This window comes from Paenibacillus sp. 7523-1 (assembly GCF_002276415.1).
In the GTDB taxonomy this organism is placed as follows: domain Bacteria; phylum Bacillota; class Bacilli; order Paenibacillales; family Paenibacillaceae; genus Paenibacillus; species Paenibacillus illinoisensis_A.
Window position 1 is genome coordinate 288,358 of sequence record NZ_NPBR01000004.1, and the last position, 83,154, is coordinate 371,511.

At 42.4% G+C, this 83,154-nt stretch carries 78 protein-coding genes and 2 pseudogenes; 58 read left to right on the top strand and 22 right to left on the bottom strand.

Going from position 1 to position 83,154, the window contains the following annotated elements; genetic code table 11:
• Positions 1-233: 233 nt before the first annotated feature.
• Both CHH60_RS03180 and CHH60_RS03190 read right to left on the bottom strand, forming a co-directional pair.
• On the bottom strand, positions 234-848 hold the full coding sequence (locus CHH60_RS03180) for an SDR family NAD(P)-dependent oxidoreductase (RefSeq protein WP_255247802.1): 615 nt from the start codon (positions 846-848) through the stop codon (positions 234-236).
• Between the two features lie 446 nt (positions 849-1,294).
• The gene (locus tag CHH60_RS03190; RefSeq protein WP_095357869.1) at positions 1,295-2,683 is read right to left on the bottom strand and encodes an MFS transporter; all 1,389 of its coding nucleotides are present in this window, start codon (positions 2,681-2,683) and stop codon (positions 1,295-1,297) included.
• A gap of 115 nt (positions 2,684-2,798) precedes the next feature.
• Here CHH60_RS03190 and CHH60_RS03195 point away from each other — a divergent pair, with 115 nt between their 5' ends.
• Complete coding sequence (locus CHH60_RS03195; protein ID WP_095357870.1) at positions 2,799-3,686, top strand: LysR family transcriptional regulator; 888 nt, start codon at positions 2,799-2,801, stop codon at positions 3,684-3,686.
• A gap of 363 nt (positions 3,687-4,049) precedes the next feature.
• On the opposite strand, the gene CHH60_RS03200 is transcribed toward CHH60_RS03195, so the two are convergent.
• Both CHH60_RS03200 and CHH60_RS03205 read right to left on the bottom strand, forming a co-directional pair.
• Positions 4,050-5,375, bottom strand: a complete 1,326-nt coding sequence (locus CHH60_RS03200) for a sensor histidine kinase (RefSeq protein ID WP_095357871.1) — start codon at positions 5,373-5,375, stop codon at positions 4,050-4,052.
• Positions 5,353-6,066: a response regulator transcription factor gene (locus CHH60_RS03205; RefSeq protein WP_095357872.1), complete on the bottom strand. Its 714-nt coding sequence runs from the start codon at positions 6,064-6,066 to the stop codon at positions 5,353-5,355. The genes CHH60_RS03200 and CHH60_RS03205 overlap by 23 nt, the downstream gene beginning before the upstream one ends.
• A 193-nt stretch (positions 6,067-6,259) precedes the next feature.
• Between CHH60_RS03205 and CHH60_RS03210 the strand changes: the two genes are divergently transcribed.
• From CHH60_RS03210 to CHH60_RS03225, 4 genes are all read left to right on the top strand, one after another.
• Complete coding sequence (locus CHH60_RS03210) at positions 6,260-7,279, top strand: DJ-1/PfpI family protein (RefSeq protein WP_095357873.1); 1,020 nt, start codon at positions 6,260-6,262, stop codon at positions 7,277-7,279.
• Positions 7,280-7,329: 50 nt separating this feature from the next.
• Complete coding sequence (locus tag CHH60_RS03215) at positions 7,330-7,989, top strand: DUF2306 domain-containing protein (RefSeq protein WP_095357874.1); 660 nt, start codon at positions 7,330-7,332, stop codon at positions 7,987-7,989.
• A 159-nt stretch (positions 7,990-8,148) separates the two neighbouring features.
• Entirely contained in the window at positions 8,149-8,451 is a 303-nt protein-coding gene (locus CHH60_RS03220) for an ArsR/SmtB family transcription factor (protein WP_095357945.1), read from the top strand.
• Positions 8,452-8,594: 143 nt separating this feature from the next.
• On the top strand, positions 8,595-9,773 hold the full coding sequence (locus CHH60_RS03225) for an MFS transporter (protein WP_095357875.1): 1,179 nt from the start codon (positions 8,595-8,597) through the stop codon (positions 9,771-9,773).
• A 630-nt stretch (positions 9,774-10,403) separates the two neighbouring features.
• On the opposite strand, the gene CHH60_RS03235 is transcribed toward CHH60_RS03225, so the two are convergent.
• Complete coding sequence (locus tag CHH60_RS03235) at positions 10,404-11,576, bottom strand: serine hydrolase domain-containing protein (protein WP_095357876.1); 1,173 nt, start codon at positions 11,574-11,576, stop codon at positions 10,404-10,406.
• A gap of 171 nt (positions 11,577-11,747) precedes the next feature.
• Between CHH60_RS03235 and CHH60_RS03240 the strand changes: the two genes are divergently transcribed.
• The gene (locus CHH60_RS03240) at positions 11,748-12,191 is read left to right on the top strand and encodes an Lrp/AsnC family transcriptional regulator (RefSeq protein WP_095357877.1); all 444 of its coding nucleotides are present in this window, start codon (positions 11,748-11,750) and stop codon (positions 12,189-12,191) included.
• 82 nt (positions 12,192-12,273) lie between these two features.
• Here CHH60_RS03240 and CHH60_RS03245 read toward each other — a convergent pair whose 3' ends face one another.
• From CHH60_RS03245 to CHH60_RS03255, 3 genes are all read right to left on the bottom strand, one after another.
• On the bottom strand, positions 12,274-13,473 hold the full coding sequence (locus CHH60_RS03245) for an MFS transporter (protein ID WP_441339377.1): 1,200 nt from the start codon (positions 13,471-13,473) through the stop codon (positions 12,274-12,276).
• A gap of 186 nt (positions 13,474-13,659) precedes the next feature.
• Positions 13,660-15,279 (bottom strand): response regulator, encoded by a 1,620-nt coding sequence (locus CHH60_RS03250; protein ID WP_095357878.1) that lies wholly within the window; start codon positions 15,277-15,279, stop codon positions 13,660-13,662.
• Positions 15,260-16,960, bottom strand: a complete 1,701-nt coding sequence (locus tag CHH60_RS03255) for a sensor histidine kinase (protein ID WP_341175233.1) — start codon at positions 16,958-16,960, stop codon at positions 15,260-15,262. Before CHH60_RS03255 ends, CHH60_RS03250 begins: the two co-directional genes overlap by 20 nt.
• A gap of 418 nt (positions 16,961-17,378) precedes the next feature.
• Between CHH60_RS03255 and CHH60_RS03260 the strand changes: the two genes are divergently transcribed.
• The 12 genes from CHH60_RS03260 (at position 17,379) to CHH60_RS03315 (ending at position 34,539) form a co-directional block, all read left to right on the top strand.
• A complete protein-coding gene (locus CHH60_RS03260; protein WP_095357948.1) occupies positions 17,379-18,269 on the top strand; it encodes an ABC transporter permease in 891 nt (296 codons plus the stop codon).
• 76 nt (positions 18,270-18,345) lie between these two features.
• Positions 18,346-19,206: a carbohydrate ABC transporter permease gene (locus CHH60_RS03265; RefSeq protein WP_255247813.1), complete on the top strand. Its 861-nt coding sequence runs from the start codon at positions 18,346-18,348 to the stop codon at positions 19,204-19,206.
• A gap of 38 nt (positions 19,207-19,244) precedes the next feature.
• On the top strand, positions 19,245-20,858 hold the full coding sequence (locus CHH60_RS03270; protein ID WP_095357879.1) for an extracellular solute-binding protein: 1,614 nt from the start codon (positions 19,245-19,247) through the stop codon (positions 20,856-20,858).
• 289 nt (positions 20,859-21,147) lie between these two features.
• Positions 21,148-24,519, top strand: a complete 3,372-nt coding sequence (locus tag CHH60_RS03275; protein WP_095357880.1) for a discoidin domain-containing protein — start codon at positions 21,148-21,150, stop codon at positions 24,517-24,519.
• 157 nt (positions 24,520-24,676) lie between these two features.
• The gene (locus CHH60_RS03280) at positions 24,677-25,024 is read left to right on the top strand and encodes a winged helix-turn-helix transcriptional regulator (RefSeq protein ID WP_095357881.1); all 348 of its coding nucleotides are present in this window, start codon (positions 24,677-24,679) and stop codon (positions 25,022-25,024) included.
• Positions 25,025-25,252: 228 nt separating this feature from the next.
• Positions 25,253-25,645: an SDR family NAD(P)-dependent oxidoreductase gene (locus CHH60_RS03285; RefSeq protein WP_255247803.1), complete on the top strand. Its 393-nt coding sequence runs from the start codon at positions 25,253-25,255 to the stop codon at positions 25,643-25,645.
• A gap of 151 nt (positions 25,646-25,796) precedes the next feature.
• Positions 25,797-27,443 carry an extracellular solute-binding protein gene (locus CHH60_RS03290; protein ID WP_095357882.1) on the top strand — a complete coding sequence of 549 codons (1,647 nt, stop codon included), beginning with the start codon at positions 25,797-25,799 and terminating at the stop codon, positions 27,441-27,443.
• A gap of 64 nt (positions 27,444-27,507) precedes the next feature.
• Positions 27,508-29,346: a sensor histidine kinase gene (locus tag CHH60_RS03295; protein WP_095357883.1), complete on the top strand. Its 1,839-nt coding sequence runs from the start codon at positions 27,508-27,510 to the stop codon at positions 29,344-29,346.
• A gap of 3 nt (positions 29,347-29,349) precedes the next feature.
• Positions 29,350-30,891 (top strand): response regulator, encoded by a 1,542-nt coding sequence (locus CHH60_RS03300; RefSeq protein WP_095357884.1) that lies wholly within the window; start codon positions 29,350-29,352, stop codon positions 30,889-30,891.
• Between the two features lie 152 nt (positions 30,892-31,043).
• Positions 31,044-33,092: a glycoside hydrolase family 16 protein gene (locus CHH60_RS03305; protein ID WP_255247804.1), complete on the top strand. Its 2,049-nt coding sequence runs from the start codon at positions 31,044-31,046 to the stop codon at positions 33,090-33,092.
• Between the two features lie 200 nt (positions 33,093-33,292).
• Positions 33,293-33,736, top strand: a complete 444-nt coding sequence (locus CHH60_RS03310) for an ASCH domain-containing protein (protein WP_095357885.1) — start codon at positions 33,293-33,295, stop codon at positions 33,734-33,736.
• A 317-nt stretch (positions 33,737-34,053) separates the two neighbouring features.
• Complete coding sequence (locus CHH60_RS03315) at positions 34,054-34,539, top strand: hypothetical protein (protein WP_095357886.1); 486 nt, start codon at positions 34,054-34,056, stop codon at positions 34,537-34,539.
• A gap of 47 nt (positions 34,540-34,586) precedes the next feature.
• Here CHH60_RS03315 and CHH60_RS03320 read toward each other — a convergent pair whose 3' ends face one another.
• On the bottom strand, positions 34,587-35,285 hold the full coding sequence (locus CHH60_RS03320) for a DUF4386 domain-containing protein (protein WP_095357887.1): 699 nt from the start codon (positions 35,283-35,285) through the stop codon (positions 34,587-34,589).
• Positions 35,286-35,364: 79 nt separating this feature from the next.
• On the opposite strand from CHH60_RS03320, the gene CHH60_RS03325 reads away from it, so the two are divergent.
• Positions 35,365-36,234 (top strand): helix-turn-helix transcriptional regulator, encoded by an 870-nt coding sequence (locus CHH60_RS03325; protein WP_095357888.1) that lies wholly within the window; start codon positions 35,365-35,367, stop codon positions 36,232-36,234.
• Between the two features lie 416 nt (positions 36,235-36,650).
• Positions 36,651-37,289 (top strand): annotated as a pseudogene (locus CHH60_RS03330) (TauD/TfdA dioxygenase family protein); the annotation flags it as partial.
• 187 nt (positions 37,290-37,476) lie between these two features.
• Here CHH60_RS03330 and CHH60_RS03335 read toward each other — a convergent pair.
• Positions 37,477-38,049 (bottom strand): TetR/AcrR family transcriptional regulator, encoded by a 573-nt coding sequence (locus CHH60_RS03335; protein WP_255247805.1) that lies wholly within the window; start codon positions 38,047-38,049, stop codon positions 37,477-37,479.
• A gap of 179 nt (positions 38,050-38,228) precedes the next feature.
• Here CHH60_RS03335 and CHH60_RS03340 point away from each other — a divergent pair, with 179 nt between their 5' ends.
• Complete coding sequence (locus tag CHH60_RS03340; RefSeq protein ID WP_095357889.1) at positions 38,229-39,251, top strand: aldo/keto reductase; 1,023 nt, start codon at positions 38,229-38,231, stop codon at positions 39,249-39,251.
• Positions 39,252-39,645: 394 nt separating this feature from the next.
• Here CHH60_RS03340 and CHH60_RS03345 read toward each other — a convergent pair whose 3' ends face one another.
• Entirely contained in the window at positions 39,646-40,563 is a 918-nt protein-coding gene (locus tag CHH60_RS03345; RefSeq protein ID WP_095357890.1) for an MmyB family transcriptional regulator, read from the bottom strand.
• A gap of 114 nt (positions 40,564-40,677) precedes the next feature.
• On the opposite strand from CHH60_RS03345, the gene CHH60_RS03350 reads away from it, so the two are divergent.
• Positions 40,678-41,607 carry a zinc-binding dehydrogenase gene (locus tag CHH60_RS03350; protein ID WP_095357891.1) on the top strand — a complete coding sequence of 310 codons (930 nt, stop codon included), beginning with the start codon at positions 40,678-40,680 and terminating at the stop codon, positions 41,605-41,607.
• 783 nt (positions 41,608-42,390) lie between these two features.
• On the opposite strand, the gene CHH60_RS03355 is transcribed toward CHH60_RS03350, so the two are convergent.
• Positions 42,391-43,455, bottom strand: coding sequence for a GntR family transcriptional regulator (locus CHH60_RS03355; RefSeq protein WP_095357892.1), 1,065 nt, complete (start codon positions 43,453-43,455; stop codon positions 42,391-42,393).
• Between the two features lie 263 nt (positions 43,456-43,718).
• On the opposite strand from CHH60_RS03355, the gene CHH60_RS03360 reads away from it, so the two are divergent.
• The 4 genes from CHH60_RS03360 to CHH60_RS03375 all read left to right on the top strand — a co-directional run bounded on the left by CHH60_RS03360 (position 43,719) and on the right by CHH60_RS03375 (position 47,899).
• Positions 43,719-45,056 carry an ABC transporter substrate-binding protein gene (locus CHH60_RS03360; protein WP_095357893.1) on the top strand — a complete coding sequence of 446 codons (1,338 nt, stop codon included), beginning with the start codon at positions 43,719-43,721 and terminating at the stop codon, positions 45,054-45,056.
• 84 nt (positions 45,057-45,140) lie between these two features.
• Entirely contained in the window at positions 45,141-46,037 is an 897-nt protein-coding gene (locus CHH60_RS03365; RefSeq protein WP_095357894.1) for a carbohydrate ABC transporter permease, read from the top strand.
• A gap of 31 nt (positions 46,038-46,068) precedes the next feature.
• Positions 46,069-46,887 carry a carbohydrate ABC transporter permease gene (locus CHH60_RS03370; RefSeq protein WP_375335080.1) on the top strand — a complete coding sequence of 273 codons (819 nt, stop codon included), beginning with the start codon at positions 46,069-46,071 and terminating at the stop codon, positions 46,885-46,887.
• 28 nt (positions 46,888-46,915) lie between these two features.
• Entirely contained in the window at positions 46,916-47,899 is a 984-nt protein-coding gene (locus CHH60_RS03375; protein WP_095357896.1) for a glycoside hydrolase family 43 protein, read from the top strand.
• A 243-nt stretch (positions 47,900-48,142) separates the two neighbouring features.
• On the opposite strand, the gene CHH60_RS03380 is transcribed toward CHH60_RS03375, so the two are convergent.
• The 5 genes from CHH60_RS03380 to CHH60_RS03400 all read right to left on the bottom strand — a co-directional run bounded on the left by CHH60_RS03380 (position 48,143) and on the right by CHH60_RS03400 (position 52,469).
• Positions 48,143-48,613, bottom strand: a complete 471-nt coding sequence (locus CHH60_RS03380; RefSeq protein WP_095357897.1) for a DinB family protein — start codon at positions 48,611-48,613, stop codon at positions 48,143-48,145.
• A gap of 101 nt (positions 48,614-48,714) precedes the next feature.
• Positions 48,715-49,296: a TetR/AcrR family transcriptional regulator gene (locus CHH60_RS03385; RefSeq protein WP_095357898.1), complete on the bottom strand. Its 582-nt coding sequence runs from the start codon at positions 49,294-49,296 to the stop codon at positions 48,715-48,717.
• Complete coding sequence (locus CHH60_RS03390; RefSeq protein WP_095357899.1) at positions 49,293-49,754, bottom strand: nuclear transport factor 2 family protein; 462 nt, start codon at positions 49,752-49,754, stop codon at positions 49,293-49,295. The genes CHH60_RS03385 and CHH60_RS03390 overlap by 4 nt, the downstream gene beginning before the upstream one ends.
• A 508-nt stretch (positions 49,755-50,262) precedes the next feature.
• A complete protein-coding gene (locus tag CHH60_RS03395) occupies positions 50,263-51,642 on the bottom strand; it encodes a sugar phosphate nucleotidyltransferase (protein WP_095357900.1) in 1,380 nt (459 codons plus the stop codon).
• A gap of 11 nt (positions 51,643-51,653) precedes the next feature.
• Positions 51,654-52,469, bottom strand: a complete 816-nt coding sequence (locus CHH60_RS03400) for a DUF6492 family protein (protein WP_095357901.1) — start codon at positions 52,467-52,469, stop codon at positions 51,654-51,656.
• A gap of 197 nt (positions 52,470-52,666) precedes the next feature.
• Here CHH60_RS03400 and CHH60_RS03405 point away from each other — a divergent pair, with 197 nt between their 5' ends.
• On the top strand, positions 52,667-53,428 hold the full coding sequence (locus CHH60_RS03405) for a YheC/YheD family protein (protein WP_095357902.1): 762 nt from the start codon (positions 52,667-52,669) through the stop codon (positions 53,426-53,428).
• A gap of 286 nt (positions 53,429-53,714) precedes the next feature.
• Here the strand turns inward: CHH60_RS03405 and CHH60_RS03410 are convergent, their stop codons facing one another.
• Positions 53,715-54,209 (bottom strand): arsinothricin resistance N-acetyltransferase ArsN1 family A, encoded by a 495-nt coding sequence (locus tag CHH60_RS03410; RefSeq protein WP_095357951.1) that lies wholly within the window; start codon positions 54,207-54,209, stop codon positions 53,715-53,717.
• 165 nt (positions 54,210-54,374) lie between these two features.
• Here CHH60_RS03410 and CHH60_RS03415 point away from each other — a divergent pair, with 165 nt between their 5' ends.
• From CHH60_RS03415 to CHH60_RS03440, 7 genes and pseudogenes are all read left to right on the top strand, one after another.
• A complete protein-coding gene (locus tag CHH60_RS03415) occupies positions 54,375-54,791 on the top strand; it encodes a MarR family winged helix-turn-helix transcriptional regulator (RefSeq protein ID WP_095357952.1) in 417 nt (138 codons plus the stop codon).
• A gap of 61 nt (positions 54,792-54,852) precedes the next feature.
• Positions 54,853-56,268 carry an NAD(P)-binding domain-containing protein gene (locus CHH60_RS03420; RefSeq protein WP_095357903.1) on the top strand — a complete coding sequence of 472 codons (1,416 nt, stop codon included), beginning with the start codon at positions 54,853-54,855 and terminating at the stop codon, positions 56,266-56,268.
• Positions 56,269-56,417: 149 nt separating this feature from the next.
• Positions 56,418-56,747, top strand: coding sequence for an ArsR/SmtB family transcription factor (locus CHH60_RS03425; RefSeq protein ID WP_095357904.1), 330 nt, complete (start codon positions 56,418-56,420; stop codon positions 56,745-56,747).
• Positions 56,744-58,180 (top strand): arsenic transporter, encoded by a 1,437-nt coding sequence (locus tag CHH60_RS03430; protein WP_095357905.1) that lies wholly within the window; start codon positions 56,744-56,746, stop codon positions 58,178-58,180. Before CHH60_RS03425 ends, CHH60_RS03430 begins: the two co-directional genes overlap by 4 nt.
• Positions 58,181-58,182: 2 nt before the next feature.
• Entirely contained in the window at positions 58,183-58,608 is a 426-nt protein-coding gene (gene arsC, locus CHH60_RS03435) for an arsenate reductase (thioredoxin) (RefSeq protein WP_176475961.1), read from the top strand.
• Between the two features lie 38 nt (positions 58,609-58,646).
• Positions 58,647-58,820 (top strand): annotated as a pseudogene (locus CHH60_RS29535) (protein-tyrosine phosphatase family protein); the annotation flags it as partial.
• Positions 58,821-59,332: 512 nt separating this feature from the next.
• Entirely contained in the window at positions 59,333-60,499 is a 1,167-nt protein-coding gene (locus CHH60_RS03440) for a cation:proton antiporter (RefSeq protein WP_095357907.1), read from the top strand.
• 680 nt (positions 60,500-61,179) lie between these two features.
• Here CHH60_RS03440 and CHH60_RS03450 read toward each other — a convergent pair.
• Positions 61,180-62,067 carry an NmrA family NAD(P)-binding protein gene (locus CHH60_RS03450; RefSeq protein WP_095357909.1) on the bottom strand — a complete coding sequence of 296 codons (888 nt, stop codon included), beginning with the start codon at positions 62,065-62,067 and terminating at the stop codon, positions 61,180-61,182.
• Positions 62,068-62,296: 229 nt separating this feature from the next.
• On the opposite strand from CHH60_RS03450, the gene CHH60_RS03455 reads away from it, so the two are divergent.
• The 4 genes from CHH60_RS03455 (at position 62,297) to CHH60_RS03470 (ending at position 66,582) form a co-directional block, all read left to right on the top strand.
• The gene (locus CHH60_RS03455; RefSeq protein WP_095357910.1) at positions 62,297-62,938 is read left to right on the top strand and encodes a TetR/AcrR family transcriptional regulator; all 642 of its coding nucleotides are present in this window, start codon (positions 62,297-62,299) and stop codon (positions 62,936-62,938) included.
• A gap of 799 nt (positions 62,939-63,737) precedes the next feature.
• Positions 63,738-64,928 carry a glycine C-acetyltransferase gene (locus tag CHH60_RS03460; protein ID WP_095357911.1) on the top strand — a complete coding sequence of 397 codons (1,191 nt, stop codon included), beginning with the start codon at positions 63,738-63,740 and terminating at the stop codon, positions 64,926-64,928.
• A gap of 48 nt (positions 64,929-64,976) precedes the next feature.
• On the top strand, positions 64,977-65,936 hold the full coding sequence (locus CHH60_RS03465) for an L-threonine 3-dehydrogenase (protein WP_095357912.1): 960 nt from the start codon (positions 64,977-64,979) through the stop codon (positions 65,934-65,936).
• Between the two features lie 439 nt (positions 65,937-66,375).
• Positions 66,376-66,582, top strand: a complete 207-nt coding sequence (locus CHH60_RS03470; RefSeq protein ID WP_095357913.1) for a DUF5316 family protein — start codon at positions 66,376-66,378, stop codon at positions 66,580-66,582.
• A 160-nt stretch (positions 66,583-66,742) separates the two neighbouring features.
• On the opposite strand, the gene CHH60_RS03475 is transcribed toward CHH60_RS03470, so the two are convergent.
• Positions 66,743-67,336, bottom strand: coding sequence for a TetR/AcrR family transcriptional regulator (locus CHH60_RS03475; RefSeq protein WP_095357914.1), 594 nt, complete (start codon positions 67,334-67,336; stop codon positions 66,743-66,745).
• A 198-nt stretch (positions 67,337-67,534) separates the two neighbouring features.
• On the opposite strand from CHH60_RS03475, the gene CHH60_RS03480 reads away from it, so the two are divergent.
• The 14 genes from CHH60_RS03480 (at position 67,535) to CHH60_RS03530 (ending at position 77,302) form a co-directional block, all read left to right on the top strand.
• On the top strand, positions 67,535-68,194 hold the full coding sequence (locus CHH60_RS03480; protein ID WP_095357915.1) for an SDR family NAD(P)-dependent oxidoreductase: 660 nt from the start codon (positions 67,535-67,537) through the stop codon (positions 68,192-68,194).
• A gap of 39 nt (positions 68,195-68,233) precedes the next feature.
• A complete protein-coding gene (locus tag CHH60_RS03485) occupies positions 68,234-68,878 on the top strand; it encodes an NAD(P)-dependent oxidoreductase (RefSeq protein WP_095357916.1) in 645 nt (214 codons plus the stop codon).
• A gap of 74 nt (positions 68,879-68,952) precedes the next feature.
• Positions 68,953-69,585 (top strand): DsbA family oxidoreductase, encoded by a 633-nt coding sequence (locus CHH60_RS03490; protein ID WP_095357917.1) that lies wholly within the window; start codon positions 68,953-68,955, stop codon positions 69,583-69,585.
• 403 nt (positions 69,586-69,988) lie between these two features.
• Positions 69,989-70,510 carry a hypothetical protein gene (locus CHH60_RS03495; protein ID WP_141236931.1) on the top strand — a complete coding sequence of 174 codons (522 nt, stop codon included), beginning with the start codon at positions 69,989-69,991 and terminating at the stop codon, positions 70,508-70,510.
• A 591-nt stretch (positions 70,511-71,101) separates the two neighbouring features.
• Positions 71,102-71,587 (top strand): RNA polymerase sigma factor, encoded by a 486-nt coding sequence (locus CHH60_RS03500; protein WP_095357919.1) that lies wholly within the window; start codon positions 71,102-71,104, stop codon positions 71,585-71,587.
• Positions 71,584-72,270, top strand: a complete 687-nt coding sequence (locus CHH60_RS03505) for a zf-HC2 domain-containing protein (protein WP_095357920.1) — start codon at positions 71,584-71,586, stop codon at positions 72,268-72,270. The genes CHH60_RS03500 and CHH60_RS03505 overlap by 4 nt, the downstream gene beginning before the upstream one ends.
• 295 nt (positions 72,271-72,565) lie before the next feature.
• Positions 72,566-72,718, top strand: a complete 153-nt coding sequence (locus CHH60_RS30505) for a hypothetical protein (protein ID WP_341175204.1) — start codon at positions 72,566-72,568, stop codon at positions 72,716-72,718.
• Positions 72,719-72,773: 55 nt separating this feature from the next.
• The gene (locus tag CHH60_RS30510) at positions 72,774-72,920 is read left to right on the top strand and encodes a VOC family protein (protein ID WP_341176641.1); all 147 of its coding nucleotides are present in this window, start codon (positions 72,774-72,776) and stop codon (positions 72,918-72,920) included.
• Positions 72,921-72,949: 29 nt separating this feature from the next.
• The gene (locus tag CHH60_RS03515) at positions 72,950-73,483 is read left to right on the top strand and encodes a DinB family protein (RefSeq protein WP_095357921.1); all 534 of its coding nucleotides are present in this window, start codon (positions 72,950-72,952) and stop codon (positions 73,481-73,483) included.
• A gap of 750 nt (positions 73,484-74,233) precedes the next feature.
• Entirely contained in the window at positions 74,234-75,067 is an 834-nt protein-coding gene (locus tag CHH60_RS03520) for an amidohydrolase family protein (RefSeq protein ID WP_095357922.1), read from the top strand.
• 23 nt (positions 75,068-75,090) lie between these two features.
• Positions 75,091-75,333: a hypothetical protein gene (locus CHH60_RS29680; RefSeq protein WP_176475962.1), complete on the top strand. Its 243-nt coding sequence runs from the start codon at positions 75,091-75,093 to the stop codon at positions 75,331-75,333.
• 486 nt (positions 75,334-75,819) lie between these two features.
• On the top strand, positions 75,820-76,497 hold the full coding sequence (locus CHH60_RS03525; protein WP_255247806.1) for a hypothetical protein: 678 nt from the start codon (positions 75,820-75,822) through the stop codon (positions 76,495-76,497).
• 100 nt (positions 76,498-76,597) lie between these two features.
• The gene (locus tag CHH60_RS29685) at positions 76,598-76,738 is read left to right on the top strand and encodes a hypothetical protein (protein ID WP_176475941.1); all 141 of its coding nucleotides are present in this window, start codon (positions 76,598-76,600) and stop codon (positions 76,736-76,738) included.
• Positions 76,739-77,080: 342 nt separating this feature from the next.
• Positions 77,081-77,302, top strand: a complete 222-nt coding sequence (locus CHH60_RS03530; protein WP_176475963.1) for a hypothetical protein — start codon at positions 77,081-77,083, stop codon at positions 77,300-77,302.
• 213 nt (positions 77,303-77,515) lie between these two features.
• Here the strand turns inward: CHH60_RS03530 and CHH60_RS03535 are convergent, their stop codons facing one another.
• Positions 77,516-77,899 (bottom strand): RidA family protein, encoded by a 384-nt coding sequence (locus CHH60_RS03535; RefSeq protein WP_095357923.1) that lies wholly within the window; start codon positions 77,897-77,899, stop codon positions 77,516-77,518.
• A 414-nt stretch (positions 77,900-78,313) separates the two neighbouring features.
• Between CHH60_RS03535 and CHH60_RS03540 the strand changes: the two genes are divergently transcribed.
• From CHH60_RS03540 to CHH60_RS03555, 6 genes are all read left to right on the top strand, one after another.
• Complete coding sequence (locus CHH60_RS03540) at positions 78,314-78,841, top strand: AAA family ATPase (protein WP_255247814.1); 528 nt, start codon at positions 78,314-78,316, stop codon at positions 78,839-78,841.
• Positions 78,842-79,992: 1,151 nt separating this feature from the next.
• A complete protein-coding gene (locus CHH60_RS29540; protein WP_176475964.1) occupies positions 79,993-80,160 on the top strand; it encodes a hypothetical protein in 168 nt (55 codons plus the stop codon).
• A gap of 202 nt (positions 80,161-80,362) precedes the next feature.
• Positions 80,363-80,854 (top strand): MarR family winged helix-turn-helix transcriptional regulator, encoded by a 492-nt coding sequence (locus CHH60_RS03545; protein WP_095357925.1) that lies wholly within the window; start codon positions 80,363-80,365, stop codon positions 80,852-80,854.
• A 97-nt stretch (positions 80,855-80,951) separates the two neighbouring features.
• Positions 80,952-81,167, top strand: coding sequence for a KR domain-containing protein (locus tag CHH60_RS30180; protein ID WP_255247807.1), 216 nt, complete (start codon positions 80,952-80,954; stop codon positions 81,165-81,167).
• Positions 81,121-81,807 (top strand): NAD(P)H-binding protein, encoded by a 687-nt coding sequence (locus CHH60_RS03550; protein ID WP_255247815.1) that lies wholly within the window; start codon positions 81,121-81,123, stop codon positions 81,805-81,807. Before CHH60_RS30180 ends, CHH60_RS03550 begins: the two co-directional genes overlap by 47 nt.
• Before the next feature lie 139 nt (positions 81,808-81,946).
• Positions 81,947-82,318, top strand: a complete 372-nt coding sequence (locus CHH60_RS03555; RefSeq protein WP_369680173.1) for a galactokinase family protein — start codon at positions 81,947-81,949, stop codon at positions 82,316-82,318.
• A gap of 359 nt (positions 82,319-82,677) precedes the next feature.
• On the opposite strand, the gene CHH60_RS03560 is transcribed toward CHH60_RS03555, so the two are convergent.
• Entirely contained in the window at positions 82,678-83,028 is a 351-nt protein-coding gene (locus CHH60_RS03560; RefSeq protein WP_095357926.1) for a cupredoxin domain-containing protein, read from the bottom strand.
• Positions 83,029-83,154 lie beyond the last annotated feature (126 nt).

An 83,154-nucleotide genomic window follows, 5' to 3' on the forward strand; every position in this document is an offset into this window, starting at 1 on the left:
ATACATTTGTTAAAACCGATATTTAGTCCTATAGAACTAGAAATTAGAGTGGTCACAAGAGGGAAACGCGATTCAAGAACAGTTCAGACTAAAAGTTCTATAGGCTTCTACAAAGTATATTAGAGAGGGTTTTTCCTATGGGTGAATCAAATAAGCGTATTGGTAAAGTAGATAGTTCACAATTAAAAAGGCTTAAGAGTTTTTTGCAAATCAAACACTTATTTGAAGCTGTCTCAGATGCTATTGAGGAAGCAATTATTATACACACGGATACCGTTGTATTTAATAGGAGTATCTCTTAATTCTTTAGCAAAGAAAACAGTTAAAGCATTTACAGCCGTTTTGGAACTATTGTAGGCGAGCGAATTCACATTATAAAATTCCGACGTTGGGTCTGAATTCAAAGTTAAGGAACCTAATGCGCTGGAAAGATTTACAATTCTTCCGGCAGAAGATTTTTGGAGCAATGGAAGTATTGCTTTAGTGACAGAAAATACGCCAAAAACGTTTGTCTCATAAGTATTCTTGAGAACGGACAGTCCCAGTTCACTTGGAGACGCGTTACCTTCAAAAAACACGCCCGCATTATTAATCAAGATATCAAGGTATCCATATTCTTGTTCAATCCATTCTACTGCGGAGAGAACGGAGCTGGGTTTTGTGACATCAAGAACCACCGTTTTAGCTTTAATGTTCTCTGTTTCCAATAACGTTACGGCCTCATGTCCTTTTCCTTCGCTTCTTGCTCCTATTAATATCTCATACCCCATGATTCCCAATTGTCTTGCCGTCTCAAAACCAATACCTTTGTTGCCACCTGTGATTAATACGATCTTGGATTTATTCATAAAATTGCCTCCTTAATCTATTTTCTAAAACCTGTACCTACGAAAATGTATTTCTTTCTTATTTGGTCACTGCTACTTAGATTCTCTCATTGTAATCGAGACATATCTCCTTTCATTTCAGATATAGTTAATATAGTGGAAATAATTGATACTTGTAAGTACGCACATTTTTGTAACTTGATGAATGGAGTGGCAATATGGGATACGGATTAAAAGAATATGGCGATTGCAGTGAAGAGGTTATAAGGGCCTGCCCTGTTGAAATGGCTTTACATATGATTGGAGGAAAGTACGGCAATTACTTTGTAAAATGTGATTCCTAACTAACGAAGCCTCCTTAAACTAATGGGAAGCGTTAGCTCAACAAGAAATTACGGCAGCCGATTTTCACAATCAGCTGCCGCTTTCTGTTGAGTAACAAAGGATAATTTACATCTGTCAGATAACTAGGACTCATGCAACTGCCCTGTCTCCTTGTGCCGCCAATTCATGAATACCAATGACAATGCAATTAACGTGAGGATCATTCCAAGTATTCGAAATCCTTCGAAGCTGAAGTTATCTCCCATTACAATGCTAATCAGCAAAGAAGAGAGAATGGTTCCTAGGTATCTTGAAGTATTGAATATTCCAGATGCTACACCAATAATTTCTTTTGGTGAACTTCTGAATAAGGCTGCTTGCATAGCGACACTGTTCAACCCGTTGCTAATACCGAATGCAGCTAAAGCCAGACACACGCTGATAACCGGTGAAGTCTGATCCAGTGTTACGAACCACACGGACCCCAATGTCATCAGCATTCCAGATATAAGCAATGCTGGCCCGGGTCCTGATTTATCGATCCAGCTTCCTGCTATTGGAGAAGCAATGAGTGAGCACAAGCCTAAGCTTAGCATGAGCATCCCTGTATGAAACTCGCTGACATGACGTACGATTTGCAAGTAGGAGGGAAGCCCAAAAAAGAGAGAGTAAAAAAGCAGGTTAACGATCATGAATTCGACGTTGATCCAAGTCATTGCAGGATATTTAGCGAATGTGCGTAAAGGTATAAAGGGTGCCTTTGCTTTTAACTCATGACGCACGAAAGCTCCCAGTCCAACGAAGCCAATCAGTCCAACAATAACGTTATTAAATGAAATTTGACCAGATGATTTTGCGGACAATAATCCAACGAGCAGAGCAACCAGACCCACAGTGAATAGCAGAACTCCAGATGCATCAATTAATTCAAACCATTTGCGAAAGGACATGTTACGAGCAACGGATGTCGTAGACGGACCATCTTTAGGAATATGCTTCCAAGCTAATAAAAAGCTTGTTACCACGAAAGGAATATTAACCAAAAAGATAGCAGGCCAGCCCCACCAGTGAATGATGACCCCGCCAATAAAGGGGCCAATCGCTGCCGCTCCGGATAGGAATATGGACAACATTGACAGTGCAGTTGCTTGTTTCTCCGTAATATGAATTCGCACAATGGCCATTCCAACCGCAACCATCATGCTTGTTCCGACGGATTGCACAATGCGGAACACGATGAGCCATCCAAAGTTTGGGGATAGTGGAGCTAATAATGATGCAACGAAGGATACAACAAGTCCGCTAAGAAATATCCTCCTCCTACCGAATAAATCGCTGGCTTTTCCCATGATCGGTTGAGAGATAGCACTCGCAATGTAGAACGAAAAAATAATCCAGGATACCACTGTAAAGTCGAGATGGAATACATTTTGCAGCCTTGGAATAGCAACTGAAATCATTGATGAATTCAAAGGGTTCAATAGAATCCCTAGTCCAACGGAAATCATCAACCACCTACTGCGAATACTCATTTCAATCCCCCACTCTGTATATTAATGTCATCATCGTACTTGAAATCATTTATTTATTCCAATGCATTTTATGTTATGATTTCATTGATTCAAGGGAATGAGTGGAGGGTGAAAAATGGAACTTCTACAACTGAAATATTTTCTCGAGGTAGCTCGTTTGGAACATATGACCGAAGCAGCACGAAGTCTGCATGTCACTCAATCATCACTAAGCAAAACGATTGGGCGCTTGGAAGAGGATTTGGGAGTCCCCTTATTCGATCGAGTAGGGAGGAAACTGCGATTGAATGAGTTTGGAAGCAGATTCTATCGCCGTGCAGAAAGGGCGTTGTTTGAATTAGAACAGGGGAAGCAGGAGATTAGCGATTTATCCAGCGCAGAACATGGCACACTCGAATTGGCGGTGACCACCGCAAGTACATTGCCTCAGATCCTTCGAGAGTTTCGGAACAAGCGACCTGATATCCAATTTCATGTGCAAATGCTCACCACGCAGGAAATGGTTACGCTTCTTCATAGAGGAGAGGTTGATTTTTGCTTGTCCTCACCTCCTATACGAGGGGAAGACATTGAATGTCAAATCATGTTCATCGACCCGATCCTTGTAGCTGTTCCCAAAGGGCATCGGCTTGCTGACCGAAACAGCATATCTTTGACTGAGCTAAGGGATGAATCTTTTGTTGGGGTGAAAAGAGGCTACGGTACTCGCGATCTGGTGGATTCTATATGCAAATCGGCTGGATTTACACCTACATATGTGTACGAAGGTGATGAACCTGCAAGGCTAAGTTCTCTAGTGGAAGCGGGGATAGGTATAGCCTTTATACCAAGTACGGCAAGGTATTCTGGGGAACATATCAAATATCTCAAAGTAGAGAATCATGAGTTGGTACGGGAGATTGCTTTGTTATGGCACAGGAGTAGGTACATATCGCAGGCTGCTCACGAATTCCGTGAGGTAGTTGTGGAATACTTCGGGACGATATCCAAACAGACCCTTTAATTATCCGACAACTAATACCTTCTCTAATCCGTTTAATCCGCTAAGGAGAAAAGAAAAATGTTGAGGGACAAGAACATGGTCCCATTGAAGTCGCTATTTTAGCGGCTTTTTTATTTTTCGGTACAAGTTCTTGTCCCGAGCCAAGGATGAAGATAGCAAAACTATATTGCATCGAATAATAACAGACTTAGATTATTGATCTTTGGACAAGATACTCAGTTTCGCTAATTGGAGAGAGTGTGTCATTCAACTAACGAAGAAACGATAGCTTAATAAAACTAAGAAAGCAGCTGATCTATATGATCGGCTGCTTTATTACTAATAGACTGGTCTCTATCAATCAATTGTCAGCCTCTTACATTATTATTTCACGGATGGAAGCCATCCCGACAAGAGCGCTCCGCCGCGGGTATCGTTGTCGGCCATAAGTTCGCCTCCATGTCGCCGAATGATGCGTTCGGATATAGCCATGCCCAGACCACTGCCTCCAGTAGTACGGTTACGGGACATCTCGCCTCGAAATAAAGGTTCAAATACCCGCTTCACTTCATTCTCTGCAAATCCTGAACCCGTATCTCGGATTGTAAACCTGACTTGGTCGGTAATGCTGTTACACTCTATTATAATTTTTCCGAAATCAGGCGTGTATCGGACTGCATTATCCAACAAATTGCAGATCGCGCGTTCTAGCAGATGAGCGTCGCCGCGAACAATGCATGCACCTGTTAAATGCAAATTTATTGAGATATTCTTTTGCTGAGCCGAGGGCGTCACACTTTCTACCGATTGCTGCAGAACAGTGTGCAGGTTTACGACTTCTTCGTTAAGCATAAATTCGCTATAATCCATTTTGGAAATCGTAAATAGATCCTCGACCAAACGGTGCAGTTGTAATGCTTTTTCTTTGCATACGGCGACGTATTTCGCTGTTTTTTCTTGTGATTGGGCTATCCCCAGCTCAAGTCCTTCGAGGTATCCACGCAGTGCAAAGAGCGGGGTTCTAAGATCGTGTGCCACAGCGGCGATGACGAAACGCCGTTCTTCTTCGAGGCTCGTTTGTTTCAAGTGAGACGCTTGCAATCCTTGCACCATCTCGTCGAAAGCATCCCGGACATCGGCAATCTCCTTGATGCGTGAAGAAGGAATAGGCACATTCCAATCCCCAGAAGCAAGCAATCGCACAGTTGTACTAAGCCTCTCAAGCGGTTTGATCAAAAAATGCCGCATCGCCATGCTGATGACAAACAAGCCAAGCAAAAATCCGATAAAGATGGAGAACACTTGGAGCTGGTTTGTTTTAGGAATGTAAAGTTCGATTTTCCCTTTTATTTGACCATCTGCGAGCAATGTATATCGTTCAACAGATGAATATCTATTGTTATGGTCCGCATTAGTACGATAAATCTCCTGTCCGGCAGCGGAGAACAGGGAAACATTCATGTTTGTATCATCCAACAGGCCTTTCAACTGCACCTGCCATTCGGGTACACTCCAGCGGTTCATATTCGCTTCGATCTGCCCAATGATCTCATTCTGTTGCATTTGTTGTTCTTCATTCAGCAGTGGAGCTGCGGAAAATCGTAAGGTTCCGGTTTCGATATAATGAGTGGTCAAAAAGAGGAGCCAAGGTAACAGCAGGATGAACAGCAGAAAAAGCAGCATGAGTTTACGAATCCGTAACGTTCTCACGTGAACCTCCTTCGTAGCGATACCCCACGCCCCAAACGTTCACCAGATATTGCGGATTAGCCGGATCGATTTCGATCTTCTCACGCAGGCGGCTTACATGCACACGAACCGTATGTCTATCGCCAATGCCAGCCCAATACTTGTCCAGCAATTGATCATACGTAAATACTTGTTTGGGGTGCTGGGTAAACAGCAGCAACAATTCATATTCCTTGGGGGTAAACATGACTTTGTTGCCTTCTACAAATACTTCTCTTGATACGAGGTTTAATTGCAGATGACCGTTTTCCAGCAAAGATTCTACCGTGGTCTGAGCTGGGGAAGAGGTACGTCTTAATACGGCCTTGACTCTAGCGACAATTTCGCCAGGCGAAGCCGTTTTCACAATGTAGTCATCTCCACCCAGCGAAAGCCCTCTAATTTTATCCACGTCATCACTTTTGGCGCTTAAGAACAAAATCGGCACAGGACTTACTTTGCGAATCTGGCGGCACAAATCGAAGCCGTTCTGTCCAGGCATCATGATGTCCAGAACAATACATTGAATGGCACAATGCTGGAGGGTATCCCAGGCCTCAGTAGCGTTGCAAGCCGTGATGACGCGGAATTGTTCGTGTTCCAAAAAGTCTTTTAATAATTCGACAATGCTAATGTCGTCGTCAACAATAAGCACAGTAATTGAATCGTTCATACGTATCCCACCTTCAAAACCTAGTGTAACATGGTCGTATTGAAAACCAATGAATGTTTATAATTTTGTGATATTTTGTTGATGGTTTTGTGGCGAGTGTGCGCCTTCTTTCGAGAGGTTTTGTTGGTATCCTTTTAAAAGGAACAGGGAGAATCCCCTGCATCAAGATCGAAATCATAGGGAGGACATATTTATGCTGAATGTTCAAATTGTGTTGTTTGATGGTTTTGATCTATTGGATGCAATTGCGCCTTATGAAGTATTTATTGCGGCATCGATGTATGCCGAAGAAGCCCTGAGGGTAGAATTAGTCACCGCGGAAGGGCCACGGCACGTCACAAGTGGCATTCAAGGGCTGGAGATCGAGGCAACAGGGAAACTGGATCCTGAATGTGGGGGCATGATCCTTGTGCCAGGCTCATCCGGTAAAGTCTTTGGAGAGGAGGCTAATTCAATTCCAATTATTCTAAACCGTGCTGCTGGTACAGAAATTTCTGTACAAATTAGACAAGCATTGGAGCGAGAAGACGTCCTAATTGCTACGGTGTGTGGCGGTTCGCTTCTGCTTGCCATGGCTGGTTTGCTTGAAGGCAGGCATGCAGTTACGCATCATATGGGCATGGGAGTTTTGGGCGCTACTGGAGCATTTCCTATTCAGGCACGCATTGTAGATGACGGTAATTTGGTGAGTGCAGGTGGTGTGACTTCTGGACTTGATGTTGCGTTATACTTAGTGGAACGTACACTAGGCCCTCGCATTGCACATGCTGTGGAACAGCTATTTGAATTTGAGCGGCGGGGAACGGTATGGAAAGCAGAAGGGGTGGTGCGGGCGGATGACATGGACGCGACAGGAAAAGAAAAGGGAATAAAATTCGCGCCGGTTGCCATAGATGAGGTGCATGCCTCTGAGCCTCTTTACGAAGGGAAATGGGAAGTCATCATCTCAACACCAATTGGAAAACTTGAAACTAGGTTAGTGATTCATACAGATAACGGCAGCATTCGGGGCACAGCTACGCAAGATGGTGAGACTGTGGAACTCATTCATCCCCGGGTTCAGGGTGATAAACTAGTGTGGGATCTTCGGGTGAGCAAACCGATGAAGTTACAGCTCCATTTTGAGGTAATCGTACAAGGGGATGTGATGACTGGAACTGCCAAGGCTGGCTTCTTGCCAGCATCGAAACTGACTGGGCATCGCTTAGATTGATTGAGCTTCAATGTAACGACAGATGAAATTAGAAATGGAAAGGTTCATTTATGAAAAAAACAAACATGGCCTACCGCGTTTTGGTCGGGGTCAGCATCATTTTCATTCTGTATTCGCTAGTTAGGCACTACGTATTCGATCCGGAAGCAACCGCATTTCTCAGTCACAAGACCGGGCTGAAGCGTGAATTGAATCTTCCGGTATGGCTGAAAATCATGTACATTCATGTTGCATTTGCATGTTTAGCAATGGCAGCAGGATTAGTCAATTTTTCACGCTTCATGCTGGAGAAACACCGGAAGATTCATCGGATCAACGGGTATGTCTATGTCGTTTCTGTGATGATGGTTGTGCTGACATCCGGGTACATGGCTCCTTATTCCACAGGCGGCAAAATCAACAGCATCGCATTTAACATAATCAACATCATTTGGCCGGTCATGACAGTTATGGCGATTGTGCATATTAAAAAGAAACGAATCGTAAAACACCGGAATTACATGATCCGAAGTTATGCTTTCTGTTTTACGAATATGTTGATTCATCTAATCACGTTTACGTTCAATGAAGGCTTCGGCTTGGACTATGCGAGTAGTTATACATTTGGTTTGTATAGCAGCCTCGTTCTGTTATTGATCTTGCCGGACATGATTATCCGGTATCTGAATAAGACTGAAAAAAACAAAACTATCGGAACCTTTTTTTCGTAGGTTCCGATAGTTTTTGTTGAACTGTAGCAACGTCTAAAAAAATCTGGATTTTAGCTCAAAAGACTTTATACCGCAGTTATTTTATTGGTACTTTCCATGGTTTATATGTTTTAAGAAAATTAAATTGACATATCGCAAATGATCGATATAATAAATGTTATGAATCCAATTGAAGTATTTAAAGCTATTTCGAATGAATCCAGGTTACAGATCTTACAGTGGCTCAAAGAACCATACGTGCATTTCAAACCCCATGAAGGAGTGGATATGAAGGAAGTAGGGGTTTGTGTAAGTCAAATAACCGACAAGCTTAACATGACACAGTCAACGGCTTCTCAATATCTTACGATATTACAGCGGGCAGGGTTGATTACAACAAAACGGATAGGCAAATTTACGTATTATCAGAGAGACGAGGAAGCCATAAAACAGTTGGCTCGTTATATGATGAATGATATGTAAGTCATTACTGAGTTCTTACCAAGAATTCAGTTTTTTCTTCGCCAATCATTTCGACAATTCGTTATATGTTTATTTGTAATTATACATATCCACATTTATCTATATGTCATTTTTTATACTTTATTAAAGGAGTTGTATTATATATGTCATCGAGTTTGAAAGTCTATATTTTAGCTATCGTTAGTTTTTTGGTTGGGACTTCTGAGTATATTTTATCTGGCATTTTAGATAAGGTAGCTGGGTCTTTTGATGTCTCACTGGCTGCAGCTGGTCAGTTAATCACCATTTTTTCTCTGGTCTATGCTATATTCACTCCAATTCTAATGGCAGTAACCGCGAGTATGGACAGACGAAAATTAATCACTATTGGCCTAGGAATATTTGTGATTTCTAATATCCTCGCATTTACCCTACCAGGATATGGACTGTTTGTAGTTGCTCGTATCATTATGGCGATTGGTGCAGGAGTTGTTGTGGTCACTGCTTTAAATATTGCAGCTAAAATAGCACCTGCAGGTAAACAAGCAAGTGCTATAGCCACAGTGGTTATGGGTTTCACGGCATCATTAATCGTTGGTGTACCTCTTGGACGAATCACAGCCGACACTCTTGGTTGGAAATCCGTGTTTGGGGGGATTGCACTTTTGGGGATCCTTGCAATGATCATTCTCTCTTTCGCCATTCCGCGTATTAAGGGGGACGCGCCCATTCCGCTAAGACAGCAGCTAAGTTTATTGAAAAAGCCTAAAGTTGCATTGGGATTATCGATTACCTTCTTTTGGCTTGGAGGTTACTCCATCGCTTATACGTATCTCTCTCCCTATTTGCTTGAAGTATCGGGACTAGGTGATAAATATCTCAGCGGCGCATTGCTTATATTTGGTATAGCCAGCATGATTGGCTCCAAAATCGGCGGCTTCAGTACGGACCGCTGGGGCGTTCATCGAACATTATCTGGTGGATTGGCACTCCACATTGTCATGCTGATCCTGTTGTCCGTTGTGACCCATACATTACTTGGTGTAATGATCGTACTTTTGTTGTGGTCCTTCTCAGCATGGTCATCCGGTCCAACGCAGCAATATCATTTAACGACAATCGAACCTGAAGCATCAGGAGTTATGCTTGGTCTTAATCAGTCCATGATGCAGCTTGCTATGGCAGCAGGTGCTGGAGTGGGAGGGATAGCTATTGAAACGATCTCTCTCACGTCGATTACATGGATTGGTGCTGTAGGGATTGCGATTGCAATATTTGCATTGGTCATCCTAAATAAAATGAATACCGTTACAAAAGTTAATTCCAGCATCAACTATAAGTGAATTACTAGGAGCGCTCTCCTGGAGAGTGCTCTGTTTGCTTTTACCCTATTACATTAATGAGCGACTTTTATTTTATAATAGAAGTGTTTATTTTGTTTTAGACTAAAATAAATAAGGTGCAAGAAGAGAGTAGATTATAGCAAGGTTTCAAACGAAATGATGAGTGGATTGATATTGCTAACGCCATTGATTCAGGATGCGCTATTATACATAGAGAAGGGGTGTCTCCTGTGAAAGTGCTATACTTTATTGGATTACCTTGGCAAACTTCACGAGGTTCTGCATTATTAGGTTGGGTTAGATACGATGCTCAAAAAATAGTTAATTATATTATTCAAAGTGAGCAATCACTTTAAACTACATGGAGCCTATTAATTACAAAAGCTGCAGGAGATCCTAGGATCCACTGCAGCTTTCTTAAGTAGAGGATTTTGCACCACATCGAACAAGGCAGATGCCTCATGCGAAGAAAAACATGTCCATGTACGTGACGTTTTCCTACGATTCACTGGAAGAATCGCTGCAATATAAAAACAGCCGCAGTCTTGAACTGGAGAAATAAAGTCTTAGATTGCGGCTGTTTTAATGTATTCATTCTCCGTTTAGTTAACTACGGATTGTATTACTTTCTTACTCTTTACATCCTTCTCGAATACCTTTGTAGACAGATTCGCACAGCTCCGTTGTAAACCTGCCTGACATTCCTTCAAGCGCCGTATTGGTGAACGCTACAACACTAAGCTCTTCACTCGGATCAACAAACCAGGAGTGACCATAGGTACCGCCCATCCGCCACGTACCTGGCGATTCAGGTGTATTTGCTTCTGCTGAGTCTTTTAGCAGCGTGAAACCAAGTCCAAAACCTCTCCCCGGCCAATAGGGCATCACAAGGTCACCAATTTGATTGGTTGTCATTTCCGTGACAAGAGGCCTCGGCAGAATCGGATGCCCTCCCTGTCGCAAAGCTTCCAGCAGTTTAAGAAAGTCTCCTGCGCTGCCAATCATGCCGGCTCCTCCAGAAGGGTAAGCAGTCTTATCAGTAAACCTATTGGGTGAAAGGATGAACCCTGCCGTCCCCTCGACGAAAGGAACGGTATCAAAATCATGCAAGCGACGGGGCTCTCCAGTGCTGTCTGCATATGCCGCAGTCAATCTGTCCGTGTCCACGGCCTTGAAATCTGTATCCATCATGGAAAGCGGATGAGTTACAAGCAGCCGTACAGCTTCACTTAACGGCATTCCAGTAACCTTTTCGATGACCGCTCCGAGCACATCTGTTGCTATGGAATACCTCCACATTTTCCCCGGCTCATATAGAAGTGGGACAGAAGCAAGTCTTTGCAGATTCTCTTCTAGTGTAATGCCCGCAAGATCCATGCCGTCCGATATCCCGGCAAGCTCATAAGTTCCCTTTTTTTCCTGGAAGAAACGGTAAGTTAAGCCTGCGGTATGTGTCATCAGATGGTGTACGGTCATGGGAGCATACTGTCCGTTTGGCAGTTTTGGACGAAAGGTGGGCAACCATTTTTCCACCAGATCGTTCAAGTGCAATCTCCCTTGCGAAATTAATACTAAGGCTGCCGTTGACACGATCGGCTTAGTTACCGAAGCATATCTAAACAAAGCATTTTCCTGCATCGGCCGTTTCTGCTCGCGATCGGCCCAACCAGCAGGCCTGCTGTAAATGAGATTTCCGCCTAATGCAATTTGAACGACGGTACCCACGATCCTTTTTTCCTCCAGTGTGCGTTCAATTACATCGTTGACGCTTTTATGCACCAATTCCAAATCTATATTTCTCATGTTTCTCATCCTTTCCTGATGTAATTCACTTGATTATTTATAGCAAGTGTGTTTATTATATAAATAATTTCTGTTACCTTACATATAGCAAACAAGTTAGTCTAAGAACTTTACGATAATTCTAAAGGTATTTAAATGAAATAACTTTTAAAATAAAGGGAGGCAATTTTCTTGGACGAAATCGATAAAAACATCCTGCTCCATCTACAGAACCAGGCGAGATTATCAATGACAGATTTAGGAAAGTTGGTAGGGCTGTCTCAGCCAGCCGTAACTGAACGTGTAAAACGCATGGAAGAAAAGGGTACTATCGAGGAATACCGAACCGTCATTTCTTCGCAAAAATTGGGTAAGCAATGCACAGCCTATATGCTTGTTCGGACTCGGAATTGCTATCCTTTTCTTGATTTTTGTCGTTCTTCACCGGAGGTCACGGAATGTTACCGGATAAGTGGAGAGCATAATTATTTATTGAAGATCCTCACGGAAACCACTCAGGAGCTGGAGGAATTTGAAAATCGGTGCGATCAATACGGAACCTATACGACTCTGATCGCGATGTCTTCACCGATCGCTTATAAAAATCTGATTGGAGAAACGAATTTGCTTGTATAAGATGTATTTCTATAAACTCCAAAAATGAATCCGCTCTACAGCGGATTCATTTTTTTTATCTTATACATGCTTATGGATTTTTTTAGGAAGGAAAACCATGCTTTTTAGCTAGCCAAGCTACAAGCAAAGAGGGTAGTAAGAGGATAACTAATGATCCCGGAAGGAATCCAGCTCCAAACAGCTCGAGGAGAAATCCGCCGATAATGCCCCCTCCGCCGATTGCGATATTCCATGCGGTCACCAGCATAGATTGGGCTATATCTGCGCTTCTTCCCCCAGCTTGTGCGATTGCCGTTTGCAGTAAAGTAGCTGCCCCGCCAAACGTGAGCCCCCACACCGAAACACCAAGAATGATGATTGCAGGTTGATTCATTCCGATTCCCAAGCTTACAGAAGCCAAAGCAAATCCTGTGATGCTGATTAAAACCAGTATTCTTAGAAAACGGTCAATCAACATGCCTATCACCCAAATGCCAACAACCGAGGTGATTCCGAAAATAAGAAGAACCAAATCCACACGCTGAGCAAACGCAGTTTCCGCAAGATAGGGTGCAATATAAGTGTACAAAATATTATGGGTTAATACCCACGCCAACACGACAAACAGAATCGGCCGTACACCGGGAATCAGGAAAACCTTGAGCGAAGGGAGTTGGTCCCCCGCAGGTTCACCTGCATAATCCGGTACCTTCCAGAGCACCCACCCTATAAGGACTACAGCTAGTAAAGATACTGCTCCGAAAATGAAACGCCACCCTGTATAAGCACCGAAAAACGTGCCAACCGGAACCCCCAACGCGAGTGCCAACGGGGTGCCAATCATGGCTACGGCCATCGCTCTACCTTTCAGCGAATCAGGCACCATACGACGTGCATAACCGGCCGTCATCCCCCACAGAACACCTGCCGAGACACCTGCGAAGAAACGCACGACAAGCGTCAGCACATAATTGGAAGATAATGCGGTGATCGTGTTAAATACAAGAAAGCCGATAATGCACAGCAGAAGAAGCGGCCGACGTCTCCAGCCGCGGGTGGCAGTTGTCAAAGGTATGGCGGCTAGAAGAGATCCAACCGCATAGAGAGTAATCAATTGTCCAGCGAGTGCTTCTGTGACTCCAAGATCCTGTGCAATTTGCGGAAGTAATCCAGCAGGCAGGCTTTCTGTAAGAATGCAGATAAATCCTGCCATAGCCAGGGCCAGCAGCCCGACCCAGGGAAAACGTTTGGAAGACGACATGCTAGCATCGTTTTTTCTTATAAGAGCAGTGTTTGAGTTCAAGAAAAAATCTCCTTTGTTTGTGTTTTGCCGATTAAAAATCTTTGGCTTTCGTATAAGCATATAGAAATAAAACATTTCTCTACATGGATGATTAAAGGAGGATTAAGCGAGATAAAAGGAAAATCCTTTTATTTTTATTGAAAATCCTTGATTGTCAAGGTGAAAGACGGCATCGTCAGATGCCGCCTACTGATAAGTCGTAATCGATGAGCTCGTTTCTCTATACTTTTTACGATATTCATTGGGGCTGTATCCTGTATCCTGTTTGAACAGTTTGGTAAAGTGTGAGTAGTTGGTATACCCCACATGTCCGGCAATGGAATGAATCGATTGTGTGGTGGTCTCCAATAGATGCCTGGCAGCTACAAGACGGATGTGAATAACATAATTGCCGAGGGACATGCCCATCTCTTTCTTGAACAGTCTTGCGAGATAATCAGGGTTCATATAGACCCTGTCTCCAAGGCTATTTCTTGTCAGATCTTCTCCATAGTGGGTGCGTATATAATGGGAGATCTCGTGTACAACCGACGTCGGCTGCTCGGAAACATTCAAATATTCCGCAGCCGTATTGACCAGATAGGCAATGTATGATTGCATATCTTCAATCGAATGCAGAGACTGCATGAACAATTGATCATTCGTACTGCCCATGTACAGCTTGTGGACTTCAATTCCCTTACTTTTCAATTGGGCATAAACAAGCTGCACCAGATCAAGTCGAAGCAGACTGAGAACAGCGGTACCTACGTTGCCTTCATGGACAAGTTGATGCATATAACGACCGGTTTCATCCAGAAAGGATTGGAAACGATTCTCATTCAGCAATTGCTCCAGCAATCCCAGATCAGGCGGGATATAATCTAATTCGGGCTTTTTATAGTTCTCCAGCAAGTAGGTTTGGTTGCGGTGTTTGATTCGCTCTTCATTCATCAACAATAGCTCATTCACCGTATGACGGATTTGCCCGAGCGGCAGGGAGAAGCCGATCGTACAGCAGGCATCCGATTTCAGGTAGTTGTTTACCTCCGGAATGAAGGCGCTGCACATCAATTCGATAAGTTGTACATCCGGTAACCTGTTCCATTTTATAATAACCATCCAGTTATGATCCTTGATCTCGGATATCGCTTCAATAGAGAACAAACGGTTTTGAAACCGTTCAACCATCACGTTCAAACAAGCGTAATCAAACAGGTTTTTGTCGGTTTTGCCCAGCGTACCATCATACGGAAACAGATTAACCAGCATAGGAAGAAATAAATCCGTTGCCTCATAAGGCAGATGCTGCTCAGTCAAAAATGCAGAAACATCAGCGGAGTTGGACAGATAGACTTTACTGGAGATGAGCCTGCGCCAGCTGTCCTCAATAAGCTTGCTTCTATTTTTCTGCCAAAGTTCACCTTCATAAATAGCCTTCTGAATAAACTGCTGATCCTGGGCTTTGGCAACTGCCTTCTGAATAATCAGAGTCAACTTGTCGAATTCGATGGGCTTTAGAAAATAATCAAAGCTTTGCAATTCGATGGCTTTTTGCGCATAGTTGAAGTCGGCATAATTGGTAAGAAAGATCGTTTGTATGTTATACGATTCATCACGGACCCAGGCGAGCAGCTCGAGTCCGCTTCCCTGAGGCATCTCAATATCACAAACAAGAATCTGAACCGGATGATTTTGCAGTACCTCTTTGGCTTGCGCAATATTGTAGGCAGTGAAGATCGTATTAATTCCCAGGGCTCCCCAGTCAATTTTATTCTCCAATGCCATGACAACAAAGTAATCATCATCAACCAGCAATACATTCATGATTTATCACCTCTCCAGTACGCTCTGAATTCAATACCATTTTAGGCAAGGAAAGCGTGATTCGAGCGCCAATTGTGTCGTTTGCAAACGTAATTGCAGCTTCATGCCCGTATAACAGCTCCAAACGTTGAATGGTATTCATAATGCCAATCCGGTTGCCTCCTGTTTGTTCCAGTGCTTCTCCACGGATGAGAGCTTCAAGAATTTCTGTCTTGAATCCAGGTCCCGTATCAGAGATATGGATCAGCACTCGATCACCATTTTCCTGTTGTTCTACATTTACGGATAACGTAATACATAATTCCCGTTCCCGTGAGACTCCGTATTTGACAGCATTTTCGATGAAGGTTTGTATAACCAGTGGTGGAACAGCGATACCTGTGATCGTTTCGCACGTTGCAATACGATAGGAGAACGCATCCCGGTAACGTGATTTCTGGATGTCCAGATACGTTCTCACATGTTCAATTTCGTTCTCCAGCAGAACGAAATTATCTCCGCTTTGAAAGATATAACGGAAATACCGGGACGTGGCGAGTGCCATACTTTCAATCTCCTCAAACATTTGCATCTGTGCCATACTGTACATGCTTGTCAGACAATTAAGGAAAAAGTGAGGTTTGATCTGTAACTTCATATAATCCAAACGTATTTTCTGTTTCTCCAATTCCTGCTCATAGCGATCAATCTTGAAACGCTTAATCTGGCCGACCAGTTCCTTGAATTGTGCATTAACCTGTTCCAGTTCCATAATCCGGCTGCTCTTATGATCTGTCGCCTCATCCCCCTCGTTTATTCGAGCAAGATTTTTGGAAAAACGCTGAATGGGTACAAGGAGATTCTTTCTGAAAAACATAAGGATTGCGCTTAATGAGGAGGTTACAATCAAAAAAAGCAGCATGATGAGCAGCTGAGCCACCATGATTTTCTCAAATGCACCGAATTTGATAACCATGCGTGCACTAAAATCCGCGTTGGAAAAGTCGCTGCTGACAACGCTATTTGACTGGAGCACATCCATGAACGAAGGCTTCGCTTCAACGCTGTTTTCTCCTCTGGCAGGTCCGGAAAGCTGCATGCCATTCACATCCACGAGAGAGGCGTATCCGCTCGCACCCAGATTCATTTGCTGTAACGGAGCGATGAGATCATCTGCGGAGATCAACGCAATAAGATACCTATTGTAGTACGGCACAATATTGATCAGATATGAAGTGCCATTCACGTGAATAGGTGTCCAATGGGAATAGAACTTCTCATATACAGCTTTATCACGAGTAAGAGTAATGATCTGTCTTTTCACTTCAGAATAATCCGAATAAGAGATGCTTATTGGCGCACAGTTGAGGAAGTATTCACTGTTTTCCAAATAATAAAAGAAATTGTACGACTGGCCATAGTTTCGTTGTAATTCGGCAAAAAGCTTATGTAATTTCTCGTTGGACTTCAGAAAAGGAATGCTATTCACACCATACGTATTCATCGTTTCTAGATTTTCGTCATTGGCAAGAGTCCATCCCATGAAATGATTAATGTAGGCAAAATCATGATTAATGCGATTAATGTACAGATCCGTGGTGTCCTGCAAGTATTGGGCGGACTGCTGCCTGACCAAGGAGATGGAAGCGACACTGATGATCAGATCCAGAACAAACACGACAAATGAAATGACGAACATCATGCGAATATAATGCCGAATCGGATAGGGTTTAATGGCGCCCAGGTTTGCCAGAACAATACACCCTTTCTTGAATGCTTCATAATGTAAACGCTTTAATATCTCAGAAATAGTATAAAACCTTTGCTTGAAAAAAACATAAAGATTTGCTTCTTTCGAGTTCAAAAGTCCGGAATACACACATGAAGGTCTGGATTGCAATATGTTTTCTTACGCAAGATTGAGGTTACTCGCTGGCAACCCCAGAAAGGAACATCAGAAGTCCGAATACCGTACGAAGGGGTCCGATAAAGAGAGTGGGAAGCCGTTTATACTGAGGTTATTCCTGAGATGAAAGATTCAAACGGGAAAAAAACATCAGTATATTGGAAGGAGGGAAGAAAGAACTGTGCGGACTTACCCACTATTCTTTGGAAAGACAATGGAAAGAATCAGGCGCAATTGGGGGCTTTACGTTTTACTTTTACCGGCTGTCGTGTTAACACTACTTTTTGCTTATAAGCCAATGTACGGCGTTATTATCGCATTCAAGGATTATAGTCCGGCCTCAGGAATCGGGGGCAGTCCATGGGCGGGATTCAAGTATTTTGAGAAGTTTTTTCATTCCTATCAATTTACGAATACGATACGTAACACACTTATAATCAGCCTGTACAGTTTGGCTACATTTCCTCTACCGATTATGCTTGCATTAATGGTGAACCAGATGAGAGCAGGGAGATTCAAGCGATTTTTCCAGACCGTCTCCTATATGCCCCACTTTATTTCAACGGTAGTCATGGTCGGATTAATGCTAATTCTGTTCTCGCCTAGCACTGGACTGGTTGGCAATATGTATCAGCTGTTTGGAGCACAGGCGCCGGACTTGATGGGCTCATCGGCTCTGTTCAGCAGTGTCTATGTATGGTCTGATGTGTGGCAGCACGTCGGTTGGGACAGCATCATCTATATTGCCGCGTTGTCTGCCGTAGATCCAAGCCTCTATGAAGCGGCAACGGTCGATGGGGCAAGCAGGTGGCACAAGATTCGTTATATTGATATTCCGATGCTTCTGCCGACGGCGATCACGCTGCTCATACTAAGGATGGGCGGACTGCTGGGTGTTGGATTTGAGAAGGTCTATCTTATGCAGAACGACTTGAACATCCTTTCCAGTGAGATTCTGTCTACGTATGTATACAAAATCGGTTTGCTGAGCAGTCAATACAGCTTCTCCTCGGCAATTAACCTGTTTAATACGGTGATTAATTTCATTTTGCTGATTCTGGTGAATCAGTTGTCCAAGAAATACAGTGAGAACAGTCTATGGTGAAGGGGAGAAAAACCAAATGAGCGTTATGGAGACGGCAGCAACCACCAGAACTCCCCGAGTGAAGCGACGATCACGCATGACGGTGGCTGGAGCTATAATGTACGCTTTTGCTATTCTATTTCTGATTGCAATCATGTACCCAATCTATTTTATAGTCATTGCCTCCTTCAGTGATCCCTCTTCTGTGGCTAACGGACAGGTATGGGTCTTTCCCAAAGGCTTTACTCTTGAGGGGTACCAGGAACTGCTGAGGCACGAAAATATATGGATCGGATATCGTAATACCATTCTATACACGGTGGTAGGAACGCTTATCGGACTTGTTGTTAATATTTCGGCGGCTTATGCCTTATCAAGAAAAGATCTGGTTGGACGAAAATTTTTCTCTCTGTTTTTTATTTTTACGATGTTTTTTAGTGGCGGTTTAATTCCAACCTTCCTAACCATTCGCGATTTTCACCTTTACAATACGTTTCTCGTCATGGTACTTCCGTTTTCTGTTGTGGTGTTCGATATGATCGTCGCCCGGACATTCTTTCAGACCAGCATTCCTGGGGATCTATGGGAGGCAGCCCAGATCGATGGCTGTGGTAATCTGCGGTATTTTGTGCTGGTTGTACTGCCGTTGTCCAAAGCAATCATCGCAGTTTTGGGGCTGTGGATTGCCGTAGGGTATTGGAATTCATATTTTAATGCCCTCATCTATCTGAAAGATCCTAACCTGTATCCGCTTCAATTGATTCTGCGTAACATTCTCATTACGAATCAGATGCAGTCGGGCATGGGAACCGGGGAGGCAGCACAAGTCGCCTTGCGTCTTGCAAATCTAATGAGGTATTCCGTGATTATTATCGCCACGATTCCGATCATGTGTGTCTATCCGTTCATCCAAAAGTATTTCAATCAGGGGGTGATGATCGGCGCAGTGAAGGAATAAGGCAGATGTCATTCATTACGAATCAAGGAGGGTCCCACATGGGGAAGAAGATAAGTAAGAAGTTTTTCACCAAAATAAATAGTTTGCTGCTTGTTACAGTGATGCTGGTAAGCGTTGTTGGATGCAGCAGTGGTAATAGCAGCGAGGTTGCAGAGACTCCAATATCAAGCGATTTTAATAAAGAAGGACTGCCGATTGTCAATAATCCGGTAACACTCAAAGTACTAACGGTGCGCTGGGGGAACATGGGTGACACCTTCACCCAGAACCAATGGCTTAAGGATTTGGAGAAGGAGACCAACGTGAAAATTGAGTGGCAGGTCATGTCCTCTAATGACTGGGGTGAGCAGAAATCGATTATGCTTGCGAGTGGTACGCTTCCGGATATTATTCTGGGGGATCAGGTGTTCAGCGATTCGGACATTGTCAATAACCTGAGCTATTTCCGTCCGCTGGATGAATACATCGATTCGTATATGCCTAACTTGAAGGCGGCGATGGAAGAGACGCCAGACATGAAGAAAATAAGCACATTTCCTGACGGCAAAATTTACTCTATGCCTACCCGATTACCTTCCCGTCCGAAGAGCAGGAATCAACCTGTAATCAACAAGGCATGGCTCGATAAACTAGGGTTGAAGGCACCTACAACCACAGAAGAACTGTATCAGGTATTGAAAGCGTTTAAGGAGAAAGATCCAAACGGAAACGGGAAACCGGATGAAATTCCATACACGGAAACGGGTCTGAATATGGACTTTCTGAATCCGTTCGGGATCACGGATATTAATGCGAGCAGCATGATCATTCAGGATGGCAAACCAGTCTATTTTCCGACAACGGACGCTTATAAAGAAGCTCTTATTTACACACACCAATTGTATTCAGAAGGTTTGATCGATCAGGAATTGTTCACCCAAGACAACACCATGACCTCAGCCAAATGGCAAAATGCAGACATTCCCATTGTCGGCTTCAGTAACCAATGGACCCCTGATGCGGTGTTTGGCAAGTGGAGCGACCAGTATGAAGCGATTGCGCCTATTGCCGGACCTGATGGCAAACGTTATCAGCCAGGTGACCCTGGCGGCATGAATCTGGCACGTAATGAATTGCTCATTACAAGTTCTTGTGCGGTTCCGGAAGTAGCAGCACGCTGGGCCGATCAATTCTATACGAATGAAGCTAGCATTCAGAATTTCTGGGGTGCGATCGGAACTGTTATTGAGAAAAATGATGATGGCACCTACACACTTATGGATCCTCCTGCAGGCACAAGCGCCGATGCCTGGTACTGGGATCAATCGCTGCGCGATTTTGGGCCTAAATATGTAAGCCCTCCCTTTGAAAAAAACATCAAGCTCAATCCAGAGGCGGGAGACGGACTCAAACTGCAAATCGATCAGTTGGGCAGCGCAGATGTGACAACGCCTTATCCTAAGGTCATGTACAATGCAGAAGAGTTTCAGGAGCTGCCAACGCTGACAACGGATATTGATGGTTATGTGGCAACGATGCGTGCCCAATGGGTAACGAAAGGTGGCATTGAAGAGGGGTGGGATGCTTATGTCAAAAAGCTGAATGACATGGGTCTTGAACGGTTGGTGACCATCCGTAATGATGCTTACGAGCGTTATATGAACGTTAAATAAGCTGAAATTTAGTTTCACCTTTTTTTGAAAAAAATTATGCTATATAACCCGCAGGAACTTCCATGCGTTAAAGGTGAGGCAGAGCCGACTGATCTTATGAAACGGAGTGCTCGCTTAAAAGCTTTCTGAAAGAATGTTGCATCGGAAGCATAAGCTTCACCGGATATTCCCTTTGAGAAGGGGATTCAAAAAATCCGGGGATATCAGCGATCGAAGATGGTACTGCGCTCGTAATGACCCAGAGAATGTTTTAAGTAGCGGTTTATATAGCATCCTGAGGAGGAATTAAATGCGCAGCAAATACATTGTATGGTCACTCGTATTAACGATGCTGGTCTCCAACGTATTCCTGAATGTAGGATTTCCTGCCAAAGTTTCGGCTGCTGGTGGGGAGAATTTTGCACTGGGTAAACAGGTTACCGCAAGCAGCTATAACCAAACGTACAGCCCGGCCCATGTGATTGATAATAATCAGACGACGTATTGGGAGAGTGCAAACAACGCCTTTCCGCAATGGATTCAAGTGGATCTTGGAGCAAATACGACTATTGAACAAATCAACTTGAAGCTGCCTTCAGCTTGGGAAACCCGCTCACAGACGATCACCATCCAAGGAAGCAGTAACGGTTCAACGTTCACAGATATCGTTGCTTCCAAGGACTATATATTTGATCCATCCCTGGCAGAGAATACGACTACGATTAATTTTGAAGCAAAAGAAACACGATATGTTCGTCTCATGGTGACCGGAAATACTGAATGGCCCGCTGCTCAATTGTCTGAATTTGAAATTTACGGTCCACCTTCGCAGGTACCCAATCCTGAACCGACTGAACCCGGAGCGCCTGTGGAAGGAACGAATATTGCAATCGGTAAAGTAATCACGGCATCTTCCAGCAGTCAGTCTTATGTCGCTGCGAATGCAAACGATAATAATATCTATACGTACTGGGAGGGAGGCAGCAATCCGAGCACGCTGACGCTGGACCTTGGTTCCAATCATCAGATTACAGCCATTGTACTGAGACTAAACCCGGATCCGATTTGGAGTACACGAACGCAGACGATTCAAGTACTTGGACATAACCAGGACACAACCACTTTCAGCAATTTGGTGTCTGCCCAATCGTACACGTTTAATCCAGCTTCAGGTAACAACGTGAAGATTCCCGTTCCAGCAACGGTGAAACGTCTGCAATTAAACATTACAGCGAACTCGGGCGCACCAGCTGGTCAAATTGCTGAATTTCAGGTATTTGGCACCGCTGCACCGAATCCCGACTTGACGATTACAGGCATGTCCTGGACGCCTTCTTCACCTGTGGAGAACAGTCCAATCACGCTGAATGCCATAGTTAAAAACATGGGCTCTGCTGCATCTCCGGCATCTATCGTCAACTTTTATCTGAATAATGAGCTGGCTGGTTCTGCATCTGTAAATGCTCTTCAGGCCGGGGCTTCAACAACAGTATCGCTTAACGCCGGCAACCGGACCGCCGCATCATATACGCTAAGCGCGAAGGTGGATGAGAAAAATCAGATCATCGAAGAGAATGAAAGTAACAACCACTATACGCATTCATCTGCTCTGATCATTGCACCAATTACAAGCTCGGATCTGGTAGGAACAGTCTCTTGGAGTCCGAGCAATCCTACCGCAAACAGCACGGTAGCTTTTACTGTTAATCTGAAAAATCAGGGAAATCAGGCTTCAGCAGGCGGTGTGCACGGTGTTACAGTTGGACTCAAAAATGCTGCCGGAGCAACGATTCAGACGTACTCTGGCTCGTATAACGGTGTGTTGGCTCCGGGTGCATCCGTCAATGTCAATGTCGGCAGCTGGACAGCTGCAAACGGTAACTATAATGTGACAACGACCGTTGCCGCTGATAGTAATGAAGCCCAGGTAAAACAATCGAACAACGTATCGACAACCGCTCTGACTGTATATTCTGCCCGCGGAGCGAGCATGCCGTACACTAGGTACGATACGGATGATGCTACTCGTGGAGGTAGTGCAACGCTGAAGTCAGCACCAACTTTTGACCAGGCATTAACTGCGTCGGAAGCCTCGGGGCAGAAGTATATTGCCCTGCCAACCAATGATTCCTACGCACAATGGACGGTCAGACAAGGCGAAGGCGGCGCCGGAGTTACCATGCGATTTACGATGCCGGATTCGGCAGACGGTATGGGACTGGATGGATCGCTGGATGTGTATGTAAATGACAGCAAGGTCAAAACCGTTCCCCTGACCTCTTATTACAACTGGCAGTATTTCTCTAGTGATCATCCGGGAGATACGCCAAGCGCAGGACGTCCATTGTTCCGTTTTGACGAAGTTCACTGGAAACTGGATACACCTCTGAAAGCTGGAGACACGATTCGTATTCAAAAGACCAATGGGGATAGCCTTGAATATGGCGTTGATTTTCTTGAAATTGAATCTGTACCTGCTGCAATCTCGCGTCCGGCCAACGCTGTTTCTGTAACCGATTTTGGTGCGGTGGCTAACGATGGAAAGGATGACCTTGCCGCATTTGAAGCAGCCGTTCAATCCGCCGTTTCTACAGGAAAAACGTTATATATCCCAGAAGGTACATTCCATCTGGGCAACATGTGGAAGATTGGAACGCCAACAAACATGATTAATAACCTCACTGTGGTTGGTGCAGGTATTTGGCACACAAATATTCAATTCACCAATCCGAATGCAGCATCGGGTGGTATTTCTTTCCGCGTGCAAGGCAAACTGGATTTTAGCAATGTCTATATGAACTCCATGCTTCGCTCACGCTATAGTGAGAACGCAGTCTACAAGGGCTTTATGGACAATTTTGGTAAAAACTCAAAGGTCAGCAATGTTTGGGTTGAGCATTTTGAATGCGGGTTCTGGGTAGGGGATTATGCACACACACCAGCGATCATCGCCGATGGCTTGGTAATTGAGAACAGTCGTATTCGGAATAACCTTGCTGATGGTGTCAATTTTGCCCAAGGCACGAGCAACTCGGCAGTGCGCAATAGCAGTGTTCGCAACAACGGCGATGATGGTCTGGCCGTATGGACCAGTAACGTGAATGGTGCCCCTGCAGGAGTGAACAACACCTTTTCGTTCAACACCATCGAGAACAACTGGCGTGCAGCGGGAATCGCCTTTTTTGGAGGTAGCGGACATAAGGCCACCAACAATCTGATTATTGATACAGTTGGCGGTTCAGCAATCCGAATGAATACCGTCTTTCCGGGGTACCATTTCCAAAACAACACAGGCATTCAGTTCTCGGATACCACGATTATTAATAGTGGTACCAGCAAGGATCTGTATAACGGGGAACGCGGAGCGATCGATCTGGAAGCTTCCAATGATGCCATTAAGAATGTAACCTTTACGAACATCGATATTCTCAATACACAGAGGAGTGCCATTCAATTCGGCTACGGCGGTGGTTTCGAGAACATAGTGTTTAACAACATCAATATTAATGGTACCGGTCTAGATGGAATTGAGACATCGCGCTTCACAACGCCGCACAAAGGAGCAGCGATATATACGTATACCGGCAATGGTTCAGCAACGTTTAACCATCTGATAACGAGCAACATTGCGAACCCCAATGTACATCAGATTCAAAATGGATTCAATTTGATTATCCAATAGATGTTATTCGTGCAGAGGAGGGAGCTCATCGAGCTCCCTTTTCCTTATTATGACAAGCGTATTGATAAAAACAGACAGCATATATGGCAAGGAAGGTGGATTTAATCAATAAGTGTACTATAATAATGGAAATTAAATGAGGGATGGTGTTTCTCCATTGAAAACTATTTATTGCGATCTGGAAATTACCTTAGATGTCATTGGTGGGAAGTGGAGACCTCTTATTCTGTATTACTTAATAAAAGGACCTAAACGGACCGGTGAATTGAAAAGGCTCATACCATCCATTTCTCAGAAAATGTTAGTACAGTCGCTGCGGGAGTTGGAGAGTAATCATTTGATTATAAGAAAAGCGTACAATCAGGTACCACCAAAAGTGGAATATGCAATATCAGAAATGGGTATGTCCCTTGAACCTACTTTGCGAGCTCTTTGTGATTGGGGTCAGGATTATGTAGAGAAGACATTGAACAAGGATGAATATCGAAGATTAAATATAGAATAGAGTAGACAGTTAGAACTTCGATTATCCTATCGAAAATACCGTGAATCGAATGTATGATCCTCACTCTTCAATTCCATAGTAGAAGCATGCAGGCAAATCCAAGGCACGCCATAACAGTAGGGTGAATATGAAAGCTGTAACGTTTAATGGCATGAAGAACATTTCAACAACTGCAGTTCTCTCCCTCTCGATTGATTAGATACATGATATGGATCATAGGATTTAAGTATGCATTCGATCCCAGGCTTCCGCGATCTTATCGAAATCAAACTCACCGGTTATTTTCTGGTAGCGCGAGGATTTACCCCACTCATGATTGAACAAGGAAACGGACGAATCATTAACATCTCAATGAATCATGAGACCATGAAAAGAAAGGGTTTTGTTCCGTACGGTCCGTCGCGTGCCGCAACAGAATCGCTGTCAGCGATCATGGCAGAGGATCTTAAGGAATCTGGAATTTCGGTCAATATGTTGTTTCCGGGCGGAGCAACGGCGACGGGCATGATTCCGGATGATCTGCGCAGCGAGATCGAGGCGAATGCTTCCTCTATAAGTCATATTGAAAGTCGCTATTTTAGCGGCTTTTTTGTTATATCAGTACAAGTTATATTTCGTTAGGCGAATGATGTGGATCATATGAGAATAGACCACTAAACCATTTCCATTTTAATCCAAGGATAGTAAAATCGGTTGTACCACCACTAGTAGGAATGCTGGGACAGATGGGAATTGGAGAAGGCAAGTATCGAAAGGAGGCGCTTAGGTATTCATGTTTCGAAGTCCTTATATTTTAGCCTTGTTGATGATGTGTCTGATGTCAGGCCTGACTGCTTGTTCTGAGTCAGAGCAATCGGAAGATAGGGATGCTTTGACAAAGGCTGACTTCACGGAGCAGATACAGAGCCCTAATATGGAAGAACCATCATGGAAGCTGGATACCACCCCCGTCAATCTAACGTGGTTCGTTGGAGCCGAATGGTACGGGCACACTTGGGGGGAGAGCCTGACTTCCAAATATGTCACCCAAAAAACAGGGGTCAATATCGAATTCGAAGTAGCAACTGGTGAACCAAGCGAGATGTTATCACGGATGTTGACGACCGGTAGTCTGCCGGATTTGATAACCATCGGCTCCTGGGAAAGTGCGGTTAACAAACTTCGAGAGAGTCATCTCATCTATGCCCTGGATGAGTTAGCCAACCAGTATGATCCTTACTTTTACAAGGTAGCAAGTGATGGTGCTCTACAATGGTATCGGCAGGAAGACGGCCATACCTATGTTATTCCCAATGATGCGTACAGTCCCGAACAGATGCGTTCAACCGGCTTGACGGGAGCAAACCAAACCTTTCTCGTACGTAAAGATCTGTATGAGTCGATGGGCAAACCGGACCTTAGCACACCGAAAGGTTTTCTAAATGCACTACAGTTGCTAAAGAATCAATATTCGGTCTATAAAGGCCAGCTGATCAGTCCATTTTGGGCACAGGGGAATGCTTCCTATGGGATGACTGAATATTTGCAAAATCTGCTTGCGATCCCCCATGAGCAGAACGGTAAAGTATACGACCGAATGACAGATCCCGATTATATCGAGTGGTTGAAAACGTTTCGTACCGCTTACGAGCAGGGCCTGATTAATTTTGATTTTCTGGTCGACTCCAGTGCACAGGTGCAGGAAAAAACCAACCATGCCCAATATTTTATGATGATCCGGGAATGGACAGACATATCCGACCTCAATTCGAAATTGGAAGTACTTACGAACCAGAATTCATACTATATCGCTGTAGATGGCCCCCGGAACAGCAGGGGAGAATCCGCCAAACTGTTCCCCGGCAGCATGGACGGCTGGATGGTTACGATGATTAGCAGATCCACGAAAAACCCTGAACGAGCCATCCGATTTTTGACCTATCTGGCCAGCGAAGAAGGCCAACGGGATTTATTTTTGGGCAAAGAAGGTGAAACCTGGACGATGGAGAACGGTAAACCGCAGTTAAAGGCGGCAATGGTCCAGTTGCATGACAAGGATCGGGAGCGGCTGGAAAAGGAATATGGCATAATGGATACCTACTGGATGCTGAGAAATCCTGCTTTCGTTAACCCGTGGAGACCAGAGCATACCCCATCCATTAAGCAAATGGAGGAGTTCGCCAACCAACAGGCCGATCTGGACAGCTGTATCTATAAGGGATTAGATCCTGTAGGTGATTCCGATATAGCGTTAGCCTGGTCACGTATTTCTCAGAATTGGGAAGAAGTACTGCCAGAACTGATTACAGCGAAGGATGAAGCTGCCTTTGACAAAATTTTTGAAAATTTTCTGATCCGTCGTGTGAACTACGGCTTCAACCAGGTGATGGAATATCGCCAGGCTGAACTGGAACTGCGGAAAACCAAGATAGCCAGATAACCATTTCCTAATACATTATTACACTCGTAATATAGGGTATAACAAAGGTGGTGAATACATCAGAATGAAATACCTACTGACGAGATTGAGGAAGCTTTATCGCAATGCCCGTATATCCCAGAAGCTGTTTCTGGCATTTAGCCTGATGATTGCCATACCGGTTATTTTGATATCCTTTGTGTATATCCGCATGCAAGAAACGCAGCTATATAAGGACGCTATGGCAACGGGCAACAGCCATGTTTCATGGCTGAATGAACAATTGCGCAGAAGAATGGATATGATTGAGAACGCTTCCAATACAGCCCTCACTCAAAAGTCATTTGTGGATTTTATTCATTCCAATATGCTTGTGGATGGACTACGCTTGGTAAAGTTTAAGCAAAATCAATTTGAGCAAATGCTCAATATTATTCAAAGCAATGCGATGATCAGTGAGCTTAGCTTTTACGTCGATAACCCAAACCTGTATGAAATCTGGCCTGAAATCTATCATTATCAGAAATTTTGGCCGCAGGATTACTGGACAAAGCTTCGGGATGAAGGTGGTGCGGCTTACCGTTTATTTTCTTTTAGGGATGGTGAACACACCTTATCCTACTATCGTCTGGTTCGCCTTCAAGGGCAGGAACAAAAACGCCCTAGTATTATGGAAGTGCGAGTCCCGCACAGCATGTTTTTCAGCGACCTGCTCCAGGAGAGCAAGGGGGACTTCTTTTCGGTGTTGATGAACGCAAGCGATCCTCCCCAGTATGTTTACAACCCGCAGCATGAGTTTTCTGAAAAGTACGGGCAGGGGCTGGAGGAGATCCTTGGCAGTATTCATCGCCAGCTCGATATATCGCAGCAGGAAAGCCCACTTCAGGTTAAAGTAGGAGATCAGAGCTACTATGCATTGTATCGATACATCGCTCCGTTGAACACTTATGTGGTCGATATTGCTTCTCATCAGGCATTGATGAAGGGGCCGCGCAGTTGGTATGCATTTGTGGTAACGATTACATTATGTGTATTGCTGCTGATTATGTTACTCGTATCCCAAACGACGCAGCGTATTTTCCGACGGTTGGACAGCGTACTGGTATCCATGCGTCAGGTACGGAAAGGCGAGCTGGATGCAATGATTGATACAGGCCTTGATGAGAATGAAAGAGGAGATGAAATCGATGAGGTGGCGGTGAATTACAATAAAATGTTACATGAGGTCAAACGTCTAATGACACAGGTCGTGGATAAGCAGTTAATTGCGAAAAACGCACAGCTTCACTCCCTGCATTCGCAGATTAACTCCCATTTTTTATATAACGCCCTGGAATCGATCCGCATGGTGGCAGAGGTACAGAGGCAGCCTGCTATAGCCAATTCATTGGTGTCGCTCGGCTCCCAGCTGCGCTACAGTATGCAGTGGCGTAGCGATACCGTTGCTTTTCGGGAGGAGCTTGCCAATATCCAAAGTTATATTGAATTTATCAACTTTATGGAAGGCGGCAGTATCGTTATGACGGCAGATCTTCCTCAGGAGATACTTCGCTACGCCATTCCCAAAATGTGTATGCAGCCCATCGTTGAAAATGCAATTCATCACGGGGCACCTTCGGGCGGCGGGGTAGCTATAGAGATTACCTTTTCTGTGGAGGATGACAGTCTACTTTTCATTAACATTAGAGATGACGGAGAGGGGTTAGAACCTGAGACGTTACATCGTCTTCAGGCGGTACTGCGGAGCGAATCAGATACGCCGATGGTTACTCGCAGGAGCGGACTTGGTTTGGAAAATGTGAATAAGCGGTTGCAGCTTCATTATGGCAAGAATTGCGGTCTTTGGATTGAGAGTGTGCAAGGTGCATATACCTGTGTAACGATACGTTTGCCTTGGGAAAATGAAAATCTCGGAGGGTGGTAGAGCATGATTAATATCCTGATTGTGGACGATCAAAAACACATTCGCGACGGTCTGCAGGCCATGTTGCATCAATTTCCTCTGGAGCTGAACAACATATACTGTGCCGCGAGCGGGATTGAGGCGCTGACCCTATTGCGGCAGCACTGCATTCACATCGTTATTACCGATATCAGGATGCCGGATATGGATGGGTTGGCACTTATGGCTCAAACCAAAGAGGAATCCATAGATGTGGAATACCTTATTATCAGCGGTTATAGTGATTTTACATATGCCCAAAAAGCGATCGGGCTTGGTGCAAAAGGCTACTTGCTAAAACCTTTGAAACGAGAGGATCTGAAAAATTCCCTGGAGCATGTATGGCAGGAGATCCAGACACGGCAGGCACTTACGCATAATATGCAGCATGTTTCCCGTCTAGCCCAAGAGACTAATCGTAAAGAATTAAGAATGTTTATGCAAGGTGCGTTAAGTGATGATGCATGGATTGTTCAGATTGAGGAACAACATGATGCGTTATGGCGAAATTATCGCCTGGCCCTGCTGCGGGAAGAAGTTTACGTGAACCAGCCCGGAGCCAGCAGCGCCCATAGCATGGAAGCCGTTGCTTATCGGGTGTTTGGCAGACAAGGTTGTATTTGCCTGCAGCATCGCCCATACCTGATCCTTGCTGTGGATGCGTCCATAGATCCAAGTGTTTTGCCTGCAGCGCTCAAGGAAGCAAAGATCGCTTCCATAACGGCCATGACTAATCCGATTTCGGGGTTAAAAGCACTACCAGACAGCTATACCCAAGTGCTTGAGCTCTATCGCCACAGTTACCTGTTTCCTGATCAGTACAGTATCTTCCCAGCGCATATCGAGCATATGGAGCAGCAGTGGCAGCTTCCCTATGAAGACTTATATGAACTTTTCCAGTCAGTTGGAACAGATAACAGTGCAACCATTACTCAGGGTATTTCTGCAATATTTCACAAAAAGGTGCTGCAACGCTATCCTATTCGCTATACCCAACACCTCTGCGCCGCCACCGTTCAGATGATGAAGGAATACGAACAGGTTATCCGCCCTTATATGGGGGAAGAAAAGCTGGACCTTGAATCATTGCGTAATCTCTTTGATTATCCAGGGATGCGTGATTATATACAAGCACTGCAACAACAGCTGCTTCGGCTGAATCAGTTCTATTATGACTATAAGTGCAGCTATCGTCATTCGCAGGATCTAAATGAAGCCATTCGTTTTATCCACGAGAGTTACCACAAACCGCTGGACCTCGCGATGGTATCCAATCATGTATCGCTTAATTATGCTTATTTTTCAAATCTGTTTAAGAAGAATATTGGTAAAGGTTTTGCTGAATACCTACGAGATGTGCGTCTGGATAAAGCGCGGCGGCTTCTCGCCGAAACCGATTATAAAATTGTTGAGGTGGCTGCTATGGTAGGCTATGAAAGCTACAAAAGCTTTACACGCGCATTCCGACTTGTGATGCAGATCCAACCCACAGAGTACCGACAGATGATGCGGCAGAGGGCAGATTGAATCAAAATCCAAAAAATTGGGATACCACAAAAACAATTGTACCTTTTCAGCAATTTATCCTATTCGATAGAATAAAGACATCCCTCATGTAAGCGATTACCTTAATACGCATGGATTGGGAGAATCTATTATTCTATTAAAGGAGGGCAATGATGAAACCATCTCATTTTACGGAGAAACGATTTATGAAAAAGGTACTTGGTATGTTCCTTGTGGTTGTGATGCTGGCTAGTGTTGGCATACTCCCAGCTTCAAAGGTTCAAGCTGCGGGAACTACCGTAACCTCAATGGAGTACTTCTCACCAGCAGACGGGCCTGTTATTTCAAAATCAGGTGTTGGCAAGGCCAGCTACGGATTTGTTATGCCTAAGTTCAATGGAGGCTCCGCGACATGGAATGATGTAAACAGTGATGTAGGCGTTAATGTAAAAGTGGGCAACAACTGGGTTGATATCGACCAGGCAGGGGGTTTTATCTATAACCAAAACTGGGGGCACTGGAGCGATGGAGGTTTCAATGGCTATTGGTTCACCCTCTCCGCAACAACCGAGATTCAACTGTACTCCAAAGCAAATGGTGTTAAGCTGGAGTATCAACTTATATTCCAAAACATCAACAAAACGACCATCACAGCGATGAATGCAACACAAGGTCCACAGATCACAGCAAGTTTCACAGGCGGTGCAGGCTTTACATATCCAACGTTTAACAATGATCCTGCGGTCACTTATGAAGCTGTTGCGGATGATCTGAAGGTGTATGTTAAACCTGTTAACAGCAGCACCTGGATCGATATTGACAATAACGCAGCCAGCGGCTGGATCTACGACCACAATTTTGGCCAATTCACAGATGGAGGCGGCGGATACTGGTTTAACGTAACGGAGTCGATCAATGTCAAATTGGAATCAAAGACTTCTTCGGCTAACCTTGTTTATACGATTACGTTTAATGAACCTACAAGAAATTCATATGTGATTACGCCATATGAAGGAACAACCTTCACAGCAGATGCAAATGGTTCCATTGGGGTTCCGCTTCCGAAAATTGATGGAGGGGCGCCAATCGCCAAGGAACTGGGCAATTTTGTATACCAGATTAACATCAATGGGCAATGGGTTGATTTGAGTAACTCCAGCCAGAGCAAATTTGCATACTCCGGTAATGGGTACAACAATATGTCCGATGCCAATCAATGGGGATACTGGGCCGATTACGTCTATGGCCTTTGGTTCCAGCCGATCCAAGAGAATATGCAGATTCGTATTGGATATCCACTGAACGGACAGGCGGGTGGGAATATTGGCAACAACTTTGTCAACTATACCTTCATTGGCAATCCAAATGCTCCGCGTCCGGATGTATCCGATCAAGAGGATATCTCCATCGGGACGCCAACCAACCCGGCAATCTCGGGCATGAACCTTATCTGGCAGGATGAGTTTAACGGAACTACGCTGGATACAAGCAAATGGAACTATGAAACAGGCTATTATCTCAACAACGATCCCGCTACATGGGGATGGGGTAATGCAGAGCTGCAGCACTACACGAACAGCACCCAAAATGTATATGTACAGGACGGAAAGCTGAATATCAAAGCCATGAACGATAGCAAATCTTTCCCGCAGGATCCGAATCGGTATGCACAGTATTCTTCTGGCAAGATTAACACCAAGGATAAATTGTCCTTGAAGTACGGGAGAGTTGATTTTCGTGCCAAGCTTCCTACAGGTGATGGTGTATGGCCAGCACTGTGGATGCTTCCACAAGACTCGGTATACGGTACTTGGGCTGCGTCAGGTGAAATTGATGTTATGGAAGCGAGAGGCCGTCTGCCTGGATCAGTAAGCGGTACCATACACTTTGGTGGACAATGGCCCGCGAACCAGTATTCGGGCGGCGATTATCACTTCCCGGAGGGGCAAACTTTCGCCAATGATTATCATGTATACTCGGTAGTCTGGGAAGAGGACAATATCAAATGGTATGTAGACGGCAAGTTTTACTATAAAGTCACTAACGATCAGTGGTATTCCGCAGCTGCACCGAATAATCCGAATGCACCTTTCGATGAGCCGTTCTACCTCATTATGAACTTGGCAATCGGCGGAAACTTTGACGGAGGCCGTACTCCGAACGCCTCCGATATCCCGGCGACTATGCAAGTGGATTATGTACGCGTGTATAAAGAACCGTAATAAAATTGCTGTTTCCACATTTAACAAACCGTTGATCTGATTCATGATGATCAACGGTTTGTTTGTTGTTAATTTGAATTGATGTTATTTAAGCAGGGAGGTCTCGGTTTATATCTAGAGTCGCATCATACGGGTATGGAAAGTCTCGAGGATGTTTGGGGAATAGTAATTCATTATGAACAGGAATGGAGCGTAGAGGAATGAAAGTATTATCAATGATTCAACCCTGGGCGAGCCTGCTTGTCCAAGGCGAGACTCTCTATGAAACAAGATCCTGGAAGACCCGTTATCGCGGTCCGTTGGCCATTCATGCAAGCCAGAAAGTCGATAAGCAGGCCTGCAAATATGAACCCATACGCTCTTTACTCGCCAAGAATGGCTATACGCAACAAAACCTCCCTACAGGGGTGATCCTTGCAACTTGCGAGCTTTCCAATTGTTATCAAGTCATCGACGCTAATCATACGTCAGCCATTCTGGATTGCGGGAAGGTTGTGACGGGTGAGGACTTACTGTTAGGCGATTATAGTCCAGGTTATTTTGCGTGGGAAATAGCGGGTTTCCGTCTGCTGAAGCCCTATATGCCCGCGAAGGGAAAACTGGGACTATGGGAATATCCGATAGACGAAGAGTTGATGATATGACCTATGTACACAATTAATTGAGGGGGTCTCCTGACATTATTAACATGAAAAAATGTCGAGGGACAAGAACATGATCCCATTTATGTCGCTATTTTAGCGACTTTTTTGTTTCCTGTGAAGACCACACAATCCAACGTGAATTTCCAATCTGGACAATAATAAGTAAGGCAAGTTTTGAGTCAGGGAGGATTTTTGGGGGCTATGTTGCGAACAAAAAAAAGAACCTGCGGGCAGGATCGACATAATATTATAATTCCTTATCTTAGCAACCTTCCTCCATTTCGGAACGTCGATAACTGAAGATAAGGGGGATTATAATGAAAAATATGATATTTAAACTGATAGGCATTTGCTTCATTCTAACTGGATGCTTTTCTAATCAAACGGGAAATGAGCCAGTGAATGTGAATGATAAAGTGAAACTTGTGACGGAAAACGAAAACAATCTTACTTTGGAAAAAGTGACAGCCGGCTTAAAAACTGAGGGAATTGATATGTTTGAAGAGAAACTGAATAGTGATTGGGTATTAAATAACGTTAACGCCAACAGGTTTTCTGTGTCTCGACTAACTGTAAAAGAAGTTTATAAAGAGTACATTTCAGTATACATTTTCAATTCAGAGACAGATCGAAAAGAAGGTCTACATGATTTCAATCATCAAAAGGAAAAGTATGATATGCAAATACCGAACATCTATGAATACAAAAATGTTCTTATTCTTTATTGGCATCATGAAACCGTAGAGAATTCGAAGAATGCGAAATTTAACAAACCAATTGAAATGGCAATTCAAAAGATTTAAGTGTCGTAAAGGTGAGGTGGAGAAGTTAAATATTGAGGACTACATCCCTAGTTCGCTTCTAGTTTCTTGAGGTTTTTCTTGTCAAATCCCTTTGCAATTAACCATACAGACAAACTCAACTCATATACGCCAACGGGAAGAGCAATCACTCCTTTTACTGCAGAAAGAGGTTCTATAATACCGAACATTTCTAAAAGACCCGCTATAAATACAAGTATAGCAGTAATAATACCAGATAGCGCTAACGTTCTTGGAACAAACCTTGTTCTAAAAAGTAAATAGCTATACAGTGCAGTATTAATACCGAGCATAAAATTAGGACCTAACATCGATGTCCATCGATGAAAAGCTTGCAGCATGTGACCGAGCTCTTTAAGATTTTCTATACTCGCTAAGCTGTTTCCTTCATAATATATACTAAGCTGCACTAAACCTAGTATACTTACCACACCAACGGCAATAAGCACAGCTTCCATGAATCGAAAGCATAGATATCCTAACGCGAGTTGTTCATTCCAACGACGAAGATAAGGGAACAGCATAACCGATGTACCAACTGCAGTTAGAACGAGTATGAGATCGTTAAGTACACCGAGCAAGACCTTTGTTTTAAAACCATTTGCCACGGACAAATACCATTGTTCAGATAATACCGGCTCATAAGAGATAACAGCGATAACTGAAGTGACTGCAGCAACAATATAAAAAATTCCGATTATAATTCCATTCCTTCTGTCTTGCGTCATTGTACCTTACCTCCTTAAATTAATTACTGTCTAGGTATATCATTGCTGAGTTAACCTGAAAAATGTATTGGAGGTTATTATGGACCATTACGCAGTCATAGAGAGCGCTCTACTCCATATTGAGAACAATTTAGATCAGCCCTTATCATTAGATTCTGTAGCGGATACAGTCAACATGTCGAAATATTACTTTCACAGACTGTTTTCTGCCATAACAGGTTCTTCCTTAAACAATTACATACTTTCCAGAAGATTGAATGCTTCACTACAATTCATACAATCCGATCAATTATCCCTTACAGATATTTCGTACCTACTTAACTTTGGAGCCCAATCATCATTTACTCGTGCTTTTAAACGCCAATATGGAATAACCCCGAGCGCTCTAAGAGTACAAAATATGAAAATCCCTCTAACACCAATGCCTTCAGTGGTCAAAAGACCCGTAAAGAACATCAATGGTGATATTGTCACTGACTTCACCCTAACAGACTTTGAATCCATACGGGTTACCGGAATAGCTTTTGAAGTTGATCTGGCTGAAGATGATTATAAGACAAAGATTCGCTCTCATTCTGACAAATTGTTGCAGACCATTGATAAAACAATAAGTGGTCCATGTTATGTCATCTATTCCAATTGCCAACCTAATTCAACCCGCTTTAAAGTCCTGTTTGGAATTCCGCATGACATTCAGATCAATAAACCTTTTTATTTTACTATTGACGTACCACAACTCTTCTGTGCCAAATTCAAGTATTTCGGTGATCTCCTTGAAATAGGAGATATCCTTAAAACTGATTATGCAAGATTTTTGAAAATTTCCAGACAGGAAACCGAGGATTCACATATTGAGCTCATTCAAACTTTTGATGATATACACAATTTTCAATCTGCCTTCCACATTTATGCACCTATCAAGAAACTGCCGATTGATTCAGCATATTAACTACCATAATTTACTTCATGCCCTCCGTTCTTTTTGAATTATTATGAATGATCTCAAGATAACACAGAGGTTAAAAATGCACTTTTCAAATCTTGCTGTAACTAAATAGGGCCTATTCGAGATGTACAATTGTCGCTGCTATGCTTTTTCTTTCTTCACTTGTAATAACTCGAGCAGGAAACCATAGCTAACTTCAAGAGCCAAACAGGACCATGGCGTGCTCGTAGGTCCTGAATGACGTCGTTTGTGATATATATTTATAACGGAGATACCCTTTCAGCAGTTTGAAAGTAACGATGGACAACCAGAATGCGTTAATCTCATTGACTTCCATGGGAGGTCACTTACGAACTTTCGCCCGTTAAATTCATTATCCAGAATAAGATAATTTTATTTATTAACCCCTGATAAATTGCGCATGCCTTTGGGGAGAACTTGAGAATCATCCGTACCTGCCAAAGGGTGCGGCAGCGGAGTTTACCCGTTTCGAGAAAGATGCGAATATGAAGGGGCAGGAGAACAACTGGCATGCGGATGTCACTTGGCGTCTTGAGCCTTCCATGGGTGCCGTTCTTCGCTTGTCCGAGGTGCCGCCGCAAGGCGGGGATACGCTGTGGGCGGATATGGGCGCTGCTTATGACAACCTTCCGGATGAGGTGAAGGAGCGCATTGACGGGCTGTAGGCCATTCACGGTTTCACGCCAACCTTCGGACGGTCAATGCCGCCTGAGCTGCTGGCACAGAAGCAGGCGGAATTCCCTGCAGCCGAACATCCGGTTGTTCGCACGCATCCGGAGACGGGGCGGAAAACCCTGTTTGTTAATCGGGTATTTACGACCCGAATTGTTGGCCTGGATGAGAAGGAAGGAGAGGAGCTGCTCCAGTACCTGTTCCGTCAGGCAGAAATTCCAGAATACCAAGTGCGCTTCCATTGGGAGAAAAATTCAATTGCGCTGTGGGCTAACCGTTCGACCCAGCATTACGCTTCTTCCGGTTATTATCCAAACCGTCGCATAGCGGAACGGATTTCCATTATTGGTGACCGTCCTTATTAATTATATACTTAGGCCAGGCTTGGCTATTATAGCGTTCTATAAACAGTGGAAGCACGTACATAGAGCAACATGGATTCAGCATCTGCAGTGCTTAAAATGCTACATTCTTAAAGTCATTAATAATGAGAGCACCAGTTCAAAAAGTGAACTGGTGCTCTTCAAATTTGAAATTCCTCAATAATCCTCATTAAACAAGACACGGAGATTTGCGGATAAATCCGGTTAATATCCTCGCTATATCTTCTGGTGGAAATGCACGATTTGTCATAAACCAGTGCTGAATAATTCCAAACTGTGCATTTCCTAAATAAGCAATTGCATAGTCAGAAAACATATAGGCTGGATCTTTTGTTAAATTTTCAAACATTCGTGTGCCCACCAAATATTGGAGTCGCTCTCTTAATTCAGTTGGAGCTCCCGAACAAATTAGTGTTTTAAAGAAGTTAGCATGAACATGCAAGTACTGAAAGGCTTTCGTGATTGGAGGGTAAGCTGCATTATCGTACTCGTGGCTCATTAACTCTTGAATATTGATGGGTTCGAATACACGTAATAATCCTTGAACAAACTCAGTTTCCTCTATCAGATGAAAAATATCATTAAAATGCAAATAAAATGTTCCTCGATTAATTCCTGCTATTTTACAAAGGTTTTTAACGGACAACCCCTTAATACCTTCATTTTCTAATATAAATATCAATGCATTCTCCATTAGTGTGCGACTACGGATCACTCTCATATCAGTACTATTTTTGATCACTATTTTTCTCCTAGTCTGAAATTGTATATATTTGTGAACAATTTTCACGTCGTGTCTATTAATCAACACGTAGCCTTTTGTGTTTATTGATCATCCAATAATGCCAAATTATAATAGGTTCTACAGCTTTAATCAACATGTGTTTATTATTTTAAGCTGACTACATTTAGGAGGGTACCATGGAATATCGATATCTTGGGAAGACAGGTACAAAAGTTAGTGCGTTTTCATTAGGCGGATCAAGTTTTGGAACAAGAGCAAGCGAAGATGAGAGCATAAAAATCATTGATGAAGCTTTAGACTTCGGAATCAACTTGATTGATACATCTAATATCTACGGAAAAGGGGAATCAGAGCGTATTATCGGTAAAGCGATTAAGAATAAACGGCAGAATGTCATAGTAGCTTCTAAATTTGGAGCGGAAGCTGCTGATAAAATAAACCAAAATGGTGCATCACGAGGATGGATACGAACCGCTGTTGAACAAAGCCTGTTACGTTTACAAACCGACTATATAGATCTTTATCAACTTCATCTTCCTTTTGAATTCGTTGCTTACGAAGAGATTCTAGTGACATTAAACGACTTGGTGAAAGAAGGGAAAATTCATCATATCGGAACTTCAAATCATCTGGGATGGCAAATTGTTCACGCACAAAACAGTAGCGATCGATTTCATATTCAACGTTTCGTAAGCGAGCAAACGCCATATTCTATGATTAATCGAAGAATGGAGTTTGAACTTGCTGAGATAGCAAAGCTTTATGAACTATCTCTGTTTGTGTACAGCCCCTTATCTGGTGGCCTACTAACTGGAAAATACAAAGCTGGTCAGGCTGCACAGAGCGGTTCACGTGCTGCTGCATTAAAAGGCTATGCAGATACATTAGATCCCGAATTGGCTGAAAATGAATATAAGTTTAAGGTCATTGAGAAGTTGCAGCAACTGGCAAATGAAGTGGGGATTTCATTAGCGGACATGGCGATTGCTTTTACGCAAAGTCATCCGTTTGTCACATCAACCCTGTGGGGACCACGTACCATAGGTCAATTACAAGCCTATATCTCTGGGTCTAAGGTGAAACTCGATACAAATGTGTTGGATGCTATCGATGCCATTAATCCACCGGGCAAACGTATTGACGATAAAGAACAAAGCTGGACTCCTGAGTGGATGAGCACTGAACGGCGAAGACGTTAAATTGATTAAGAGACCGGGAAACGCAAGATTAACCAAAATACGACTAGTCGTTGACTTACTTTCAATTCCCTGGCTGTCGCTGTCTAATCCAGCTCAATCATAAACAAGTATGGGGGATTGATCGGATGATCACTTATGGATCAAACGACTCGAATTTTGTACGAGTTTTCTCAACAAGCCACTTCTCAAGTTTGCCAGGTTAGTTAATTGTGTGGGGTAGAAAAAAGAAAGCAAGCTGGCGGCATTTCTTGCACGGCTTGCTATTTGTGTCCTTCAATATATTAGGAATTGCATCTATTCTTGTCTTGAGCTAATGCGTACGTTCCCTCTCCCTCTTTCCTGCTTGGCCTTCCCAAGCTACGAACAGTTTTACCTGTTCAAATCGCCATTTACATCATACGTAGCGCCAACTTTTAAATGAGCAATCGGTAGCACAACCCCAAGCAGCAAACACTTGCCGTGCGGATTCATCCGCCGGTACAAAGAATTCGATTCGCGGGTAAGCTTGATAGGTCACAGCAAGGTGTAGTTGGTTATACCGTATAGGTTTACGTTCTGCTGAGCATGGCTGCCTTGCGAGGAAATGTTTCGCCGTAGTTAAATCCTGCTCAACCGTCCATGCCTCTCTATTCCAAAACTCGTGCAGCTCTGGATATTTCTCCATCATCCTATGAAAACGCGCATACTTAGGGTCAACAAATAGAGCTGGGTGGTGGCTCTTAAAGGCTTGAATGCCAACAATTCCATGGGATTCCCAGCGGGCCTGCGACTTCTCGTCAAATGAAGAAGCTGCTCGGATAGGCATATCCTCATTAAAGTGAAGATCAATCGTATTAGGCGGATTAGAGGCAAAATAGAAATCGGTCAGACCAAACAAGTTACAGAAAGCCTCATTAAATCTGACGATATCCAGCACATCGGTCACGATCATCCCCGGATAAGGCAACTGATGCAGCATAGATCTGGCTTGGTCCAGAACCCTGTCCAATTGTCGGCCAGATAAGGGAAGGGGAATCGGCACATAACCTGCGGATAGAAGCAGATCATTCCGTTCTTCGCCAGTGCAATCCAAATAAATCGCGATGTCCATAAGGGTTTTACGATCAGGCAAGCGCCGTGAACGTCCTGTCAGCAAGTTTTTGTATGTGCCGCAAGCCTCATCATTCAATTCCTGTTGGGTAAATCGCTTCTTGTTCTGGATCTGGGAGGCAGTCTTACCCGGGTTCTGTTGCCGCTGTATCCGAAGCCGTTCTATCGTGTCTAGTACACGCTTTAATTCAGCAGCACTACTAGCTTGATTCGATGTCGTCACGGTGTTCTCCCCTTTCAAAAAACAGGTGTAGTTCTGCACTTGGGAAATGAGATTGCTGTGAATATACTATATACTATACCAATTCACCAGGCGTTGAAAAAAGGGGGAATGATCATGATACGTGCGATTTTTGTCAACCCGCACAACAAAAATCCGTTCACTATTCAGGAAGTCGAAACACCGCAAGCACAACCTTGGGAGACCATCGTGGAAGTTAAAGCCTTCTCGCTTAATCGCGGCGAAGTCGTCGATGCAATCCAGCGCCAGGAAACGAGCAGGCCCGGCTGGGATTTCTCCGGTGTCGTACGGCAGGAGGCCTTAAACGGGGTCGGCCCAAAGAAAGGAAGCCGTGTAGTCGGTTTATTGCTAACGGGAGCCTGGGCGGAGCAAATCGCGGTACCTGCCCTGACTCTCGCTGAAATTCCAGACGAGATCACCTTCGAACAAGCTGCTAGCTTACCAGTTGCCGGCCTCTCGGCTCTATACGCCTTGCGTAAAGGAGGACTCTTGCTAGGCAAGCGAGTGTTAATTACAGGTTCAACCGGAGGGGTCGGTGCATTCGCTCATCAATTGGGTGCCTTATCTGGTGCTTATTCAATCGGCGTTGCACGTTCCGAGTCCAAGGCCAAGCAAGCTATGGCTTTTGGCGCAGATGAAGTCCTTGTTGGGGAAGACGTGACGAAAGCCATCGCCACGAATGGCCCGTATGATTTTATCATCGATTCCGTTGGCGGAGATACACTTGCGGCTCTTTTCCCACAGTTGATCCCACAAGGCGTCTGCGTATCCCTGGGTCATTCTTCTTCAGATACCTCTTCTTTGCACATGATCGGTTTAGGCGGAAGGACGTTGTATAGCTTTTTTCTCGGTGAAGAAATGAACCGCCATGCGCCTTCGCAAGATCTTGCCATGCTCACTCGGTTGGTTGGAGCAGGGAAATTGCAGACGGGTATCGCGGTGCAAGAATCCTGGGAGCAGATTGATTCCGTGGCACGTCAATTAATCAATCGCGATTTTACAGGCAAAGCTGTGCTTACGATCTAAATATGAACCTTGTAGTAAACCTCTACTCCAAGAAGACCGCATAAGTAACAGTTTTCAATAGCAGAAACCATGACAACAACAGCACGGATGAGTTGGACAGCCTTAACATACGGAGTAGCATATTCTGACCTCCACCTCATGGCCAGGTGATGAAGGATTGTGGGAGCGAAGACTTTGTGAGGCATGGGAGGGTTCATGAGTTAAGTTCAAATTTAAGGTAATATTTATGTAGCAATACACAATGAACACACTAAAAAAAGGGTTATACACAACCGGAAAGGTTAGTGAAACAAGAGGGAATCACTACACAAAGAAACCACTCCTTAAACATCGGGAGTGGTTTTTGTCTATATACTAATGTAGATTCTGTGGTCAAACTGTATTTTGTGTTTTAGATGTATTACGGTGAACCGTATCATAAATAAGCGCAAGTTTTTTGCGAGGTTCCTTGCGAGGCATGGATTGGTATATATGTGTGCAGATTTCGGGCCATGGTAACGCTGAAAAGGTACATAGGCTATCGCGTTTTGAGTGGTGCATCCTCGTCACATCCCACGGATGGAAGAGGGCTTCGTGAATGGAAGAGACTCTCCGAGGCTGGGAAAGAAAAATGTCAGGAGTGTCGCGGTTGGAAGCGAACGTGCTTTTGACGGCACATTCGCTTCTTTCGCTATTCTTGGTCTATGATGTTTCCCAGTGTTGGGCGTGTTATTGTGGCGAGAAACTAGAGCGAACTGCCATTCTTCCCGCAACAGCTCCGCCATGGCTACAACTTTTGCCGTGTCAAGGGAAGATGAGTTGCACGGGAATGACGGCGTTCTTAGGAGAATAAATATCTTCCATTTGTTCACGTAACAGCTTTACGGCTGTTCGTGCCATTTCCTGTTCATCCTGCTGTACATAAGCTACGCCAGAAAGATGTGGATTATCGAAAGATAGCAAATCGATATTGGAGTGATCGTTCAGACGACGGATAGCGGCCGATGTAAGGCGTGCGGTTTCTTCAGTCAAGGAGAAGACTGCCGAAATTTCGCTGTGTTCCTGCAAGAAGTCGCTTACATAGTCCAATGCTTGCTCGCCGCGTAGAATGTCGAGAGGGATGTGACACCACAAGCTCTTGTCAATCGAGATACCTTGATCTGTGTATGCCTGCTCGAAGCCGAGCGTGCGATCCTCGACGGCTGTATTGGCATTTTCAGGTGAGATGAGCGCAATCTGCTGATGACCCTTGGATAGCAAATGGGAGACAGCCTTGTACGCGCCGCCGTAATTGTCGGAAGTAATGGTGTACGTCTCAATGTTTCGCAGATAGCGGTCGATGAACACACACGGGAATTTATCGAGCGACAGACGCAGTAATGATTCGTTGTATTTCTCATCTTCTGTCGGAAAAACGATCAGCCCCTTCACACCAAGCTCCGTCAGTGTACGAATGACGTTTGATTCAATAGAGGAGGACTCGCGCGTGATGCTAAGTATCATGCTGAGACCGACTTCATGCAGGAATTGTTCCGTGTAATCAACGAGCTTCTGAATGACACGGGTCCTCATCGTCGGAATGATGAAGCCGATGAGCGGCATGGAGGACGCGGTGCATGGGGATGGCAGAGAATTGATGCTGGAAACAACGAGACTAGAAGATACGAAAGAGCCTTTGCCTTGTACGCGTATAATCAATCCTTCGTCAGCTAGTAGGGTTAGGGCGTTCCTGACGGTTATTTTACTTACTCTGAATTCGTCCATTAGTTCTTGCTCAGAAGGAATGCGGTCCGTTGGCCGAAGCCGCCCTGATTTAATTTTCTGTAGAATATCTTCTCGAATTTGTTTGTAGAGCGCCAGCTTTTTCAAAAAGTTGCATCTCCCCATAAACTTTATGATTTTATAATCAATTGGTTATATAAAGCATATTTCATCTATATTATAATACGGCATGTAAAGCGCTTACAATATGGAATCTGAGAAAATGTTGCGAAGGGGTCTTTTCTTTAAACGGTTAGAATTTATGTTAAGGATGGTGGTGCCAAGGTAGATTGAACCCGCTTAAATTAACAGATCTAACTAGTCAGCCGACTTTTCAAATGCATAACCAAAAAAGAGAGGATGACGAACAAATGAAAAAACGCAGTACTTTAATTTCCATCGTTACAGTCCTTATTATGTCGCTTGTTTTTACAGCATGTGGTACACCTTCTGATTCAAAAACGGAAACACAGCAATTAGGCGCTAATGCCGGTGAGAATGCAACGGAATTGTCATTTTGGACCTTCGTAGATTTGCACGGCAAGCATTTGGATAAAATGCTGGGGTTATGGAACCAAGAGAACCCAGACAAACAGATTAAGTTGAATGTAACGGTTATGCCTTACGACGATATGCACAACAAGCTCTTATTGGCAGTTACAAGCGGAAAAGGTGCTCCTGATATCGCGGATATCGAGCTGGGTCAATTCCCTAAATTCTTGGAAGGTGACAACGTTCCACTGGAATCTTTGAATGATGTATTTGCACCATACAAAGACGTTGTTGTTCCTTCACGTGTGGAGATTTACTCCAAAGCCGACCAGGTTTATGGCTTTGATTATCACGTAGGTGCTACGCTTGCTTTCTACAACACTGAAATTCTGGAACAAGCAGGTGTTGACTACAAGACAATCAAAACTTGGGAAGATTACAAACAAGCAGGTATCAAGGTTTATGAAAAGACTGGCAAGTACTTAGGTACTGCTGATACATCAGCTACTTGGCAAGCATCGCTGCTGCTAGCTCAACAAAACGCTGATTTTACAGATGAAAATGGTAATCCAAAAGTGAACTCGCCTGAAATGATTAAAGCGTACGAAATGTTAGTCGATCTGCAGAAGAACAATGTTATTCATACGATCCCTGGCGGTCAACCCGACACAGAAGAAGCAAAAGGCGAATACAACAAAGGCAACTACGCGAGCGCATTGATGCCTGAGTGGTACATGTCCCGCTTTGTAAACGAAATGAAGGACCTTAAAGGGAAGTATGCAATTGCTCCATTGCCTGTATTTGAAGAAGGTAATCCTCGTTCTGTTGGCTTAGGCGGTACTGGCACAGTTGTTACTAAGAATGGTAAAGACGTTCAGTTGGCCAAAGAATTTGTAGCCTTTGCCAAGCTTTCGAAAGAAGCTACGACTGAAATCTGGAATACACTTGGATTTGACCCAATCAACATGGAAGTATGGCAAGATGATGCCGTAACGAAAAACCCTGATAATGAATACGTCCAATACTTTAAAACAAATGCATTTGATACTTTGAATGAGATCAAGGACGAAATTAGAGCGATCAAGTCCGTTAAAGCTTCGCCGACCATCGGCAATATATTCAATACGGTTACCTTGAATGCTATCTTTGAAGATGGCCAAGACGTGAAGGAAGCGCTGGATGAAGCACAAGAAGCAATCGAACAAGAATTGAAATAAATAGAATAAGTAAATGATTTGATTAAACCTGTCGGCAGGTATAGTAGTCGGCAGGTTTAACCATAGTCAAGGGAGATTGAGAATATGATAAAGAAATTTGTATACTCTCAAAAGGTTGCGCCTTATGTTTTTGTATTGCCATTTATACTCATATTTTTGTTATTCTGGTTATATCCGCTTGTAAATTCATTCATAATGAGCTTTCAAGATAAGATGTTGGGACAGGATCCTAAATGGATTGGTGAAGCGAATTATTCCAAATTACTTACAGATAAAGTGTTTTTGACGTCGATTAAAAATAGCGTTGTTTACATGTTAGGAACCTTAGTGCTGTTAATTCCCTTTCCCATGTTATTCGCCGTTATGATCAACAGTAAGTTAATGCTGGGAAGAGAGTTTTTTAAATCTTCGTTCTTTCTCCCTGCATTGACATCTGTCGCAGTTGCGGGTACCATTTTCCGCCTTACATTTGGTGAAATGGAAGGTTCATTAATGAACAGTTTCCTAGGTCTATTTGGTGTAGAGCCTATTAAATTCCTGAAAGACGGAGAATGGAGTATGGCAGCACTGTTAATCCTCGCATGTTGGAGATGGACAGGTGTTAATATGCTTTACTATCTATCCGGTTTGAAAAGCATTGACAATGAATATTATGAGGCTGCTTCAATTGACGGGGCATCTGCTTGGCAGAAGTTTAGAACGATCACAATGCCATTATTGAAGCCGACCACGGTATATGTTACGACAATTAGTGTTTATGCAGGTTTAGCCATGTTTACCGAGAGCCTGATGATGTTTAACGGTAACAATTCACCCAAAAATATTGGCTTAACCATTGTTGGATTTCTGTATAGACAAGGGATTGAGAAGAATAAGCTGGGTTACGCAGCTGCAGTTGGGATCATTCTGTTAGTCATTGCTATGATTATCAATTTAACTCAGTTGAAATTTAGTGGAATGTTCAAAAAGGAGGAGGATTAAAGTGGGCAAAAGTCAGACGAGGAATAATTCTATTTCCAGAATAGTAATTATTTGTTTGTTTATTATACTATTCGTTATAATTATGATTCCATTCTATGCAGTGGCCCTATCTTCCTTTAAACCAGGTGAATCATTAATTAGATATGGTCTTAACCTAAGTTTGGATTTTAGTATCATGAGTTTTGACAATTTCATCTATCTGTTTACTGGAGAACATGATTATTTTGTATGGTTTTGGAACAGTATGACTTTAACCATCGTTCAAGTGGTTTTAACACTTTTTGTAAGCGCATTTGTTGGATATGGCTTCGCAGCATATGATTTTAAGGGTAAGAACTTCCTCTTTATATGTGTTTTGCTCATTATGATGGTGCCTTTCGAAATACTGCTGGTTCCTTTGTACAGCCTGATTAATGATTTGAAAATGGTGAATAGCTATTCAGCAATCATTCTTCCAGGTGTAGCCAATGCCGCGACGATATTTTTCTTCAGGCAATATCTAAGAAGCATACCCAAAGAGATTATTCAATCCGGGCGGGTTGATGGCGCAAACGAATATGCGATTTATTTCAGACTCATTATGCCGATTATGAAGCCATCCTTTGCAGCAATGGCCATTCTGAATGGTATGAATAGCTGGAATAATCTGTTGTGGCCATTCATGGTGCTCGGAGATCAGAGTAAATTTACTCTTCCAATCGGTTTGAAAACGTTGTTAACTCCTTATGGCAATAACTATGACCTATTAATCGTAGGCTCCTTCTTCTCCATCATTCCAATTTTCATACTGTTTATTGCTTTCCAGAAATATTTCATAGACGGTATGACTGCAGGTGCTGTTAAAGGGTAGTGTATATTATGATGAAGCAGGTGATAAGATGGAAATCCAACAAAGATCGTTACACGACATTCAACCATTAATTGAGCAGAGAGCAGATCCTTTTATTTACCGACATTCGGATGGATATTATTATTTCGTAGCATCTGTTCCTGAGTATGATCGAATTGAAATCCGTAGAGCCCAGAGCCTTGAGGGGTTTGTTACTTCAACTCCTGTAGTGATCTGGAGAAAGCGCGAGACTGGTATCCTTAGTGCCAATATCTGGGCGCCTGAACTGCATTTTATTGATGACAAATGGTACGTATATTTCGCTGCCGCACACACGACGGATACGAATGAAGGCTTGTTCGACCATCGGATGTATGTGCTAGAGAATGAACATGCCAATCCGCTAGAAGGCAGTTGGACGGAAAGAGGACAGATTCGCACCGCGTGGGAAACCTTCGCCCTCGATGCTACTACCTTTGAGCATAATGGCAGCCGTTATTACGTATGGGCACAAAAGGATCCGAATATCGAAGGCAACTCTAATCTGTATATATCTAAAATGAGTAATCCGTGGACGTTGACTGGGCCGCAAACGATGATTTCGATGCCGGAATATGACTGGGAGATCATTGGTTATAGAGTGAACGAAGGCGCGGCATTTCTTCGCAAGGGTAATCGGGTATTCCTCTCTTATTCGGCTAGCGCCACTGATTTTAATTATTGCATGGGCCTGCTTGAAGCCGATGCGGATGCTGATTTGCTCGATGCCGCCTCATGGCGCAAGTCGCAGTCAGCGGTTTTATCGACAGATGAGAGCATCTCGATGTATGGTCCCGGTCATAATTCCTTCACGGTGTCAGAGACCGACGAAAAGACGCTATTTGTGTTCCATGCAAGAACGTACAAGAAAGTTATAGGAGATCCGCTGTACGATCCGAATCGGCATACATTTGTGACGGAGCTTTTGTGGACGGCTGACGGCAGACCCGATTTCCGCGGTTCGGTTGCAGCACTTGCACGTTCTGTGCAGTGAATAAGTGTCCCAACAAGGTTGGTTGATGAATTTAAGTTCGTTTATCGAACTAGCCAAAGAGAGACAGTAAGAACATCGAAGGCACCCAAATGGGTGCCTTTACTTTCGCTCTACAGATAAGTCCAAGGAATCACGTTGGCGACCCTGTTTCAGGTTAGGGAGAGTGCTGTAATTCTAGTTGTCTAGGGACAAGAACTTGTACCGATTGCCAGAATGGTCGATTTAGCAAATTCTTTATTAATTCTAACTGTCAATTATGCTCTTGATATTTTTAATAGTTGCAAAGTGCATTGCTTCATGGTAAATCAGAAAACCCAGTAATTGTTCTGCATTTGTAAAGATAAGTCCTGTAGAAGACTTGTAATGAGGATTGATTTCTTTTTTCAATTTGCTTGAAAGTACCGATTCAACCCTTTCACTTTGTTCAGTTAACAAGTCGATTATTTGAGACAACGTTGGAGGCTCTATATTCCAGTCAGAGGGTTTAGTTCCTGGATCAAACAACTTACTAAAATTAGCAGGATATGTGGTTTCTTGCCCAGTAAGTTGGAAAGCGAACTTCTCATGTATAACATACATGTGGCCTAGATTCCATTTTATATTGTTTTTCAAACCTGGTGGAATGATTTCCGAGTCAGGGTCATTTATATTCCTCACGTATTCAACTGCCTGACGGCGAACAAATCCCAATTGATCTGTGACAACATTGCTCATGATATTGACCTCCCGTAAAGTCGCTAATGAAATCGTTAAGAAAAATCACTTGTTTCTTGGGTGAAGAAATTCCGCGAGTCTTACAAAAAAACTCTTTTGAGTCAGTGAGCAGAGTTGCTTTTAGAAACATAAGTTGAGACTCGTTGTGACAGATTTGCCAGCGAACGTTCAAAATAGGATTCATCATGAAGTGCTCTACTCAGAATTAATCCCCCCTGAATACTGCCAATCGTTTCCTCTGAAATCTGGTCAGCAGCTTCTTTAGAAATGCCTGTTCGAACTAGTGCCGCACTTAATGCTTCAATCCATCTATAAAAATACTGCCGAATTACTGCAGCGAATCGATCTCTTGTTTCGTCCAAAGCGAATGCACCAATAAGGCATATACGCTGTCCGGATTGAAAATAAGTATTGACCTCTTGCCACATATGATCAATGGCTGCCTGGGGTTCATTCTGTTCGAGCGGCTCAAAAATGTTCTTGATAAACCATTGATCAATATGAGCAAGAATTTCAGCAGCCATCTCATCTTTTCCACCCGGAAAGAAATAATATAAGCTTCCTTTAGATAAACGCGTCCGGGCTGTAATTTTACTCAAGGATGCCCCCTCATAACCTAATTCACGAAATACCTCAGTAATGAGAGGGATGACATCAGATTTTTCAAAAACAGTCCGCGTCATAGGTTTAACTCACTTAGGCTTGGATGGTCAGCGGGACGCGTACCGAGAGGCCAATGGAACTTTCGTTCCTCTTCCTTAATTGGCATGTCATTAATCGAAGCAAATCGACGTTGCATTAAGCCGTCTTCAGCGAATTCCCAATTCTCGTTTCCATACGATCTGAACCAATTGCCACTATCATCACGCCATTCATATGCGAATCGAACGGCAATACGGTTATCCGTAAATGACCAAAGCTCCTTAATGAGGCGGTAGTCCAATTCTTTAGCCCATTTTCTAGTTAGTAAAGCAACAATTGCTGGGCGGCCTGTTATAAATTCGCTCCGATTTCTCCAATAACAATCCTCAGTGTACACAAGAAAGACGCGCTGAGGGTCTCGGGTATTCCAGCTGTCTTCTGCCATACGCGTTTTTTGGATTGCTGTCTCAAGAGTGAATGGGGGAGTTAAATTATTCATTACATTTTCCTCACTTTCTGTACTGTTTGTATCAGTATAAACCGATCGGTTTATAAATGCAAGTTTACATCCCAAATATAATACCAATTTCGAATCAGATAGGTTTAGCTGATAAACATAAAGTCTTGAAGTTGACTATTCCGTTGAACTACATAGTCGAACTGAATAGAGGGGAGCGGATATGAAGCATAAATTATTGCCTTTGTCGAAACCGTGCATTACATTCTATTAGTATTCTTGGCTGATAGGCGAGCATCGGATTAACGACTTCAAACAAGTAATGATGATCTTCTAGAAAACGAGTAACAGGAAGATGGTAATGTCCTGTTGATTCCAAAATGATCATAGGTTGGTGATCCGTTTGCTCCTCGAGTAAGCTTTAAGAACGTATGAAAAGCTTTATCGTCCTTCACGAGTGCGAAGGACGATAAAGCCCTTTCCGTAAGGCTTACCTTTGTCTAGAAAGCATAAGGAGTCGCCATATGGGCGGCTTTTTCTTCATCTTGCATTAGTCCGGTGATTTATAAGATCCTGCAAGCTCAATCATTACCTTCCAATCCTCTGCTTCATAAGGCATGCTTACCTCATTCTCCGGTACGCCAAGCTGGACCTCAAGAATGACCATCCTGGTTTCGGCCAGAATAGAAAAGAGGCTATTCAAGGTAATCGCAAACTGATTGCCTGTGGTCACCTGCCTGATCTGCCCGTTAATAAGCACCTGCCCACTGCCTGAAATGACAGTCCATGCTCGGCACCCTAATCGATGCTTGCGTAATCCGATATGTTTGCCAGGCAAAAGCGTCATATTTAATGTGGTTACGGTTGTATTTTCGTCTTCTACCGCTCTCTCCATGACGCGATAGCTGCCCCAAGTTGCCTCGACGTACATCGGTTGCAGTGGAATACTGCCCAATTGCTCTTTAATTTCATTTGAATCTTTTTTGTTGGCTATGAGAATTCCGTCCGGACTTGCGACAGTGATAATACCTGGGACTCCGATGACGTGGATCGGGTAGGGGAGCTCGTTAACGATGTAGGAATCCGGGGAAGATTCGGATATTCTGCCGTGTCCCAATACATTGGAATCCAACTGATCACACAGAGCATCCCAGCTCCCGATATCCTGCCATACACCCTCATATGGCAGTACAACAGCCCGTTGCGATTGTTCAGCAACTTGTTTGTCAAAACTGCGTTCAGGCAACTGTTCATACAGGGTTAACAATTGTTCGTAATGAACCGGAAGGCCATTTTTTTCAATATGGGACAACATAAACGCAAGAGAGAAGGCATACACCCCGCAGTTCCACAATGCGCCATGCTGTAGCAGGGTTTCAGCGACATCCAATTCAGGTTTCTCTATGAATTGTGTAACCGGTGCATAACCATTAGGTTCTTTTTTTCCTGGCAGGATGTATCCATATTGTTCTGAAGCGTATGTGGGCCTTGTCCCAATTAAAATGATATCGGCATGACTCTGTTTCAATATTTCCGGAAGTAATTTGAAGCTCCTGAAAAAGTTCTCGTCTGCGAACACATCCGCTGGCGCGATACAAATCATATCGTCAGGTTCAGCCGCTCCGTAGGATTTCAGATACAAGCTCGCCAAGGCAGCTGCAGTAAAAGTCCCACGCTTAAAAGGTTCTCCAATGACGGGTATCTTGCCTTTGGTATGACGGGTGGTAATGTCGGTCTGGTTCTGATGTGAAATAATGAGCGTTGAGTCGAGTAGGTCTGAGCTGTCAAGCTGGCGGCATACTCTGCTGATCATGGATTCTCTTCCGCCTCCAGGTGACGGAAGTATATCCACGAACAGCTTGGAGCGAAGCTCATTGGACAGCGGCCAAAGCCTTTTGCCTGCGCCGCCACATAGCAGTACGATATGCATTGGCTTCCTCCTTAAGCTCGGGGAGTTTTGCTATAGATTTTACGTTTGTGAAAGGAAAGAGATCGGTATTTAAGCGCAAAATTGCTAATTTGTTGTTCTTTTAACGAAGAAGCATTCATGTTGAGACTTTTATTCATGGAACTCTTTAGGATTATGCTGGCCGGGTTTTTCGAATACATAAAATTGGCATAGGTTTCATACTCGGAGAACCCAAACTGCTTCTTCTTATTGATAGTTGAGATAATCGCTTTGTACCATGGCAGCTGATGGATCGTTTCAATTTTCTTCTTCAGAGCAGAGAGTTTCGATTTTTCGAACAGCATATAATGGGTGACAAAAGAGCGTGGGCGCGGCGCTTTCATGCCTAACAGCTTGCGGTAGGTGTTGAAATATTCTGGCTGACTCCAGTCGCGACAGTAAAATACCGTCTTATTTTCAACAATAAATGAATGAGGTTTAATGAGCACCGTATCCGCATCCATCACCAGAAAGTGCTTCGCTCTCACAATGTGATCCCCGTTCATTTTAAGCAGTTGTTGATATAACCAGCCTGAGCGGTCCCAGCGGGATGATTGATAGTGTATATCGTTTTTGGTGATAGGCAGGACTGACCGCTCGTTAACAAAAATGCAGTGTTTGCGGGAACAAAGGTTTCTGATTTTGTTGCTGGTCGGGGAAACAATATAAATCTGTCCAATCGGGTGCCGCACATAACGACGAATGCTATCGATAACTTGAGGAAGAGTGCTCAAATCTTTTTCGATTGCAGGTATAAGAACATCGATCATAGGCGCACGATTTAACTTTATTTCATGCTGAACTGGCATCTTCTCAACTCCTTGGACAAATGGTTACATCTTGTTCATGATATGTGTGCAAAATTGGTTTGGTCAGGGCATGTGCGAATATACCATTTTTACGAACAAGGGCATTGGTTTAGGGTAGTTTTATCGGTATTACATATACTGCATGATCTTGATGAAACATCAGGGTTGGATTCATTTGTTGAAGGGAGAAGTGTTATATGGGGGTGGATAGATTGAAGCCGTTAAGAAGCAAATGGTTGAAAACAAAAGTGATCCTCAATAATGGTTCTATCAAACCATTTATACCTGATACGCAGCGATATAACAAAACCAACCTGTGGTCCATGATCAGCAGATACGGTATGGTTTATATTAAACCCGAGATTGGCACTTACGGAATGGGTGTCATAAAGGCGGAGATGGTGAGTCATCAGAATTTTGCCTATCAGATTGAACAAAAACGACTGTCGTTTGACAATTTTGACTCGTTCCACGAAAGTCTTGTACGTCTGGTAAATAAAAGAAGCTATCTCATTCAGAGAGGAATCAATCTGCTTAAGCACAACAAGAGGCGTTTTGATATAAGAGTCATGATACAGTTAAGTCCCGACAATCAGTGGGAGGCTACGGGAATCATCGGCCGACTCGGTCATCCGAAAAAAATCGTGACCAATTATCACAGCGGTGGTAAACCAATGGATGTTCACAGACTGCTGGAATCTCATGCATCCCTGAAACGCAGAAATGAACTCATCCAGGAGATGAATGAGCTTGGATTACGTATTGCACGCCACATGAAGAAAAAATACCCCTACCTTAAGCAAATCGGCGTGGATATTGGTCTGGACCGGAGTTTGAAACCCTGGATTATTGAGGTGAACGTCAAACCGGACCCTTATATTTTCAACCAATTAAAGGACAAGACAATGTATCGAAGGGTGATAAAATACTTCCGCCATGCTGCTAAAAAAACAAAATAACGCTTCTCTTTTAATCATAACAATATCACCCAGCTTTAGTGACTAACGGATGGGTTCACGACACCACAGCTTAACGACCTTCCTCACCAGCCGTAAGAATAGTATAAAACGCCATAACAAAATGTTCATTACGCTGTGGTGCCCCGAGAGGGGCATGGATGACTACGGGCAGGTTAGTTTAATGTATTGTGTTTCAGTAATTCGTAAACCGAGTTAAATATATTGCTAGCATCTTAAATTCCGACGATGATAAGACCTTTTGTAACTGGACATTAAACAACGACGCTTAAAATAATTTTTCCATTGCCATCACATCTACAAAATTGCCTTCTAGAACGCCTTGGCTCCGGAATATACCCACTTCTCGGTATCCGGCTCTATGGTATAAGCGCTGACCTAGCGTATTAAATGGAAAGGTAAAAAGAACAAACTTATAAAAGTTATTCTGCTTACCGATTTCCTCTAATTTCTGAAGCAACTGTTTTCCGATCCCTTTGCCGCGATAATCACGATGAATATAAATGGAGATATCACCGACACCGTCATATGCGCTTCTAGGGTTATATAAATTGATAGAAGCCCACCCGACCACTTGATCACTCTGTTCAGCTATGAGTACCGAGTAACGCCCCTGGTGCTTGTTAAACCAATCAGACATATAAGCTTCATCTTTTATGTCTGTTTCTAGCGTGGCAATGCGGTCTTCAATACCTTGATTATAAATAGTTAGAATGCTTCCCAGATCCACTTCGGTAGCTTGCCGCAGAATTACCATGTTGATCACTCCTACATTTTGTTTTTGTACATGTTTATATCACAATGTAACTTGAAATGGGAAGGGGGAAGAAAAACAAAAAAAATCATTTGCATTTTGCAAATAATGAGGGTATAACTATAACAAGAGGTGAGGTAATTGGAAAACAACGTAAGAGAGTTGTTTCAGATCATGACACGGCGTTTTGGATTATTGGATAAAAACTGCTGCACTGCAGGAGGGCTGGATATTTCACTTGTTCAGAGTCATATTATTTATGAAATTGACCGTAAGCATAATCCATCCATTCAGCAAGTGGCAGATGCACTCTCCATTGACATCACAACGTTTAGTCGCCAGGTTCAAAGTCTCGTAAAGTTGGGTTTGGTTCAGAAAACGCCCTTACCTGAAGATCGACGTATTTACATATTATCCTTGACTACACAAGGTAAGTTTGTTGCTACGGTCATTGATGAGCAGATGAATGACTATTTAAAAGAAGTCTTTTCGCACATGTCTGAGTTTGAACGGGATATGGTCATCAACGCCGTTAAACTGCTAAACGAAAGTATGGCGAAATCCAGCGTATGCTGTACACCACGGGGATAATACTTATCCCATTTATTTAATATAATACTTGCAAAATGCAACTAATTATGAGGAGGAAACTATGATGATTAAACATATCCATGTGAACCTAGCAAGCTGCTGCGAAGCACCAGTGCAAGAGAAGGATAACTTACCTGTTGCGATCATTGGAGCTGGACCCGTTGGTCTTGCTGCTGCAGCACAACTCATTTCTCAAGGTGAGCCGTTTATATTGTTTGAAGCTGGAGATGAAGTAGGGGCAAACATTCGAAAATGGGAACATGTACGACTGTTCTCTCCATGGCAGTATAACATCGATAAAGCTGCTAAAGAGTTACTGTTATCGGCGAATTGGACTGTTCCACAAAACGAAACGATCCCAACGGGTAGGGAGATTGTTGAGCATTATCTAAAACCATTGGCTGCGCTGCCTGAATTAAGTCCAAATGTACATTTAAATACGAAAGTTACCGCGATCAGTCGCAAAGGGTTGAGCAAAGTGAAAACAAGTGGGCGTGAGAAACTGCCGTTTGTGATCCATGTTGAACAAAACGGATCTTCGTTTATTTATGAAGCGCGGGCTGTTATTGATGCTTCGGGGACATGGACCAATCCCAACCCGCTTCGTTCAGACGGTATATTTTCAAAAGAGGAAAAAGCGCTTCATAGTCACATTTCATACAGCATTCCTGCTGTGTTAGGAAAAGAGAGAAATCGATATAGCGGCAAGAAGGTGCTTGTTGTAGGAAGCGGACATTCTGCGATTAACACGTTGCTTGAACTTGTAGAGCTTCAAAAAGAAGAATCAGGAACTGAGATTGTGTGGGCTGTTCGCAAAGCAAATATCGAGGATGTTTATGGCGGACGAGAACTAGATGGGCTTCAGGCAAGGGGGGAACTGGGTACTCGTATCCAAAAGGTGGTTGAATCCGGTGTCGTAAAGGTCCTAACGGCATTCCATATTGAAGAACTTCAAAAAGAAGGTGAACAGATCCAGGTTTCTGGGACCATTCAAGGTCAAAAAGTGGTTATAGATCAAATATGTGAAATTGTAGTTAATACAGGTTCTCGTCCTGATTTATCGATGGTGAGAGAAGTACGGATATTAACGGACCCAAGCTTAGACTGTGTTTATGAGCTTGCGCCATTAATTGATCCCAACATCCACAGCTGCGGAACAGTTCGACCACATGGCGAAAAAGAACTCCGTCAACCTGAAAAGGACTTTTATATCGTAGGTGCCAAAAGTTATGGAAGGGCGCCAACCTTCCTCATGGCAACGGGATATGAGCAAGTTAGATCCATTGTAGCAGCACTAGTGGGAGATATGGAGTCAGCTCAAAAAGTAGAACTGGAACTGCCGGAGACGGGCGTGTGCAGTCTAGGTGCGAATATTATGGACAGCTGCTGTGAACCAGTTCAAGTGAAGGAAGACACTACAAATTGTTGCTCACCTTCAAAAACGGAAAAGGCAGGATCAAATTCTTGCTGCGGATAATCAAGAATTCAGAGCTACTACATCCAATCGTGATGCAGTAGCTTTTTTGGTGTAAAAACCCTTATATTCGTCATTGCTTATATAAGTGATTTATTATATGCTTATATCATTAAATGAAACCGACGAGAATAGTCACAGGAGGTGTACATATGGAACAAAACATTCAGGAGATGGCTGAGGCGTATAAGTTATTAGCTGATAAAACACGTTTGACGATTATTGCGCTACTTCAGGAACAGGAACTTTGTGTATGTGACATCACAGACATTATTGGCATGTCACAACCAAACGCCAGTCAGCATCTTCGAAAACTAAGGGCAGCCGGTCTCCTTAATGAAAAGAAAAAAGGGCAGTGGGTGTACTACTCTCTTAACCCAGATGCAGAAGCCTATGTTCAGTGTGTGTATCCCTATCTGCCATCCATGAAAGATAAAATAGCAGGATTGAGAAACTGCTGCGGTCCTCAGGAGGAAGCATGACCATTATCGCGATTTTAATCTTTTTGCTTACACTGACTTTTGTGATTTGGCAGCCTAAGGGGCTTAATATTGGATGGTCAGCGTCAGCTGGAGCTGTCCTTGCTCTCCTTTTTGGGGTCGTCAGTCTATCCGATGTAGGTACGGTCACAGGAATCGTATGGAACGCCACGCTTGCTTTTGTAGCTATTATTTTAATCTCACTGATATTAGATGAAATCGGATTTTTTGAATGGGCTGCTCTGCACATGGCAAGGCTCGCAAGAGGTAATGGCAAGCTGATGTTCGTTTATGTTGTGCTGCTTGGGGCAGGAGTGTCAGCGTTCTTTGCAAATGACGGTGCCGCACTGATCTTAACGCCCATTGTGCTTGCTATGATCCGAGCGCTCAAATTTGATCCAAAGATGATTTTACCTTTTATCATCGCAAGTGGTTTTATTGCAGATACAACTTCACTTCCGCTCGTCGTGAGCAATCTCGTCAATATCGTTTCTGCGGATTACTTTGGTATTGGCTTTGTGGAATATGCAAGTCGTATGATTGTTCCAAATTTCTTTTCAATATTAGCGAGTCTTCTGGTCCTGTTCTTGTTCTTTAGAAAGAGCATTCCAGGGAACTACGAAGTCAGTCAGCTCAAAAAGCCAGCTGAAGCGATCAAGGACAAGAAACTGTTCAACATATCTTGGGTGATCTTAGCCGTGCTGCTGGTTGCGTACTTGATGAGCGAGTTCATTCAAGTTCCGGTGTCTGTTATCGCTGGGGTTATTGCCATCTTGTTTATATTAGCTGCAAGGCGGAGTCACGCTATTCAAACATGGAAGCTCATTAAAGGGGCTCCATGGGCAGTTGTGATTTTCTCCATTGGTATGTACGTCGTTGTTTATGGACTGCGAAATGTGGGATTGACGGATGAACTTGGTAAGGTCATTCAAGCTATTGCTGACCAGGGGCTCTACATCTCCACACTGGGTATGGGCTTTCTAGCTGCAATATTATCATCGGTTATGAACAATATGCCGACAGTGATGATTGATGCGCTGGCTATTGATGGGACGAGTACGCAAGGTGTCATCCGGGAATCACTGATTTATGCCAATATTATTGGCAGTGACTTGGGTCCCAAAATCACACCGATTGGATCGCTCGCCACACTTTTGTGGCTACATGTACTGTCCCGTAAGGATGTAAAAATCACGTGGGGAAGTTATTTCAAAATTGGGATTGTTCTCACTATTCCAACTCTCTTTATTACGTTAACCGGACTGTATTTGTGGCTACATTTGATACATTCAACAAACTTGAATGTTTGGTTAATGATTGCCGTAATCACAGTAGCATTGGTTGTTATCGCTATCATCATAAAAACGTTGATTAACTCTAAAATGGACGAAATGAAAATGCAAGTAAGCCAAACCAAAGATAAAGGAGATCAATAATCATGAACAACAAACCACTTGTTTACTTTTTGTGTACCGGAAACTCTTGCAGAAGCCAAATCGCCGATGGATTTTTAAAGGCACTTGGTAGTGACAAATATGAGGTGAGAAGTGCTGGATTAGAGGCCCATGGCTTAAATCCTCGTGCTGTTCAAACGATGAAAGAGGCTGGAATCGATATTTCGAGTCATACATCAGATGTGATTGATCCTGAGATTTTAAAACAAGCAGACTACATCATCACGCTTTGTGGTCATGCCAACGATAATTGTCCAGTTGTACGTAATGATAAAGCTGAAAGATGGCACTGGGGCTTCGATGATCCAGCCAAGGCGACAGGTACAGAGGAAGAAATCACAGCTACATTCGCTGAGGTCCGCGATTCAATTAAAGCTCGGATCGAGCAGTTCTTGAAAGAAGGTAAGTAAATGTTGAGGTTGTTGGAGCGTATAACGTCGGCAAGAAAGTTGCCTTTCACTGTGGAGGAGGCAAGGGTAGAACGGGAACCGTTGCAGCTGGGATATTGTTAGAGCTAGGGTTGGCAAATATGTTTGAGGATGCTGAAATAAGAGCAAAAAGTATCAGAAGTATCATCAATATTAAACCTATGCAAAAGGAATTATTAAAGGAAATATACTAGAACAAGGATCTTAATCGTTAAACTAACGTAGAAACGATAGCATTATAAAGCAAAGAAAGCAGCTGGTCAATTGATCGGCTGCTTTTATTCAGCTAATGAGCAGGTTTGTTTAATAAATGCATAGATAGTAAATCCAATTGAGTGTTTTAGTTGCCTACTTCGGCAAGACAAAAACGGAATGTACGATGTTACAAAGAACAAACAAGATGATTAAATTACCCACCATTCAAAAAGACGTCTTTCAGCGAAGCTATATTTACCATGAGAACGAATTTGATTACATACTATTCCTTGTTATTATGTATACATTTATATATATAAAAACCTTATTCACGCTTGTTTTAAAGGTTTATATTAAAAATGCGTATACAGGGATTAATTGTGGTTGTTATAGGGGTTGGAGGCCTGTTTAAGGCGGTTTAAAAGCTGTATTGACCTAGGATTTTGGGTCTATTATTATGTTGAGGAACGCGTTCGCATGGTTGATATGTTATTGTTGAGGAGTAGGTAGAATGGAGTTTATATGGTATTTGGCTTTAATCATTGTTAGCACAAAAATAGCAGGACATGTATCAGTAAAGTTGGGGCAACCCTCTGTGCTTGGGAAATTGGTTGTTGGTATTATTTTGGGACCTGCAATTCTGGGGTGGATTGATAATAATGAATTCATTCATTATGTCTCTGAAATAGGTGTGTTATTACTTATGTTTATTGCTGGATTAGAAACTGACCTAGATCAGTTAAAGAAAAACTGGAGATCAGCAGTTGCCGTTGCTGTGGGTGGAATTATCCTACCTTTTATAGGTGGGTTCGGAGTAGCAGATGTATTTGGATTAACCACGAACTATGCACTTTTTATGGGAGTTTTATTCAGTGCAACATCTGTAAGCATTTCAGTACAAGTGCTAAAGGATATGGATCGTTTAAGTTCCAGGGAGGGCACAACAATTCTTGGAGCTGCTGTGGTAGACGATATTTTAGTTGTTATCCTTTTGGCATTTATGATGAGTTTCTTGGGTACAGGTCAGGATGTATCGTTAGGACTGTTAGTAGGTAAGAAAGTGCTGTTCTTCATAGGTGTATTTGTTGCAGGGGTATTTATAGTTCCTCGGGTTATGAAGTGGCTCTCAAAACTTAAGGTAACTGAACCCATAATATCAATCGCACTCTTCATTTGTTTTGGATTTGCGTACTTTGCTGATTTGATGGGTATGGCCGGGATAATCGGATCATTTGCTGCCGGTATTGCAATCTCACAAACGAATTTTAAGAACGTAGTTGAAAAAAAGGTCGAGCCCATTGCATATTCAATTTTTGTTCCCGTATTTTTTGTGAGCATTGGTCTCAATGTTTCATTTGAAGGTGTAGGACAACAGATCGGATTCCTTATCGTTCTAACCGTTGCTGCTGTTTTAACCAAATTACTTGGTGGTGCGTTGGGAGCAAAGATTACAGGATTCAGCAATGTTTCTTCATTTGCTATAGGAGCTGGGATGGTATCACGAGGAGAAGTTGCATTGATCATTGCATCGACGGGTTTACAAGCAGGGCTTCTTTTACCTGAATACTTCACTTCAGTTGTGATAATGGTCATACTTACAACTTTAATAGCGCCACCTTTGTTAAAGGTGTTATTTAAGCCACGTAAGGGAACTGCTACAAAAGAAGGCGGGCTATAAGAATAAAAGGGGGAGAATACTATATCTAAACTCTATTTGTTTTCCTATAAGCCTAAAAATGAAGGATGGACCGAGGAGTGTATTAACTTTCATCTGGATAATCTCTTTGAGGTCAAACATCTTCATGACAGAGTGTATTTAATTAAAACAGCCGATGATATTGAATTGTTAGAGAAGTACTTTCTTGAGTGTCTGCGTACACACGATAGTTACTTTTTACTACAAATCAGTGAAATGCCTGTCACACATCGTCAGAATGGTCTTATATCTGAAGATGTGACTAGATGGCTTCAACTCTAATTAATTCAACGGACTATCATTAGATAGTTCGTTTTTATTTTTTTTGAAAGTGAGGATTCTATAATAAAAGGGGGACTAGTATCGTTATTTGTAAATGACGATTAAACTAATGGGCAGGTTAGTTTTAAGGCATTCGATATAAACCTTATCACAGTTAGGTTTTTTTGTGCGCATTTATCAAGAAAGAACAGAGCTCGCTAACACTTCAGCGAGCTCTGTTCTTTCTATGTCAAAACCAAGTCAGAGTAAAACTCTTGTTCGAGGTCTGAGATTAGAGCAGGATGAACAGGCTGCCATCTCAAGATTCTCCGGGTCAAGTTGTCAAATGAAGAACGCACTTAGACGCATTCTCATCCGCAGGTTAACAGTATTCTGGACGTTTAAACAGATTTATTGTACACGTCTGCAAAAACTTTCGCAAAGTCTCCGACCTTAACTTTACCAAGGTGGTAGTCGGTTGCACGGAGGCTGGCGTAGAACTCGTCGGCGTTCTCGCAGGCGCGGTTCATTTGGGCAAACCCGTTGGCAGTGTTTTCGTGGAAGCCGATTTTCATCATATTCTCAGCAAGAGTTTCAACAGATATTTGTTGGTATTTGGCTTCGATACCTTCTTCAGCAAGGGCGTTGAGCCAGTCGTTGCCTGTGGCCCAGTCACTAACTATGAACTTCGCGCTTTTACCCGCTGGGGTGTGAGAAATCATGGCGTAAACAACGTTTGCAATATCAACAGGGCTGACCCAGCCTTGTGGGATGTCAACAGAAATTGGGCTGAAGATAGTCTGCTGGGTTTTGAGGCTTTGCATGTCGGCAAAAAGATTGCTGTAAAAGCCGACAGGCCGGATGTGGACAATATTCACGCTTTCAAGCGAGTTTAGCGCGTCTTCTACAGAATGATAGCTGTATAGAATGCCGGCGTTTGCGTTGTCCGCGCCGATTGAGCTGAGGTTGACGACATTTTTTACGCCTGATTTTAGCACAGCGGCCTTATAATTTTCAGCAAGATCAATAGCGGTCTGCCGCATGTCGGTGCCAGAGGCATAATTTATTCCCGAAATCATGAGGTAAACGACGTCACTACCCGAGAAGGCCTGTGCGAGGAATTCGACGTCGAGGTTTGATCCGACCGCTGGTTTGGCACCAAGCGCTTCGATGTCGGCGATACGATCATTGGAGCTTGTGATGACGGTGACATCATGGCCGTCTGCGATTAGGGATGGCAGGTAGTTACGGTTAATATTGCCGAGTGAGCCGAGAACTGTGATTTTCATTGTGTATTCTCCTTTTAATAATGTAATTTCGAGAAATGTATATTGCTTATGAGACCGTTAACCCTTCCTCGATTGGCTATTCATTACAAGAGAGATTATACAACGGTTATTTAACTAAGTAAACTAAAATAATAAAATTAGTTAATTTAATATTTTTATTCAATATTGTTTGTTGATACAGCTATTTTGATATAATATGATTTGATGAGCATTAGAGGAGGCTTCAATCGTGAGAAAACCCGTGAGCGCAGATCAATATCTAAACAAAATCAAACCTGTAATTAGAAGAACCAGATTCAGCCAACTGAAAATTGACGATATCGCAAAACATATGGATATTAGTAAAGTGACGCTGTACAAGCACTTTTCATCCAAAGATGAAATCATCGAACAGGTTGTAGAATATGGAATTCAGTATTTGCAGCAGGCCGACACCGTTGTAAATGATGATTCCGTTTCATATATTGATCGATTTCAAAAAACGTTTCTGGAATCGTTAATAGGTGTTATATATATATCCGATTTGTTCCTGCAAGATCTCAAGGAGTTTTATCCACGACTTTTTGAAAATATTTCCATCGCTCAACAAAATAGAATTAAGAATTTACAATCTTTTTTTCAATCCGGTATGGATAAGAAGATTTTTAACAGAATGCACGCTGCACTGTCCTTAGTTCAAGATGATGCGACGCTTCGGCGCATTATGGAACCGACCTTTAGTATTCAATGGTATGATCTGACCTTGAAACAAGCTGTTATGGAGTTTTATAGAATGAAACAGTATCAAGTGATTAGTCCTGAATATCTGGATACTATTGACGATTCAGTTGTCGAAAAAGAAATCATTCGCATTTTACAAACCATTTCGTAAACGCGTTCGTTTCCGACGACTTGTTCTCATTGATGCTATCGTCCCGTTATCAGAGTAATCGTTGTAAAATTTGTAGCTTTTAACACTAAAAAGCCATCCGGGTAGGTGACCATTAAACTTAGCGGTTAGAGTCAGCGCGGTTAACCTTATCACATTAAGTCACTATGCTAACGTAGAAACGTAGTTGAACAAACTATTTATTATCAGGACTTGTACCGATTACCGTATCTGGTTTCAATCAAGAGGGAGGATAATTCTAAATAAAAATGGTCGAAGGACAAGAACATAGTCCCATTGAAGTCGCTATTATAGCGACTTTTTTATTTTATCCGTACAAGTTCCAAATTCCGAGACAAGGAAAGAACTTGTACGGATTGCCGAAATGGTCAAGAACATAGTCCTTTTTTCGATTAGATGGATATCTAAGTGTTGGGGCGAAGCTAACTTTGGCAAGCGCTCCCGTTCGGACTCATCTCATTGTGTTGGCCATGGAAGAATCCCGTTTGGCTGGGGTAAATCGATTGATTTAAAGGAATAAACAAAAGAAATAATGGCTGCACAAGAAGTTACCGAGCAGCAAAAGATATAAACAAAAATTGAATAGCGATTGCTTCCGGAGAAGGGGGGGAATAATCACTATGTATATTTGCGTATTTTTTTACTTTTTGTCCTCCACATGTGTACAAAGAATAAAAAAGATGCTACATTGAAATCAGTATAACCCCCTGTATAACAAGGTTTTTCCGCAGAATAACATGTCTCCTGTATGAGGACAAACGTATATCAAGGAGGGAATCGAATGTCAAGTCAAGCATTGGACCATTTTTTAAGTTCGAACATCGAAGATCTAAAGAATAACGGTCTATATAACTTCATCGATACACTGCAGGGTGCAAATGGACCTGTTATTCGTATTGACGGAAAGTCCCTAATCAATTTATCTTCTAATAACTATTTGGGCTTGGCAACAGATTACCGCCTGATTGATGCTTCAGTTAAGGCGGCGCAGACATACGGGGCAGGGGCAGGCGCTGTGAGAACAATTAATGGTACGATGGATCTTCATATTGAGCTTGAAGAAAAACTGGCCCGTTTCAAAAAAACGGAAGCCGTTATCGTGTATCAATCGGGATTTAACTGTAATATGGCTGCTATATCCGCGGTAATGGACCAGCATGATGCGATTTTATCCGATGAGCTGAACCACGCTTCAATTATTGATGGCTGCCGCCTGTCGAGAGCCAAGGTGATACGCTTTAAGCATTCGGATATGAATGATTTAAGACGGCTGGCGAAAGAGGCCAAGGAATCCGGTCAGTACCATAAAATTATGGTCATCACCGACGGGGTTTTCTCCATGGATGGTGATATAGCAAAGCTACCCGAAATCGTGAAAATAGCAGAAGAATTCGATCTGATTACTTATGTGGACGATGCTCACGGTTCGGGCGTTCTCGGAGCAGGTGCGGGAACCGTGAAACATTTTGAATTGTCCGACCGCATTGACTTTCAAATTGGTACTCTTTCCAAGGCGATCGGCGTTGTCGGCGGTTATGTGGCGGGTAAAAAACAATTGATCGAATGGCTGAAGCTGCGAAGCCGTCCGTTTCTGTTCTCGACATCGCTACCTCCGGCTGCAATCGCTTCTTGTAGCGCTTCTATCGACATTTTGATGAATGACAAAGAGCTGATCGATAAGCTGTGGGAGAATAGCAATCATTTGAAAGAACGTTTGAGACGGCTTGGATATGATGTAGGCCAAAGTGAAACTCCGATCACACCTTGTATCATTGGCGATGAAGTAACCACCCAACAGTTCAGCAAAAGGCTCTATGAAGAAGGCGTTTATGCTAAGGCAATCGTATTTCCTACGGTCCCGAAAGGAACTGGAAGAATACGCAACATGCCGACAGCTGCTCATACCAAGGAGATGCTGGGCCAGGTGATCTCTGTTTATGAGAAAGTTGGCAAGGAAATGAAGCTGATTTAGCTGCATTTTAGCTGCTTTCGCGGGAGTATATTTCGGGAGGAATGTCTTATGAACAAGATCTTGGTGACCGGAGCACTGGGCCAAATCGGTTCTGAGTTAGTTGTTAAATTACGTGAGATTTATGGTGCGGATCATGTCGTTGCTACGGATCTCAGGTCATCAGCCCACGAAATTACCCGATCAGGACCATTCGAGCTGCTGGACGTGACGAATGATAAGGCAATGTTCGAAATCGCCAAGCGGTACGAAGTGGATACCATCATCCATTTGGCTGCGCTGCTTTCGGCTACTGCAGAGGAGAAACCCCTGCTTGCCTGGAATTTGAATATGGGCGGATTGATGAATGCGCTTGAAATATCCAGAGAGCTCGGTTGTCAATTGTTCACTCCAAGCTCCATTGGATCTTTTGGCCCTACGACTCCGAAATACAATACTCCGCAGGATACGATCCAGAGGCCCAATACGATGTATGGCGTGAACAAAGTATCCGGCGAACTGCTTTGTGATTATTATTTTCACAAGTACGGCCTGGACACTAGGGGGCTGCGATTCCCAGGTTTGATATCTTATATGACGCCTCCCGGCGGAGGAACGACGGATTACGCTGTGGAAATTTATTACGCAGCCGTGACGGCTGGCCGGTATACATCTTATATCGCCAAAGACACAAACATGGACATGATGTATATGCCAGATGCCCTCAACGCGATCATCGATTTAATGGAAGCGAATTCATACCGGTTGAAGCATCGAAACTCATTTAATGTTACTGCAATGAGCGTGGATCCGGAGGCAATCGCTGCAGCGATTCGGGAAGAGTTACCCGGCTTTGTCCTCGATTATGAGGTTGATCCGAAAAGACAGGCGATTGCCGATAGCTGGCCGCATTCCATTGATGCGACGGCAGCAAAAACAGAATGGGGATTTCATGCCCGCTACGACTTGAAGGCCATGACGAAGGATATGCTTTCACAGCTAAGCGAGAGACAAATGCTTCGCAAAGCTTAAAGTTATTATAAATTCACTGTGCAAAGTGAGTAAAAATACAAATGAATCTGCATCAAGAGGAGGTTGGGCGTTACCCGGATAAAATGAAGAGAGGAACAACGTGAATCGTCAATGGAGGACAAGAACACTGTTTCATTCAAAGTCGCTATTATAGCGGCTTTTTTGTTTTAAGGAACAAGTTCTTGTCCCAGTCGCCCAAATTAAACAAAAAAATGCTTATCGTTAGTATGATGTACATCTAAACATTGATCACATGCACTTAAACAAGAAAATAGTGCTGAAGGACAAGAACTTGTACCGATTTGGTCAATGTGATCAGCTGCAATTGTTCAACTAATGGGCAGTTTAACGTAAATAGGACTTTACTTCTTAGCGTGTAACCTTTCCTTGAAATATACGTTTTATTAAGAACTAGGGAAATTAGGAAGGAAGATGAAATATGAATTTTTTTATTTATCTGGGGGTCATTCTCATTTTTGTTTCTGGAATTTGTATTGGAGCATGGACGACTGGTAACCAACAAAGAGGTAATTTTTATTCAGAGTCTAAGGAAGATCGTAAAATAAAGAAGAAAGTTGCCACATGGTCTGCTTTAGCTGGTGTATGCTCGTTTGCAGTTGCTGGATTGATTTATTTATTCAACTAACGAGCAGGTTAGGGTAATAGATCAATTTTTTTGATTTACCGTTAAAAATTAGGTTACTCTCTTTTGAAAGTGTAGTAATAGAAAAGGAGCCATCATTCGAGTCATTCGAGGGGCTCATCTTTTCTATCTCCCCAGCTACTGTTCGTACGCGTTTATCACTTTAATCATCGATTAAAATACCTGCGGCTTTTAAGTGTCCATGAGTCAGAATTTTTCCGAATTGTGAAGCGAGTTCATTAGGAGTATAAGAAAAATCATTTTTAACCCACCATATTACAATGCCCATAAAAGTAGATGCGATATATTGAAGTAATAATTCCTTTGAAATCTTCAGGGGCGTATTTTCCAAGCCATCTTCCACTGTGTTTTTTATAATTTCCTCCATTTTTGATTGAAAACCATAAATTCTATTCTCATCAAGTAACAACGCTTTGTAAAAGGGAATATTGTTCTTAATTTTCTCCAGTATGGTTTGCATTAGTTGTTCAAGCATAGAGCCACTTATAGGAGATTTGCTGCTCGAACAAAGATTGAGTGTACTCTTTAATTCTTCTAATAATTCGTCCATAGATACATTTAATAAATCTGGTTTGTTCTGATAATGAAGGTAAAATGTATTCCGGTTAATCATTGCTTTATCGGCAATATCTTGGATCGTAATTCCTTCGTATCCCTTTTCATTAAGAAGTTCTATAAACGCCTTTTTTATAGAATGTCTGGAGCGAAGGATACGCAGATCGGTTTTTTTGTTCATTATGACTCGTTCCCTTAACTTTTATTGTTAGATATACGACATTTGGGCTCAAACTGTATTTTATCTCTCAAAATCAAAATTATTAAACATTGAATGCTGACCTTGTATTAATCATAATAAACAAAAGATAAATATACAACACGTTGACCATTATTTATCTTGCTGATAATTAACTCTAATTAGAGGGGAGATTTTTAAATGAAAACGATAGCAATCGTTGGAGCAGGAGCAGGTTTAGGAATGTCCATAGCTAAGAAATTCGGACAACATGGCTTTCGCGTAGCGCTTATTGCGCGAAATGAAGAAAAGTTGAACCAACTGGTGATTGAATTAGAACAATTGGGAATCGAAGCTGCTTCTTTTCAAGCGGACATATTGAATAAAGAACAAATTGATAAGGCATTTGCCGCTATTAAAGAGAAATACGGATTTATTGATGTTCTTGAATACAGTCCAACGCCGAGCTTTGACACAGTAGCGACAACACTAGATGTAACTGAAGAAAATGCGTTATACCAATTTCAATATAATGTTTTAGGTGCTTTATCGAGTGTTAAACAAGTGCTTCCGGAGATGTTGGTTAAGCAAAGCGGTGCCCTATTATTTACGACTGGAGGTGCTGCAATTCACCCGGTACCGATGATGGGCAATGTCGGAATTGCAATATCAGGACTTCGCAATTATATCTTTAATTTGAACAGCGAACTAGCGGACAAAGGGGTTTATGCAGGTCACCTTTCGATCGGAATCTGGATGCAGCCGAACTCAGGAGTTCAAGATAAAATCGCTGATATTTGGTACGACATGTACACCAAAAGAGACAGAGTAGAAGAGTTTATAACTGAAGATAAAGTGTGAGTTGAATAATTTATTTTGAAGGAGATACAAGAAAAGAATATGAATATCACCATTTTTGGTGCAAGTGGTGCAATTGGACAGCTTGTAACACAATTAGCTTTAGATCACGGAGATTTCGTTACGGCATACGTTAGAAACCTCAAAAAAATCAGCCTCAAACATCCAAATTTGAGCCTTGTACAAGGGGAGCCTTCGAATACTTCAACCATCGAGAAGGCCATTGCCGAATCCGATGTCGTAATCAGCACATTGGGGCCAGCATCCGATATGTCACGAAAGCTTAAAGGCACCCCGATTGCTGACGGACACGAATTGATGATTAGGGCTATGAACAAACTTAACAAAAAAAGGTTCATTACACTTGCGACGCCAGCTCTGCAATCAGATGACGATAAGAAAAACATGTCCACGATACTTCCAGGTGTATTAGCCAAAGTTCTCCTTCCAAACGGTTATGCAGAAATGAAGAAAATGGAAGGAATGATTAAAGAATCGAATCTGGATTGGACAGTCGTTCGAATTATTAACCCAAATGTTAAATACACAGGGCAGTCTTATGGCTTTTCATTCGGAGATAAATCGGCTAAATTATCAGTTTCCAGGGAAAATGTTGCCGAATTCATGTACTCTGCCGCTCGTGACAACCAATTGATTAGAAAAATGCCTATTATTTATAATAAATAAGCTCGAAAAATACCGTTTAGGGATGCTGGGAACCTTCCCAGGTTATTGTAATTGATAGTGAAGGAGCGTTCAAAATGAAAATCGAGATATGGTCGGATTATGTTTGTCCATTTTGTTATATCGGAAAAAGACGATTAGAGTCTGCACTGGAGCAATTCGCTCATCCGAATGAAGTGGTTATTGAATATAAAAGCTTTGAACTTAATCCGCAAGCATCCATGTACTCAGGCAAAAATATGCACCAAAAACTTTCTGAGAAATATGGTATGAGTATCGAGCAAGCGAAAAAGGCAAATGCTGAACTTGGACAACAAGCGGCGATGATGGGTCTAGTGTATAATTTCGACCAAATGAAGCCCACCAATACGTTTGATGCTCATCGTTTAACCCAATATGCCAAATCTGTTGGTAAAGATATGGAATTATCAGAGAAGTTATTCTATTCTTATTACACGGACGCCAAGCTAATCAGCGATCATGATACATTAGCAGATATTGCAGAATCAATTGGAATGAATAGGGACGAGTCAATGACAGTTCTTCATGATCCATCCAAATATGCTAACGAAGTGCGTTCAGATGAAACCACAGCTAAACAATTAGGGATAACAGGAGCGCCTTTCTTTGTCATTGATAGAAAATACGCGATATCCGGTGCACAACCAACAGAGGTATTTATAAAAGCTCTTAACCAAGCATCTCAATAAGAAAGCCATGAAAGGTTTGTCGAGAACAATCTTAAAGTGTTTCAGAACAGCGTATGGACAGGCAGTTCAAGCAAAATAGGCAGAATAATAAACCGCACAAAAACCTTATTGGACTTTGGGCGGTTTATTCTTTTCGTCATAACTCAACGAAAGCAATCTCCAAATCCAGGATGTCGTATAGGTGAGGTGGAGAAGTTAAACATTGAGGACTTGAACTGGGAAAACTGCTCGGCTTTTGTAAACGGCAAGAGGCAAAGTAGAGAGAGGTTTACTTCACCACGGAGTGTAAGTAAGGTTAAAGAAGTATTAACATCATATTTGTATAGAATCAAGCGAAAGGACACGCAAATTTGTTCTTATGGTTAACTGGCGGTATTCATTAAATATGATTGAGGTGATTCTAATGAACCATCAAGTGCTTCTTCCAATCATAAAACGCTTAGAAGAAAACAATATTCCATATGCGCTTGGGGGCAGTGGATTATTGTACTATCTCGGTTTAATTGATTTTGTGAATGACTGGGATATCGTTGTGGAATGCCCAAAACACCTATTGTTCAGTATAATAAACGAATACGATTTTACGGAACAAGAGAGTGGGGACTATCCTTTTGCTAGTCAGTACCGAATTAGTATAGAGTCGCTTAAGATAGACTTTATTGGATACTTTGCATTATATTCCGATGATACTATAATCAATTTACCTGTTCATTCTATGGGTAAGTGGGATATCATAAATGTCTCAAGTCCAGAATTATGGTACGTAGCTTATTACCTAATGAACAGAAAATCAAAAGCGAACATCATCCTAAAATATTTAAATTCAAGCAAAGAAAAGTTGAACATTAATTTAATTGAAGAATTAATCAAAATCCATGGCCTAAACGAGGATATAAAACGAGAGCTAAATTTATTAATTGGATGATAGCTGCAGTCCTAGCGCAAAGTATTTAACTCAAAAAGCAGTCACAGAGAATTGTACCACTTTTGAGGGGTGTCGGGGGACAAGAACATTGTGTCATTTCGGATTAGATATTTATCAAAATAGTATCATGATGGAGATCATGTGGCTACATAAAAGTATATGAATATAAGACTTCGCTTGTAGAACGATTTTTTTGTAACAGAAACTGTGTTTTTCGTCAAAAGGTTCTATTACAGACAAGAACATGGTATCGCTGTTGATAAGAATCATTATCTATTTCATTAAGCTAACGGGCAGGTTAGTACAATGACAAAATAGAATTAATGTCTTATGAATGTCTTTGTAAGAAGAGTATATGACACTCTGATGAATAAGAGACAGTTTGGAACGATAAGTTGTAAAATTATCAAGACAAGAAAGAATGATTTTACTCCTAAAACAATGACCAATAGTAGTACAATCACGATGAACATGAAAGTCAGCTAAAGAGGACCCGTCCGCGGTCCTTTTTTAGTATGACTTAAGAAATATATGAACTAATTTGTAACGAATTGTTTGTATGGCAGTCTTATTACTGAAGGTGGTGAACAATTGACGGATTTGAGAAGGATTTATGATCAGTACTTTCAAGAAGTGTATTGTTTTGCTTTATCTTTGAGTCGAAATAAGCAAATTGCCGAGGAAATTACACAAGAAACTTTTTTTAAAGCGTTGAAAAATATAAATCAGTTTAGAGGGGATTGCAGCATTAAAGTCTGGCTGTGTCAAATTGCTAAAAACAGCTACTTTACGTATTTACACAAGCAAGAACGGTTACAGACAGAGGAATCGCTCGCAAAAGCTAATGATATTGATATTGAAAAGAAACTAATCGACAAAGCAGAATCCCTACGCATCCATAAATTGCTGCATGAATTGGATGATCCATACAAGGAAGTATTTATGCTAAGAGTGTTCGGGGAGTTATCCTTCAACCATATAAGCCAAGTTTTTGGTAAAACGGAAAGTTGGGCTAGGGTGACTTTTCACCGAGCGAGGAATAAATTACAAGATTTCTTGAAGGAGGAAGATAATTGAGTAAACTGCAATGTGATGTTGTAAGAGATTTATTGCCGCTTTATTATGATAATGTATGCAGCACAGCCACAAAAGGAGAAATAGAAACGCACATTGTTACATGTTCAGGCTGCAAGCAGATGCTGGAAAATTTAAAAGATCAAGAGTATCTTTCTATTGAAATAATAGAAAAAAATAAGTTGGAAGGAAACGAACTTAAAAGTTTAGCGGCATTTTGGAACCAATCAAAGGCAAGGGCATTTGCTAAGGGATTATTAGTTGCTGCTTCTGTATTCTCACTGTTGATCTTGGTTTATTTAGGCCTTACTCAATGGAATATTGTTACTGTACCTACTGAGGTAATACGTATAACGGATATAAGTCAGTTGAGGGACGGAAAGATTGTATATCATGTAAAAATGACGGACGGGTTCAATGTAAACCAAATCAATTATAAAGTAAATAGTGATGGGGATGTCTATATGGTACCGGTTCGTCCTCTTATTAAATCCAAGCAAGGGTATCAAAAAGGACTAGCCAATATGTATGACTTTGTTGACCTTGAACAAATAAGAACCAATCAAGGTGTGGGAATTCGAGCCGTATATTATGGGTCACCGGAAAAACCTATCCTCATTTGGAAAAAAGGTGACGAGTTACCAACCGCAAGTGATATGGTAGAAGCCCAGTTTCATTTTGACTAAAAAATGTTAGATCAAAAAATAACGGTAGCCTCATTATACTGAAATTTATTATAACGGCGTTAATTTAACGGGAAACGATGGCTCAATAAAACCAAGAAAGCAGTTGATCTAAGTGATCAGCTGCTTTCTTTCAACTAACGGACAGGTTAGTTGAATAAGAACGTCGAAACAATATTGCATACAGAAAAATCCAACCAACCGAAATAGAGTTACTAGATGTAGAGTAGAAGGAACGAACAAGCAGATGACCGGAATGATTCGAGAGTTTTCTAATAAATGATAGGAGCGGATGTAGATGGGGATAACTGGCTGGGTGAATAAAATTACCGAAATCACATTATTTGTGGAAGATCTGCAGCGGTCGAAGACGTTTTACCAAGAGTCGTTTCAACTATTCATCCAATACGAAGACGAAAACTGTGTAGTATTTGATTACGGAAATACATGATCCGGCTCAGTTTGGTCGTGTAGAGGATGGTGCAAGGTTCCTGTTTACAATCCAAGTGCCCGACGTTGACCGGGTATGCAATGAGTTGGAAATACGAGGCGTTACATTGTTAAATGGGCCAATAACGCGTCCTTGGGGGCGGCGGACGGCTTGTTTTGCCGACCCTGACGGGCATATTTGGGAGATAGCGCAGGTGCTTTAACGACTATGATGTGATGGGGTGAAAACCGTATGTTAAAAAATGATTCCGTGGCTATTATCGAGCAATATAAGCGAAACCTGGCTGGATATACGATAGACCAGTTGCGGTATAAATTCCAGGAAGACGTTTGGTCGATTGGACAAATGTATATTCACGTGATCGATGTGGCAGAAGAGTACATCGATCATATTCAAACTTGTACGATGGAGACTCAAGAAAAACATGGAGGCAAGACTGAAGTCGGAACGAAGGCGTTTATCGAAAAAGTGTGGCCCGATGTCCGTGTGAAACTTGAGGAACCAGTCAACAGGACACGTAACCCCAATAGTAAGGAAGAGCTCATAGCCGGTCTAGAGCAGGTGTTAAAAAAAATGAAATACTGGGAGGAACACGTTCGCGGAACGAATCAGGCTTGCAAGGTGCGTCATGGCTGGTTTGGCTGGCTTAACGCGAGTGATTGGTTTGAGATGATTGGCATGCACAGCAGACATCATTTGCGCCAAAAGGCAAGACTGGACGAGAAGCTTGTGGAGGCAGGCTTATGTAATAATTCACTAAATTAACGGGAAACGATAGCTCATAAAACCAACAAAGCAGCTGACCAATGTCATCGGCTGCTTTTGTTCAACTAACGGGCAGGTTAGTTCCAGTATGTGGTACTAGGTACTATGTAATCTAACAAGAGCCAGGCCAAACTGCTGAAATCATTCAGCAATGTTTAGGAGTACACGTATTCACTGATGAGCGTATAGAGAGATTAATTGCGGGCTAATTGAGGGCACCACCTAGGAAAAGCGTATCACTCGTTGGAGATCAAATTGGTGAGCAAAATCTTGGTATGGAAGATTACAAAATGTTCGCAAAGAAATATAACTTTGATGAGAGAAGCTCATCGAGCAGCATTGATATGTAAAGAAATTGTCGAGGGACAAGAACTTGTACCGATTTCCGGAATGGACAAGAACATAGTCCGATTACCGATTATATATACATCTAAATTCTGATCACATGTACTTAAGGCTTTTATTAAGTACCATAATACAGAAAATGTTCACATTGTTATGTGAAAACTGTCAAGATGGGAGGTTAAGACGGTTGGCTAGGTATTAAAAAGAGAAATATCGGTCTGAAACTAGCTGTTGAGCACAAGAACTTGTACCGGCGAATAGGATCCATGTAAGTCCCCCCTCACAGTGTACACGTTATCAATATATAACATCATAATTGGATATAAACTTGCAAGAATTAGATATTTCCTATCCTCATTATAGGTGTGTAAAATTATAAGCATCACGAGAGGGAGTGAGTTTATTATGCGAATTGATGCTCATCAGCATTATTGGTCAATGTCACGTAACGATTATGGCTGGATAAATAAAGAATTACCTATTTTATACAGAGATTTTTTGCCACAAGATTATGAAATTCACTTAGAGAAGCATAACATCGACGGATCAATAGTTGTACAGGCCGCACCTACTATTGAAGAAAGCGAATATTTGTTGGAATTGGCCAATCTGTCGGATTCGATATTGGGTGTAGTAGGTTGGTTAGATTTATTTACTCCATCTCATAAGGAACATTTCGATCGTTTCCGTAAGCATAAGAAATTCGTTGGCTTCCGCATTATGTTGCAGGAGATGGTTGATGTCAGCCGAGTACTTGAACGGCCATATTTGGAAGCGCTTAAATACTATGCAACCTTGGATATCCCTATAGATATTCTTGTCCAAGAAAATCAACTGGCTGTACTTAATGAACTTCTCAAAGAGGTTCCTGACTTAAGAGGGGTTATTAATCATATTGGTAAGCCTCGTATAAAGGAACATCTTTTTGAACCATGGGAATTCCTGATGGGAGAGATAGCAAAACATCCAAAGATCTATTGTAAAATTTCTGGAATGGTAACCGAAGCTGATCATGATGATTGGGATGTGGAACATTTTAAGCCGTATATTGAACATGTTCTTCGTTTATTCGGGCCGGAGCGTATTATGTTTGGTTCGGATTGGCCGGTCTGTTTGCTAGCTGCAAGCTACGATGATGTTCTTGGCATCTTGAATAATACAATTCCACAATCATGGGTGGAAGAGAACCGATCCGGTCTGTTTGGAGAGAATGCAAGAAAATTCTATAAATTAAGATAATTCAGGTTGCACACAGTTAGTGGTTGGACAGAAGAGACCTTTTATATTCATACGAACAGTATTTCCGACTTGGCTCAGCTGCTAGAGGGGACTTATACCAAACTATTGATGGTCTGGAAAGTGGGAATTATATCATTGGGGGAGAAGAATTTTTTACCAACGATGAAGGCAAAAGCTATATCAGCTATTTAGACTACGCAGAGGCTTTTGTGGACATAATCGAAATTCACTATGTACGTCGTCGCTTTAGTGTTATTGGAGCATAAGTAAGCTAATACAAACAGTACACCTGAAACAAATGCAATAGAAACTGGAGTTGAGGTCAGCGGCTTATGAGAAAAGTCTATGAGCTACCAAATTAGGAACAACCAAGTTGAATTTGAATACACTTCATCCGTATTTGAAGATATATGGGAAACGTTTATTGTCGAGGGACAAGAACTTGTACAGATTACCGATTAGGCCTATATCTAATCGACAACTTGCCCTTCAATTCATTAAACTAACGGGCAGGTTAGTTTAATAGGAACGTCCTGGGTGTGTGAGTTGCGCCGGGATTAGTCAACGGGCAGGATAACGGAACCATTAGATGGACTTATTGTTCTCTTGTGATACAATATATTCCACAAATATCTTCGTGAGTTAATGAAAAGCGCTGATGAACTATTAAGAGACCAGCACATAAAAGTGGTAGTTTTATGGATATGCAATAGTCGCCGAATGGAACTTGGTACAAAAAGGAGGCAGGACACATGCTAGAAGAACAGGAAATATTCGCGGGTGAAGGATATAACAGGTCGTACGCAATTGCTACGGGTATGCCGATTTTGAATCTTAGGGGTAGCATACCGCGTGAAGGTAACGGCCAACTACCGTTTCCGTGGGTGACAACGGGCATCAGGATTGATAAAGAACAGATGTTGGAAACCGTTATGAAGCAAAAGACACTCGAGTATTTGTTTAATATGCAATTCAGTAAGGAGGAGATGACCGACCGCAATTTGGTTGTAGGCTGTTATGAATATAGGAATCCGAATGACAAGGAACAAATATTGCTATATGCGTTGGTTTCGTTGAAGGAATTTCTCGCGAGATACGGCGATGAACGGGCATCGGAGATTCTGATGCGAGTTGGCTGCACATACGAGAAGATTATGGAAGAATGCGATGAAGCCATTGAAGAACACTTTGCAGTGTTGCGCCGGTCACTTCATTTAAAGAATTTGAGGGACCAATATGATGTCGTTTACGAGTGGAGTGAAGAGGAAGGGGTGAAGACGTACATAATCAGATACACCAAATCGAGTTATACGAAGATTAAAGCTAAATCATTCGAAGAGTTGACCAAACTTTATGATGAGCAACGGAAGAAGGATGCAAAGAAGACGTTCGCGATTCTGGAACCGTTAGAATCATTTATGCATGCCTAAGAAAATCGTCCCTTTAAGGGGCGGTTATTCAACATTTCATCGAAAGAAGATTCGAGGAATATCCAGCGATAGAGAGGATTCTCGACAGTGGCATCGGAAGTTGCTGAACCGTACGCCAGATATGGTCGAATGGGGACTAATGGAAGACGTTGATCCAGCCGATTATTTCGGCAAACCCATAGAGGTAGAACGATTTATGGCGATTGCAAGCCTAGCGATTCAGGGAGAGATTCTGAACTGAATTTAGTCATAAAAAAACTGTACCTCCAATGGGTAGTTGTGTCTAAAAATTGGGGTGCAGTTCATAATCGGCTGCCTTTGTTCAACTGACTTGCTGGGTATTCTACAGTGGTCTTATTGGAGAAATTACTGCCTTTTGGAAATGCCCATAGATCATAGCAAATCTTTCAGAGTAGCCTAATTTAATTAAGTTTAAAATGTCATAAAAAACTACGGCGATTAGTTTTAGTCTTATGCGAGTCGATGCTAGAGGCGAGCATTGTCTCTGAACTAACCGGTAATGATAGTGATAGGAAGCTTCGACATTTAAACCTGAACATCTAATGAAGAATGTACCGGAATAATGAGTCCGCCTTTTCATAGTCATCACAAGGTCATCATTAATGATGCAAATAGTGACCGAAACGTGTTATTGAGAGTTAAACATGCAAAAGGAGATATTGTTATTGAGGAATTCCAAGTATCTCCTGGGACCAGCAAGCATTTAGATGGCCTGATTAATGATACAGAGTACTTATTTGAGATTAAAGCTGAAGAAGGACAATTCATTCTTAATGCAACATAACAAGAACGTATTCATATTCGAGCCCCACTTTTAATTATTTCTAGAGGAGAGGGGATTGGAAGTTATATAAGTAAAATATTCATTCAACTAACGGGAAACGATAGCTAAATTCAGATAAAACTGCAGCCGATCAATTGATCGGCTGCAGTTCCCTTAACCTACGGGCAAAATACTCCTAGTGTTGGTGTGACACAAAAAATTCATCACCGTAATCTAATCCATGTGAGCGACGGCACTGATTTCGATCAGTTGCTCAGGAGACGCCAGGTATGTCACGCCGATACAACTGCCGGCCGGGCGGTGTTGTCCCATGTATTCCTTGAAGAGATGTATGCATGGCTCGATATGCTCTTGTGCATTTGTCAGATAAATTTCAACATAAGCGAGGTTTGACTTCGTGATACCGAACTCTGCTAACACGCGATCGAGATTCTTCAGCGTCTGCAGGGTTTGTGCCTCGATATCATTTTCGCCAACGAATGCGCCCTCCGTATCGTGGGAAAATTGTCCCGAAATGTAGATTGTGCCGTTGACGCTGTACCCCTGAGCGATACCGTGATCCCAAAGGTCGTGATTATAGGTTTTAATGTTAGTCATTTTTTTCTCTCCTCAATTCAAAGTAAGGTTAGTATAAAATGAACTTAATTAAAAATATAGTACGCACTTTATTGATAGATACTATCTAAAAAGATAGTGTACATATGATTATGGCTATATAAAGTAAGAGATCATCTTATCTGGAGTGAATTAAGCTATGAGGATGGAGGGAACAACATGATCGATACTTTTAGTATAGTATTTGTTTGATTGGAGTATTGGGACATTATCTTGTCTACAATATCTGATAGTAATAATTCATGTTGTTGTTCAACTAATGGGCAGGTTAACGTGGAAATGACCAAATTAACATGTAAAGATGATACATGAAAATTGGACTTTTTTGGACAATAACCAATGAAGTACAATGTTCTAGGAAGGCTATATTACCAGAGGAGTGATCACGTGATTATCATGATTAATGGGGCTTTTGGTTCTGGTAAGACCTCCACAGCTCAAATGCTTCAACCCTTAATTGCCAATAGTATGATATTTGATCCTGAAGATATTGGACTTATGACTTGGAAAATTGCACCTAAAGAAGTGAGGCATACCCACGAACAAACTGATGATTTCCAAGACATGGAGCTTTGGAAAACCTTGACTGTAAATGTGGCGGGGGAGGTAAAGAAGAAGTATCAAAAACACTTCATTGTGCCTATGACCCTGTATAAAGAGGAGAACTTCAATTACATTTACAATGGATTTAAAGAATTGGATAAAGAACTGTATCATTTTTGTTTGATAGCTTCAGAGGACACCATTTATAACAGATTAGTCAAGCGCGGTGACAAGGTAGGGGGATGGTCATTCCAACGGATTTCTACTTGTGTCGAAGCTTTTAGGAGCGAAATTTATCAAGAGCATTTAATAACGGATCACTTAAAAACAACTGAAATTGTAGACATTATTATAAAGAGATTAAACAACAATTATGGATGAACTCTGTCAAAGTGACTGACTCGGCAGGCTGACTGCATCCTTTCCTCCCTTGGTCCGCCAAAGATTTGAGCTAACGGGAAACGATAGATCAATAAATCCAAGAAAGCAGCCGATCATAAAGATCTGCTGCTTTTGATTAAGCTAATGAGCAGTTTAGTTTCGTTGAAAAGGGTTTTATTTAGCTTTCCTAGTTGGTTTCCCACACTAATTTAATTTTGAACAATGATGACGGGGACTGCTAACAATTTTCCGTCTGCTCATTTCCGGAGTCCCAAATAACTTAGTTACTTTATTACATGGTTTGAAACTTATTACCTACTGGATTTTTACCTTTGACGTTAGTAATTATTTCCTTGTCCTGCTAATTATTGCGGTTAACAAGGTTAAAAATACATACATTAAGATGGTTTTAATCTTCGTATAAAATCATTCCTTTTAATTCATTTTATTTAAGATACCTTAATTCCTGTTTTTTTAGGGTTGCAGTCCTAAAGACACAAAGAATTAGGAGGGGGGTTAATGAACAAAAAGGAGCAACTTTAACTGCAGGAGGATTTTTAGGAATTGCTGTTGTGACAAGCGTTGCCTTATTGTTGGGAAGTGGTGCATCTACTCCAGATACATTTGATGCATCTAGTACACAAAAGCTTAATATGAGGAAAAACTACGATGCTACAAAAGTACCAGCGAGCTTCTGGCCGTTTGTATGAATTGTTGATGCCGATGATCAAATAATTAAAACACTGGAAGTTTCAATAAACCATGGCGATGAATCCCATCATCTAGTAATGCTTGTGAAGAAGTCTACCGGATCCGAATACATAATGGCCATAAATCTGGATAGTTCTACTTTGATCAATCCATTTTCAACAAAGGAGCTTTCTGATTTTACTGAGCAGTGTATTAATCATGGATTTCCTCATCCCAGCTCCGTTCAAATCGTACTCTATTATAGTCATGCAATGACTGAGTTTAAGAGGTTTTAGCCTGATGGATAACGTAATAAATCAAAAGATTACCCTCTACCACGGAACTACCAGCAAACGTACTCAATCTATTTTGTCTGAAGGGCTGATGCGCATTGATGCGGATATCATCTATACACAGAAGACTTTGTTCTTGGGGTGGATACGACTCCTGGTTATATCTACATGACGGATACAGTGGCCAAAGCGATTATGTTCGGCAACAAGAGTCAAATTATTGAAGATAATCCTCAGTTCGAATTCTATATTTTTGAGCTTCTGTTTGAGGTAGATCGTTTACAGGCATATCTGGATGGAGCCAGGATTCCATGCTTTACCGAAGAAGGTGGATGAACTGATTATGAATATGTTTAAAAAGCGAAAGGCCGTGCATCTATGGGTCATTTTAAAGAAACGGCTACCTTTAATCGACGAAGTCCAGCATGCGAGCGTTTTGATTTTCATAGAAAAGAAATAATGATTTGACATTTACTATGGGGTAAGTTATCTTTGCCAATATAGTTAAGCTATTAACTAAATGGAGATGACAGAACACATGGATAATCTGCAAGAAGAGAACTTACTGCCAATTGATCCTAAACAAGATACGCTGCAAGAATATTTGCTTAGTCTGCCACTGCCCAATGAAGCTTTCTTTACGATGGTTGAGGCGACTGCCAATCTGGTGGCCGTGTCGGAGAAATACTGGCAATCCCAAGGGCTGAATGGAGCAAGAATTCGCATACTTGTAGAGATTGCAAAAGCTGGGGGAACGATGCTGCCTACAGTGCTTGCCGAAAAAATCGGTGTCACCAAGGCCAACATTAGCTTGCTGCTGACTCCGCTGGAGCGTGATGGATACATTGCGAGGGCTGAACATGCCCGAGATGGTCGCAAGACGGTGATTTCCATTACCGATGCAGGACGTACATTATTGAGGGAGCATTTGCCGGGTAACCGTGAAGCTGTGGCTTTACAAATGGGCAAGTTGGATGAACAGGAGCAGCATCAGTTGATTGTTCTGTTACAGAAGCTGAACAGGTCTTGATCCTTAAGGAATGTGTTGTAGTCCAGTGAATCACTCTGTTCATTTAGTTAATAACTTAACTACTTGATGCGATTCATTTACAGGAGGGAATAGCAGGATGACGATCATGATTACAGGAGGCACAGGTCAATTAGGCAATCTGATTATTGCAAATCTTCTAGTCCGGGTCCCCGCTACAGAAATTATCGCAGGTGTCCGTAATGGGGGGATGTCCGCAACCTTAAAAGCGTTAAAGGATCAGGGTGGGGAGGTTCGCTGTATTGACTATGATAAGACCGGAAACGCTACAGAAAGCCTTTGCCGGTGTGAATAAATTGCTGCTGATTTCCAGCTCACATACCGATGATACAGTCCGGCTAACTCAACATACAAGTGTAATCAATGCGGCGAAGAATGCTGGAGTTGAACATATCCTTTATACCAGTTTTGCTTTCCCACAGACGAGTCTTAACGGTTCGAGTAGCGTGCATAGACTTACCGAGCAGGTCATATTTGATTCGGTGATGAAGTATACGATTTTGCGCAATGGGCTGTATATTGATTTTGTGAATGTCCTTGGGCTACAGGAGGCGATACAAAGTGGCGTGCTAACAACTTCAGCCGGAGATTGGCGGTTTAATGCGGTTACACGCAGTGATCTTGCACGGGCCATTGCGAACGTGCTTGCAGAGAAAGGGCATGAGCAAAGGATATATGAGTTGGCCGCGCCAAAGACTTGGAACTTTGCTGATCTGGCTGAGGTGCTCACAGCATTGGCGGATAAACCAGTCATGCACATCGAGGATGTGTCGGTACAGCATTGGATCTATCCTTTTTTAAGCAGTATTGATACCGGATCTACGTCTAAGGACCTTGAGCAATTGATGGGCAAACCAATAACTTCGTTGGAGGAGAGTATTGCACCTTTTTTTGAATTAATCAATTTACATTGGAATGACGTTAAGCCCGTATGATTGTGAAGACATCAACTTCAAAAAACGCTTACAAACTTTCAATCCTACCCTACCTTTTCGGAAAACGAAGCTAAGATAATGGAAAAGAAACGGGCATGAAGTAATCCCGCTATCGTTCATCATTCACGTAGAAAAATAAATGCTGCATATCCATATCCACTTAGGCCAAGCGTTGCTTGCCCAAATGTATGGTCAGCAACAACTGGAAGAACAGACAGCACGTTATACGCAGCTCAATGAATCATTCGAACAGTATTTTGGCGTACAAGAGGGCAGTAAGTTATTCAGCGCGGCTGGACGCAGCGAAATCTGGGGCAACCATATGGATCATAACCATGGTAAGGTGCTCGCGGGCAGTATTACGTTGGATACGATTGCGGTGGCTGCGCTAACGACAGATTCGGTAATTACCTTTTATTCGGAAGGTTATGACCAGAAATATGTAATCGATCTCACGGATTTGACACCGAAGGCGGGAGACGGTATGGCTGCAGGATTCAGGGTATGCTGAAGTGGTGTCGGGGGACAAGAACATGATCCCATTGAAGTCGCAATTTTAGCAACTTTTTTGTTTTATCGGTATGCCGGAATGGACAAGAACATAGTCCGATTTCCTATTAGATGTACATCTAATCATTGGTCACATGCACTTAAAGCTTATTAACTACCATGAAATCGTCATCTTGCCCTTCAATTCATTAAACTAACGGGCAGGTTAGCTGAACGGACCTGCCTTTGGTCATTAGAAAACGAGAATATACATTGCTTAAATCTTTTACAAAATAAAATGCCAATTTATGTTTTAGCAAGGAGCGACGATTTTTCGTTAGAACCCGTCGCTAAGACCTTGCAGCATAATCTCAAATGCAGTTACACAACTGTGATGGTTCCATAGTACATGTACATCCCACAATTGAAATGATATGTTCCAGGTTTTAAATCATCCAGAGTAATGAAGTTACCTCCCTTTTCAAGATAAACATCAATATCTAAATCAGAAGATTCGATACTCTTTATACAAGTGTATCCTGTTTGTTTTATGAAATTTATTTTTGTTGGAACACCGGATTTGACCACAATATTATTTTGGCTAAATCCATTGGATTTTACATCGACTGAAATGACTTGATAGCCATTATTTTCTTGAACAGTACTCTGCTCCTGATTTTGAGAAGAAACAACGGTGGTTCGATTATCTTGATACTGATTAAATAGCAACAAGCCTACTGAAACAGCACCGAAAGCGACAGTTACGAAAGATAATCAGTTAAGCTAACGGGAAACGATAGCGCAATAAAACAAAGAAAGCAGTTGATCAATATGATCGGCTGCTTTTGTTCAACTAAC

What these genes read in the sequence shown, in the direction of transcription:
- CHH60_RS03180 (WP_255247802.1), bottom strand. Translation starts at nt 848, where the DNA reads ATGAATAAATCCAAGATCGTATTAATCACAGGTGGCAACAAAGGTATT.
- CHH60_RS03190 (WP_095357869.1), bottom strand. Translation starts at nt 2,683, where the DNA reads ATGAGTATTCGCAGTAGGTGGTTGATGATTTCCGTTGGACTAGGGATT.
- CHH60_RS03195 (WP_095357870.1), top strand. Translation starts at nt 2,799, where the DNA reads ATGGAACTTCTACAACTGAAATATTTTCTCGAGGTAGCTCGTTTGGAA.
- CHH60_RS03205 (WP_095357872.1), bottom strand. Translation starts at nt 6,066, where the DNA reads ATGAACGATTCAATTACTGTGCTTATTGTTGACGACGACATTAGCATT.
- CHH60_RS03210 (WP_095357873.1), top strand. Translation starts at nt 6,260, where the DNA reads ATGCTGAATGTTCAAATTGTGTTGTTTGATGGTTTTGATCTATTGGAT.
- CHH60_RS03215 (WP_095357874.1), top strand. Translation starts at nt 7,330, where the DNA reads ATGAAAAAAACAAACATGGCCTACCGCGTTTTGGTCGGGGTCAGCATC.
- CHH60_RS03220 (WP_095357945.1), top strand. Translation starts at nt 8,149, where the DNA reads ATGAATCCAATTGAAGTATTTAAAGCTATTTCGAATGAATCCAGGTTA.
- CHH60_RS03225 (WP_095357875.1), top strand. Translation starts at nt 8,595, where the DNA reads ATGTCATCGAGTTTGAAAGTCTATATTTTAGCTATCGTTAGTTTTTTG.
- CHH60_RS03235 (WP_095357876.1), bottom strand. Translation starts at nt 11,576, where the DNA reads ATGAGAAATATAGATTTGGAATTGGTGCATAAAAGCGTCAACGATGTA.
- CHH60_RS03250 (WP_095357878.1), bottom strand. Translation starts at nt 15,279, where the DNA reads ATGAATGTATTGCTGGTTGATGATGATTACTTTGTTGTCATGGCATTG.
- CHH60_RS03255 (WP_341175233.1), bottom strand. Translation starts at nt 16,960, where the DNA reads ATGATGTTCGTCATTTCATTTGTCGTGTTTGTTCTGGATCTGATCATC.
- CHH60_RS03260 (WP_095357948.1), top strand. Translation starts at nt 17,379, where the DNA reads ATGGAAAGAATCAGGCGCAATTGGGGGCTTTACGTTTTACTTTTACCG.
- CHH60_RS03265 (WP_255247813.1), top strand. Translation starts at nt 18,346, where the DNA reads ATGACGGTGGCTGGAGCTATAATGTACGCTTTTGCTATTCTATTTCTG.
- CHH60_RS03270 (WP_095357879.1), top strand. Translation starts at nt 19,245, where the DNA reads ATGGGGAAGAAGATAAGTAAGAAGTTTTTCACCAAAATAAATAGTTTG.
- CHH60_RS03275 (WP_095357880.1), top strand. Translation starts at nt 21,148, where the DNA reads ATGCGCAGCAAATACATTGTATGGTCACTCGTATTAACGATGCTGGTC.
- CHH60_RS03285 (WP_255247803.1), top strand. Translation starts at nt 25,253, where the DNA reads ATGCATTCGATCCCAGGCTTCCGCGATCTTATCGAAATCAAACTCACC.
- CHH60_RS03290 (WP_095357882.1), top strand. Translation starts at nt 25,797, where the DNA reads ATGTTTCGAAGTCCTTATATTTTAGCCTTGTTGATGATGTGTCTGATG.
- CHH60_RS03295 (WP_095357883.1), top strand. Translation starts at nt 27,508, where the DNA reads ATGAAATACCTACTGACGAGATTGAGGAAGCTTTATCGCAATGCCCGT.
- CHH60_RS03300 (WP_095357884.1), top strand. Translation starts at nt 29,350, where the DNA reads ATGATTAATATCCTGATTGTGGACGATCAAAAACACATTCGCGACGGT.
- CHH60_RS03305 (WP_255247804.1), top strand. Translation starts at nt 31,044, where the DNA reads ATGAAACCATCTCATTTTACGGAGAAACGATTTATGAAAAAGGTACTT.
- CHH60_RS03310 (WP_095357885.1), top strand. Translation starts at nt 33,293, where the DNA reads ATGAAAGTATTATCAATGATTCAACCCTGGGCGAGCCTGCTTGTCCAA.
- CHH60_RS03315 (WP_095357886.1), top strand. Translation starts at nt 34,054, where the DNA reads ATGAAAAATATGATATTTAAACTGATAGGCATTTGCTTCATTCTAACT.
- CHH60_RS03320 (WP_095357887.1), bottom strand. Translation starts at nt 35,285, where the DNA reads ATGACGCAAGACAGAAGGAATGGAATTATAATCGGAATTTTTTATATT.
- CHH60_RS03325 (WP_095357888.1), top strand. Translation starts at nt 35,365, where the DNA reads ATGGACCATTACGCAGTCATAGAGAGCGCTCTACTCCATATTGAGAAC.
- CHH60_RS03340 (WP_095357889.1), top strand. Translation starts at nt 38,229, where the DNA reads ATGGAATATCGATATCTTGGGAAGACAGGTACAAAAGTTAGTGCGTTT.
- CHH60_RS03350 (WP_095357891.1), top strand. Translation starts at nt 40,678, where the DNA reads ATGATACGTGCGATTTTTGTCAACCCGCACAACAAAAATCCGTTCACT.
- CHH60_RS03360 (WP_095357893.1), top strand. Translation starts at nt 43,719, where the DNA reads ATGAAAAAACGCAGTACTTTAATTTCCATCGTTACAGTCCTTATTATG.
- CHH60_RS03365 (WP_095357894.1), top strand. Translation starts at nt 45,141, where the DNA reads ATGATAAAGAAATTTGTATACTCTCAAAAGGTTGCGCCTTATGTTTTT.
- CHH60_RS03375 (WP_095357896.1), top strand. Translation starts at nt 46,916, where the DNA reads ATGGAAATCCAACAAAGATCGTTACACGACATTCAACCATTAATTGAG.
- CHH60_RS03380 (WP_095357897.1), bottom strand. Translation starts at nt 48,613, where the DNA reads ATGAGCAATGTTGTCACAGATCAATTGGGATTTGTTCGCCGTCAGGCA.
- CHH60_RS03385 (WP_095357898.1), bottom strand. Translation starts at nt 49,296, where the DNA reads ATGACGCGGACTGTTTTTGAAAAATCTGATGTCATCCCTCTCATTACT.
- CHH60_RS03390 (WP_095357899.1), bottom strand. Translation starts at nt 49,754, where the DNA reads ATGAATAATTTAACTCCCCCATTCACTCTTGAGACAGCAATCCAAAAA.
- CHH60_RS03395 (WP_095357900.1), bottom strand. Translation starts at nt 51,642, where the DNA reads ATGCATATCGTACTGCTATGTGGCGGCGCAGGCAAAAGGCTTTGGCCG.
- CHH60_RS03400 (WP_095357901.1), bottom strand. Translation starts at nt 52,469, where the DNA reads ATGCCAGTTCAGCATGAAATAAAGTTAAATCGTGCGCCTATGATCGAT.
- CHH60_RS03405 (WP_095357902.1), top strand. Translation starts at nt 52,667, where the DNA reads ATGGGGGTGGATAGATTGAAGCCGTTAAGAAGCAAATGGTTGAAAACA.
- CHH60_RS03415 (WP_095357952.1), top strand. Translation starts at nt 54,375, where the DNA reads ATGACACGGCGTTTTGGATTATTGGATAAAAACTGCTGCACTGCAGGA.
- CHH60_RS03420 (WP_095357903.1), top strand. Translation starts at nt 54,853, where the DNA reads ATGATGATTAAACATATCCATGTGAACCTAGCAAGCTGCTGCGAAGCA.
- CHH60_RS03425 (WP_095357904.1), top strand. Translation starts at nt 56,418, where the DNA reads ATGGAACAAAACATTCAGGAGATGGCTGAGGCGTATAAGTTATTAGCT.
- CHH60_RS03430 (WP_095357905.1), top strand. Translation starts at nt 56,744, where the DNA reads ATGACCATTATCGCGATTTTAATCTTTTTGCTTACACTGACTTTTGTG.
- arsC (WP_176475961.1), top strand. Translation starts at nt 58,183, where the DNA reads ATGAACAACAAACCACTTGTTTACTTTTTGTGTACCGGAAACTCTTGC.
- CHH60_RS03440 (WP_095357907.1), top strand. Translation starts at nt 59,333, where the DNA reads ATGGAGTTTATATGGTATTTGGCTTTAATCATTGTTAGCACAAAAATA.
- CHH60_RS03450 (WP_095357909.1), bottom strand. Translation starts at nt 62,067, where the DNA reads ATGAAAATCACAGTTCTCGGCTCACTCGGCAATATTAACCGTAACTAC.
- CHH60_RS03460 (WP_095357911.1), top strand. Translation starts at nt 63,738, where the DNA reads ATGTCAAGTCAAGCATTGGACCATTTTTTAAGTTCGAACATCGAAGAT.
- CHH60_RS03465 (WP_095357912.1), top strand. Translation starts at nt 64,977, where the DNA reads ATGAACAAGATCTTGGTGACCGGAGCACTGGGCCAAATCGGTTCTGAG.
- CHH60_RS03470 (WP_095357913.1), top strand. Translation starts at nt 66,376, where the DNA reads ATGAATTTTTTTATTTATCTGGGGGTCATTCTCATTTTTGTTTCTGGA.
- CHH60_RS03475 (WP_095357914.1), bottom strand. Translation starts at nt 67,336, where the DNA reads ATGAACAAAAAAACCGATCTGCGTATCCTTCGCTCCAGACATTCTATA.
- CHH60_RS03480 (WP_095357915.1), top strand. Translation starts at nt 67,535, where the DNA reads ATGAAAACGATAGCAATCGTTGGAGCAGGAGCAGGTTTAGGAATGTCC.
- CHH60_RS03485 (WP_095357916.1), top strand. Translation starts at nt 68,234, where the DNA reads ATGAATATCACCATTTTTGGTGCAAGTGGTGCAATTGGACAGCTTGTA.
- CHH60_RS03490 (WP_095357917.1), top strand. Translation starts at nt 68,953, where the DNA reads ATGAAAATCGAGATATGGTCGGATTATGTTTGTCCATTTTGTTATATC.
- CHH60_RS03495 (WP_141236931.1), top strand. Translation starts at nt 69,989, where the DNA reads ATGAACCATCAAGTGCTTCTTCCAATCATAAAACGCTTAGAAGAAAAC.
- CHH60_RS30505 (WP_341175204.1), top strand. Translation starts at nt 72,566, where the DNA reads ATGGGGATAACTGGCTGGGTGAATAAAATTACCGAAATCACATTATTT.
- CHH60_RS03515 (WP_095357921.1), top strand. Translation starts at nt 72,950, where the DNA reads ATGTTAAAAAATGATTCCGTGGCTATTATCGAGCAATATAAGCGAAAC.
- CHH60_RS03520 (WP_095357922.1), top strand. Translation starts at nt 74,234, where the DNA reads ATGCGAATTGATGCTCATCAGCATTATTGGTCAATGTCACGTAACGAT.
- CHH60_RS03525 (WP_255247806.1), top strand. Translation starts at nt 75,820, where the DNA reads ATGCTAGAAGAACAGGAAATATTCGCGGGTGAAGGATATAACAGGTCG.
- CHH60_RS03530 (WP_176475963.1), top strand. Translation starts at nt 77,081, where the DNA reads ATGAGTCCGCCTTTTCATAGTCATCACAAGGTCATCATTAATGATGCA.
- CHH60_RS03535 (WP_095357923.1), bottom strand. Translation starts at nt 77,899, where the DNA reads ATGACTAACATTAAAACCTATAATCACGACCTTTGGGATCACGGTATC.
- CHH60_RS03540 (WP_255247814.1), top strand. Translation starts at nt 78,314, where the DNA reads ATGATTAATGGGGCTTTTGGTTCTGGTAAGACCTCCACAGCTCAAATG.
- CHH60_RS29540 (WP_176475964.1), top strand. Translation starts at nt 79,993, where the DNA reads ATGACGGATACAGTGGCCAAAGCGATTATGTTCGGCAACAAGAGTCAA.
- CHH60_RS03545 (WP_095357925.1), top strand. Translation starts at nt 80,363, where the DNA reads ATGGATAATCTGCAAGAAGAGAACTTACTGCCAATTGATCCTAAACAA.
- CHH60_RS30180 (WP_255247807.1), top strand. Translation starts at nt 80,952, where the DNA reads ATGACGATCATGATTACAGGAGGCACAGGTCAATTAGGCAATCTGATT.
- CHH60_RS03550 (WP_255247815.1), top strand. Translation starts at nt 81,121, where the DNA reads ATGATAAGACCGGAAACGCTACAGAAAGCCTTTGCCGGTGTGAATAAA.
- CHH60_RS03555 (WP_369680173.1), top strand. Translation starts at nt 81,947, where the DNA reads ATGCTGCATATCCATATCCACTTAGGCCAAGCGTTGCTTGCCCAAATG.